Source organism: Dermabacter sp. Marseille-Q3180, from assembly GCF_940792985.1.
GTDB lineage: Bacteria > Actinomycetota > Actinomycetes > Actinomycetales > Dermabacteraceae > Dermabacter > Dermabacter vaginalis.
Window position 1 is genome coordinate 749,731 of record NZ_CALNWU010000001.1, and the last position, 115,072, is coordinate 864,802.

The following is a 115,072-nucleotide window of genomic DNA, read 5'->3' on the forward strand; positions in this document are numbered from 1 at the left end:
CCACCATCACAACGAAGGCGAGAACGCCCAGCCACACCGCGGGAAGTGACACCGCGAAAATGAGGAGTGCGAGACCGGCGACGATAACGCCACCGCCGAGGGCAAGGCGGCGGGTATTGAAGGACGACGATTTTTCGGGCTCACCGAACTGGTGCGCGAGCGTGGGATCATCACTCGAGAGCTGCTTCTCGAGCTCATCGAGAATCCTCTGCTCCTTTTCGGAGAGTGGCATTGGTGCCTCCTTACACCGAAGTACAGCGGGCCCTACGAAAGCGCGCGGATGAGGGGTGCTGCTCGGCGGATCGTCGTGGTCTCAGTGTAGGCAGCAAACCTGAGATTTTCGAAACCGCGTTCACCTAGGAGCACACGACCTCAGGCATCGCCATTGCCCGAGTCAGTGCCGTCTTTCGCCTCGAGATCGCGTTTTTCGAGGCCCGATGCGCGAGCGAGTGCGCTCACCCCAAAGCGTTCCCGGGCACGATCCATGGCCCGATCCACTTCGCCCCACGTTGCAGATCGCCCTTCGAGATCGCCTTGCGCATGGACGCTCGAGGCGAAAACGAGATGCTCCGCTCGAACCCCGAGCAAACGCACGGCACCTACGCCCGCGAGTGCTCGCTCACACACCACGAGGGCACGCTCACGAAACTCCTCACTCTCGTACACCGGGACGGGGAAGCTCCCCGTGCGCGTGAGAGTCGACCAATCGGGCCGGCGAACCTTGATCGAGACGCTTTTCGCAGCCAACCCGCGAGTGCGCAGCCGATAAGACACTTCATCTGCCATGCTCGTCGCGATCGAGCGAAGACGCACCGGATCGGCGATATCGGTCGAAAAAGTGCGCTCCTTGCCAATGCTCTTGTCTTTTGCATTCGCCCCCACGGGCCGCGAATCCTCCCCGCGCGCAAGCGCGAGCAACGCGGGAGCGCCGGAGCCCACAGCCCTGTGGACAACGCTCGGCGGGAGCGCCGCAAGCTCGCCGACGGTTGCCACGCCCAGGTTCGTAAACTTCTTTTGCGCAACGGGCCCCACGCCCCCGATGGCCGAAAGCGGCAGTGGTGCGAGGAACGCGGCGGTGCGTTCAGGCTCGACCACGTCAATCCCGTGGGGCTTCGCGCGCGACGAGGCGATCTTCGCAACGGACTTCGAGATTCCCACACCGACGGAGCAGGTCAGATGAACCTCGTCCCACACGGCCTGGCGGATGGCCCTCGCGATTTCCTCTGGAGCGCCAAGGAGCCGCTGCACACCGGAGATATCGAGGTAGGCCTCGTCAACGCTCACCGCCTCTCGAAGCGGCGTGAAACGATCGAGCACCGCCATGATCTGTGCGGAAACCTCACGGTAATGCGCGTGGCGACCGGGCACAACGATGAGGTCAGGACAGAGCGTGCGCGCCCGGCTCATAGGCATCGCCGAGTGCACGCCGTACCGGCGAGCTTCGTAACTTGCCGTCGCGACGACGCCTCGGGGGCCGTCCCCTCCTACCGCAAGGGCACGGCCTCGAAGGCGCGGATCATCGCGGACCTCAACGGAGGCGAAGAAGGCATCCATATCGACGTGGGCAATGGCGCGCGGCCACGGCTCAATAGGCACACTCTCACCTCCTCACACTCGAAGGTTAACCCTACGTGTTTAGGCGGCGAGAGCCTCGAGACCAAGGAGTTCCTCCTTGACCTCGTAGAGATAGGCGAGGGTTTGCTCGGCGTGTTGGCGAACATCCCGTTCGCTGATCGCCCCCGTTGATTCCCAGTACGCGCCGGCGGTGCGGCGAAGTTCCACAAAGCGCGCGGCCTCGCGTGCGCGCACGCGATGTACGCCGCCCATGCGCTCGAGCGCCTGCCACACGTTGAGTGGGAGCTTTCGCTTTCGTTGCGCATTTGCGCGCTCAATCGCAAGCCCCGCGACCTTGAGTGCCGCGCGGTGGACGCGCTCGAAGCGCTCCGCCACGTTCATCTCCCCCTCGGCGCTGCTCTCGCGAATGTCGGTTTCAAGAGTTTCGAGCCGATCAAGGCTCGCATTGAGCTGCCGAATTTCCCTGAGCGCCGAAGGAGCCGTTGAGGTCAAGGTGAGTTGTGGTGTCGATGTCATGCTGCTTCCCCTTTCTCGACACTCACGACAATAGAAAGGGGGTGAGACATTTAAACTCGAGTCATGGCACGCAACCGTCGACCCAACCGCCTTCCGCTTACTCTCCCCTTCTTTGAGGACATCCACACGACTTTCGGGATCGTACGCCTCGAGCCAGAAACAGACGGCTCCTACACCGTGATCATCGACGGCATGGAGAGCTCCCACATCCACCCCGACCCCGAGAACCTCGTATTCGAGTACATGAGGTGGATCGCCTCAATCATCACGACAACCTACCCGAGCGAAAGCCCGCTCAACATCGCCCACCTCGGAGGCGGCGCCGCCTCGCTCCCCCGCGCACTCGCGCACCACTTCCCCCATTCACGCAACTCCGTGGTCGAGCTCGACGCGAAACTCATCAGCCTCGTGAGGGAATGGGTCGACCTCCCCGCCTCTCCACGCGTCGCCATCCGCGAGGGTGACGCCTTCACAGTTCTCCCCACGCTGCGCTCGGCGCGCTTCGACATCGTGATCCGCGACGTGTTTTCCCATTCCCGCACGCCGCTTCCCATGCGCAGCCTCGAAGCAGGGCGCGAGCAGCGCCGCATTCTGAAGGACGACGGCATGTTTCTCGCGAACATCGCCATGGATCGTGACCAGCGCGAACTCGCCGACGAGATCGTCACTCTTCGCGAGGCCTTCGGCGACATCGAGCTCATTGCTGAGCCGAGCGCTATTAAGAAAAGGCGCCGTTCAAACTGCATTGCGGTCTACACCCCCGGCGGGCTGAGCGCCGCCGCTCGCCGCGCGATTCGAACCGACGCCGTCACCGTACGCACGCTGGACCAGAAAACCGTCGATCGGCTCGCGAGCGGGGGAACCATCGTCGAGCTCGGCGACGATGCGGGAGCGGCAACCGTCGGACATTAAAAAAGTTCCGCACCCGAAACGGGTGCGGAACGAAAGCCTAGTGAGGCGAGCTTACGCGAGCGAGCGCACGTGCGCGGCCTGCGGTCCCTTGTCGCCGTCGACGACCTCGAACTCGACGCGCTGGCCCTCGTCGAGCGTACGGAAACCATCCATGTCGATGCTCGTGTGGTGAACGAAGACATCGGCGCCGCCGCCATCAACCTCGATAAAGCCGAAACCCTTTTCGGCGTTGAACCATTTAACTGAGCCCTGTGCCATGCGTGGACTCCCCTTACTTCTCGTACCAAATTGCGCATAAACACGCGCAGCCACCATCATTCCACGCCATGCACATGCGTACACAGTTTCCACTCAGCGTGTCGACGCCATTCTCCACTTCGATAGCCGCGGCAACCTTAGGTTGGAACACTCATGAAAAGCGACCATAATGGAATGTCGCTTATGCCCCGCACGGGGCATGCAAGTGGATCATGTCCCATCCTGGAAGGACCCCACGTGGCTTCCTCTGACGAGCAGATCGCCCTCGAACAGCGCTACTCCGATCGAGTCTATGCACGCATCGACGAACAGATTGCGCGCCTCGAAACACAGCATTCAAGCGTGATTGGCGCTCAAACGGCGAGCACCCACCAAAACCGCAGCGAGCGGGATTCCTTCGCCACCTTCTACGAGGACCGCATCGGGCTCCTCAGGTCGGTTTCGTCAAACGCCATTTTTGGCCGGCTCGATAGGTCCGACGCCAGCCGGCACTACATCGGCCGCATCGGGGTGTTCACTGCCGAAGGCACACAACTTCTCGTTGATTGGCGCGCACCTGCCGCCGCCGCGTTTTATCAGGCAACGCCCAAGTGTCCGGGCGGGGTGCGGCTTCGCCGCCATCTCGTGACGTCAGGGCGCACCGTCGTGGACATTGAGGACGACGTTCTCGACGGCTCGCTTCTTGACTCGGATGAGCACCATTCGAGCCTCCAGGGCGAGGGTGCTCTCCTCGCGGCCGTCTCCGCGAAACGCACTGGCCGCATGGGCGACATCGTCGCCACCATTCAGGCCGAACAGGATCGCATCATCCGCCACGAAACCCGCGGCGCACTTGTTGTCCAAGGCGGCCCCGGCACGGGCAAAACCGCGGTTGCTCTCCATCGCGCTGCCTACCAGCTCTACACCCACCGCAAGAGGCTCGAACACTCGGGTGTACTCATCGTTGCTCCTACGCGCGGCTTTCTCCGTTACATCGAGCGCGTGCTCCCGAGTCTCGGCGAGACAGGCGTCGTGACGCTCACACCAGGCGAACTCGTTCCGGGCATCCGGGCTGACAAGCGCGACCGCGAGGAGGTCGCGCGTGTGAAGGGATCTCTCGCGATGACGAAAGTTCTGCGTCGCGCGATTAAGGCCCGCCAGCAAATCCCCAAAGCTCCCATCGATCTCAACATCGACGGCGTGCACATCACTCTTACGCCGAAGGATGTGCGCGCTGCACGCGCCGAGGCCCGTGCCACCGGCAGACCGCACAATCTCGCGCGCACGACCTTCGTGCGCGCTGCACTTGAGCGCCTCGTGGAAACCTATTGCGCGGAGCTCACGCGCCTCGAGCGGCCGTGGGCTGAGGAAGATCGCGCGGACCTCCTCCATGACCTGCGCACGAACCACGACGTCAAGGTCGCGCTCAACCGCTGCTGGCTGCCCTACAGCCCGCAGTCCTTCGCCCGTTCGTTCTTCGCGAGTAAGGATCGGCTCGTACACGCCGCCGGCGAACACATGAGCGCACGCGAAGCAAAGCTGCTGCATCGCGCGAAGGACGCCGAATGGACGGTCGACGATGTCGCTCTGCTCGACGAGATTGCCGAACTTCTTGGCGACGACGACAGTGCAGCGCAGCGCGAACAGGACAAGGCCCGCGCTGCCGAACGCTCGAACCTCGAATACGCCGAGAAAGTTTTGAGCATGATCGACTCCTCCGAAGGCATCGTGAGCGCAGCTGAGCTCACGGCTCAGGTGGGCGCCCGGCGCGATGGCCGCTCTCTTGCGGAGAAAGCAGCAGCGGATCGCGCATGGACGTACGGCCACATCGTCGTTGATGAAGCGCAAGAGCTCTCCCCCATGATGTGGCGCGCGCTCATGCGCCGAAATCCCACGAAATCGTTCACGATCGTGGGCGATGTTGCTCAGACCTCTTCAATTTCGGGGGCTGACTCGTGGGACTCGGCGCTTTCGCCGTTTATCGACGATCGCGCGTGTATCGAGGAACTTACGGTCAACTACCGCACGCCTTCGCGCATCATGCGCCAAGCTTCGTCGCTCGCCGCCGCTCACGGACTTAGCGTGACGGAAGTAAGGAGCGTGCGTAAGGGTGAGCATGATGTGCGATTTATCGAGGCGCCCGAGGCCGGCCTCGTAGAAAAGACCCTCGTCGAAGCCCGCACCCTCGTAGACCTCACCCGCGGCCGAGTCGCGATTCTCTGCCTCGATGACCTTCTCGAGGCTGTGCTCGCGGGTGCCTCCAGCCTTTTCGGCGATGCAGCCGTGGGGCGCGGATCAGTGGGTATCGACCGGAAAGTGTCGGTCATGACTCCCACGGATGCCAAGGGCCTCGAATTTGACGCTGTTGTGATCGTGCAGCCCCGTGAGATTCTCGAAAGTCACGCTCGCGGCGCGAATGATCTCTACGTCGCACTCACGCGCCCAACGCAGGCGCTTAGCGTGGTCTACGCAGGCGATTTGCCCGCCGGTCTCCAGCCGTAACGGCACGCCTCGCGCACACCCGCGTAAACGGGCATAAAAGAACCGATGGCCGCGGCTTCCCCTCCGCGACCATCGGCCAAGAAAATCATACAGGGTTTTTGGAGAGCCCCCGACCACTTTCACAGGAATCTCAGGCTTCACGGCTCCGCTTCTAGCGCGGCGAAGAATCTTCGCTCTCGGCTCGCAGCTCTTCAATGGCCGCCTCGAAGTCTTCAAGACAATCGAATCCGCGATACACACTCGCAAAGCGCAAGTAGGCAACGAGGTCAAGTTCCTTGAGCGGTTGAAGAATCGCGAGGCCCACGTCGTGAGCATCGATCTCGGAGACGCCCTTGAGGCGAATCGCTTCCTCAACGCGCTGCGCTAACACCGCAAGCTGGTCGTCGGTCACCGGCCTCCCCTGGCAGGCCTTCCGTACCCCCGAAATCACTTTCGATCGCGAGAACGGTTCGCTCACTCCGGAGCGCTTGTGCACGGCGAGCGACGCCGATTCCGTTGTACTGAACCGCTTATTGCATGCAGGGCACTGCCGACGGCGGCGGATGGTCATGCCGTCGTCAGCGGTTCGCGAGTCCACAACGCGCGAATCTTCATTCCTACAAAAAGGGCAATGCACCCCGCAATTCTACCAGGGTGCCTGTCAACAGGCGCCATGCGACCGGGGCCTAAAGGTTCGGGAGGGCGAGCTCCTGACCCGGATGGATCACCGATCCTTCGAGATTGTTGATGTCCTGGACCAGCATGAGGTAATCACGCACATCAGTTCCTGAGGGCGCGCTACTCGAGGCGATACCCCAGAGGCTCTGCCCCTCCTCAACTCGGACGGTCGTGTATGCCATTGCGCCATCGTCGCCCGCGGCCGCGGAGGGCGAGAGCGCGACTGCGCCGGCAACGAGAATGACGGCGGCAAGGACGAAGGTGACCAGTGCAACGACGGCGACACGGCCACGGCGCGTAAGACGAAGGCGAACATTCTTTCGAACCGGCTGGGCGCTATACACAGAAGTGCTCATTTTTAGAATCCTTGTTCGATTGACGACATGACGAGCGTACGATCAAGCGTTCGAAAAAGTCAAGACATTTTCGAACACCTGTTTGGAACAAGCGTTCTGTTCCGGTACCTTTGAGGTACGCCTCCACTCAACAACGGGGGTGAGACATTTAAACTCGCCCTACCGAAAGGATCGGCGCATGGCCTCCTCTGCACACGGCTCCTCAGCCGGCTCCCCGGCTCTCACCGAGCGCCAGCAGCGCATCCTCGATACGATCGCGCGGTCCATTCGCGCGAACGGATACGCACCCACGATGCGCGAAATCGGGGAAGCCGTCGGCCTTCAGTCGCCGTCGTCGGTCTCACATCAGCTTTCCGAGCTTGAACGCAAGGGCTATATCCGCAAAGACCCGAAACGCCCTCGCACGCTTTGGCTCGTCGATATGGACGATGAGGGTGACCCACTCCCGAGCGAGTACGACGCACCGGGCTCCCCCGCCGTCAACGTCCCGCTCGTGGGCACGATTGCCGCAGGAATCCCTATCACCGCGGAAGAACAGGTGGAGGACGTCTTCGCCCTACCCGCGCAGCTCGTGGGTGATGGGGAGCTCTTCCTTCTCAAGGTTCAGGGCGATTCGATGATCGATGCCGCTATTTGCGACGGCGACTGGGTCGTTGTGCGCCAGCAGAAAGTGGCGGAAAAAGGCGAAATCGTCGCGGCCATGATCGACGGCGAGGCGACCGTGAAAACCTTCGCCCGCAGCGATGGCCACGTATGGCTCATGCCCCACAACCCGGCCTTCACACCAATCCTCGGCGACGAAGCCGAAATCCTCGGCAAGGTCGTCGCCGTTCTCCGCTCGGTCTAGTCCTCGGTCTGATCCGCAGCTACTCCGAGAGCTCGGAGCGCAATCGTTCGAGCGCGGCAATCGCCACTTCCGGCTCACGCGTGGCCCACAGCGGCGGGATCGCCTGGCGAATCGCCGAACCGTAGGACTTCGTGGCGAGCCGCGAGTCGAGCACCGCAACCATCCCGCGATCGGTTTCCGTGCGGATCAGGCGCCCCGCGCCCTGTGCCATGCTCAACGCCGCGGATCGCACCGCAACCTCGTAAAAACCATTGCGTCCGAGCCGTGCAAGCCGCTCCTGACGCGCCGAAGCGAGCGGGTCATCCGGCCGCGGGAACGGGATCCGATCAATAATCACGAGCCGGCACGCCTGCCCCGCAACGTCGATGCCCTGCCAGAAGGTCCGCGTTCCAAAAAGACACGCGTCACGGCTTTCCCGGAACCTCGCCGCGAGCGCCGCGTTCGAATCTTCCCCCTGAAGCAGCACTGTCCGGCCCGTCATCCGTCGGACATACTCCGCGGCCTCCTCAGCTGCCCGCCGAGACGAAAAGAGCCCAAGCGCCCCACCCCCGGAAGCTTCGATGAGTTCGACGATGTGCTCGAGCATCTCACTCGAGGTGCCGTCGCGACCCGGTGCCGGCAAATGGGAGGCAACATACAGAATTCCCTGCCGCGCATAGGCGAATGGCGAACCAACGTCGAGCGCCGACCACCACTCGCGCGGCCCTTCTCCACTGCTCGCTCCCACATCACTCTCGAGCTCCGCCCGTTTCTCACCGCGAAGCCCGAACGAGTATGCGGCGCTATCGAACCGCCCGTTGAAGGCGAGCGTTGCCGAGGTGAAAATGGCGGTGCGCTCATCGAGGATGCCGTGCTTGACGAGGCCCGCAACGCTGAGCGGGGCGACGTCGATAAAGGTTCGGCCGAGAGCTTCACTGTGGTTGAGGTAGATGACGTCGTCCTCATGCGGGTCGAGAAGTCGGTCGCACACGTTGAGGATTTCGGCAAGCCTCGCGCGCACCGAGGCCCGGGCACCCGCCGTTGATATCTCGGCGGCATCGCCGGCATTTTTCACGTCATCGCGCGCAGATTCAGCTTCGGCGCGAATGATCGTGAGCGTGTCGCGAAGTCGGGGTTCGAGCTCGCCGCGCACGCGTCCATCGGGAAGCGGCGAGAGCGCCTCTTCGAGGGCCACTCCCGCATCGTCGAGTTCAATGGCCGTAATCCCGAGCCTTCGCAGCTCGCGCACGGCCCCGCGAATAGCACCCTGGTGAAGTGATTCGGTCACTGAGGACGTCACGCGATCCACGAACTCGTGAGCCTCATCCACGATCACCACATCGTGTTCGGGGATGATTCCATGCCCGTCAAAAGCATCGATCGCGTAGAGGGCGTGGTTCGTCACCACGACATCTGCTTCGCGTGCGAGCGCCCTGTTGCGTTCGGCAAAGCACTCGTCGTGAAACGGGCACGACGTGCCGATGCATTGCGAACCGGTGACAGAAACCTGCCGCCAAGCGCGATCCGACACGGGAGTGTCGAGCTCGTCGCGGTCACCGGTGTCGGTTGCCTGCGCCCACTCGCGAAGGCGCTGCACCTGCGCACCGAGGCGTTCGGAGTCATGCTTCACGCCCGTCACGGACGCTTCGGCGAAGAGGGCTCCGGGGTCGAGATCGTCGGGGTAGCCACCCTCGAGCTTGTGAAGGCACACGTAGTTGCCGCGACCTTTAAGGAGGCTGTAACTCGGCACGCGGCCGAGTTCCGTACCGAGCGCCTCGACGATGCGCGGGAGGTCCTTCGCGACGATCTGACTCTGAAGCGCGAGGGTCGCGGTGGTAATGACGACGGGTGTTCCGCGCTCGACGGCACGCTTGAGTGCGGGGACGAGGTAGGCGAGCGACTTGCCCGTACCGGTTCCTGCCTGAGCGATCAGGTGCCTGCGAAGATCGATGCTGCGTTCGATCGCGCCAGCCATGGCGCGCTGCCCGGGCCTATCGGCTCCTCCGACCGCTTCGACAGCCGCGGAGAGCAGCTTCTCGAGCCTCGGATCCGAATCGTTCACTGGCGCGCGGAAGCGAGATCGGCGGCCAGGGATTCGTCGACCCGTGCTACAAGGCGCGTGCCCTCGGGAAGAAACTCCTCGCTCACGAGTTCGCCCTGGGTGTGCACACGCGAAACGAGGTCACCTCGGGTGTAGGGCACAACGATATCGACTTCGACCGAGGGGCGCGGAAGCATGTCGGCGATCAGTGCGCGTAGCTCTTCAATTCCCTCACCGGTGCGTGCCGAGACGACTGCCGAATGCTCCACTTGCGAGCGGAGCCGCGCGAGAGTTTCGGGGCTCGCGAGATCGGCTTTGTTGAGGGCCACGATTTCGGGCACGTCAAAGCCGTCGATATCGGAGAGCACGGCACGGACCGCGCGAATCTGCCCCTCCGGGTCGGGGTGGGAGGCATCGACGACGTGCAAAAGCAGATCCGCCCCGGCGACTTCTTCGAGTGTGGAGCGGAACGCCTCCACGAGCTCGGTGGGCAGCGAGCGCACGAATCCAACGGTGTCCGCGAATGTAAATTCACGGCCGTCAGGCGTCACCGATCGCCGCACTGTCGGGTCGAGTGTGGCAAAGAGGGCGTTCTCTACGAGGACGCCGGCACCCGTGAGCCGGTTGAGAAGCGAGGACTTCCCGGCGTTCGTGTAGCCCGCGATCGCAACAGAGGGGACCTTGTTGCGCTTGCGGTCAGCGCGCTTCGCTTCGCGCGAAGGTGCCATCGCCTTGATATCGCGCCTGAGTTTCGCCATACGCGTGCGGATGCGCCGGCGATCGAGTTCGATTTTCGTTTCGCCGGGGCCGCGCGAGCCAATCCCCGCGCCGCCCGCAACGCGGCCGCCCGCTTGCCGGGACATTGATTCGCCCCAACCGCGAAGGCGCGGGAGGAGATATTCGAGCTGCGCGAGCTCCACCTGGGCTTTACCTTCGCGGGACTTCGCATGCTGGGCGAAGATGTCGAGGATGAGCGCGGTGCGATCGATGACCTTGACTTTGATGATGTCCTCGAGCGCACGACGCTGCGACGGGGCGAGCTGGCCGTCGCAGATCACCGTATCGGCCCGAAGATCAGCGACGATTTCGGCGAGCTCTTTCGCCTTGCCAGAGCCGAGGAAGGTGGCGGGGTCGGGGTGGGCGCGCCGCTGCATGACGCCGTCGAGCACACGCGAACCGGCAGTTTCGGCGAGTGCGGCGAGTTCACGCATGGAGTTTTCAGCGTCTTCAACGTTGCCGGTCGTGAAAAGGCCCGCGAGTACCACGTTTTCGAGTCGAAGCTCGCGGTACTCGACCTCGGTGACATCCTCGAGATCGGTACGGAGCTGGTCGACGCGACGAAGCGAGTGACGCTCGGCAAGATCGAGCTGTTCGCCATCAGCATCGCTCTCATACGTGGTCGCCGAGATCGACGCGTCACCTCTCGAGAGCACGCGCTCCATGATCGAAGCTTCACGCGCTCCACTGCTCGCACCTTCAGGCTCCACTGCCTCGCGCGGTGCGTTGGGGGTCTCGAATTCGTGATCGGGGACGAAGGGGGTCAAGTGCGCGTGTACTCCAGGTTCTCTCGTGCGGGGCCTCGCATGAGGCATGCGTATAAGTGTGTCACGTCCTTCCCGCCAAGGGGAGCTTTTCGCGTGCTGCGCCACTACACTCCTCACTGTGACAAGCCACGCCCACTATTTCTCCCCCACGCCCGGCAAAGACCTCGAACACCGCGCCTTACGCGTGCCCCTCGCAGGTGCCGAGCGAAGCCTCGTGAGCGCAAAAGGGCTCTTCAGCTTCGACGGGCTGGATAAGGCCACGGCGGTTCTTCTCGCGCACACGGATCTTTTTGCGCCGATCACGCCGGGCAGCGAGATTCTCGATGTCGGCTGTGGCTGGGGGCCGATTGCCTTGAGCCTCGCATTGCTCCAGCCTGACTGCCATGTCACGGCAATCGACGTCAATCCCCACGCGCGCACCATCACTCGCGAGAATGCTAAGCGTCTTGGCCTCACGAACGTCACGGTCGCCGCTCCCGAAGACATCCCTACGAGCGCGCGCTTCGATGCGCTCTGGTCGAACCCCCCGATCCGCATCGGCAAGAGCGAACTCCACGCCCTTCTCACGCGGTGGATCGGGCAGCTTCACAGCTCGGGAAGCGCCGCGATGGTGGTGGGCAAGAACCTCGGTGCCGATTCGCTCGCCACGTGGATGGAAAAGCAGTTCCCCGCACGCCCGGTCGAAAAGGTCCACTCCTCGAAGGGCTTTCGCTTGCTCGCGGTGGGCCCGGAGCGTTCGGAAGGCTAGACAAGCGCGGTGGCACGGGTGGCGTCGGAATTCCGACGCTTGCCTAGCCCTCGTGTTCCCCGCGCGCTCGGGCGGGACCGCCGGCCTTGAGATCGCCGAGCTCCGCAGGGCCCGTGAGGGTCATGTTTCCGTAAGCATCCCAGCCGATCTCGAGGCGCCCTCCGCGCACGTCCACGAGCCACGGCTCGCGCGTCTCGTCTCCGCGCGCCGCCGCAAGCGCGGCCACGACCGCGGTCGCGCCCGTTCCGCACGAGAGGGTCTCCCCCACGCCCCTCTCGAAAACGCGCATGGCGACGTGCCTCTTTCCCTTCGTCTCGACGAACTCGATATTCGTACCGTTTTCGGGCTCGGGCTCAAGATCAGGGCGCTCGGCAAGGTCGAGTTTCTCGAGTTCAAGATTTTCGGGCAATTCGACGACCGTGTGGGGGTTGCCAACGTTGACATCGGTCCCCTCAAGGAATCGGTCACTCACCCGCACGATTCGCGTCGTCCCCTCGACTGTGGCGGGTCCCATTCCCACGCGTACTCGCCACACTGGGCCATCCTCGAGCACCTCAACGGTGCGCACGCCCGCGCGGGTCATCACGTCGAACACCCTGTCCTGCACGTAGCCGCGATCCATGAGGAAGGCCGCGTAGGCCCGCACACCATTACCGCACATCTGCGCGATCGTGCCGTCCGCGTTGCGGTAGTCCATAAACCACTCGGGCGGATTCTCGAGACCCGCGCTCGACGGGTCCCCGAGGCAGCGCGTGCGGATCGCGCGAATCACACCGTCGGTACCTGCAGGGCCGGCGAGCTCGCATACGCGTGCGCTGTTGAGCTCTCCGCGACCCGCGGGGTCGTCAATCATCACGAAATCGTTTTTGGTGGCACTCGCGTAGCTCAGGGCTTTGCGAGATTCAGGGCGTGAAGGTGCAGTGGCCATGGCCCGATCATAGGCACGCCCGGGCGGGACCTCACGCCTCAGCGGTGGAGGGGTGCGCGGCGGCGTGCGCAATCTCGCGCTTGATCATCGCGAGAGCGACCTCGGAATCCTCCCCCGGAACCCACGTGAGGCGCTTATCGCGGCGGAACCACGTGTCTTGCTTCCGCACGAGGCGACGCGTGTTCGTGATCGTCGACTCGATCGCCGCCTCAAGGCTCAGCTCGCCACGCACGTGCGCGATCATTTGGGCATAGCCGATCGCCTGGCGCGCCGTTGTGCCTTGCTCGATTCCTGCTTCAAGGAGGGCCTCCACTTCCTCGCGAAACCCGCTCTCCACCATCCGGTGCACTCGCTCCTCGACCCGCTTGTGGAGTTTGCTCCTGTCCAGTTGCACGGCAACGTACGCAATCGCAGGGTCGTGGAACGTGTAGGTGGGCAGGAACGCCGAGAACGGCTTTCCGGTCAAGCGATGGACTTCGAGGGCGCGCACGATCCTCCGTTCATCTCGCGGCGCAATCTTCGCGGCCGCATCCGGATCTGCCGCGGCGAGCTCGACGTGGGCAGCCGCCGTGCCTATCTCGCGCACATGGGCTTCCATCTCTGAGCGCACGGCTGGATCCGACGGCGGAAAGGCCATCACGTCGGTGAAGGCGCGCACGTAGAGGCCCGAGCCACCAACGATGACGGGAAGCTTCCCTCTTTCGCGGATCTCGTTCGCGAGGCGGCGTGCGTCGCGTTGAAAAGTCGCGACGTTTGCTTCTTCGGTGACGTGAAGGATGTCGAGAAGGTGATGGGGAATCCCTCGGCGCTCACGCGGGGTGACCTTCGCGGTCCCGACATCCATACCGCGGTAGAACTGGAGGGCGTCGGCATTGATCACCTCACCGCCGAGCCGCTCAGCGACGTCAATCGCAAGCGCGCTCTTGCCGGTCGCCGTTGCCCCTGCGATCACCAGGAGAGGAGGCCTCTCTCGGGCAGCATCCCCGTGGCTTTGGCCACCCTGTGCGGGGTGAGACACGTGGTCTCCTTTCGATCTCGCCGAGATGTTTCGCGCGGTGCGCCGAAAATCGGTAGCGTGGTTGCGAAACGTCGCATCCCGGCCACCGGGCCGGGCACACAGAAAGGCAGCCGATGCCGAACGGCCACTCGCATGATGCCGCACCCGCCGGCAACAAACTCACGATTGAACGTCTCGAGGAATCACTCGAGCGACTCGGCTACGCCTTCGTCGAAGACGATGACACGCCCAATGTTCTTCGCGCACGCTTCGACCACTATCCTTTCACGTTCGCCGTCGCGGGCGAGCACTCGCACATTCTCGTCGTTCGCGGGCGCTGGGATGAGCTTCTCTCTGTTCAGCAGAAGCTCGAAGCCACGCGCCTTTGTAACCACTGGAACATGGAGCGGATGTGGCCAAAAGTCTATGTGCGCCGCGAGAACGATTCTGCGCTCGGGGTGTACGGTGAGCTGGTTTTCGACTACTACTACGGCGTGAGCGACGAGGCGATCGATCGCGCGATCACCTGCGCTCTCTCGACCACGGTCGCGTTCTTCTCGCGTCTCTCCTCGCAAGTGAGCGACCAAGATGAGGCTGACGCCTGAGCGGACCCCTCAGAAACTCGCCGTGCCTTAGCTCCCGGGCCGCCTGAGGCGAGGAAGACCGAGGCTCACGGGCCCGCCGGAACCGGGAGTGCCGCACGCATCGGGCTCGTCCTCGCCAGTTTCCCGGCGCTCCCACGCATCGCCAGCACGCGTGCGACGCACCTCGAACTCTCCGCCCTCGGCGCCCGAATCGGCAATGAGGTAAAACGGCGCAGCTTTGGTCACTCGCGCGCGCACAACATCGCCGGGACGTGGCCTTTCCGCCTCTGGATACCCTTCGGGAAGCGCAACGTGCACGAGACGACCGTCTTCGGCTCGGCCCGAAATGCGGTGGGTCTCGGCATCGCGGTCTCCCTCGCCTTCGGCGATGAGCACGTTCACTTCAGCGCCAACCTTTTTCGCGTTCTCTTCAGCGGAAATGCGGTCCTGAAGAGCGACGAGACGTTCGAACCGCTCCTGCACAACCGCCTTCGGGATCTGCTCCTCCATTTCCGCGGCGGGCGTTCCGGGGCGCGGCGAATACTGGAACATGAAGGCGCTTGAAAAGCGCGATGCCTCCACCACGTCGAGAGTTTTTTGGAAGTCCTCCTCGGTTTCGCCGGGGAAGCCCACGATGATGTCGGTCGTGATGGCCGCGTGTGGGATCTTCTCGCGAACCTTCTCGAGGATCCCGAGGAACTTCTTCGAGCGGTACGAGCGGCGCATAGCTTTGAGCACGGCGTCGCTTCCCGACTGGAGGGGCATGTGCAGCTGCGGCATCACGTTCGGAGTTTCCGCCATCGCCTCGATCACATCGTCGGTGAACATCGCCGGGTGCGGCGACGTGAAACGCACGCGCTCGAGCCCTTCGATCTCACCGCATGCGCGAAGAAGTTTCGCGAATGCCCCCCGGTCACCGAATTCAACACCGTAGGAATTGACGTTTTGCCCAAGCAACGTCACTTCAAGCGCGCCCTGGTTCACGAGCTCCTGAACTTCAGCGAGGATCTCGCCGGGGCGGCGATCCTTTTCCTTGCCGCGTAGCGAAGGGACGATGCAGAACGTACACGTGTTGTTGCAGCCCACCGAGATCGACACCCATCCCGCATAGGCACTTTCGCGCTTTGTGGGCAGTGTCGAAGGGAATACCTCGAGCGACTCGAGAATCTCAACTTGCGCTTCTTTCTGTACGCGTGCGCGATCGAGAAGCACGGGAAGCGAACCGATGTTGTGGGTGCCAAACACCACGTCGACCCATGGGGCGCGGTCGGTAATCGTTGAACGATCCTTTTGGGCGAGGCAACCGCCCACGGCGATCTGAAGATTCGGATTCGCATCCTTCGCGGGGCGCAATTGGCCGAGGTTGCCGTAGAGGCGGTTATCGGCGTTTTCGCGCACGGCACACGTGTTGAACACGATGACGTCAACATCGCCGTTCAGCGGATCTGCGCCCTCGGCGGCGGGGGTGTAACCCGCTTGCTCAAGGAGGCCCGTGAGGCGCTCGGAGTCGTGGACGTTCATTTGGCAGCCGAACGTGCGCACCTGGTAGGTGCCGCGCGCCGGCGCGTCATTGTCGTTCAGGATCGCTGTTTCGCTCATCGTGAATCAAGAATACGTAGTTTGCTGCGTGAGGCGGAACTTTCTGTGACGTTGTGGACGCCACCTCGGCACTCCTGTTGTACCAATTCAAGCCGCGTTCGTTTCTCTCGTCCATCGTGGCCTTGAGGTTGAATCCGACCTTTCCGCGTGCCTTGGGGTCGACAGGTGCGCGCCACCGACGTGAAGTAACCACCAGGGTGGTGGCACCACAAAAGAGGGTGGTGTTCGCAGTCTCGTGGACTGTGAACACCACCCCGATCACGTGCGTGACACGCGCGAGCAGTGACCGACGGCCGGGCTAAGAAAACCTTCTCAGGACTCCTAGCCCGCCCGCTTCGGTGCTACGAGCGCCTGCTGCGGCGCCCAGCCACCATGATCACGCAACCCGCAAGAACCGTGAGCACACCAGCCGCAGCACTCAGACCAATCGGCGCACCCGTACGCGGCAGCGGCAAACCAGACACCGGGCTGTGTGGCTTCGACGGGTTCGACGGTTTCTCCGGCACGGCGGGCGTCTTCGGCTTTTCAACCGTGTTGCACGCCGTGTTATTAGCCGCACCATCAGAATCACCCGCCATGCTCACCTGGTTGAACAAGCCACTCGTGGTGCCATCAGCATCGCACCTCGAGGCCTTCGCCCAGTCAGCGTTTGCGCTGTACGAACCAGAGAGCACGACCGTGAACGACTTCGCGCCACCAAGACCGAGCTCAACACCATCGGTCACCGTAAACGAACCGTCCTTCACGGCAACACTCTTACCGTCAACCGTCGCACCCGTGACAGTAAACCCAGCGGGAACACGGGGCGTGTCCGCCACGGGCTTCGACTTACCAGCACGCTCGCCGGTGTTCGTGACCGTGACCGTGTAGGTCGAGGACCACTCACCGTTCACGGCAGACGCCTTGCCCGATTCCTTCTTCACTGCAAACGCCGGATCCTTCGTCACCGTGGTGCAGGCCGTGTTGTTGTCTTCGCCGTCAGTATCTCCCGGCATCGCAACCGTGTTGATGAAACCGTGGGCACCTTCAGCGCCACCAGCAGCACATTGACCCGCGGCTGCCCAATCGGCATCGGCCGGCCTGTACGAACCAGAGACCACGACCGTGAACGACTTCGACTCGCCAGGAGCAAGCTCAACACCCTCAGTGACCGTCACCGAGCCATCTTCAAGCGTGGCGTCCGCACCGTCAACCGAGACGTTCTCCACCTGGAACCCAGCCGGAGCAGAAGGCGTATCCACAACAGCCGCAGACTTACCAGCAAGCACACCGGTATTCGTCACCGTCACCGTGTAGGTCGAGGACCACTCACCATTCACGGCAGACGCCTCGCCCGAGGCCTCCTTCTTCACCGCGAACTTCGGCGCCTTCTCCACCGTCGTGCAGGCCGTGTTGTTGCCCTCGCCGTCAGAATCACCATCGAGCGTGACGCCATTGACGAAGCCATGAGCACCCTCAGCACCATCACCAGCGCACTGAAGAACCTCAGACTCCTTCACCTGAGCCGGATCAAACGAACCCGACACCACGACCGTGAACGACTTCGACTCACCAGGAGCAAGCTCAACACCCTCAGTCACCGTGAACGAACCATCCGCGAGAGCAACATCAGTCGCTTCACCCGCACCTTCCTGCTCAACAGTCGCCTTTTCCCGTGGAAACCAGCAGGAACTGACGGCGTATCCGCAACAGGCGCAGACTTACCAGCAAGCACGCCGGTGTTCGTAACCGTCACCGTGTAGGTCGAGGACCACTCACCATTCACGGCAGACGCCTCGCCCGAGGCCTCCTTCTTCACCGCGAACTTCGGCGCCTTCTCCACCGTCGTGCAGGCCGTGTTGTTGCCCTCGCCATCAGAATCACCATCGAGCGTGACGCCATTGACGAAGCCATGAGCACCCTCAGCACCATCACCGGCGCACTGAAGAACCTCAGACTCCTTCACCTGAGCCGGATCAAACGAACCCGACACCACGACCGTGAACGACTTCGACTCACCAGGAGCAAGCTCAACACCCTCAGTGACCGTCACCGAGCCATCTTCAAGCGTGGCGTCCGCACCGTCAACCGAGACGTTCTCCACCTGGAACCCAGCCGGAGCAGAAGGCGTATCCACAACAGCCGCAGACTTACCAGCAAGCACACCGGTATTCGTCACCGTCACCGTGTAGGCCGACGACCATTCACCATTCACGGCAGACGCCTCACCCGAGGCCTCCTTCTTCACCGCGAACTTCGGCGCCTTCTCCACCGTCGTGCAGGCCGTATTGTTCTTCGATCCATCAGAGTCGCCCTTCATCGTGACCTGGTTGAAGAACCCGCCCTTGGATGCATCCTGAACCGCAGCATCACACTGCGACGCAGCAGCGCCATCAGCCTGACCAGAAACATACGTTCCCAACACCACGACCGTGAACGACTTCGACTCACCAGGAGCAAGCTCAACACCCTCACTCACGGTGAACTCACCGTTCGTCAGCGTCACAGGCTCACCCTTATCGATCTTCGCACTCGTGATCAAGAAACCCTTCGGCGCAGCCGGTTTATCCGTCACCACAGGAGACTTACCAGCAAGCACACCGGTATTCGTCACCGTCACCTTGTACGTCGAAGACCACTCACCATTCACGGCAGACGCCTCACCCGAGGCCTCCTTCTTCACCGCGAACTTCGGCGCCTTCTCCACCGTCGTGCAGGCCGTATTGTTCTTCGATCCATCAGAGTCGCCCTTCATCGTGACCTGGTTGAAGAACCCGCCCTTGGATGCATCCTGAACCGCAGCATCACACTGCGACGCAGCAGCGCCATCAGCCTGACCAGAAACATACGTTCCCAACACCACGACCGTGAACGACTTCGACTCACCAGGAGCAAGCTCAACACCCTCACTCACGGTGAACTCACCGTTCGTCAGCGTCACAGGCTCACCCTTATCGATCTTCGCACTCGTGATCAAGAAACCCTTCGGCGCAGCCGGTTTATCCGTCACCGCAGGAGACTTACCAGCAAGCACACCGGTATTCGTCACCGTCACCTTGTAGGTCGAGGACCACTTACCGTTCACAGCGTTCGCTTTGCCAGAAGCTTCTTTCTTCACCGCGAACTTGGGCGCCTTCTCCACCGTCGTGCAGGCCGTGTTGTTGCCTTGGCCGTCAGAATCACCATCGAGCGTGACCCCATTGGCAAAGCCCTTACCGTCCGAAACACCTTCCTCGCCGGTGCAGTGAAGAACCTCAGACTCCTTCACCCGTGCCGGATCAAACGAACCCGACACCACAACCGTGAAAGTCTTCGACTCACCAGGGGCAAGCTCAACACCATTAGTCACCGTAAACGAGCCGTCCGTCAGCGTGGCATCCTTACCGTCAACCTTCGCTCCCGAGACAGTGAAACCAGCAGGAACCGCCGGCGTATCCGTCACAGCCTTCGAGGTGCCCTTCACCTCGCCAGTGTTCGACACCGTGACCTTGTAGGTCGAGGACCACTTGCCGTTCGCGGCAGACGCCTCTCCCGAGGCCTCCTTCTTCACCGCAAACTTCGGGGCCTTCTTCACAGGATTACACGCTGCGTTGTTCGAAGTGCCGTCGGTGTCGCCATCCATCGTGACCGTATTGACAAGACCACCCGTAACGGAACCGCCGCCAGCAGTCTCACACTTCGCCACCGACGCCCAATCAACGTCAGCCGCCTTATAGTCACCGGAGATCTCAACCTTGAAGGTCTTCGACCCACCCGGCGCAAGCTCCACACCATCAGTCACAGGGAACGAACCAGACTTAGCATCAACCGTCGCCCCATCAACCTTGGCCCCCGAGAGTGTGAACCCCTTCGGAAGCGAAGGCGTATCCGCCACTGAAGCAGACTTCCCCTCAAACGGCCCCGTGTTCTTCACTGTCACCGTGTAGGTGGAGGACCACTTACCATCCTCAGCAGACGCCTTCCCAGACTTCTTCTCTACCGCAAACTGGGGTTGAGCGACACGAGCAGCACCAACCTTCGGCGCCTCAACAGGAGGCAAGGACTGACCGCTAGCGAAGCTCGCCTTCGCCGCCACCGAATTCCACAACACATCCGTCGGTTTCATTACTGGAACGGAGATCGTGTACTCGAGCGCCAGAGTTTGCTTCGGCTTTAGCTCACCGTCATACACAAACTTCAGGGCTGTCACATTCTTCGGAGCAGTTTCCGACCAGTCATTCACGCAACCGCTATTGGCGGCGTTCGGGAATACTTCCGGACGGCAAGGGTTCGTTGAGGCCGAGTAGTAGACCTTCACTCCCTGAGGGACCTTCGTCATTGCAGTGAACGAGCCGGACTGCGTCGACCCACGGCTCTGATCCGCAAGTTTCTCGCTCACGCCCGTATCCCCCTTATGCGGGAGCACGTCGTAAAACACGAGTCCGTTCGTTGCGTCGCTCGAAGAGTTCGTAGCCTCGATGCGATACGTGACCGGACCGCCCTTGGCAGGAACGACCGCCTTCTTTGGGGTGTAGGCGAAAGAGGCGTCTTCTGGGCCTTTCACCGCCTTCGCAAGTGAGAGCGCTCGATAGCCAGCAGGGGCGTCGATCGACCAGGAAGAGGCGCCGTGGCAGGCTTTAGCGGTGGCGCTATCCCCATCCAGATTGAGGACATCCTCGGGCGTGTCTAACGCGCACCGGAAATTTGGCTCCGCCGCATCCGTCAGGTACGCATCGTTGGTATAGGAGCCGGCATAGCGGGGCTGCGCAGCGAACCGGAAACGCCCGACCACATCGACATTGCCGGACGGATCGGGATCGGCCCACGTATGAGGGATCCTCCATTGCACGAGCGTGCGGCCGTCCTGATAGTTCTCCACAATCTTGGTCTCGACTTTCCGCTTCGAGGCGCCGCTTACTCCTCGAGTGAATTCAGCCTCGTCATAGATGTAGACCGCATCCGTGATATCACTTTTTCTATGAATTTTGGAAGGGTCGGTCACGATTTCCATACCGCGCGGAAGGAGGTCGCTGACGACAATATCTCCAGACGACTGCGTCTTGCCACGGAAAGAGAAATCGACCTGCCAACGGATACCAGCCTTTGAAACCTCATTGTTTGGCTCAAGCGGGACGAACTGGTTTCCAATGGAAGACCAGGTTTTCTCCACGTGATGAAGGCTCCCCAGAAGGTGCAAATCTGCCATAGGAGAGCGCCCGTCGATAAACGGTTGAGTTTGCTTGTTGGCAGTGACCGTCACTCGCGCTTTCTGATTGCGCAGGATCGCGTCGCCGCCGAGTTTCTCGTCAGCGAAGCCGCCGATCGTCATCTTCCAGGTTTTTGCCCCGTCGAGTGGACGCCCCGGTGCAGCAACGATCCTCGCTACCTTGCCACGTGCGCTCTCGGGAACCGAGTACACCACGGAGCCAATCCGCGTCGGCTTGTCTTTTTCTGCAACTTCAACATCCCCCAGTTTCTTAAGGGTGACTCGACTTCCATCTGTCAGAACGGCGACGGGTACGAAGTCTCCAACGCTAAGGTTGCCGGGGGCGTCGGTACGGATCTCCACCGCCGTCACGTGAAACGCAGGGCGCTGGCAAAGCTTGCCATCGGTCCGGGACGTGTACAAGACGCCTTCTTGCACGGTCGCCGGATCCATACACGGCACATCGTCTTCGTAGCTTTGGGTCAACGGAAGCAGTGAACTTCCGTCCTTCACTGGAGTGTTTCCCTCTTTGACAGTCACGTCAACCGTATAGCCGCCCGCGACCAACGAGGAACGATCACCGTTGAGACGGTCATCGGCGTCGTGGGCTTCTTGCGGCGTCCGCCACAAAGCTTTGCCATCCCAGTTTTTGTCGTTGGCGTCTTGGTAGCGGAGGGGAAAAATGCCCTTTCGGGTTTCGTCGCCTTCCTTCACAGAAACCCCGAGGGCGGTCTTACTAATATCTCCGCGGCCATCCGGGCGCCCCGCGAGAGATACGGACGCTCGGGCATCCGCTGTGAGATCGTCAGCATCGTTATAGTGCGCCGTTGCCGTTACCGCATTGTCGTACGAACCTACGCACGGTTCAGGCTTCCCCTGACAGGCTGCAGAGGTGACTTTGGTGTGCACCTCAAATTTGTATACGTCATTCGCTTTGTCACGTTCCGGAACTTGAATTCCCTCAACCGACCATTGCAGCTTTCGGTTCTCTTTCTCGTAGGTAAATTTGACGTCCTGACCTGCATACCGAATCTCAGTCGGCTCAAACCCAATCGGGAGGACATCAGAAAACTCCAGCTTCAACGGCCGGTGAACGCCCAACCCTTCGTATTTCTGACCATCGTTGATGTCCGCCGCGACTTGCCACACGACGGTATCGCCAATCCATGTTGACTGCTGAAGCGCCTTCTTCTCGACTTCGAGTTTTCGGTTAGCTACGGCAGTAGTGTGAATGGTGTCGCTCGTCAGCGGGTTTTTGAGCTGATCCGAAGTCAGGTTTGCCGTCAAGTCCCACGAAGTATTGTTTGGCGTGACGTAGTTCGGCGGAGTGACGGAGACTTCAAACGAGAACGTCGCCCCCTGTTTGCCGATGGTTTTGACATTCGCAGTGCGGCGCCCGCTATTAACGGAATTGAGTTGATCACTGCCGCCAATTTTGAAGTTCCAGCCGTCCGGAACGCCGTCAAACTTCAATTTGCCGCCCGTAAGGCAGTCGTCTTCGCTCTCCTGACCATTCAGGTATTCACATTTGACGGTTACCTGGTACCTATTTTTAAAGCCTGTAGGCTGATTGTCGTCGGTGAGTCGTTTGAGCGTGATCTCGACGTTCGGCGTCGCGGGCTCGGCGAGTGCAGACACACCCCCGCCGACAACAGACTGCACTACGAGCACACACGCAAGAAGTAGTGCAAAGAGCCCTCGCACAAAGGCAGGGCGAAAAGTTTCAGGGGATCGCATGGGGATCCTTTCGTGGAAGAAAAGAGAGGGATGACGTCGTCATCCTACCGCCAACTGCAACGGTCTTCCAGTAGGTAAAGTATGCCCGTAGGTGCGCCTCATATGGCCCAGATGCGCGGCTCGTGCGCCGGCCCCTTCTGGATGATCCTGTGCAACTTTTTCACCAGGTGACTCCTGCCGCATCGAGCTCACGGTTGAGCACGAAGAGCGTGAGGTTCTCCGAGTATCCACGACGCGCGAGCGCGCCACCGATGCGCCGTAGTGCTGCCCCGCGATCGAGGCTCTCCGCCCCACCGCTTTTACGCAATTCCTTGGCGAGCCGCTCGCGGGCGAGGGTCTGGCAGCGCTCCTTTTCACTGTCATAGGGAGCCGCTTCCTCGAGAGCCGTGTTGATATCGCGCGACGAAACGCCCTTGCCCTCAAGTTCGCGCCTCAGAGCGGCAGTCCCGAGGAGCTTATGGGCGCGTCGCTGCTCAATCCATGCCCGCGCAAAAGCTTCGTCATCAATGAGTCCAGCGCCATCGAGGCGCCGCATGATCTCCTCGAGAATCTCCTCGTCACACACACGCTCAGCAAGTTTGAAGCGAATCTCGGCTTCACTTCTGCTCCGATGGGCAAGAAGGCCGAGCACATACCGGCATTCCTTCACGACAGCTTTCTCCGTATCGTGATCGCGAAAAACCCCTCCGCGATGCGGGTTGCTGCCCTCCCCAGGTGCGGCTTCCCCCGCTTCTATCGCGGCGATGTGCTCGGCAAGCTCCTCGATGACGCCCTCGCGCCAGTCCCCCTCCCCCGCAGAGTGTGGGGACTGGCACTCAGATTTGTGCGGGTGCTTCATCGTCAACGAATTCGCCATCCCCCACAGGCGCATCGGCCGCAGCCTGCTTGGCCGCCTCGTCTGCATACTGACCGATGCCGAGCTTCATGAGGATCTTCTGCTCGATGTCGGCGGCGAGATCCGGGTTGTCTTTAAGGAACTGACGCGCGTTTTCCTTGCCCTGGCCGAGCTGGTCGCCATCGTACGTGTACCAGGCACCAGACTTGCGCACGATGCCGTTCTCGACGCCGAGATCGATGAGGCCGCCTTCGCGCGAGATGCCCTCCCCGTAAAGGATGTCGAACTCAGCCTGTTTGAAGGGCGGAGCCATCTTGTTCTTCACGATCTTCACGCGAGTGCGGTTGCCAACGGCATCCGTGCCCTGCTTGAGGGTCTCGATGCGCCGGATGTCCATGCGCACCGAGGCATAGAATTTGAGCGCCTTGCCGCCCGTGGTGGTTTCGGGGCTTCCAAAGAACACGCCGATCTTTTCGCGGAGCTGGTTGATGAAGATCGCGGTCGTGCCACTCGAGTAGAGCGCACCCGTGAGCTTACGGAGCGCCTGCGACATCAGACGTGCCTGAAGGCCCACGTGGGAATCGCCCATCTCCCCTTCAATTTCCGCTTTCGGCGTGAGGGCTGCGACGGAGTCCACAACGAGGACGTCGATTGCGCCGGAGCGCACGAGCATGTCGGCGATTTCGAGGGCTTGCTCACCGGTATCCGGCTGCGACACGAGAAGCGCGTCGATATCAACGCCGAGTTTCTTCGCGTATTCCGGATCGAGCGCGTGCTCCGCGTCGATAAAAGCCGCAATACCGCCCGAACGCTGTGCATTGGCAATCGCGTGGAGAGCAACCGTGGTTTTACCACTGGATTCCGGGCCGTAGATTTCGACAACGCGGCCGCGCGGGAGACCGCCGATGCCGAGCGCCACGTCAAGTGCGACCGATCCCGTGGGAACGACTTCAACGGGCGGGCGTGTGTCATCACCGAGGCGCATAATCGAGCCCTTGCCGAACTGGCGATCAATCTGCGCGAGCGCATTTTCGAGCGACTTATCGCGATCCTTGGCGGCAGCTGCCATGGCAGTTCCTTTCGTTTGTCACCCCGCTTTGAGGCGCCCTCTTACTGGACACATTCAACGGTAGACGTGGGTGAGACATTTAAACTCGACCCCGGCGCGGATGTGGAGCAACGGCCACTGTGGAGGTCGAACAGCACCATCGTAAACGAACACCTGTTCGATTTGCACTCTTGGGCGCACGCGTGTTCGATTCGTGTCGCACCTCTCACCCTCGCACTATGCTCTCGGGCGTGCCTCGGGCGGAACTTCCCAGCGCCTGTGCTGCGGGACATCCATGTCATCGCAGAGCGCGTGCCACACTTCTTTGACGGGGTAGCCGGCTTCGATCGCCTCGTTTGCGCTGAGATTTCCGCAGGCAACGAGCGTGAGTTCACGGCAGTATGTTTGCGCGAGCTCACTACCAAAAACATGGGCCGCGAGCTCGCGAAACTCGCTTCGCCTCACGCGAGCTACCGCGCGAGCGCGTATTCGGCACCCTGGACGCCGCGCTCGAGCTCGGCGGGAACGGTGTCGGGAATGACGATGCCTTCCGCGAGGGCCACGCGATCGGCAACCTCGCGAAGGATGACGGACATCGGGTATCCAAGCGCCTCGGTGACGGAGGCGAGCAGTTCGCTCGACGCTTCCTTTTGGCCACGTTCAATCTCACTCAAATATCCGAGCGACACGCGGGCGTCGGCTGACACCTGGCGCAGGGTCTTTCCCTGGCGGCGGCGCGCATCGCGCAAAACGCCGCCCAGTTCCTGGCGGAAGAGCACCATGCGAGTTTCTCCCTTCCTCGTCGGTGTCATGTCCTTCTTTGTGGCCGGCCTGCGGCCAAGAACGGACGTGGGGCGTGGCTGCGAGGCTCGCACCCAGTTTCGCTGTATGGGGGCACCAGCCCCCGCATTCTTGTTCGTGTTCACGTCCGTTCAACGCACGAACATTCCTTCTTGTTCCGCCATCCTATGGCGCGAGGAGGCGTCGACTTTCAGGTTACATACACGTCAAAGGCGCGACGCTTCCTCGTTTTCGCTGGTCAGCGCCTCAATCGCGAGCGCGACGGCGAAATCCACCACTCCCGCGCGGATCTCCGAGCGCGTTCCCCTGAGGCGTACTTCACGCACAATTTCGCGATCAGGCGCACTCACGGCAACGAACGCAAGCCCCTCGGGGTTGCCGTACTCATCGCTCCCGGGTCCCGCAACGCCCGTCGTCGCTATCGTGAGATCCGCGCCGTACACACGTCGGGCGCCGCGCGCCATGGCACGCGCTACCTCGCCCCTCACGGCACCACCTTCTCGCAGATCTGTGAGGTCGAGCCCCAGCAGAGAGGCTTTCGCCTCAAAGCTATAGGTGCATGCACCACCCTGCACAACCCGGCTTGCGCCCGGCACATCCACGAGACGCGCCACGAGCATCCCGCCCGTAAGCGATTCGGCGGTCGCGAGGCTCAGTCCGCGTTCCTCGCACGCGGCAAGGAGAGCATGTGCCGACGCATGCTGCACAACCGGTGCCCCCATAGTTCTTAGGCGTTGTTCTGTGCGAGGGCCTCACGGCGAAGGCGCAGACCGTCGTTCACGTTGCGAAGGCCCGACCACAGCGTGAGCACGAGGGCGATCGCGGTGAGCGTGATCCCGATCCACCAGGCGGGAGGCCACAGGAGTTCGAAGGGCATGAGGCAGAAGGTGATGCCGATCGACTGCATCATCGTCTTCGCCTTGCCGCTGAAGTTTGCGGGCAGCGCCCCGTACTTGAGGATCGTGAAGCGCATGACAGTAATGCCGATCTCGCGCACCAGAATGAGCACCGTGATCCACCACGGAACATAGTCCCACACGGAAAGCATGATGAGTGCCGCACCCGTCATGGCTTTATCGGCAATTGGATCCATGATCTTGCCGAAATCCGTGATGAGATTTCGCGACCGCGCAAGGTAGCCATCGACGAAGTCCGTGAGCATCGCGAGCACGAAGATCGCGGCGATGACCCACCGCATGGCGACGTCGTCGTGGTACAGCGCGGCCACGATTACGAAGATCGGCACCATGACCATGCGGATCATCGTGAGGATGTTCGCGATATTCCACAGCGGAACGCGCGGGTTTTCGGAGGCGCTCATGGCGTCGTCCCTTCTTTCTCTGCGTGCCCCGAACCTTTAGCGGCCCGTGAGCTGCCAGGCGTCTTCACCATCGGCATCATCGTCGTCGTAATACTGGAGGCTCACTTCACGTTCGGAGTGATCGAGCGGATCGTTTCCGTAGCGATCGGAGCCCGGGGAAGCGTCGGGCTCCCCCACCCCTGAGCCGGAGCTCTCCTGCGAATCCTCGTACAGGTCCGTGTCCTCGCCCTTGAGGAGTGCGATCGCACGCGGGAGGTCCTCGGGCCGCACGAGCACGTCGCGAGCCTTCGACCCCTCGCTCGGGCCGACAATTTCGCGCGACTCGAGAAGGTCCATGAGACGCCCCGCCTTCGCGAAGCCCACGCGGAGCTTGCGCTGAAGCATCGAGGTCGAACCGAACTGTGTCGTGACCACGAGCTCGGCGGCCTGGAGGAGCACCTCGAGGTCATCGCCAATGTCGTCGTCGATCTGCTTCTTTTGCGCGACCTGCTGCACGTCCTCGCGATATTGCGGCTTGGCCTGCGCCTTCACATAGTCGACGACCGAGTGGATCTCGGATTCATTGACCCACGAGCCCTGCACGCGCATGGCCTTCGCCTTGCCCATGGGGTGGAAGAGCGCATCGCCCTGGCCGATGAGCTTCTCCGCACCTGGCGTATCGAGAATCACGCGCGAGTCCTGAAGCGAGCTCGTCGCGAAGGCGAGGCGCGAAGGCACGTTCGCCTTGATGATGCCGGTGACGACGTCCACCGACGGACGCTGCGTTGCGAGCACGAGGTGGATGCCGGCGGCGCGCGCAAGCTGCGTGATGCGCTGAATCGAGGCTTCGACGTCGCGAGGCGCGACCATCATGAGATCCGCGAGCTCGTCGACGACCACAAGAAGATACGGGTAGGGCGCGAGCACACGCTCGCTTCCCGGTGGCGGGCTCACCTGGCCAGCGCGCACAGCCTTGTTGAAATCGTCGATGTGCTTGAAGCCGTATTCGGCGAGATCGTCGTAGCGGTGGTCCATTTCCTTCACGACCCATTCGAGGGCCTCTGCGGCCTTCTTCGGGTTCGTGATGATGGGGGTAATGAGGTGCGGGATACCTTCGTAGATCGTGAGCTCAACGCGCTTCGGGTCAACGAGCACCATGCGCACTTCCTCGGGCGTTGCGCGCATGAGGATTGAGGTGATCATCGAGTTCACGAAGCTCGACTTACCGGCGCCCGTCGCACCAGCGACAAGAAGGTGCGGCATCTTCGCGAGATTCGCAATCACAAATCCGCCCTCGACATCCTTGCCGAGGCCCATCACCATGGGGTGTTCGTTGGCGGTGGCTACGCCGCTACGCAGGACGTCGCCGAGGGCAACGGTTTCGCGGTCCGCATTCGGAATCTCGATGCCGATGGCCTTCTTGCCGGGGATCGGCGAAATGATCCGCACATCGGCACTCGCGACCGCGTAGGCAATATTGTTCGAGAGGGCCGTGACCTTTTCGACCTTCGTACCGGGGCCGAGCTCGACCTCGTAGCGCGTCACGGTCGGGCCGCGCGAGAAACCCACGACCTCGGCGTTAACGTTGAACTGCTCGAAGACCTCGCCGAGAGCGTCAACTACGCGATCGTTCGCTTCGGAGCGCGCCTTCGCAGGCGGCCCGGCCACGAGCATGTCCGGGCTCGGAAGCGGGTAGGCAGTCTCGACCTCGAGCTCGGGCTGCGAGTGTGGGCCCTTCAGGCCCTCCCCCTTCGGCGGGGTGAGTTCGCGCGTGGGCTGGGCAGGCGCGGGCACGCTCGGCACGGGAGCGGTCGGGGCATTTTCGAGTTCCGACGCTTGCTTCGCCGCCTTCGGAAACTCCTTCTTCCGGCTGTTCTCAGCGTCGAGGTAGTCGTAAGGGGCAGTGTCGGCGCCGCTCTTCTCGGTCGCGGCGGGGGCAGAGGCGTTCTTCGGGCGCTGTTTATTCGCGGTGCGCGGAAGGGGCGTCGTTTCAGCGTTCTCACTTTCGGCGCCCTGGCGATAGGCCCCGTCGCCTTCGTAGCCGAAGGCGTCATGGTCCACGCTTGGCCCGAGATTTTCGGTATCGCCATCGCCGCCGTGCTTCTTGCGGCGCAGCACATCGCTCAGGCGCCGAGTCTTCGTTGAGCCGCCCTCGGTGTAGTCCTCGGCAGCGTGGAGAGCCTGCTGGCGTCGGCCCAAGCCGAAGGCCTCACGTTCCGCCTCCTCGCGCTCTCCCCGCCCCACAAGGGCTCCGTAGACCCCCGCAAGGCGCGTGCCGATCTGGCCGAGCGGCGTTGCGGTGAGCACGAGAATGGAGAACAGGGCGAGGACGACCCCAAGAGTGACGATCACCCAGCCAGGCAGGACGGTCGCGAGCGGCGCCGCCACGAGATAGCCACACACGCCACCGCCGCGAGCAAGCGCTTCCACGCCGTCAGAAGGAGTGGGGATGCGCGCACTTACCGACGAAACCGTGCACAGCGCGAACACGAACATGAGCAGCCCCGCAAAGAGGCGACCGTTCGCGTGAACGAGATCGGGTCTGCGGAACATGCGAACCGACCAGAGCCCGAGAAGCAGGGGGAGCAATACGGCAATCGCCCCAAACGAACTTGCGGCAACGGTGTGGATCCAACCGAAGCCCCACTCGCGCACCTGGAACCACTCGGGAACGATAAGCACAAGCGCAAGGAGGCCCAGGAAGAACGCGAAGCCATCGCGGCGCTCCTCGTAAGCCACCTCCCATCGCTGAATGCCGATGCCTCGAACGAAGCCGCCGACAGCGCGGGCAACGCCAAGGTACCCGACGCGCAGTGCGCGCACCGGGAGTGGAAGCGTCGAGGGATCCGTAGGCGCACCCTTCGTGCGCGAGGTCCCGGAGGACGAGCCTCGGGAGGTTCCTTTCGACGCACGTGCGGGGGAAGTCGTACGTGTCGCCATGTTTTCAATCTACCCGGCGAAGGGCACAATCGTCACGAGATCGGCCCCGGCGTGTGAATCACACGGGGCCGATCTCGTGAATTGGAGGGGTGCCGGTCTCAGGCCTCGACGACCACGGGGATAATCATGGGCTTGCGGCGAAGGCGCTGCGAGAGGAAGCGACCCACGACGCGCCGCATCGCCTGCTGAAGCTGATGCGCGTCGTGCCCCTTCTCGTCTTCAATCGCCTTGTGAAGCGCCTTGATGATGTCGGGCTTGATCCGCTCAAACACCTCGTCGTCCTCGGCGATGCCTCGCGAGTGAATCTCCGGCCCGGCGATGAGCTCGCGGGTCTCGCTATTGACGACGGCGAAGAGGGAAATGAAGCCCTCCTCGGAAAGGATGCGGCGATCCTTGAGATCGGCTTCGCTTACTTCGCCCACGCTCGAGCCGTCCACGTACACGTAGCCGACCTCGACCTCACCGACCGCGCGAGCAACGCCGTCCTTGAGGTCCACGACCGTGCCGTCCTTCGCGAGCACGATGTTCTCGCGCGGGATGCCCGACGACTGCGCGATCTTGCCGTTCGCGATGAGGTGGCGCACCTCGCCATGCACGGGCATGACGTTCTTCGGGCGCAGGATGTTGTAGCAGTACAGAAGCTCGCCTTCGCTTGCGTGGCCCGAGACGTGCACGCGGGCATTGGCCTGGTGCACAACCTCGGCACCGAGCTCCATAAGTCCATTCATCACACGGAACACGTCGTTCTCGTTACCCGGGATAAGGGACGACGCGAGAATGACGACGTCGCCCTCTCCCACCTCGACTCGGTGATTGCGGTTCGCGATGCGGCCGAGCGCAGCCATGGGTTCGCCCTGGCTACCCGTGCACATGTACACGATCTTGTGATCGGGAATGTCATCGGCCTTCTTGAGGTCCACGAGTGTGTTCTCGGGAACGTGGAGGTAGCCCATATCGGCCGCGATCGTCATGTTGCGTACCATCGAGCGGCCCACAAAGGCGACCTTGCGCCCGTGCGCGTACGCCGAATCGAGCACCTGCTGCACGCGGTGAACGTGGCTCGAGAAGCTCGCGACGACGATCTTCTGCTGTGCACGCGCAAAGAGGTTGTCGAGCACGGGGCCGATTTCGCGTTCCTTAACAGTGAAGCCGGGGACCTCGGCGTTGGTCGAATCCACGAGGAACAGATCCACGCCCTCTTCGCCGAGGCGGGCAAACGCGCGAAGATCGGTCAGGCGTCCGTCCAGCGGGAGCTGGTCCATCTTGAAGTCACCCGTGTGCAGCACGGTACCGGCCTCGGTGCGGATCGCGACCGCGAGCGCGTCCGGGATCGAGTGGTTTACGGCAACGAACTCGCATTCAAAAGCGCCGAACTTCTCGACATCGCCTTCCTTAACGGCGAGTGTGTACGGCTTAATGCGGTGCTCGCGGAGCTTCGCCTCTACGAACGCGAGCGTCAGCTGACTGCCCACAAGAGGGATGTCAGGCTTGAGACGCAAAAGGTATGGCACCGCACCGATGTGGTCTTCGTGGCCGTGCGTAAGCACGATGGCGGCGACATCATCGAGACGGTCCTCAATGGAGCGGAAGTCCGGGAGGATGAGGTCGACGCCCGGCTGGGCCTCCTCGGGGAACAGCACGCCGCAGTCAACGATGAGGAGCCGGCCCTCGTATTCGAAGACGGTCATGTTGCGGCCGACCTCGCCGAGACCACCGAGTGGGGTCACGCGGAGGGTGTTGTTCTTGAGCTTTGGAGGGGTCCCAAGTTTCGTGGAAAAGGGTGTAGTCACGGTGTCCTAGATTCTTCAGCTGGTGTACTGCGCGAGGACGCCCTCGTAGGCGTCCACCGCGGCATGGATGCGGGCCGCAACCTCCGGCTCGACTGTTCCGAGCGGGGCGCGACAAGCGGCGTGCGGGAGCACGCCGAGGTGTGTGAGGGCCTCTTTTATCGCCATGGTCCCCGGGCCCTGGTTCATGATGGCGTCAACAAAGTCCACGCGCGAGGCGTGGAGGCGCTGCGCGAGCGCAAGGTCGCCACCCTCGAGAGCGTCGAGCATGAGGCGGTCGAGCCTGCCGGTGAGGTGGCTCGTGACGGACACGGTTCCAACCGCACCGATCGACAGCCACGGCAGGTTGAGCGCGTCTTCACCCGAGTAGAGATCGAGGCTCGTGTCACGGATGAGCTTGGAGGCCTCATGCATATCGCCCTTGGCTTCCTTGAGCGCAACGACGTTTGGGTGCTGCGAGAGCTCAACGGCGCTCTCGTACTCGATCGGGATGCCCGAGCGCCCGGGGATGTCGTAAAGCATGACGGGCAAATCCACAGCATTCACGATCTCGAGCGTGTGGTTAATGAGGCCGCGCTGCGTGGGCTTGGAGTAGTACGGGGTAGCGAGCAGGAGGCCGTCGGCATTGCCGCCCTCTTTGATCGCGCGTGCGAGCGCGACCGAGTGACGCGTATCGTTCGTGCCCGCACCTGCGAGAAGAGTGACATCCGCACCGACTGCCTCGCGCACGGTCGCGAGGATCGCGAGCTTTTCCTCATCGCTCGTGGTGGGCGATTCGCCCGTCGTGCCGTTCGCGACGATGAGATCGTGGCCTTCGTCGACGAGATGACGCGCGAGGCCGGCGAGAGCCTCGTGATCGACCTTCTCGAGATCCTCAGTGAAGGGCGTGACGATAGCGACGCCGAGACGCCCAAAAACCGGTGCTTCTTGACTCACGGCGCCACCCGCCCGCCCGCGTTAAACGCCTCGTAGGTGAGGGGCATCGCCTCGGCAAAGAATTCTTCGATCTTTTCGGCGACCATCTCGATTTCGCGCTGCGGGAATGACGGGAAGTGGGAGCCCTCGCGCTTGGTACGCAGCGACAGAAAGTTCATCATGCTTCGGGCATTGACGGTCACGTACATCGAACTGAACAGCGTGAGAGGAAGAACGCCGCGCGCGACCTCGCGTGCCACGCCAGCCTCAAGCATCTCGAGATAGGCGGCGTAGGCGCTCTCACACTGTGCTTTGTAAGCCTTCGTGACGAGCGCGTGCTGCTCGGGGCTACCCTCATAGAAGTCGTAGGCACCGGGCTTGCCTTTTTGGACGAGCTTGCGCTCGGGCCCGGGCACGTAGAAGATCGGGCGCATCTGGCGGTACCGGCCCGACTCTTCGTTGTACGAGGCGATGCGGTGGCGCATGAACTCGCGGAATACGAAGATCGGCGCCTCAACGTAGAACGTGAAGCTGTTGTGCTCAAAAGGCGAGCCGTGCCGATCGCGCATGAGGTAGTTGATGAGGCCCTTGTCGCGATCGGAGGCATCGGTGCCCACGGCACTCTTCGACTTCTCCCCCTGAGTCGAGACTCGCGCGGCAAAAATGACATCGGAATCGGAGGCCTGCGACCGCACAAGGTCGACCGTGACGTCGGATCGGAACACTATTTCGCTCATATGTCTCACCCTAGTTGACCAAGCAGTTCAAATACCGGAAGTTCCCGCGTGGCGCTCACCGCGCAAGGAGCACAAGCTCACCCTCGCGGGCTTCGATCGACACATCCGCGAGTGAGGGGATCACAAGATCAGCGAGGGGGCCGACGGTATCTTCGCCCGCGCTGTTGAGAACACTCACGACAAAGGCCCCCGCCGCGCGAGCCGACTCGAGACCGCCCGGAGCATCCTCGACCACGAGGCAATCCTTGGCCTCAACGCCAAGCCGCTCCGTCGCGAGGAGATAGGGCTCGGGATCGGGCTTGCCATGCGTGACCTGGTCCGCCGTCACAAGAACCGAGGGGAATGGGAGCGAGAGGGGCCGATAGCGCGCCTCAAAGAGAGGGCGCGTACAACTCGTCGCGATCGCCCAGCACTCGCGCGAAAGCGCTGCCTTCGCCTTCTCGAGCTCGCTGAGGAAGCGCGCGGTGCCGTCAAACGCCTCGACTTCGCTCGCGCTCGCGATCTCGTAGCCCTCGACCCGGTTGAAAAGTTCCTCGAGCCTTTCCTCGCTGATGTCGGGCATTGCGAGCCGCAACACCCGCCTCGCCGGTTGACCGTGATAATGCTTTTCAAACCGCCCCGCGCCCTCGTCGCCGAGGAGTTTGTCCCAGCTCGCCTCGACGCTGCGCGTGGAATCGACGAGAGTGCCATCGGAGTCGAGAAGGATCGCCTTTGCGCGCGCGAGAACCGTTCCCCGTGCGCACCCGTCGAGTGTCGCCGCCTTGTGTGCCACGTGTGACTCCTTGGTCGAGGTGTGGACGCCCGCCTACCGGGCATCCTCGAAGAGGGCATTCGCGCGCCGGAGCATTTCCGCGAACTCCCCTCTCACGAGGGTATCGTCCGGCCGGAATTGAGCGTCGATCACGGGCGAGGAAGCGTCGGACCCGCCCCCACCGGGGGTCTCGCGCTGCACGAGATCCCGCCCGAGAACCCCGGCTGCACGAGCCCACTCGATATCCTTAAACCGCGCGTAGGTCTCGGGTACATCCACGAAGGAGTCGATCTCGGGGGCGAGCGCTGCGCCTCCCGCCGCGAGGTGCGCGGTAAGCATCCCGCGAAGCAGGCGCGCGAGGAAGGAACATCCCTCGGCACGCGTCACGGGCTCGGTCGGCTGGAACGTCGCGTCGTACTCTCCGAAGAACAGCGCCTGACCGCGCATCCACATGATTTCGCGGTAGCTTCGAGCCGTTTTCTCAATATCGCGGTACGGCTCGAGGTCGAGAGTTTCGCGCTCGGGAGCGCCCGCGAGCCGATAAAGCATGATTGCCGCGTCCTCGCGCGTGACATCGGCTCCTGGAAGGAACGTTCCCTCGCGCGCCGTGTCAAAAAGGTCATTGTCAACGAGCCATTGGATCGCCTCAGCGTATGTCCCCGAGGGGTCGGCGACGATCTCAACCGCGGGCTTCGTCGCGGTCGCGGGCCGCAGCTTGAGCGCGGCAATCCCCGCGATCCCCACAAGTGAAGCGAGCAGCGCGCGTCGCGTCGTGATGAGACCCGCCGCGTCCGAACGCACCCCCTTCACGCCATCCACTTGAGCTCCTTCATTTTCTCGATGAGCGCCCACGAGACAAGAAGGTTGCCCCACCCGCTCAAATGAATACCGTCGCTCCCCCTGAGCGGAGTCGGGACGATTCCCTGGTCGAGCTCGGTGCGCGTTTCGGTACGGCCCTGGAGCTTGAGCGAGGCAATTGGCTCCGCGCGAAGAGCCTCCTCGCTCGTCAGGAGGGCTTGCACATCCACGAAACGGGCGCCGTAGGCGGCACGCTGCGCGGCGTTGACCGCATGGATTGCCTTGATTTTCTCGGGTGCATCGAGGTCATTTTTCGTGACCCACTGGCCGAGCACGATCGCGTCCGTTTCCGGGGTGCGTGCCGCGGCAACAAGCCGCTCAACATCGCTCAACACTCGCTCCCGCTGCACGATGTTGTTCTTGCCCGTCCACACCACGTGGCGCCACGTCTCAGTCGTGGCTTTCCACGACGACGTGAATTCACCCGATGTGGCCGGGCCTCCGTCGGACTCAAAAAACCACTGATTCTCGGGCGTACCGGTAAGCGTTCCGCTCACCCCACTCGACAGCCGCCCGTGGCACGTAAAGGACCACATTCCCGGGACATCCGCGTCCACGCGCACCTTGACGCGTCCGCCCCGGTACCCCTCCGGGATATGCACGAAGGGAGTGTCAAGCCCTCGGAGGATCGTGGTGTGCCCCGAAAACTGCGCGCCGTACGCGAGGTTCGTGACGGGGATCGGATTCATCGCGTTCGCAAGCTCTTCGTGCACGTACACGGGCCGAGGAGTGTGCTCGGTGCCGAGCCCGCCCTCCATCGAACTCGAGCCCCACAGGGCGAGGGGCCGCTCGGGCGCGAGTGCCGCGAACGCGCGCGCAAGGGCATGCGTGGGCGGGTTCTCGGGCATAGGGCAGAGCCTCCTCGGGCAAGCGTGCGGGCGTAAGAGGTGGGCGGCAATTCCGACGCCACCTACCTTACAGCGAAAGGTAGTTCTCTAGCCCCACCGTGAGACCGGGATGAGAGCCTACCTCGCGCACGCCGTGGAGCACGCCGGGCATGAAACTCACGCGATCGAAAGAGTCGTGGCGGATCGTGAGCTGTTCACCAGCATTGCCGAAAAGAATCTCCTCGTGCGCCACGAGGCCGCGCAGGCGCACGGCATGCACGTGCACGCCATTGATGTCGGCGCCACGCGCGCCATGAGGGTCTCGTTCGGTTGCGTCAGGGGACGGGCCGAGCCCGCCGTCTGTGCGCCCCTCGGCGATCGCACGAGCCGTGTGGAGCGCGGTCCCCGACGGCGCATCGACCTTATCTGGGTGGTGCAGCTCGATAACCTCGGCACTTTCGTAAAAGCGGGCAGCCGTGCGCGCAAAGCTCATAGCGAGAACCGCCCCAATCGCGAAGTTCGGCGCGATGAGCACGCCCGTCTCAGGAGAAGCCTTGAGGGTGGCGCGAACCTCGGCAAGCGCGTCATCGTCCCAACCCGTTGCCCCCACAACCGCGTGGATGCCGTGCTGAACGAGCCACAGCACATTCGCCTTCGTCACGCCCGGAAGCGTGAAGTCCACGGCGACGTCAACGAGGCGTGCGCCGTTCTCGTCGAGCAGCTGGTCGAGGGAGTCCTCCGCCGTGATTCCGCGAACGAATTCGAGATCACGTGCGCCTTCGAGCGCGCGCACGACTTCGCTTCCCATGCGCCCTGCCGAACCGATAACTCCTACGCGAATACTCATGACCGCCTCCTCGTGTGCGTGTACCGGTGCCAAGTATGTCAGGCGGCGCTAACGCGCCCCACGTCGACGCGCACGGCAAGCGCCGAAGCAACCTCGGAGGCGATTTCGCGGACGCTCTCGCGCGTCACGCCGTGGAAGGCTTCGAGCGCCTCGTCGACGGTGCGGTACGAGCCGAGCACCAGCTCCGCCGTGGCAAGACGAGCCATGCGCGATTGCGTATCCTCGAGCCCGAGCGCCATCGAACCGGAAATGTGCCCAAGGGTGCGGGCGAGCTCATCGCTATCGATGCCGTCGGTCGCGATCCTCTCGGTCTCCTCGAGTAAAAGTTTCGCGACCTGCTCGGCGTTCATCGGGCGGCACGCGGCGTAGAGGCCAGCGAGGCCTGCATCGCGATAGGCCGCCGTGAAGCCGTACACCGAATAGGCGAGGCCTCGCTTTTCCCGTACCTCCTGAAAAAGGCGCGAGCTCATTCCTCCACCGAGGACCGCCATGGCAACGCTCAACGAATGCCGCCGCTCGTCCCACGCCGGGATCGCAGGGCCGCCAAGGAAAAGATGCGTTTGCTCCGTCTCGCGTAAGAGACGCTTCGTGACCGCACCGGCCCTGAGAGCCTCGACGCCACGATTCTCGCCGCTCGCCGTCGGGTAGGCAAAGCCTTGCTGTGCCCGGCGCGGGCGCGGAGCCTCACCGCTGTTGAGCTCCCAACCACCTTTTGCGAGGTTCTCGAGAAGCATAGCGGCCACCTCGTCGTGATCGACGTCCCCCACTGCCGTCACCACGAGGTTCGCGCCGACGTAATGCGCGCGATAGTGCTCGCGCACGGACTCAACTGAGACATCGTTAATCGTGGCGGGCGTTCCGCCCACTGGCCTCCCAAGCGCCGTGCCCTCGCCGAGCACCGAGGCAATGAGAGCCTCATGGCCCACATCGGTGGGATCATCTTCGGCCATCGCAAGTTCTTCGAGGATCACCTCGCGCTCCGTTGTAAAAGCGTCACTCGCGATCGACGCGCTCGTGACCATGTCCGCGAGGGTCGCCAGGGCCATGGGCAAGTCGACCGAGCGCACACGCGCGTAATAGCACGTGTGCTCCTTCGCGGTCACGGCGTTCGATTCGCCGCCCACCTCGTCAAACGCTCGCGCGATGTCGAGCGCACTCCGAGTGGGCGTGCCCTTAAACAGGAGGTGCTCGAGAAAGTGAGTCGAGCCGGCGTGCTCAGGCCTCTCATCGCGCGAACCCACGGGAAGCCAAAATCCGACACTTGCCGAGCGCACACCCGGGTCACGTTCCGTCAGCAAGCGCACGCCCCCGGGAAGAATCGAGCGGCGCGTGAAGGCGCCCTCCTGTTCATGGAGAACCTGATCGAGACCTGCCGTAAGGTCGAGCGAAACTGGCATGGAAAACGTTCCTTCTTCTAGTGGTGTGCATTACTCTAAAGGCGCGTACAATTCGTTATCCACCCTCGTTGACCGCTTCCAAGGAGCAGAATGTCGAATCCCACTCCAAGTTTCCAGCCGCAGCAGCCTCACGGTTCTCAGCAGCCCCAGTACGGTCAGGGGCAGCAGGGCACTGGTCAGCAGAGCTTTGGTCAGCAGTCATCCGGTCCGGGAGCCGGAAGCATAGAGATCCCCGGTAAGGGTACCCGCACTCTCGCGAGCGTCGGTCAACGTGCCCTCGCTCGCATTATCGATGGTTTGATCGCCGGCGTTGTCGGAGGCATCATCGGCGCCATCCTCGGGGGCCTTATTTTCGCCGCGGCCGCCTCGGGAAGCGAAGCTGGAATGCTCCTCACCTTTGGTGTGTCGTTTGTTGTCGTCCTTTTGATCGCGATCATCGGTCTCGCGTACGAAACTCTCATGCTCACTTTCTACGGTGCCACCCTCGGAAAAATGGCCATGAAGATCAAGGTCGCGAGCATCGAGACGGGAGAAAATCCGCAGCTGCTCAACGCACTTCTGCGTTACGCCCTGCCCGGAGTGATGGGGGTTATCCCGATCGTGGGTGGGCTCGCCGCGCTCGCGTGCTGGCTCTCGCCCCTGTTCGATAGTTCGGGCCGCCAACAAGGCTGGCACGACAAGGTCGCAAAGACCGTCGTTATCGCGAATAGCTAAACAGCTTTCCCCAGCAATAGAGTGGGCGGCCAGGATTTCCTGGCCGCCCACTCTCGTCGTACTTTGCGCGAGAGCGCGAAAGGCTACTCGGCGCCTTGCTCGGACTCGTCCGTCTTCTCAGCGTCGTCGTCAGCCGCCACCGCGAGCGAGATCTTGCCACGCGAGTCGATCTCGCGGATCTCGACCTCGAGCTTCTGGCCGACGCTCACGACGTCCTCGACATTCTCCACGCGCTTGCCGCCGTTGAGCTTACGCAGCTGCGAGACGTGCAGCAGGCCGTCCTTGCCCGGGGTGAGGGAAATGAACGCACCGAAGTCGACGACACGCACGACCGTACCGAGGTAGCGCTCGCCAACCTCAGGCACGAGCGGGTTCGCAATCGCGTTGACGGCCGCGCGAGCAGCCTCGGCCGAGGGGCCGTCGGTTGCGCCGATGTACACGGTGCCGTCGTCCTCGATCGTGATGTCCGCGCCCGTATCGTCCTGGATCTGGTTGATCATCTGTCCCTTCGGGCCAATGACAGCACCGATCTTGTCCACCGGGATGGTGACGGCGAGAACGCGCGGGGCGTTCGGGCTCATCTCATCGGGCTGGTCGATGGCCTGTTCGAGAACCGAAAGGATGTGCAGGCGAGCTTCGCGGGCCTGCGAGAGAGCACCTGCGAGGACGGAAGCGGGGATGCCGTCAAGCTTCGTGTCGAGCTGAATAGCCGTCACGAACTCCGACGTGCCTGCGACCTTGAAGTCCATGTCGCCAAAGGCATCCTCGGCACCAAGAATGTCGGTGAGAGCCGCGTACTTCGTCTCGCCGTTCACCGTGTCGGATACGAGGCCCATCGCGATACCGGCAACGGGAGCCTTGAGCGGCACACCGGCGTTAAGGAGCGCGAGAGTCGAGGCACACACGGAACCCATCGACGTCGAGCCGTTCGAGCCAAGAGCCTCCGACACCTGACGAATCGCGTAGGGGAATTCCTCACGGCTGGGGAGCACCGGAACGAGAGCGCGCTCGGCGAGCATGCCGTGGCCGATCTCGCGGCGCTTCGGCGAGCCCACGCGGCCCGTCTCACCGGTCGAGTAGGGCGGGAAGTTGTAGTGGTGGATGTAGCGCTTGTGATCGACAGGCGAAAGACCGTCGATCTGCTGCTCCATCTTGAGCATGTTGAGGGTGGTCACGCCGAGAATCTGGGTCTCGCCGCGCTCAAAGATGGCCGAACCGTGCACTCGCGGGAGCACCTCGACCTCGGCCGAAAGCTGGCGGATGTCACGAAGGCCGCGGCCGTCAATGCGCACACCCTCCGTAAGGATCTTCTCGCGCACGACCTTCTTCGTGAGCGCACGGAAGGCGCCAGTAATTTCCTTCTCGCGATCGTCGAGCTTCTCCGCGAGCTCCTCCTTGACCTGCGCGAGCAGGGTCTCGGTAGCCTCTTCGCGTTCCTGCTTGCCCGCGATGCTCATGACCTCGCGAAGGCGCTCGGTTGCAGCTTCCGCAACGAGATCGTAGGCGTCATCCTGGTAGTCGAGGAAGAGCGGGAACTCGCGAACGGGTTTCGCGGCCTTCGCCGCGAGCTCCTTCTGCGCCTCGCACAGCGTGCGGATGTAAACCTTGGCAGCTTCGAGGCCCTGGGCGACGACCTCTTCGGTCGGCGCCACCGCGCCTTGCTCCTTGATAAGCGACCAGGCGTTGTCCGTCGCTTCGGCCTCAACCATCATGATCGCGACGTCGTCTTCAACGATGCGTCCAGCGACGACCATCGAGAAGACGGCCTCGTCGAGCTGGCTGAAGGTCGGGAAGGCGATCCATTGGCCGCCCTCGGCGTTCGGCATGAGCGCGATGCGCACGCCACCGATGGGGCCGGAGAACGGGAGGCCCGAGATCTGGGTCGATGCCGAAGCACCGTTGATGCCCACGACGTCATACGCGTCGTCAGGGTTTACGGCCATCACCGTGAGAACAACCTGGACCTCGTTACGCAGGCCCTTGACGAACGCCGGGCGCAGCGGGCGGTCGGTGAGGCGGGCTGCGAGGATCGCGTCGGTGCCCGGGCGGCCCTCGCGGCGGAAGAAGGAGCCGGGGATTCGACCCGCGGCGTACATGCGTTCTTCGACGTCAACGGTCAGCGGGAAGAAGTCGAACTGCTCCTTCGGCTGATTGGAGACAGCGGTTGCGCTGAACACCGTCGTGTCGTCGTCGAGGTAAACGGCGACGGCACCCGCGGCCTGCTTTGCGAGGCGGCCGGTTTCAAAGCGCACCTCGCGCTTGCCGTAGGAGCCGTTGTCGATCGTGGCGATCGTTGAATGAATGTTGTGGCCTTCCATGGTCACTGTCACTCTCTTTCTGTGGTGAATAAGAGTTGTCTTTGCCGTGGGGCCGGCCATCGCCAGTCGCGTATCCCGCTCACGCGGAAGACGTCACTGCCGAGGACCGATCCCCTCTCATCATTGTCGCAAGGAAAACTCTATGGATGGTAAAACGCCGCCCACCCGACGGGTGAGCGGCGGAACGAAGGTCAGCGGCGCAGGCCGAGACGCTGAATCAGCGAACGGTAACGCTCAATGTCGACCGACTGCAGGTACTGCAGGAGGCGCTTGCGGCGACCAACGAGGAGGAGCAGACCACGACGAGTGTGGTGATCGTGCTTGTGATCCTTGAGGTGCTCGGTGAGGTAGTTGATGCGATGCGACAGAAGCGCAATCTGCACCTCGGGCGAGCCGGTGTCGCCCTCGCTCAGACCGTATTCCTTAATGATCTCCTGCTTGACGGAGGAATCGTAAGCCACTGGCTCTCCTATCACCTTGTTGCACGGCGCACCGGGGCCTGTTCTCCCGAGCACTTAGAATCCGTGGCCGATGTAGCACGGCCTTCCAAGGTTAGCAGCAGCGTTACCAACGCGGGTCGGCATGCCCGGCAAGAGTGCTGCGAGTCACGGCAACGTCGCGATGCATCTGGTCGATGAGGGCCTCGATGCCGTCAAAGGCAAGCGTCGGCCTTAGCCGCTCGACGAATTCCACTTGCGCTTGCCGGTCGTATAGCTCGTACTCATGAGACCCGAGCACGTAGGTTTCCACGATCCGATGCGCGGGCCCTTCCTCAAACGTGGGGTTCGTGCCCACCGAAATGGTGGCGGGAACGCGATCGAGGAAGCGATCGCCATCGAGTACCGAAAAGTAGCCGGCGTACACGCCGTCGATAGGCACAGCGCCGAGCGGATGCGCACTGAAGTTTGCCGTGGGAAAACCGAGCTCACGCCCCCGCTTGAAACCATGACGCACGGTGTCGCGCACCGAGTGCCAGCGGCCGAGCATGCGCGCAGCCTCGACGGTATCCCCCGAAAGCAGACTCTCGCGGATGAGAGTCGAGGAGATGCGCTCCCCCTCGCCCGCTTGTCCTTCGATATCGGCATCGAGCTCTTCGACGCTGATGACGTCGAAGGCGTACTTCTTGCCGAGGTCCACCATGGTGTGGAAATCGCCCTCGTTGCGACGGCCGAACCGAGAGTCCTTCCCCAACACCACGGCACGAGCACCGAGAAGTTCCACAAGATATTCGCGCACAAAATTCTCGGCGGTGAGCTGCGCAAAGTCGAGCGTGAAATGCACGTCGAGGAGGTCAGCAACACCCGCCGCACACACGAGAGCATTGCGATCCTCGTAGCCCGTAATGAGCATCGGCTGCTCGCTGCCCGTCATCACATGCCGGGGGTGCGGGTGGAACGTGAGGGCACGGGGCACGAGACCGCGATCTTTCGCGTACGACACGAGGGAATCGATCACGCGGCGGTGGCCGCGGTGCACACCGTCGAAGTTGCCGATGGTCACGACACCGGGGGCGAGGTTACCCGGAACCTCTTTCGGGTCATGCCACACGCGCGAGGGGGTCACTTCGTTCACGGCACGCTTTCATGGAAGGGATTCGAACACATGCCACCTTAACCGATGGCTGCCCCGCCACTCAGGGAGGTCTCCAAGCAACGTCACCCACAACACACGCCGCGAGGGGCTTTGCCTCTTAAATTGCTAGCACGCTTTCGCTAAAGTAAAAGCAAACCCCCGCATCAAACATTAAGGATCACGCGCATGTCGACAACCCCCGTGACCCATGCTCGCGCCCCGAAGAAGCGCGGCCGCACACTATTTTTCGTCCTCGCGGCGATCGCCGTCGTCATCGCCCTGGTCGCGACCGGTGGCTCGTTCGCCTACGCAAAGCAGTTCGAGGGCAAGGCTCTACCCGGCACCACGATTGCCGGAGTCGACGTCGCTGGAAAAACAGCCGAGCAAATTCGCGCAATTGTCCAGAAAAAGACCACAGGCGTCACTGTCACTGTCGACGCCAACGGCGAGCGCACGACCGTTCCCCTCGAGGAGATCGGTGGGCACATCGACGTCGATAAGACTGTCGAGAAAGCCCTTTCGCGCGAGTCGAGTATCCCGTCGGTTGTCAGTGCAGCGCTGAGCGGCAAGCACGATGTCACCCCCGTTGTCACCGTGGATGAAGAAAAGGCTCGCGCCTACGCCGAGTCGCTCGTCCCTGAAAACGAGGTCGAGCCGGTCGACGCAGAAATCGTGCAAGACGACGACACCAAAGAATTCTCCGTAGTCGAGTCGAAGGCTGGCAAGGGTGTCGACCCCTCTGAGTTCGTCGCAAGCGTGAAGAAGAATGCGCCCGAGCTCAAGGATTTCACCGTGACCCAGAAGTTCACGAGCATCGAGCCTCAGCTCGACACCGCGAAGGCCAATGAGACGATTGAGACTCTCGAGGGCATGCTCAAGAGCTCGATGGTCGTGACCGGCCCGGAAGACAAGACCTTCGAGGTCAAGCGCAAGGACCGCCTAGGTTTCGTGTCGATCACCCCGAACGACAAGGGCGACAAGTTCGAGATCAACATCGATCAAGAAAAAGTCGACACGTACGTCGGGAAGATCGCCGGCAAGGTTGCCACGACGAAGAAGGACGGCATCGTCGAGGTCGCCGAGGACGGCTCACGCACCGAGGTCTCCCCCGGCAAAGACGGCGTGAAGGTCACGAACCAGAAGGACATCACCGAAAAGCTGACCCACGCGCTCTCCTCGGGTGAGAATCTCGATGTCGCCATGACCACCGAGGTCGAGAAGGCCGAGGTCAAGGAAAAGAAGGTTGAGAAGGCGCCCGTGGACCCGGAAAAGGTTCCCAGCGAGCTTCCCTCCTACGCTCCCGCCGAGGCCCACAACGGCGAGAAATGGATCGATATCAACCTCGCGAACAAGACCGTGACCGCCTACGTCGGCGACAAGGCCGTGTTTGGCCCCGTGTCCATCGTCGATGGCGGCAAGGGTACCGAAACCCCCACGGGTGAGTACGAGATCTGGTACCGCACCGAGGTGCAGGACATGGGCTGCACGCCGCGGTACGACTACTGCACGAAGGGCGTCAAGTACAACCAGTTCTTCCACAAGGGGTACGCGCTCCACTCCGCACCGTGGCGCTCGAGCTTCGGCTACTCCGGCTCGCACGGTTGCGTGAACATGCGCGTCAAGGACGCCAAGTGGCTCTTTGAGTGGGCAAGCCTCGGAACGAAGGTCGTCTCGCACCGTTAAAGGAGTGAAAGGACGTGACTCGCCAACTCGGCCGCACCGCGCTCGTTTTTTACGTCCCGATCCTCGTGCTCATGCTGTTCCCCACATGGCCTCGTGCGGTGTTCATCAGCGAGCTCGGGTCGAACTACGACATCAAGGTCGTGCGATCGCCGTGGATCGACCCTCTGCTCTTCGGCTCTTTCCATAATCCTTTCGCCATCGCCGCGTTTGTTCTCACTTTGCTGTCAACGATCATCTTGATCGTGACGATGAAACGCGAAAGGCACACGCCACTAATCGTCCCAATCATGACGCTTGCGGCAGCAGCCCTCGGTTTCCACGCTCTCATGCAGGAGGCACCGAATGATGACGTGGTGCTTATGCTCGTCGGTCTCGTGATCGCGGCGGGGCTCACCTACGCGTCGTGGCTCGTGGAGAAGGCGAAGCTAGAGGAGTCCGTGGAGGTCGCGGAATAACGCTTGCGCTCTTGAGCAGGCCCTTTTTCGGGGCAGGTTCAACGATCGCCACGAGTTCGCCGGTGGGCGGCACGATGGCGGCGGCAGGGAAGGCTTCGGGGTCCGACGCTTGAGACGCCTCAATCCACTGCCCGTGTCTGAGCGCTGTTGCTTCGCTCTCGCTTACGGCGTGAAGCGGCAAGAATGAGAGGGCGGCCTTGCCAAGCGGAGTGAGTGTGAGCGCCGCCGAAGGATCCTCCGCGGCACGCGGCGCGTCTCGCTCGGGAATTCGCTGGGCGTTGTCCACGGTGAAACCGCCCACGCGCGTGCGCCTGAGCGCTGTGAGATGGCCACCCACGCCGAGAGCCGCACCGAGGTCGCGTGCGAGAGCACGTATGTAGGTTCCCGAACTGCAGTCCACAACGCAGTCGACGTCGAGGAATCCTTCCGTCATGCGAGCCTCACGAATCTCGAAACGGTCCACCCGAATCGGGCGCGCGGCGAGCTCAACGCTCTCTCCCCCGCGTACGCGAGCGTACGAGCGTACACCGTTGACTTTAATCGCGCTCACGGCGCTCGGAACCTGCGCGATATCTCCCGTGAGGTCGGCAATAGCGTTCTCGAGCGGCGCGTACTCATCGAGGATTGCGCGCAGCTTGTTCTCCGGGGCTGCCTGCCCCACCTGTTCGCCCTCGGCATCGTCCGTCACTGTCGCGTGGCCGAGGCGGATCGTCGCTTCGTAGGTTTTGTCGAGCCCCACGGCGTAGGTCAGAAGCTTCGTGCCGTACCCCACGCCGAGGAGAAGCAGCCCCGTCGCGGCGGGGTCAAGCGTTCCCGCGTGGCCGACCTTGCGCGTGTTGAGGTGATAGCGCACTCGGGCGACCACGTCGTGGCTCGTAAGGCCCGCGGGCTTGTCGAGGAGAAGGAAGCCGTGAGGCCCCTCCCCCGCGTGTTTCTTACTCATCGGCCTCGTCGTCTTCGAGGTGCTCACCGGGGACACGGTAGGGATCAGCTTCGCCCGCGAACTGCTTACCGGCGCGTTCGCGTTCGAGCTCGGTGTCTCGGTGCCGCGCCTCCACGAGGAGGTCTTCGATCGTTTTCGACGTCTCGGGGATCGTGTCTTCAAAAAACTCAAGCGACGGGGTGAGACGTGCGGTGATGCCGCGGCCCACGGCGCTGCGCAGCATGCCCTTCGCCGCCTTGAGCGCGGCAGCGGTCCCGGCGCGCTCTTCATCGCTTCCGTACACGGTATAGAAGATCGAGGCGTGCTGGCCATCGCCCGTGAGGCGGACGTCGGTGACTGTCACGAACCCGAGGCGCGGGTCCTTGACTTTTTCGTCGAGCGTACGGGCCACGATTTTCTTGATCTGATCGGCGAGGCGCCGCACGCGAGGGTTGTCGTTCATGGTGTCTCCTTGAGTGAAGTGAAGCTCGGGGCGCTTACGCCTTGCGGGCAAGCGCGATATCACGGTCGATTGAGGCATCGACCCGGTGCCTGAAGTTCATGCCCTCGCCTCGAAGCTCGAACCCGTGCTCCTCGACAATAGCGTGCACGTCATCGGCGGGGGTCGTGTGGCGATTGTAGGCGAGCGCCACGGCGCCACCCCGCGCAAGCACGCGAGACCATGCGGGAAGGGCCATTCGCAAAAGTTCAAGCGGAGAACGGCGAAGATTCGCACCGACCTTGGAGCCGTGCTGCACGCCGTAGGGAAGGTCCGCGACGATCACGTCGGCGCTTCGGGCCTTGAGGAACGCGTCAAGGCCCGTGGAATCTGCCGTGTAAAGCTCGAGGCTTTGCCCCCTCCCCGCGCGTTGCTCACTTTTTGAACGCGAGAGTTCGGCGTGGAAATGCTTGCCGAGCGCCTTCTTACTGATCGTGAGCTTCGTGTCCGAGGTCGTGTGCTTGAGCCTGTTCTCGCGCATCCACGACTTAAGGAACGCGCGGTAGAGCTCGGCGTCTTTCTTGTCGAGATCGACGCCCACGGGGCTAAGCCCCCACATGAGGGCCTGGTTGAGGGTTGTGCCTCGACCCGCAACGGGATCAAGCACCCGCAACGTCCCCTCGCGCAGTGCCTCGGCCTTTCCCGCGGCGTGGGCGGCAAGGTGAAGAAGAAGCGCCGTGAACTGCTCGTTCGTTTTTCCCTGATATTTAAGTGTCGAAAGCAGAGTGCTCGGGTAAAGATCCACGTTGGGAAGAGGAATCGGCTGGAGCAGGGGAAGCGTCGGACTCTCATCCACGTAACTGCGCTCCGCGTTTGGGGCGGGCATGCGCCCCACCTCCTCAAATGCCGCGTACACGTGCGGGCTATACGCCAGCGAGAAGGTCAGCGCACGCTGATTCTCCGGATTCTCCCATGCCTCGTCGTCGATCTCGAGAGCGAGAAAATCGAGGTTCGCTTCGCGCACCTCGCTCGTCTCGACGAGGGCACCGGGCGCGCTCTCAGCTAACACAAACTCAAGCTCAGCTGCCGCGAGACGCGGCGCCGCCAACCCATACACCCGGTTTGCACTCGGGGCGATGAGGATGTTGACGCGCATGTTCTCTCCGTTCGTTTCTTTATGCCGCCGGGAGTATGCCTCTGGCGGCGAAACGGGCGGCGCCTCGGCCTGAACCGAAGCGCCGCCCGCGCATTGTCACCGAAAGGTGATTAGTCCTTCTTCTTTTCGCGCGGCTTCTCGACCATCTCGTAGGTCGTAATGAGGTCACCCTCCTGCACATCGTTAAAGCTGCCCAGGTTGATACCGCATTCGTAACCTTCGCGAACCTCGGTCACGTCGTCCTTGAAGCGACGCAGACCGGCGATCTCGAGATTCTCCGTGATGACGACGCCCTTGCGCGTGATGCGAGCTTTCGCACCGCGGTTGATGGTGCCGGACATGACGAGCGAACCCGCGATGTTGCCGAACTTCGAGGAACGGAAGATCTCGCGGATCTCGGCGCTGCCCGTGTCCTTCTCTTCGTACTCGGGCTTGAGCATGCCGAGAAGAGCGTTCTCGATATCTTCAATCGCGCGATAGATCACCGAGTAGTACTTGATCTCCACGCCTTCACGCTCGGCGTACTCCGCGTTCTGCCCCTCGGCACGAACGTTGAAGCCGAGGATCACGGCATCCGACGCGACAGCGAGGTTGATGTTGTTCATCGTGATCGCACCAACGCCACGATCGATGATGCGCAACTGCACATCCTCGCCCACATCGATACCGAGCAGCGCCTCTTCGAGTGCTTCGACAGAACCGGAGGCATCGCCCTTGAGGATGAGGTTGAGAGTTTCGACCTTCCCCTCTTCCATCGCGGCTTTGATGTCCTCGAGGCTCATACGCTTACGGCGCTTCGAGAGCTGTGCGGCGCGCTGGGCGGCCTCGCGCTTCTCGGCGATCTGGCGCGCCATGCGCTCGTCCGCGGCAACGATGAACGAGTCACCTGCGCCGGGGACAGAGCTCAAACCGAGAACCTGGACGGGGCGCGACGGGCCTGCTTCTTCAAGCTGGTTGCCGTTCTCATCGATCATGGCGCGCACGCGGCCATGGCCGATACCACACACGATCGCATCGCCCACGCGGAGCGTTCCCTGCTCCACGAGCACGGTCGCGACGGGACCGCGCCCGCGGTCGAGGCTCGCCTCGATCGCAACGCCGCGAGCATCCTTGTCCGGATTGGCCTTGAGTTCAAGGGCGGCATCTGCGGTCAGCAGAACCGCCTCGAGGAGGTCATCGATGTGGAGGTTCTCGCGCGCCGAAACGTCAACGAACATCGTGTCGCCGCCGTACTCTTCAGCCACGAGGTTGTACTCGGTGAGCTGGGCGCGGATCTTGTCGGGGTTCGCGCCCTCCTTATCGATCTTGTTGACGGCCACGACGATCGGGACATCGGCCGCCTGCGCATGGTTGAGCGCCTCGATCGTCTGCGGCATCACGCCGTCGTCAGCAGCCACCACAAGAATCGCGATGTCCGTGACCTTCGCACCACGGGCACGCATAGCGGTAAACGCCTCGTGGCCCGGGGTATCGATGAACGTGATGGGACGGGTCTCGCCCTCGTGCTCCACCTGCACCTGATAGGCACCGATGTGCTGGGTAATGCCACCGGCCTCACCCTGGCCCACGTTGGCACGACGAATCGCGTCAAGAAGGCGGGTCTTACCGTGGTCAACGTGACCCATGACCGTGACGACCGGCGAGCGGGGCTCGAGATCCTCTTCGGTCTCTTCGGCAAGTTCGCCTTCGAGGTCGATATCGAACTGTTCGAGAAGCTCGCGCTCCTCGTCCTCGGGCGACACGATCTGGATCTTGTAGCCGAGCTCCTCGCCGAGAAGCTGGAACGTGTCCTCATCGAGCGACTGGGTCGCGGTCGCCATCTCACCCATCGCAAACAGTACGGTGATGAGCGAGGCGGGATTGACGTCAATGCGCTCCGCAAAGTCGGTCAGGGTGGCGCCGCGGCGAAGGCGGATAACGGTATTGCCGTCGCCGCGCGGGATCTGCACGCCGCCCGGAGCGGGAGCCTGCATCTGCTCGAATTCTTGACGCTTCGCGCGCTTCGACTTACGGCTCTTTGCAGGCTTGCCGCCGCGACCGAAGGCACCCTGGGTGCCGCCACGACGACCACCGCGTCCGCCACCACCGGGGCGACCACCGGGACGACCCGGGCCACCACCGGGTCCGCCGGGGCCGCCACCTGGGCCACCGAAACCGCCGCGACCACGACCACCACGGCCGCCGCGACCACCGTTGCCGCCCGCAGGGCGACCCTGGTTCTCGGCCTGCGGCGAGTGCGCGGGCATCATGTTCGGGTTGGGGCGGGGTCCGCGGTTTGACGGACGCGCATTCCCGCGACCTTCACGCGAGGGGCGCGAATCGTTATCGCGGCGTTGCGGGCGCGGACCGCCCTGTGATTCGCCGCCTGGGCGAGGGCCGGGGCGACCGCCGGGACGCGGCATGCCCTGGGAGGAGGCAAACGGGTTGTTGCCGGGACGGCCGCCGGAGCGACCACCCGGGCGCGGCATCCCCTGCGACGACGCAAACGGATTGTTGCCTGGGCGCGCGCCGCCCGGACGCGGGCCGGGGCGCGAGGCGCCAGGCTTAGGCACGGACTGACCGGGCTTCGGCGCACGTGAGGGCTCGCCCTTCGGCTCACCGGAAGGCTTAGGGGCGCCCGGCTTCGGGGCATTCACGCGCGCACCGGGCTTCGGCGCGGCACCTGGTTTTGCGGCGGGGGCATCGTCGTTCGACTTCGACTTTGGCTTCGGTGCCGGGGCTTCGGCCTTAGCCTTCGGGGTCGGTTTCGCCTCGCCCTTCTCGGGTGCCTCGGTGTTTGCCTCAGCGGACTTCTTGGGGGCCGGCTTGCGCGGCGTGGGCTTCTTGGCGGCGCTCTTGGTTGCCGACGCCTCCTCGCCCTTCTTCTTTCCCGCGTTCGGGAACGCGGCGCGCACGCGGCGAGCCACGGGGGCCTCGATCGTCGAGGACGCACTGGTCACGAATTCGCCCATGTCCTTGAGCTTCGCGAGGACTTCTTTACTTGGCATTCCCAGCTCTTTGGCGAGCTCGTGGACGCGAAGTTTAGCCACAATTCTCCTGTCTCGGCCGCGCCGAGCAGGCGCGGTCCACTAGTTCCTGAAGGTGCTCATTTTCGAGTACTCATCGGATGTCCATTGGTGTTATCCCGCTTCCAAATGTGGTTCGGCACCCCGGTTGGGGTGAGTCATCGCTTCACATGCCCTCTCGAGAGTTCCCTCCTTCGCGAGAGCCGCAACGTCGACCGGCGCCCGAAAAGAACGCTGGAAGCCGCCGCGCGTGAGAGCGAAAGCAATGCATGCGCGGTCCGGATGAACCCAAGCTCCGCGCCCGTGGGCACTTCCGCTCGGGTCAACAACGAGGGTCAGGGATGCTCCCCCGCCCTCACGGACCACGCGGATCATCGCGTGGCGATCGCCGGATTTCCGGCATCCCACACACGTACGCGAGGGTCGATGCGCCGCATGCGAGCGCCTCGGCGAGTGCGAACTCGACGGGGAAGGACTCGCGATGATGGCGCCATTTCCTCTCAGGTACGAATGATCAGCCCTTCTAGTCTACCCCCAGCATGCGACACGGCGGCGAATTGCCCTCGCCGCCGTGCGCACTATCACGTGAAGAACTGGTCCCTCGTGCGCGCCCTCAGCCTTCCTGCCCCTCGGTGCGGATATCGATCCGCCAACCCGTGAGCTTTGCGGCAAGGCGTGCGTTTTGGCCTTCCTTGCCGATCGCGAGCGAAAGTTGGTTCTCGGGCACAACGGCGCGAACCTGGCGATTGACCTCGTCGGTGACCACGACCGAGGCCACTCGCGCTGGGCTAAGCGCGTTGCTCACGTACGTGGCGGGATTGTCATCGAAATCCACGATGTCGATCTTTTCGCCTTCGAGTTCGCTCATGACTGAGCGCACGCGCGCCCCCATGGGGCCAATGCACGCGCCCTTGGCGTTGACGCCCTCGACGTTGGCCCGCACCGCCATCTTCGTGCGGTGGCCCGACTCGCGCGCAAGCGCCACGATCTCAACCGTGCCGTCGGCAATCTCGGGAACCTCGAGTTCGAAGAGTTTGCGCACGAAATTCGGGTGGGTGCGCGAAAGCGTGATCGCGGGCCCCTTCGGGCCGCGGCGCGTATCAACGACATAGGCGCGAATACGCTTGCCGTGGGGGTAGCTTTCACCGGGCACCTGCTCGTGGGGCGGAAGGAGGGCTTCGACGCTCCCCAGGTCGACCTGGACCATGCGGGCATCGCGCCCTTGCTGGATCACTCCCGAGACAATGTCGTCGGCGCGACCGGCGAACTCACCGAGAACGGCCTCATCCTCGAGCGCACGAATGCGCTGGAAAATCACCTGACGTGCAATCGACGCGGCAACGCGACCGAAGCCCTCCGGGGTGTCATCCCACTCCTCGACTTCGCCATCGACATCGACATCGCGGGCAATGACCGTGACGACGCCCGTTTTCGAGTCGATCTCGACTCGTGCGTCGCGCGCGGGGTGAGGCGTGTGCTGATAGGCGGCAAGAAGGGCACTCGAGATCGCCTCGAGGAGTACCTCCATGCTTATCTCGCGTTCGCGTTCGAGCGCGCGAAGCGCTCCCATATCGATATCCATTGCGTACTCCTTCTGCTCTGTTCTTCAATTATGTGCGGTGGTTGACCGGGACTAACGAAACTCGAGGTGAATTTCTGCTTGGGCAACGTCGGAAACCGGCATCCTGTGTGGGCCGGGCGGAACTTTCTCGGCCCGCGGCGTTTTCGCGTTCTTCCTCGGGACATGCGGCGGCTTCTGCACATCGAACACCAGCTCATCGCCTTCGACCTCTTCGAGTCGGCCGAGGAAGGTGCGGCCCGAGGTGTCTTCGACGTCAAGCAGGCGCGTGCGCGCACGTTTGAAATGGCGAAGCTCTGTAAGGGGGCGGAACACGCCCGGTGTCGTGACTTCGAGCGTCGAAGGGCCCTCGCCGATGAGGCTTGCGTCAGCATCGAGGAGGGCGGAGAGTTCCCGGGACACGTCGGTGACGGTATCGAGGTCGGCGCTTCCAATCTCCTCTTCGGGGAGGTCCACAACGACGTCGAGAAGCGTGGCCGCACCGCGCCTCTGCGTGTCGAGTGATTCAAGAACGAGACCGTGCTTCTCAATGATGGGCTCGAAAACCTTCGAGAGCTGCTCGATCTGCCCGCCCTTGATCGAGGAGGAGTTCTTCTCCACGTTCTGCTCCATAGGGCTCCTTTCGCACGCTCGCGCCTGCCCACTAGAGTGGGATACCGAGATCATAGTGTGCTGAACATCGTGGCACATTCGGGAGCGAGGAGCCACATGAGAAACGCCCGAAAAGTCCTGGCCAGGCGCGGGTTTCTCGCTGGGGCTCTCGCTGCGCCGTTTCTCGCGGGCTGCTCCGGCCCCACACGAATCGCCATCGGGGGGCGCGAGACCTACACGCCCCCTCCCCCGGGAATCGACGAGATTTATCGCACGGAGCTTCTGAAAGCTGTGACAGATCTCGCCACGAACCTCGCACACGCCGAAACGCACGGCGATTTCCCCGCCTTCCTCACCGGCCCGCTCGAGACCCATCAAAGGGCGCTACGCACAGGCGCTGAGCAGGAGAAGGTCGCTTCTGCCGAAGCGGCAAGCTCCGCGCACTCCACTTCGCCATCCGAGAGCGCAGTTCGTGGCGCGAAGGAGCCGGTCACACAAGCCATGACGAAAACTTCGCATGACCTCGCCGCCCTTCGCGATCTCTACGCACACGCAGCTATCCAAGTCTCCGGCGACTTCGCCGATTTATGCGCCTCGGGGGCGGCATGGGCCGAGCAGACCGGCATTCGGCTCGCTCACCGCGCTCATGCCGCGGGCGTCAACGGCGTGAAGGCCCCCGAGAAATTTTCCGATCTGAAACCCGCTCGCGAGGTCCCGGAAATCGACCCGCCCGAGCCCGCCACGGCGGACCTCATCGCGACCCCACTCAAAGATGCGCAAATCGACGAAAACTTCGCCGCCTACGCTCTCGAGGTAGCGGCGACCCGTGTCGAAAAGAGCCACCGCGACGCTTACGTGAAGGCCGCGAACGCCCACGCCGCACGTGCCGAGGCATTCGCCGAGGTCGCCGAGCACCTCGGTCTCGATCCCGTCGCGCGCGAGGCAGGGTATGCGCTTCCGCGCCCGCTCGGGGCGAAAGACGCTGCGAAGATGCGCGTCGATGTCGAGGCGCAATCCCTCGCGAACGCCGTCGAACTCGCGGGCCTGGCACCGTTTACCGAACGCGCCACATTCGTGCGTGCAGCGCTCGAGAGCGCGAGGGCTCTCGAGCCGCTCCAAGAGCGAATCGCCCCGTTTCCGGGGATCGACGCGGGAGAGAACTAGAACAGCGGAACGCGTGACCTACCCGCGCAGATCCTTGAGGATCTCTTCGAGCGCGCTCTCCACCGGAACCTCTCGACTCTCGCCACTTTGGCGGTCACGCACTTCCACAACTCCCTTCTCGAGGCCTCGCCCTACGACGACGGTTGTGGGGAGGCCGAGCAGCTCAGCATCCTTAAACTTCACGCCCGGTGAGACCTTCGGGCGGTCGTCGAAGAGCACGTCAAAGCCCTCTGATTCAAGCGCCGAGGCAATCTCTTCCGCCTTGTCAAACACGTCCTGATTCTTGCCGGTCGCGAGGACGTGCACGTCAAGCGGCGCGATCGCGCGCGGCCATGCGAGGCCTTTCTCGTCGTGAGAGGTCTCCGCGATGGCGGCAACGGCACGCGTCACGCCGATGCCGTAGGAGCCCATGGTCACGACCTGTTGCTTGCCGTTCTCGTCGAGAACCTTGAGACCGAGCGCCTCGGCGTATTTGCGGCCGAGCTGGAAGATGTGCCCCATTTCCATACCGCGCGTGAGCGTGAGCGGGCCCGAGCCGTCCGGTGACAGATCACCGTCGCGCACCTCGGCGACCTCGGCGAAGCCGTCGCCGACGAAGTCGCGGCCGGCCACAACACCGAGCGTGTGCGCGCCTTCGCGATTCGCGCCCGTCACCCACGTCGTGCCGTCCACGGCACGCGGATCGAGCAGGAGGCGATAGCCGTTGGCTTCAAGCCCCCACCCCTGCGGGCCGATGTAGCCCTTTTTCACGGCCGGATACTTCTCGAAGTCCGCTTCGGCGAAGGGGCGCACTTCGTTCGGGGCGAGCGCGGTCTCGAGGCGTTTCTCATCCGCCTGGCGATCGCCGGGGATCATGATCAGCAGCGGGGATTCTTCACCTTCGGGGGTCTTTTCGATGTACACGAGCGCCTTGAGAGTGTCGGTCGCTTCCCAGGCTCGAGAGTCTTCTCGCGGCGCGTTCTCGTTGAGGAACCGCACGAGCGCGTCGATCGTCGTGGCACCGGGCGTCTCAATCTCGCGAGCGGCAGGGAGTGCTGCAATGGCCTCCGCATCGAGAGCTTCACCGGCGACCGTCGTCACGGCCTCCACGTTAGCCGCGTAACCCGCGGGACTGAGCGCGAACGTATCTTCGCCTACGGGGGTCGGATGGAGGAACTCCTCGGAGCGTGAACCACCCATCGCGCCCGCATCGGCCTTAGCGATAACGATCTCGAGTCCGAGGCGCTCGAACACACGCTGGTAGGCCTCGCGCATAATCATGTAGGAGCGCTCGAGGCCCTCGTCGTTGATGTCAAAGCTGTAGGCGTCTTTCATCACGAACTCGCGCACGCGCAGAAGACCCGCACGCGGGCGAGCCTCGTCGCGGTACTTCGTTTGCACCTGATAGAGGGAGATCGGCAGGTCCTTGTAGGACGTGAAGAGATCTTTCACCGCGAGGGTAAACATTTCCTCGTGGGTGGGGCCGAGAAGCATGTCGGCGCCTTTGCGGTCCTTGAGCCGGAAGAGGTTATCGCCGTATTCGCTCCAGCGGTTCGTTTCCTCGTACGGCTCGCGCGGAAGAAGCGCGGGGAAGAGAATCTCGTGGCTGCCGGCCGCATCCATCTCTTCGCGCACGATCGCTTCGACCTTCCGAAGGACCTTGAGTCCCAGCGGAAGCCACGTGTAGATACCGGGGGCCGTGCGGCGAATGTAGCCGGCGCGCACGAGCAGTTTGTGGCTCGCGAACTCGGCTTCGGCCGGGTCCTCTCGAAGCGTGCGAATGAAGCTCGATGACATGCGAAGCATGGGGCGTTGTCCTCCTGGCAACAGGGGTTTTTGAGGCGAATTCCTCAGGCTCTCACAGTGTAGTGCGCGCACCGCGCACACCCCGTGATATCCCAGGACGCACCGCGTATCGTGGAGTGTCACTCATCACCACGGGAAGGTCGAAATGTCTGAGCCGCTCACGCTTTCGGGTATCGCACCGTCGCCCTCAATCGCGTATTTGCGGGCCCTCATCGGCGAGGGAGAAACGCTGCGCGAGGAGATCGAAGGCGATGCCGACCGGCTCATGCACATCGTTCGCGAGAAACTCGAGGGATTCCTCATGCCCTACGAGTTCGGCCTGAAGGAAATCCTCACGAAGATCGAAATTCTCTCGGGCGAGTGGGATGTCACGACCCCACACAACCCCATCGAGCACGTGAAAACGCGCGTCAAGTCCATGGATTCGCTGCTCGGCAAACTCGCTCGCACCGGGTGCCCGCCCGATCTCGAGGAGATTCGCCACCGCATCCGCGATATCGGTGGGGCGCGCATTACCTGCAGCTATGTGCAGGATTGCTACCTCGTGGCCCACGCGCTTGCTTCGCAACCCGACATCACCCTTCTCGAGGAGAAGGACTACATCGCGAACGTCAAGCCAAGCGGCTACCGTTCCCTCCACCTCATTCTCGAGGTTCCCGTGTTCCTGTCGACCCGCACGATCGATGTACCGATTGAGGTGCAAATCCGCACGATCGCCATGGACTTTTGGGCGAGCGCCGAACACGAACTCAAGTACAAATACAAGGGTGAGTTGCCCGCCGAGATGCGCGCAAAGCTCGTTCAGATCGCCGCCACCGCCGCAAGCCTCGACGAACAAATGGGGATCGTGCGCGACCAGATCGAGGGCCCCTCACTGCCCACCCGCGACAACGCCTAGTAAAGAACCGTCGCGAGTTCCCCTATCGGAATGAAGCCCGCGCGCTCGTACGCTCGCCTCGCCCGCGTATTAAACGAGTTCACGTAGAGCGTCACGCGCGGAGCATGATCGCGACGAATGAGCTCGGCTGTCTCCCTCATGAACGGTGCGGCGAGCCCCCTACCGCGATAGGCGGGATCGATCCACACACCGTGAACTTGCGCGACACCACCAAAGAGCGCGCCAAGGTCAGCCTTGAACACGACCCGCTCCCCGTCGCACGCAATGTAGGTTCGCCCTTCGTGAAGCAAATGCTCCACACGCGCGCGATACCCCCGGCCGCCATCGCCGCGACACGGATCCGTTCCCACCTCCTCACGAAACATTGCCACGGAGGCGGGGAACACGCGGGGCAGGTCACGTGGCTTGGCGGCCACCACCGTGGTGGGGGTGGGTTCCGACGTTTGCCCGGCAGAATATTCGAGCAGCGGCTGGTGGCCTCGTACCTCGCGCTCGCGGGGCATCCCCTCGCGCATCACCTGCCACATGTGCATGGCGATACTGCGCTCTGCCACGATCGAGGAGTAGCGCGTGGAAAGTGCGAGTGCGTGCCGAGCAAGGCGGTCGATGGCGTCGAACGACTCGGGGGCGAGAACGCTCGCGCTCACACCGTGCCAAAGGATTCCTCTGAGGTGTGTGCCGTGCGCGAGAACCGTGAACTCGGAGCCGCTGCGGCCAACGGCCACGAGTTCCTCAAACCGCGCCGAGGCGAGAGTGCTCACGTGCGCTTCGCGCTGCATTGCTTCACGCGCGGGGCTGAGCCATTCCCCGTCAAGGGGATGGAGATCCGCGGGGCGCCTCCGCCAAAGGGTGGAAAGTGGACTCACCGGAACAGGGTCACCGGCTTCACGATATCGGCATAGATCAGCAGCACGCTCATGAGGATAAAGGCTATTGCGATCACGTTCGTGACGGGCAGCATGCGCGAAGCATCAACTGGACCGGGATCAGGCTTGCCGCGTAGCTTCGCAAGGCGCCGGCGGGCCGCCTCGTAGAGTGCGGAGGCAACATGGCCGCCATCGAGCGGCATGAGCGGCACGAGGTTGAACACGAAAAGGGCCATGTTGAGCGAGCCGAGCATCGAGAGGAATGTCCAGGCTTTCTCCTTGAGCGAGAAGCTCGGCGAGTCATGAGAGACGATCTCTCCCGCGAGCCTGCTCACTCCCACAACGCCCATGGGGCCGTTTTGGTCGCGTTCTTCGCTACTGAAGACAGCCTTGCCGATGTCCCATACGCGCACGGGCAACGTCACGACGACCTTCGCGGTGCCCGTGAACTGCTCCCATACGGCTCCTGGGACCTCGGTAAGTGGCCTCGGCGTGAGTTCTTGCGTGCCGGTCACGCCAAGGAATCCGGCCTCGACCGTGGCGTAGGTACCGTCGGCCTTCTTCACCGGCTTACCCGAGTCATCGCGCGCCACGACCGTGTTCGCGACTGGAGTTGCCGTCACGGTCATCGCTTTACCGTCGCGTACGAGGGCGATGTCGACTTCGTCGCCAGGGTGTTGCCGAATCACCGTGCTCATCTCGTGAAAGTCAGAGACTCGAGTCCCGTCGACCGAGGTGATCACGTCCCCGGGTTTGATCCCCGCGGCGAAGGCAGGTGCTTCGGGCATACCTTCGCACGACGCATCCACGGGCGCGGTCGCGGGCACGACACACTGCGAGACGGCAGCGACCTTCGCCGTCACGTTTGGCAGCCCAAAGCCGCTCAGCACGATCGCCGTGAGAACGATCGAAATAAGGAGGTTCATCGTGGGCCCGCCAAGCATCACGACGAGCTTCTTCGGCACGCTCAAAGCGACGAAAGTGCGGTGACGGTCCTCAGCCGAGTACTGGCTCGAGTCCCACTCCTTCGCTTCCTCGCTCATCTGTTGGAAAAAGCCCGTGGAATCCTCGCGGATCACGTTCGGATCCTCGCCCTTGTGCGGTGGAAACATTCCGATCATTCGAATGTAGCCACCGAGTGGGATCGCCTTGATCCCGTACTCGGTCTCGCCCTTCACACGCGAAAAAAGAGTGGGGCCAAACCCGATCATGTACTGGGTGACACGCACGCCGAAGCGCTTCGCTGGAACAAGGTGCCCGATCTCGTGGAGGGCGATCGAGAGCCCGAGCCCGGCAACCATCAAACAGATGCCGAGCACATACAAAAGAATCATCACGGAACGGACGCCATCACGTCAGCAACGTGATCGAGGTAGACGTCAACGACGGCCTCCTGGTAACCATCGGCGCCTTTGCGAGTGCGGAACGCCGCCCGGCGCACATCATCCACGCTCATCGCGAAGCCATCGGTGAAATATGCATGGAGCTGGTCGCACAGGTGATCGACGTCCTCGCGGTCGTAGGCGCGCTCGCCCTGACCCGCGGGACGGAAACGCTCACCTGCAGGGCGCGAGAGACGCTCCTGGAGAACCTCCGCACGTTCGGTGAGGGCAGCGATCCACGCTTCTTCACCATCGCGCTCGATCGCTTCATCACGGTACTGGAGGGCGAAGGCATCCGAAAGGCGGTCGAGAGCCTCGTCGACGGCGAGCATGTCATAGCCGCCGCGCACGGTCGAGAACTTTGCCGTGATGACATCGGCCGGCTGGAAAGAACCATCGCGCCCCTCGTACGCGGCACGCGCACGACGCAGGAAATCATCGACTTCCTCAACGTTGTAGCCAAAGGTGAAACGCCCGGCACGCTGAAAAGCGGTACTCATCTACTTGCTCCCTCCCTCAACGGGGATGCTCACGCGACACATCCGGGGCGAGTGGTAGACCGCCCCTCCACCACTGTAGTGCCTGGACACGCGAAAGGCGGGCAAGCGTCGGAACCCAAAATCACGCGCCGGTGCCGCGCGCGATCTCCTCAACCCTCGCGACGCGAGCCTCACGGTCCTCACGGCGCGCATCGGTCTCCACCACGGTCGCCGCAAGCTGTCCGCACGCACCGTCAATATCGCTTCCGCGCGTATCGCGGATCGTTGCCGAAATCCCATGCTCGCGCAGAGTTTCCACGAACGTGCGCTCGACCCACGGATCAGACGCCGTCCACTTCGAACCCTTGACAGGGTTAAGCGGGATGGGGTTGACGTGCACCCAGTGAGCGCCGCCGCGCGCGATGAGACGCTTCGCGAGAAGCTCCGCGCGTTCTGCTTGGTCGTTGATGTCGCGAATAAGCGCGTACTCGATCGAAACGCGTCGCCCCGTCGCCTCGAAGTACTCCCACGCCGCATCGAGAATGTCGTCAACATCGAAGCGCTGATTGATCGGCACGAGCTCATTACGCAGTTCGTCATCCGGTGCGTGGAGAGAGACCGCGAGCGTCACCGGAATCTCCTCCTTCACGAGCTTGCGCACGGCGGGTGCGAGGCCGACGGTCGACACGGTGATGTGGCGCGCTCCCATCCCAAAGCCTTCGGGGGTGGGGGCGTTAAGACGCTGGCACGTCGTTGCCACGGCGCGGTAGTTCGCGAGCGGCTCCCCCATGCCCATAAACACGATGTTGGACACGCGCCCCTCGCCACCGGGGAGCTCGCCGCGCGAAAGAAGCAGGTTCGCGATGCGCACCTGCTCGAGGATTTCCGCAGCTGAAAGATTCCTCGTGAGACCCATTTGGCCGGTCGCACAGAACGGGCAGTTCATGCCGCAGCCGGCCTCCGACGAAATGCACAGCGTCACACGATTCGAGTAGCGCATCAGCACAGACTCCACAAGCGAACCGTCGAAGAGACGCCACAGGAACTTCTGGGTCATCCCCTGATCGGCACTTTGCTGCGACACCTTCGTGAGAAGAGTCGGGAAGAATCGTTCAACGAGTGCCGCCCTATCGCCCTTCGGAAGGTCCGTCATGTCGTCGGGATCAGTCGTGAAGTGCTCGAAATAGTGCGTCGAGAGCTGCTTCGCGCGGAAGGCCGAAAGCCCCATGTCCTTGACCGCCTCCACCCGCTCGTCAAGAGTCAGGTCCGCGAGGTGTGCGGGTGGCTTGCCACGACGCGAAGGACGCAGCTGAAGCTGGCCCGGAGCGAGCCGAACGGGCTCGCCCTTGACCACCTCGCGCGAAAGGTCCTTCGCCACATCAAGTTTCGGGGTGGGTTTCTCAACCACTGATGGCCTCCACAATCGCGAGAAGAATAAACAGGGTCGGGGCAGTGAGAAGCATGGAATCGAGGCGATCCATCATGCCGCCGTGCCCCGGAAGCAGTTGCCCCATATCTTTGAGGCGAAGGTCGCGCTTCAAGAGGGACTCACTCAGATCGCCGATGGTCGAAACCACGACCATGACGGCGCCGAACGCGAGCGCCCACCACACACCAATCTCAGGCAGCCACATGTGACCAATGAGGCCTGCGGCGGCGATGCCGCCCGCGAGGGAGCCCACAAAGCCCTCCCACGACTTCTTCGGGCTAATACTCGGCGCCATCGGATGCTTGCCAAAGAGCACGCCTACCGCGTAGCCGCAGGTATCGTTCATGATCGGCACAACGAGGGCAAACATCACCTTGTTCGCCCCATTCGGCTGCGCCATAAGCAGGATCGTGAAACTGGCCATGAACGGCACCCACAAAAGCGCGAAAATTCCCGCAACCGTATCGCGCAGCGCCATAAGCCCCGTCGCCTCGGTTGTGCGCCACACAATGAGGACGAGCGCGCCCACGATCGTCGACACAAGAAGGCCCGAGGCCCCGTACTGCCACGCCGAGACGACAACGCCCACACTCGCGACAAGGAGCGGGATGGCGGGGACACGCAAGCGTGCCCCTTCAAGAGCATTCGCCACTTCGAGAGTGGCGATCACGACGGCGATCGCCACGACGGGTGTGAACAGGATCGGGAGCACGTACAGGCACCCGAATAACACGGCCACGAGGGCGAGGCCTACGGCGATCGCGGCAGGCAGATCCCGCCCCGCGCGCGATGTTCGGGAGTGGGTCGGAGCGGGCCGTTCAGAAACCTCCGCGACGAGCCGCTCCTCGCTCACGAGGGTTGCGGAAGGCGCGAGGGGCACCTCCGGTGAAGCACTTTCAGATACGGCAACGGCCGCGCCCGGCACATTGCTAGGCACGGCGCGTCGACGACCGTGACGTGTGTTCACGAATAACGGAGCAAAGGCCGCTCAAACGGTGAGCAGCTCTTCTTCCTTCGCTTCGAGGGCAACATCCACCTGCTCGGTGTACTTCTTCGTGAGAACCTCGAGCTCCTTCTCGGCGCGGGTGCCTTCGTCTTCGCCGATCTCCTTGTCCTTCACGAGCTTCTCGATCGCCTTCTTCGCGTGGCCGCGCGAACCGCGGATCGCAATACGGCCATCCTCGGCCTTGGTCTTCGCGAGCTTCGTGTAGTCCTTACGGCGCTCCTCGGTGAGGGCAGGAAGCACGATGCGCAGGTTGTCGCCGTTGTTCGTAGGGTTCACGCCGAGATCAGATTCGCGAAGCGACTCCTCAATCTCTGCCATCGCGCCCTTGTCGTACGGCGTGACGATCACGGTGCGGGCTTCAGGGAACTGGAACGCCGCAAGCTGGTTGAGCGGCGTGGGGGTCCCGTAATAGTCGGCGGTGATGCCCTGGAACATCGCGGCACTCGCGCGGCCCGTGCGGATCGCGGTGAACTCTTCCTTCGTGACCTCGACCGACTTCGCCATCTTCTTTTCGGCTTCCTTGAGGATGCTTGCGGTGTCCTCGCTCATGTCTCTCGGTTCCTTCCGATTTATTAAACGTCTCGCCTGGTAAGGGTATCTTAGTCGCCCGTCACCACGGTGCCGATACGGTCACCGCGCATAGCCTTCGTGATATTGCCCGAAGGCTCGAGACCGAAGACCATCATCTGCTGCTTGTTGTCCATACACAGGCTGAAGGCCGTCGAGTCGACAACGCGCAGTCCCTCGCGCAGCGCATCCTTGTACGTCAGATGCTCGAGCTTCGTGGCGCTTGGATCCTTCTTCGGATCCGCCGTGTACACGCCGTCCACGCCGTTCTTCGCCATGAGCACCTCGTGGCAACCAATTTCGAGGGCACGCTGCACGGCGACCGTGTCGGTCGAGAAGTACGGCATACCGGCGCCAGCACCAAAGATCACCACGCGCCCCTTTTCGAGATGGCGCACGGCGCGAAGTGGGAGATACGGTTCGGCGACTTGCCCCATCGTGATGGCAGTCTGCACGCGCGTGGAGGTGCCCGCCTGCTCGAGGAAGTCCTGGAGCGCGAGACAGTTCATGACGGTGCCGAGCATGCCCATGTAGTCAGCGCGACGGCGATCCATGCCTCGCTGGCTCAACTCAGCGCCGCGGAAGAAGTTGCCTCCGCCCACCACAATCGCACACTCGACGCCCGAGGCAACCCCCTCGGAAATTTCTTGCGCAATTCTCGAGACCACATCGGGATCAACGCCCACACGGCCCCCACCGAAAGCTTCGCCCGAAAGCTTAAGGAGCACGCGGCGCGTCCCCTCTTTCGGTTCAATCGTGGGAATCGACGACGTGATGGGATCGGGATCGGTACTCATCAACATTCCTTCCGAGAGCGGGTTCTCGGGGTCTCAGTCTACCGGCCGCGCATCGTTCGCCGCTGTGGGGAAGGTCCCCGTGTGACAAGACCAAAAAGAAGCGAGGGCCCACACCGATCGGTGTGAGCCCTCGCGTTGACGCTATGGCAAGCGTCGGAAAAATCAGTTGCCCACGCGGAAGCGCACGAAACCGGTGACCTTGCCACCAGCGGCCTCAACAACCTTGCCAACGCTCTGCTTCGGATCCTTCGCGAAGGGCTGGTCGAGAAGAACGTTTTCCTTGAAGAAGCCGTTCATACGGCCCTCAACGATCTTCGGGAGAGCCTTCTCAGGCTTGCCCTCGTTCTTCGCGGTGTCCTCGGCAATGCGGCGCTCGTTCTCCACGACATCCGCGGGAACATCCTCGCGGGTGAGGTAGAGGGGCGAGTACGCAGCGATGTGCATCGCCACGTCGCGTGCAACCTCGGCACCGGCCTTGTCGGTGGCGACGAGCACGCCAACCTGGGGCGGGAGGTCCTTGTTGGTGCGGTGCATGTAGTTGGTCACGGCCTCACCCTGGACGCGGCCGATTCGACGAACGAGGATCTTCTCGCCCATGGTCGCACCAGCGTTGGTGAGAGCCTCACCGAAGGAGGTCTCAGCGAGCTCCTCGGGGGTCGAGGCACCCGACTCGACGGCGGCCGCAACGGCCTCGTCACCGAGAGCGATGAACTTGGCGTTCTTCGCCACGAAGTCGGTCTCCGAGTTGATCTCCACGAGCGTGCCGAGCTGGCCGCCCTCGACGTCGCGCACATCGGCGGCGACGAGGCCCTCCGATGCGGCGCGACCCTCGCGCTTGGCGATGCCCTTGAGGCCCTTGACGCGGATGATTTCGACGGCCTTCTCGTGGTCGCCGTTTGCCTCGTCGAGAGCCTTCTTGACGTCGAGCATGCCCGCGCCGGTCTTCTCGCGAATGTCCTTGATGTCTGCTGCCGTGTAGTTAGCCATTATCTGTCTCCTCTAAATGGTTGTGGGAGCGAACAGTGATAGTCGAAAAATCAGGCTTCTTCGGAGGCTGCTTCGGCAGCCTTGTCCTCGGCAGCGGGGGTCTCGGCGCTTTCCTCGGCCTTGGCCTCGGTGGCACCTTCGGCCTTATCGGCCTCCTGCTGCTGGACCTCGGACTGCTTGAGCAGTTCCTGTTCCCACTCGGCGAGCGGCTCGGCGTCAACAGCCGAAACGTTCTTCTCGCCCTGGGTCTGCTTCGCGTGGCGCTCCTGGAGACCAGCGGCGGCGGCATCAGCCACCACGCGGGTCAGGAGGGTCACGGCGCGGATCGCGTCATCGTTGCCCGGGATGGGGTACTGAACCTCGTCCGGGTCAGCGTTCGTGTCGAGGATCGCGACGATCGGGATACCGAGCTTGGTGGCCTCGTCAACGGCGAGGTGTTCCTTCTTGGTGTCCACGATCCACACGGCCGAGGGGGCCTTGCTCATGTCACGGATGCCGCCGAGGGTCTTTTCGAGCTTTTCCTTCTCACGGCGCATCATGAGAAGTTCCTTCTTGGTCCACTGCGAGCCGGCAACGTCCTCGAAGTCGATCTGCTCGAGCTCCTTGAGGCGATCAACGCGGCCGGAGACGGTCTGAAGGTTGGTCAGCATGCCGCCGAGCCAGCGCTGGTTCACGTAGGGCATGCCCACGCGGGTGGCCTGCTCCTGGATCGACTCCTGAGCCTGCTTCTTCGTGCCAACGAAGAGGATCGTGCCACCGTGGGCAACGGTCTCCTTGACGAAGTCGTAAGCCTGATCGATGTAGGTAAGCGACTGCTGAAGGTCGATGATGTAGATGCCGTTGCGCTCAGTGAGGATGAAACGCTTCATCTTCGGGTTCCAACGGCGGGTCTGGTGACCAAAGTGGACGCCGCTCTCGAGGAGCTGGCGGAGTGTCACAACTGCCATGGTCGTAACTACCTTTCTGGGCTCTGGGCTCGCCCGCCTCGCTCACGCACGTGCGGCGTGGGTTTGGTGGGGTTGTTGCGCAAAGCCTGTTCTCGTTTATTACGGGCCGACGGTTGCCGGCTCGCCCTAGCGCCCTGCGTTTGTGCCGCCACTTCCCTCACGGGAGAGTTGTGGAACGATGGCACGCGCGCGTGAGTGGGCGCGCGAAGTCACCCGCGCATGCGAGTGCTACGGCAACTCTAATACAGCGAACCTGACTCCCGCACGAATCTTGAGGGACGTGTGAGCGAGTCCGCGCCTCACACTGCACACCCCTCGCGTTTCCACAGCATGAGCACTCCCCCTTGGCACCCGCACGAGAGCACGGTGTGCTTGAGGCATGCATATCTCCATCAGATTCGGCACCCGCGTTCTCGTGATTCTCATGCTCCTCATCGGCGCGGGCGCCCTCGCGTTCGCGCCCGCTCACGGCGCGGGTGAAGAGGACTTCCCGCAGGAGCGCGTGAGCGCGATGATCAATCGTGCTCACCGCGCAGCCTTGGCCCTCGAGGCGCTCGCTTCACCGGAGCCACCACCGCTGCTTGACTCGAGCGCCCACGAGGACATTTGGGCCTGGCCCGTGGGCCCCGCCCACGAGGTGGTGCGCTTCTTCGAAGCACCCGCGCATCGATACGGGCCGGGGCACCGCGGCCTCGACATCGCCGGTGGCGCCCTCGAGGTTCGGGCCGTGGAGAGCGGCACTGTGACTTTCGCGGGGAAGGTCGCGGGCAAACCCGTGATCGCGATCCTCCACGGCAACGGGCTCACTTCGACCTACGAGCCGGTTCTCGCCTCGGTCTCCAAAGGAGATGCCGTGAGAAAAGGGCAGCTAATCGGGGTTATCGAGCACCCGTCGGAGCACGCCCACTGTGCGGCCGGATGCGTACACCTCGGCGCCAAACGAGGGAAGGACTACCTGGACCCACTACCGCTTCTCGAGGGGCGTGGACCAAGCGTTCTTCTGCCAGTCGCGTAGCGCCGCACACCACCGCACCCCACGTCTATCTCCGCGCCAGCTCCACACCTTCGAGGGGAGCTGGCCGTTTCCCGCGCTCCACCGCGAAGTGACGTCGCCCAACGTCGCGCACCCCCTTAGGCTCGGGGATGCGCTTGCTTGACGGCCTCCTTGAGGCGCTCGGCAGATACGTGCGTGTAGATCTGCGTCGTCTGGAGCGAGGAGTGCCCCAACAAATCCTGAACACTACGCAGATCCGCACCGCCCTCCATGAGGTGCGTCGCGGCACTGTGTCGCCACGTATGCGGAGAGATGTGCCCTTCAAGGCCTCCCTCTCGGGCGGCTCGGTCGACGACAGTCCTCACCGCGCGATCGTTGATGCGACCTCCGCGCACGCCTAGGAAGAGCGCCTCGTGTTCATCACGCACAAAGCTCGACCTCGCGATACTCTCCCAGCGATCAATGGCGTTGAGCGCGGGCACCCCGAGCGGCACAACCCGCTCCTTGTTCCCCTTGCCGATCACGCGCAGCGTGCGATTCTGGCGATCCACGCTCGCACGATTGAGCGCGCACAGCTCCGAGACTCGCAAGCCGGAGGAATAGAGCACCTCCAAGATGGCCGCATCGCGCACGCGCATGGGATCGACCTCGGGCGAACTTTGTGGTCCAACGGCCTTCTCGTGCGCAGCACTCTCCGCTTCCTCGAGGATGTCACGCGCCTGAGCGGCACTGATGACGTGCGGGAGGGTGCGCCCACGCTTGGGGGCCCGCAAGCGCCTGCCGGGATCAAGCTCCACGAGGCCCGCTTCACGCAACCACGCCGTGAACGTGCGCGCGGCCGCGGCTCCGCGCGCCAGGGTCGTGGGGCTGTGGCCGGCCTCGGCCCTTGCCGCGAGCCACGCGCGCAGGTCCTGGATTGTCAGGTCTCGCGCCCCTCGCTTCTCACTCTCCGCGCTCTCTTGGAACGTAAATTCGAGTAGAGAAACCGCGTCGGAAAGGTAGCCCCGAATCGTGTGTTCGCTGCGCGCGCGCTCAAAACGAAGATGCCGCTCGTAGCGTTCAAGAACTTCTGCATCGCCTTCGGCGATGAGGAGCGCGCGCCCGGATCGGGGCGCCTGCGATTCACGTGTGGGGGTCATAGCTCCAGTGTGGCACGCGCCCCGTTGAAGCCTCGAACGCCCCCGCCAACCGCTTCAAGACCTCTAGGCCCTTAGTCCGATTTTCATCCACCTAGACGGCCGTGCGTTAAGCATGAACATATTGATTCACGTTAAGGGGTCGCCATGAGCACCACATCTACTTCCTCGTCACGCGCTGCAAGCTGGACCGGCCCGATCGCTGGCATCCTCCGCATTCTTGTAGTCGTTGTTGTACTGCTGCTTTTCGCCGTCAACGCCGCCGATCACCTTGGCTTCGGACACGCATGGACGAAATTGGTGGGTGAAAAGAGCATTCTGCGCTGAGGCGCTCGCTCTCACGACGAAACACCTCCGCTATGGACTCGCAAGGAGCCAGGGGCGGAGGTGTGTCGTCGTGAGGGGGGCAGTTCCAGATTAAGGCACGAGTGAGCGCCTTAAAACTCGTCGCCAGCAGTGATGGCCGAGGCCTCTTCTTGCTGAGTGATGTGTGGCGTTGTCACTCGTGTGAGGAGCTTGTGGCCGCTCACGAGGATCACTATCGACATGAGGATCGCCACTGCCGCGAACCAGTAGGGGCCGCCGGCACCGAGCGCATCCGCAATCGAACCCGAAACCGCCGGGGCAATCGCACCACCGAGGAAACGCACGCCCGAGTAGGTTGAGCTTGCAATGCTGCGCGGGAGATCGGTGGCTTCCATGATCGCCTCGGTGAGGGCGGTGTTGAGAATACCGAGGAACAGGCCCGCCACAACGACGGCAGTAACGAGAAGGGGAAGGCGATCCGCGCCGAGCGCCATGGTCACGAGGCACGCCGCGAGGAGCGCGAGAGTCGCCGTCAACACCGGAATGAGCCCGAAGCGCCTCGTGAGGCGAGGAGCAGCGAGAACCGAGGTGAGGGCGAGGGCAAGGCCCCACCCGAAGAACACAAGCCCGAGCTCATGCGCGCCAAACTCAATTCCGGCCGAATGCGCAGCAGCCTCGAGCGGGTAGGGCGAGTATGCAAGAAGCGTGAAGAAGCCGAAGTTGTAGCACAGCGCGGCGGCGCTCAGAAGCAAGAGGGGTGGGCGGCTCAGCGCCGCAAAGCCCGCGCCGAGCGAGGCCTTGGTGGGCTGGGCGGCGGGCTTCGGCAAAAGGACGATGATGGCGATCAGGCCGATCGCCATGAGTGCGGCTGTGCCGAAAAATGGCATGCGCCACGAGATCGACCCAAGGGCACCACCGGCGAGCGGCCCCACGGCCATCCCCACACCGAGCGCGGCCTCGTACAGGATGATCGCTTGGCCCGATCCACCCGAAGCGGCACCCACGATCGCCGCGAGTGCGGTTGAAATGAACAGGGCGTTACCGAGCCCCCATCCGGCGCGGAATCCGATGATCGCGTCAACGCTTCCCGCTGTTCCCGCGAGTGCCGCGAACAGCACGATGAGGACGAGGCCCGTGATCAGGGTGCGTTTCACCCCAAGCCTGCTCGAGATGAACCCGCTGAAGAACATCGCAATCGAGGTGACAATCAGGTAGCTCGTGAAGAGCAGCATCGTTTGCGAGGGACTCGCGTGGAGCTCGCGGCTAATCGCCGGAAGGATCGGGTCCACAAGGCCGATCCCCATAAAGGAGACCATGCAGGCGAAGGCGATCGCCCACACGGCCACGGGCTGATGCAGGATTGAGGGGGCCTTCTCGGGCTTCGGCGCTTGCGGCGCGTGAGCACCTTGGTCGTGTACGCGAGCGTGCTCGGGGGCAGCAACGGACATTCGAATAAAACTCCAATCTGACGATTTTCGGGCGCGTGGATGCGCACGGGGAGAATGGTGATTAGCGGTCGCGGCGTGCGAGAATCTCGGCGAGGTCGCCAAGAAGCACCGCCGCGCGTTCAAGGGTGCGGAGATCTTCCGCTTCGAGCGCGTCGAGCGCGGGGCGTACGGATTCGGCCGAGGCAGCGCGAGAGCGCTCAAGTTCGGCCATGCCTGCGTTCGTGAGTGCGATGACGCTTGCACGAGCATCGCTCGCGTCCGAGCGCCGTTCGACGAGGTCATCGGCCGCCAGGCGATTGACAATCCCCGTCATCGTCGGTTGCGAAACCGACTCGCGTGCGGCGAGTTCGCCCACGCGAAGAGGACCTCCATGCCGAAGGTTTGCGAGAACGCGCACCGAAATGAGCGAACGGCTTCCTCCTGCGCTACGCCCTGCGGCACGGCTGAAGCGAAGCCCGTTTGCCACGAGGGTATTCGCTAGTTCGTCGAGCGAATCATCGCTCGCAGCGCCGGCTTCACGCCCTTCGAAATCCCCTTTTTGCATAGCCTCACTATATAGGCAGCCTAAGTATCTTCTCAACGTCGCTTGCGTAAGAAAGGTCGCACCGCCGCCGTTCTAGGTGTACTGACCGGAGATGTTGATCGAGTCAGGCAGTGGTGAGCCAGTCTTGAATGTCCTCTGGTTTGTGGATTAGGAGGTCGCGCCGTCCGGGGCGGCGTTCGATCCACCCTCGGTCGATGAGGGCGCGCATGAGCGCGGCTCCGAGTCCTCCAGCGAGGTGGTGGCGTTGCTCGGTCCAGTCCGTACACACCTTCAGCAGGGGACGACGCCCAGCCTGCACCACGGCGAGGTCAATACCGATCCGGGCGAAGTGCTGGGCAGCGTGGGGACCCAGCACGTAGCCGGTGGCCGTCGGGCCGGCGATGGCATCGAGCGGACCCCGAACGGTGCCCTGGATGCCGTCGGTGCGGCGCAGTGTCTCGACCTCGACCAGGCCCGCCAGGATGTCGGTGCCCAGACTGCCGGCCAGGTGGTCGTAGCAGCTGCGCGCCACCCGCAACCGGTCCCACTGGCTGGCCTGGCGTAGCCCCGTGACGCCAGGGGTGGACGCCAGAGGGATCAACGACTCCAGGACCACCGCGACGTGGGGGCCTGCGAGCCGGTAGCGACGCACCCGTCCCTCGGGCTCGACGACGAGCAGTCCTGCCCCCGCCAGGCGGGACAGGTGTTCGCTGGCGGTGGAGGTGCGCACCCCTGCCACCTGGGCCAGGCGCGTCACGGGGCGGGCGTTGCCGTCGAGCAGTTCGAGCATCATCGCGGCGCGTGACCGATCGGCGAAGTGCGCGGCCACCGAGGCGATGTCTGGCTGTGGGTCCATGGCACCCATTCTCACCCCGTCACACTTCGACCGCCACCGAAGCGTCCATACCTCATCGTGGTAGACATGAACCTCTCTCCTGATGCCCCCGCCTCACACCGGGGTGGTGCCCGCCGCAACGGCGGGACATTCCTGCTCGTAGTGTTGTGCATCCCCATGTTCCTGGTGCTGCTGGATGTGTTGGCCATGAACGTGGCGATGCCTACGGTCGGCCGCACCTTCCATGTGCCCGTGGCGCGCTGGGCCCAGGTCGTGGATGCCTACACCGTGCCCCTCGCCCTCGCGCTGCTGCCCGCCGGGTGGTTGGTCGACCGCATCGGGCCACGTCGCGCCCTGCTGGTCGGCATCACCGTGTTCACCGCCGCGTCGTTGCTCGGAGGGCTGGCCGGGACATGGCTCGTGGTCCTGACGGCCCGCTGGGGTCAGGGGTTGGCTGCTGCCGTGATGCTGCCGGCCGGGTTGGCCGCCCTGAGCCAGGCATGGCCCGAGCCCGGTGAGCGAGCCAAGGCCTTGGGGGCCTGGTCGAGCATCAGCGCCGTGGCGACCGCGCTGGGACCCGCCGTGGGCGGTCTACTCGTCGCCGCGCTGTCATGGCGGGCCGTGTTCTGGATCAATGTGCCCCTCGGCCTCTTCGCCGCGTGGGGGACCGGGCGCCAGCTGCATGCGGCTCGCCCTGCGGTCCTGCACGCCGGCCCGCCCGCCGCCGCTGGTCGAGGCGAGATGGCCAAGCGTGCGCTGGTCGGGTCCGTGATCGCGGCAGCGATGATGACCTCGGGCGCGAACGGCACTCTCCAGGTCGTCACGGTCCACTTGCAGTCCGGGCTCGGGATGGGTGCTGGGCCGACTGGACTGCTGCTGTTGCTCGCCACAGCGCCATTCGTCGTGCTCGGCCCCCTCTCGGGGAGGGCTGTCGTCCGCCTCGGCCGACGCCGCGTCGCTGCCCTGGGATTCGCCGTCGGCGCCGTGGGACTCGCGACGCTGGGCCGGCTGCCGGGAACCATGGGTCTCGCCCCAGGGCTGCTGGGCATCGGGGTCGGCCTCGGGTTGATGACCTCCGCCATCGTGGGCGAAAGCCTGTCCGCCTGGCCTGGCCGCCCAGGAGTGGCCAGCGGGCTCAACAACGCCCTCCGACAGACAGGAACCAGCCTCGGCGTGGCCCTCGGAGGCTGGGCAGCCGGATGGTGGAGCGGAACGCCGCTGCTCGTGAGAACCGGAGCCGCAGCAGGACTTTGGTGGGTCGGAGCAGCCGTCCTGGTCTTGGTCACTTTCACCCGCTCCCGCAGGTCGAGGAAGAACCCGCGATGAGCCACCCCAACGCTGCCCTCACACCCCGCCACCGACTGATCGTCGCCCGGCTCGTGGTCGACCAGGGCTGGCCGGTCAGCGAAGTCGCAGCCCGATTCCAGGTCTCCTGGCCCACCGTGAAGCGCTGGACCGACCGCTACCGCACCGGCCAGTCCATGCAGGACCGCTCCTCACGGCCCCACCGGTCGCCGAACAAGACCAGCCAAGCCACGACCAGGCGTTGCATCCAGCTCCGCCTGCGCCTGCGCGAAGGACCGGTCCAGCTCGCGTGCCGGCTCGGGATCGCCCCGTCGACGGTCCATCGGATCCTGGTCGACGCGCACCTGAACCGGCTTTCCCATGTCGACCGCGCCACGGGAGAGCCCGTTCGCTGTTACGAGCACGACCATCCCGGGGCGATGCTGCACGTCGATGTGAAGAAGCTCGGCAACATCCCTGACGGCGGGGGCTGGCGCTACGTCGGCCGACAACAAGGCGACCGCAACCGCGCTGCCACCCCGGACAAGCCTCGCAACAAGTGGCGGGACCCGTTGATGGGAAAGGCGTACGTCCACACCGTCATCGATGACCACTCCCGTGTCGCCTATGCCGAGATCCATGACGACGAAACCGCCCTCACCGCCACTGCCGTGCTGGTCCGGGCTGTCGAGTGGTTCAACCAGCGTGGCGTCACCGTCGAGAGGGTGTTGTCCGACAATGGAGGCGCCTACCGCTCACACCTGTGGCGAGACACCTGCCATGAGCTCGGGATCAAGCACAAGCGCACCAGGCCCTATCGGCCGCAGACCAACGGGAAGATCGAGAGATTCCACCGCACCCTGGCCGACGGCTGGGCCTACGCCCGCTGCTACACCTCTGAAGCCGAGCGCCGCGGTGAGCTCGAGGGCTGGCTGCACTACTACAACCACCACAGATCCCACACCGCCTGCGGCAACCAGCCACCCTTCACGCGATTAACGAACGTTCCCGATCAGTACATCTAGGTGCTCTTCGCTTCCAAGCGGCGCACGCTGTGACCCGAAACCTCCGCGAGCCCGAGAAGCTCGATGCGCGCGAGACTCGAGCGCACCTGGTCACGGTCAAGCGCGCATTGCGTGGCAAGCTCCCGCACCCCGATCGCGGAAAAACGCGGGATCCCATCAAAGACGAGCCGGTCGAGGGGGCCGAGAAGCTCGACATCAAGCGGCAGCGCGCCGCTAGCATCGGCGGGGTTTTCGGCTCCGACGGATCCCGCGACCCCGGATGCTCCGGAAATCATGAGTTCGATGTCCTCGACCCGTGAGAGCAGCTGTGCCCCTCGTTCGGCAATGAGGCGATGGCACCCGCTGCTTTCTGCCGAAGTGACGGGCCCAGGGACGGCGCCTACGGGAAGCGAGAGAGCATCGGCGTGCGCTGCGGTAGAAAGCGCACCCGAGCGCCACGCCGCCTCGACCACGACCGTGGCCTCACTTGCCGCCGCGATGAGGCGATTACGCGAAAGAAACCGCCACCTCGTAGGCCGCGCTCCAATGGGGGCTTCGGAAAAGAGCCCTCCCTCACCCCGAACTCGCGTAAGGAGCGCGGCGTTTGCCCGCGGGTAGTAATCGTCGAGCCCACCCGCGAGGAAAGCGGCGGTGCCGCCACCTCCTTCGTGCACGCTTCGTGCGGCGAGCGCTCCCGAATGTGCCGCGGCATCGATCCCGAGCGCGCCGCCGGAAACCACGCGTACTCCGTGCTCCGCGAGCGCCGCTGCGAAATCGTAGGCGACGCTCGTCCCGTATCGAGTCGCGCCGCGCGACCCCACGAGCGCAACAGCCTTCCGCTCCTCCAACCCGCCACGGCTTCCCGCGTGCCACAGCGCAAAGGGGGCGTTAATTCCAAGCTTAGTGAGCCCCGAGACCCAGCCAACCTCACCTGGGCGCACAAGCGAGATGCCGCTTTCCCTTGACCGTTCGAGGACATTTCGTGCTTCTCCCGCACGTTCGGACCACGCTGCCTTCGCGCGCTCGGCAGCCTGGCGCGCGTTGCGGATCCTCATTGATTCGTGAGCGGCCGTCACGTGGAGCCTCTCGGCCTCCGGATCGGCTGCCGCTTCCTCTAGTACATTGGCGATTTCGCGTATCGTCCCCTCGAGTGCGAGGCTCAGGGCCTCCACCGGACCTCGCGCAAGCCACAAATATCGAGCGGCCGCATCGGTGGATTCGGCGAGGGCGCTCCACACCGCTCTTGCACGACGATCGGCCTCAGCCTCCGCACCATCCGCGGGAACTGCGCTCGGCTGCCAAAAATACCCTGGTGGTGCCCCTACGCGATGCTCTCCGACGTGCCCAGTGCTCATGCGGCATCCTCCCCTCGAAGCTCGAGGGCCGAAGCAACATGCGCGCTCGTGGGCCGAGCAGCGCCGGCAAGGTCGGCGAGAGTCCACGCGACTCGTCGCACGCGATCGCGGCCCCTCATCGTGAGACGCCCTCGTTCAACGGCGCGCACCAAGATTGCCTCATCGCTCCGCTCAAGCGGCATCTCTTGGTCGAGAAAACGGCCACTCAGCTGGGCATTCACGACGTAACCGCTGCCGTCGAGGCGCCGATTTTGCGCCTCTCGGGCCGCGCATACTCTCTCGCGGATATCGGCACTCGATTCCTCGCGCGATGCGCCGCTGAGCGTGCGTACGGGCGCAAGCTTCAGGCGAAGGTCGAGGCGGTCAACAATTGGGCCCGAGAGCCTCGCCATGTAACGGCGGCGCTGCATGGACGTGCAGCGGCATCGGTCGCCGCGCGCATCGGCGTTTCCACACGGGCAGGGGTTCGCCGCAAGCACCAACTGGAACGCGGCTGGGTAGGTGGCGACTCCACGCGTGCGATGAAGAGACACCTCTCCCGTTTCAAGCACTTCCCGGAGCGACTCGAGAACTTTCGGCGCAAATTCGGGCGCTTCGTCGAGGAACAGCACTCCCCCGTGGGCGCGCGAGACCGCCCCGGGGCTTGCGAGATTACTGCCGCCGCCAATGATGGAGGCGACGCTTGACGTGTGATGCGGCGCGATGAACGGCGCCTCGCGCACGAGGCCGCGTGTAGCATCGAAATCTCCCGCGATCGAGGAAAGCGCGCTTAATTCGAGGGCGCGTTGGGCCTCGAGTGGAGGGAGGATGCTGGGCAGACGTGAGGCGATCATGCTTTTGCCCGCACCGGGCGGCCCGAGTAGGAGCATGTGATGCCCGCCTGCCGCGGCAACCTCTGCCGCCTCGCGCCCGCGTTTTTGCCCCTTGACATCGAGGAAGTCGAGGCGTTCGCGCTCGGTGTCCGGATCCTCACCCTCATCCCTCTCCTCGCGTTCCAGCACATCAAAGAGCGCGCGCCGCGACCATTCGGCTTTACCGCCGAAGCCCACGATGACCTCCCCTAGGTGCCGCGACGATCGAACCTCAATACCGGGCACAAGCTGCGCTTCTTCAGCATTGGCCGCGGCCACGACGACGCGCCGCACCCCACTCTTTTCCGCCGCGAGCGCGGCGGGCAAAATCCCTGGAACCGGCCGGAGGCTCCCGTCCAGGGCAAGCTCGGCGACGAACAATGTGCTCTCGAGGTTTCCCGGCGGGAGCACACCCTTCGCGGCGAGGGTCGCGACGGCTATCGGCAGGTCGAATCCCGAGCCACTCTTTTTCATCCACGCCGGCGAGAGATTCACGGTGACCTTCTTCTCCCCCACGGCGTGGCCGGCATTGGCACACGCGCTCTTGACGCGCTCGCGCGCCTGGAGGGTCGAGGAATCGGGAAGTCCCACGATCACAAAAGCGGGAAGCCCCCGACTAATTTCGCATTCGACCTCGACAATGCGCCCTTCAAGCCCCCACAGGCTCATGCCCAGTACGCGCGCGACGCTCATGCTCCGACCGCCTTGAGATGTGTGACCTCGACGAACCCTCCGGGCATCACGAACACACCGAAAGCATCGAGTCGCACCTGGGAATGCCGGGGGCTTCGCTCGAGGAAGTAGGCGCCGATCATCGTGCGAAGCTTGCGCACTTTGCGCGTATCGACCGCACCCACGGCAGAGCCCATCACGAGGCTTCGCCGCGTTTTGACTTCGACAAACACGAGGGTGTCACCATCGAGGGCGACGATATCGATTTCGCCGTGGCGCGTGCGAAAGTTCCGTTCGAGAATTTCGTAGCCCGAACGCGCGAGGATATCGGCGGCGATGTCCTCGCCGAGGTTGCCGAGTTTCTTGGTGGGGAGCTTATCGGCACCGCGGGTGTCGACTCCTGTCGTGATCGTCATGCCTCACACGATGCCGAATACCCGCGTCAGTGTCAGCCGCCACCTTGTGACTTGTGGACGGACGAGCGCTGTGGGGCGCGAGCCACCCCTTCGCGGTCGATTTCTTAGATGTCGAACGCGGGCTTTTCGAGCTCTTCAACGTTGACGTCTTTAAACGTCAGTACACGAACGGTGCGCACGAATCGCGAAGTGCGGTGCACATCCCACACCCATGCATCGGCGAGGTTCAGTTCGTAAAACACCTCGCCTCCCGCGTGCTGAACGTGCACGTCGACCTGGTTCGCGAGATAAAGCCGGCGCTCGGTCTCGACGCGGTAGGCGTAGGTTCCCACGACATCGCGGTATTCGCGATAGAGCTGGAGCTCCATGTCGGCCTCGTAGGCGTCGAGATCATGCACGTTCATGTTGCTCTCTCCCTCACGTCGAAGGTCGTTGACTCATGCGGAAACGCGCGGCTTCCACGAGTCTCAAGATTACAGCGGCAGGTCGAGTACTTGCTGCTCGGCGGGCACGAGGTTCCAACTCGAGCGGTGCTCGGCGTGGAGACCAAGCCGCACGATCGCCTCGCGGTGAGCTTTCGAACCGTAACCTTTATTACCCGCCCATCCGTAGCCGGGTGCTTCAGCATCAAGCGCGGCCATGTGCCGATCCCGCGCGACCTTCGCGAGGATGCTCGCGGCTGCAACGGCGGCGCACGTTTGGTCGGCCTTAATCACGACGTCCAGCGGGCAGCTGAGCGGCGCCGCGAGTCCGCGCGTCACGTAGTCAACGTTCCCGTCAAGAATGACACCGGCAAGCGGCACATCGAGCACCTCGCGTACGGCTTCGAGCGCCCGATTCGCCGCGAGCGTGAGAGCCGTGGAAATACCGTGCTCATCAATTTCCCGGGCGCGCGCGGTTCCGACGGCGGCTGGGCAGCTCACACTGCCGCACGGGCAAATCGGGCCGAGCGGAAGGGGAATTGAGCGCCCCTCTCCCACGAGAGCGGCAAAGGCCGCCTCACGCCTTTTTGGGCTGAGGAGCTTTGAGTCTTTGAGTCCGGGCGGAAGCTCGGCAGGCGTCGGAAGCGCGCCTTGAGCTCGTTCGCACCGAAGGGCGAAGGCTCCCACCGCAACCGGGCCGGCGAGCGCACCGCGCCCAACCTCGTCAAGACCGATGACCGCGCACGAAGCGGCATCGGGGTGCGCATCAAAGAAGGCTTGCGCACGTTGCAGTTCGCGCTCGGGGGTCGCAGTGGGGCTCGGCATAGGCATCACGCGGCGAGCGCGTGGTGCGTGAGGCCGTTCGTTCGCCCCGTTTTGACGCTTGCCGAGCTCTCGGCGCTGTTCACTTTCTCGAAGACCTTCTCGCCATCCTTGAGCGTGCTCCATCGATCGAACGGGAGGAACAGCAGAACCGCCTTGCCCGTGACCTTTGATTCATCGACGAAGGGGTCTTCGCCACGCGCGTAGTGTTCGGAAGAGTCGGCGCTATTGAAACGGTTATCGCCCATGACCCACAGCTTTCCCTCGGGAACCGTGACGTCGAAAGACACCTGGCAGGCACCATTGCCGGGAACGATGTACGTTTCGTTGAGCTCGATGCCGTTGACCGTCATCGCGCCGCCGCGCTCCTTACACACGATGTGGTCGCCGCCCGTGCCGATCAGGCGTTTGACGAGGTGATTCTCGGTGGGGTCGGGGGCGAGGCCCACGTAGCTGAGGGCCTTCGACACCTGCTGGCCGGTTGTGAGAGGCCTATCGGAGTTGCCGCCCACCCAATGACCCGGATCTTGGAAAACGATGACGTCGCCTCGGTGAAGATCGAGAACTCCCGGGTGGAGCTTGGAGACGAGGATCTTGTCGTCCTCCATGAGGGTTGGGTGCATCGAAGCCGAGGGAATGAAGAACGGCTGCACGAGGAAGGTTTTAATGAGCACGGCCACGACGAGCGCCACGACGATCGTGATGGTCCAGTCGAGCACGGTCGCGAGAGCCCCGCCCCTTCTCTCACGCGCACTTCCGGCAGCTCGATGCGTGGGCACCTCGATGGCATCGACGGCGCGGGAGGCAGTCGATGATTCTCCCTGCTCGGGAGCCGCGGCGGCGAAGTTATCGTGCTCAGACATCTGTTCCAGTCTAGTGGGAGATGTCTCGCGCAACGGTGAGGGGCCACACGACACGCGTCACGTGCCCCCGCGTGCGCTCCACTGGCACCATTCCTCCGCCGGGATCGCCAAGGTGGTTGCGCGAATCGGAGGAGTCGTTGCGAGAATCACCAAGGAGAAACATCCGCCCCTCGGGCACGGCAACATCGAAGTCAATCGCGCTTGCGCGCGAGAGGGAAGCCGGGAGGTAGGGCTCGTCGAGGGGGTGGCCGTTGACCTCGAGTTGGCCGTCATCGGTGCAGCAGCGTACACGGTCGCCACCGACGCCGATCACGCGCTTCACCCAGTAGCGGGAAGAACCTCCGAAATACCCCTCACCGTCAAACACCACAACGCTTCCGCGTGTAGCGGTGCCTCGCGTCGTACGGTCCACGAGGATGTACTCCCCCGACTCGAGCGTGGGAGCCATCGAACCGCTCGGCACGTGGTAGGTCTCAGCAACGAAGTGCCGCACCCCCAACACGGCGAGAAACACCACGCATAAAGCCGCGGCGATCACCCACACGAGGGGCGATCGCCGCGGCTGAGATTGGGACGGCAAAGCGTGAATCAGGAGTGCTCGCGCTTCTCGCGGATACGAGCCTTCTTGCCGGTGAGGCCGCGCAGGTAGTAAAGCTTTGCACGGCGAACGTCACCGCGGGACACAACCTCGATCTTGTCGATCGTCGGGGCGTGAACCGGGAACACGCGCTCGACACCAACGCCGAACGACACCTTGCGAACGCGGAAGGTTTCCTTGATGCCGCCACCCTTGCGGGCGATCACGTAGCCCTGGAACACCTGGATACGCGAGCGGTTACCTTCGACAACCTTCACGTGCACCTTGACGTTGTCGCCAGCACGGAAATCGGGAACGTCGCTCTTGAGGTGAGCCGCATCGAGTTCATCGAACTTCTGCATGAGTTTTCTCCTGCCTCCCGCCCCGGGTCGGACGGCGAATGGTTTACCCCCTGGCGGCGGAACAAGCCCGCCGAGGGCGTCTGTGAATCATTCAAAGTGTGCCGGGCCTCTGGCCGCCATTCCGGTGGCGACGGATCTGCCCTGTTGCCTCGTGCCGCAACCCCCCGAGGCAGGTGACGGCGCAACACGCACGGTCATCCATTCTGCCACTGCTCTAAGCAGCACGCAATAAGATATGCCGCGACAAAGGATGCGAGCTTGCTCGCACGAAAGGAGCCTCACGTGAGCGAGAAAGACAACCGCGATGCCGACCAGCGTCGAGGATCGCGCCGAGCCACCGCGAGCGAAGGCCTCACGCGCGCGGAGGCCCGAAAATTCGTCGAACACTCCACCAAGGAGCACGTCTCAAACCTCGTCTCGTTCGTGCTTGTACTGCTCGCACCCGCCGCGCTTTTCTGGACCCTGGCCCTCCTCCCATGGACCGCGGAGGATCCCGCGCTCGCGACGATCGTGGGTCTCGCCCTCGCGCTCATCCTCGTGATCGCGGGACTCGTGGTGCACTTCGTGGTACCGCGAAAGCGCCACGGGGTGCTCGAAGCGGTCGAAGAAGGACACGTCGAGCCGACACCCGAATCGGCAAAGGTGGCGAAAGCTCACCGCGAGAAGGCCAAGCCTCTCAACGCCGTTCTCCTGGGGATCGGCTTCCTCGCTGTGCTCGCGTCCCTTGCCAGCGCGGTCCACGCTTTCATGACGAGCGGCTTCTGGCCGCGCATTTTCCTCGACATCGGCTGCGCATTCGGCCTCGCAGCAGTCGCCTTCGCGGCCTTCTACTGGCCGTTCACCACGCGCCGCCTCGCCCGTCACCTCGGCGCGGCACAGCACCCGAGTCAAGAGCACGAAGAAGGCTAACGAGAGCCCGCCTCCGAGGGGAGTGCACGGTCCTCGAGGAGGTCTGGTCGCCGCTCGGCCGTGCGTTCGAGAGACCGCGCACGCCGCCACTCATCGATGCGCGCGTGGTGGCCACTCAAGAGCACCTCGGGCACGTCGCGCTGCACCCCGTCGGGCGAGGTCCAGCTCGCGGGCTTCGTATAAAGCGGATACTCGAGTAGCCCGCTCGTATGAGATTCCTCGACGATCGATTCGGGGTTGCCGAGTACGCCGGGCACGAGCCGCACGATTGCTTCGGTCATCGCGAGTACCGCGACCTCACCGCCGTTGAGCACGTAGTCTCCAAGTGAGCTGAGCGCGACCCGCACCCCTTGATCACCAAGGTATTCGTACACGCGCTCGTCGATGCCTTCGTAGCGACCGCACGCGAAGATGAGCCACGGCTCCTCACTGCGTTGTTCGGCGGCGCGCTGCGTGAACGGTTCACCCGCAGGATTAGGAAAAATGACGAGCGGTGACGTGAGGGCGCCGTCGGACTCCCTCTCCGCCGAGCCGAGCACATCCGCAAACGCTTCCGCCCACGGCTCGGGCTTCATGACCATGCCAGCTCCGCCACCCACGGGAGTGTCATCAACCGTGTGATGACGATCGTGCGTGTAATCACGCAAGTTGTGCAGGCGCAGATCCACGAGCCCATCCTTGCGGGCCTTGCCGATGAGGGAGAGTTCGAGCGGAGCGAGGTACTCGGGGAAGATCGTGATGACGTCGATGCGCACGAAGCCCTAGCCTTCCGCTCCGTCACGCTCACTGAGCGCATTCTCGGGATCAAAGAGCCCGCCGGGCGGGTTCGCCAGCACAAAACCGTTGTCGATATCCACCTCGGGCACGAGCTCCTCCACGAAGGGGAGCATCACGCGCCGGCCGTCGGCTCCACGAACGATCAGAAGATCCTGCGCGGGATAGTGGTCGAGGCCGGTCACGGTGCCGAGTACGCGGCCGTCTTCCGTGCGCACCTCGAGCCCTTTGAGTTCTTCGGGATACCAGGCATCGGGGTCCTCTTCGAACTCCTCCTCACGATCGAGCTCGAGCGTGAGATCCGCGCCGCGGAGGCTCTCCGCTTCGGTGCGGTTGTGAATCTCCGCGAATTTCACGTACCAGCGCCCCTGCTGCGTGCGTGTTGAGGTGAGGGTGAGCCGTGTGGGCACACCCTCAGGGCCATCCACGTCAAACTCGGCGCCCCTCACGAGACGCTCCTCGGGGATATCCGTGCGCACCATGAGCGACACCTCGCCCTTGAGACCGTGTGCCTTGCCGATCGTGCCCACGACTACCGTGACATTCCTATTCACCGGCGAGCTCACCTCCCTCGGTGCCTTCACCCGTCTCGCCCGGATCCTCCGCGGGAAGGTCCACGGCGCCCTCGTAGCCCGCAGCCTCGCAGGCTGCACCGAAGCCATCAAGCTTCTTGCGCGAACCGCTCGAATCAGGATTGCCTTCGAGGACCGACAGGAACGGCTTCTGTACCTCGATGAGAGCATGTTTCACGCCCTCATCATCCACGTTATCGATGTCCTCCTGCAGAATCGCGTTAAGGTTCTCGACGTAGGGGCGCTTCTTCTCCGTCACGTACTTGCCGTAGAACCCCACGGCGTCAAAGGAGTTCGAGGTAAAAACATTGCCGTTGCGGTACTCGGTGAACAGCTGCGGCTTCGTCGCCAGCTCAGCGCACACGAGCTTTGCGGGTTTCTTTCCCTTCTCCCCGCCGCCGCTCGCCCAGGTTGCGTGAACGGACATCGGCGCGCACGCCGAGGCAAGACCCTCGAGCGCTCCCTTGAAGGCGTCGGTATCGGCGTCCTTCCCCTTCGCGGATTCCGTTTCGATCCAGTCGGCGACCGCGTCTGCGGCCCCCTTCACGTCTTCGGTGGATTCCTCGAACGTGCCACGCAGCTCTTCGGCGGCACTCTGGAACAGGTACTCGTTCGTGCCGCCGATCTCGAGCGCGCTCGCCCCCATGGCGATCGCCTGGAAATACTCGGGTGAGACGTAATCGGGGTCGCCGAAGAACTGCGTGCACGCATACTCGGTGGCGGGATCGGTCTTCGGCTTTTTGGCCCCTACCTTCGTGACTTTCACGGTGCTGCCATCGGCGGGCTCGCCACCCTTCTGACCAATGGCATCGCACCCGGCTGCACCGAGCACAAGAAGGGCTGCCGCGCCGAAGGCGGCAAACGGGCGAAGAATTCGGGAGAGCGTCATGGGGTCCTCACTCACGGGTCTCATAAGAAAAGGCGGCAGCCGCGCCACACTGTAGCGTTGCTGCCGCCTCAAGGTGCATTGTCACCGTTAGCGCTTGTCGGTGTCCACGATGTCCACGCGAATGTCGTCGTCGGACAGTGCCGTGGTCACGGTGCGCAGCGCGCGGGCGGTGCGGCCCGAACGCCCGATCACGCGCCCGAGGTCATCGGGGTGAACGCGCACTTCGAGAAGTGGCCCACGGCGGGTCGACTTCTCCTTGACGCGCACGTCATCGGGGTTGTCGACGATCCCGCACACGAGGTGCGCGAGAGCTTCGGCGCGAGCACTCATGCTCAGGCCTCTTCGGTGGTCTCTTCGGAAGTCTCGGCTTCGGCGCCCTCAGCCGACTCCTCGGAGGACTCGGCGTTCTCGGCAGCCTCGGCGGCTTCCTTCTCGGCGGCAGCTTCGGCCTCGGCCTTTTCCTTGGCAGCCTTGACCTCTTCGCGCTTCTCGGCGGCGGCCTTATCGGCGGCAGCGATGCGCTCCTCGGCGCTGAGCTTGGCTTCCTTGGTCTTGAGGGTGCCTTCGGCGCCCTCTTCGCCCTTGAACTTCGCCCACTCGCCAGTGACCTTGAGGATCGCGGCGACCTGGTTGCTCGTCTGAGCACCAACGCCGAGCCAGTACTGCGCGCGCTCCGAGTCGATCTCCATGAACGAGGGCTGCTCGTTCGGGTTGTACTTGCCGATCTCTTCGATCACGGCGCCGTCGCGCTTCTTGCGCGAGTCGACAACAACGATGCGGTAAACCGGTGCATGGACCTTGCCCATGCGCTTAAGACGAATTTTGACGGCCACGAGGCTGTCTCTCCTTCTGCATAAGAATGGGTGAGATTCGCGCTGCCCGTGGGGTCAACATAAGCTGCGCGTTTCTCGGCTGGACGCGCCCGGCCGGGTAGAGGGCTCCGGAGCGGGCACATACAAGCGTCAATTATGCCTGAAACCGCCCCCTCGGCGAAAGGCCGTTGGGTGTGCCTCCGGGCACAGTTATGGGTCCGACAGTTGCCGGGCCCCGCTCGCTACTCGCCTGAAAGCGGCGCGGAGCAATAGTCAGAGATACTGAGGGCAAAGAACCGATCGACGGCGAACGCGGGATACCCCTCGCCGTCGGCCCCCGCACCGGTCTCCCAATCGCCGAGCCTCACGAGGTTCAGTCTCGCGCGAAAGTCCCGCAATTTGCGGTGCGTCTCGTGCGTGTCACCGGCCTTCGCGATCGCGCGAAACTCGGCGAGTGCTTCTTCCACACTCGCGCGCTCATAGAGCTTCACGCTTCCACCCACGGCACCGGCCTGCGCCGCCTCCCACGTGAGCGGTCGATGTGCGCCAAGGAAGTCCTCCACGCCGATCACGAGGGCGTTCTGCTCGCTTAGCGGATCGGCGCGCAGCTCCCGCACGATCGCTTCGAGCGCTTCGTCAACCGCCGCGACCTGGTAGCCCTCGCGCATAAACCCCACGCGCGGAAACGTTTGCCCTTCGATGCTCTCGGCAAGAGCCAGCGAGCGCTCAACATCCCCCTCGGTGAGCACGAGTTCTTCATCGAGCGTGTCGAGGAAGCGATCGACATCCTCGATGCAGTAGCGCGCACCGCGCTTCGAGGTAGGGAATCGAAGCCCCGACGTGAGGGCGGGAAGACTGCCGGTCGTGACGGTGGACATGTGCGCTACTTTCCGAGCATCTTACGCAGTTCGGGCGGGAGCTGGTTCATATCAAGGTTCGACAGATCCGAGGCGGCGTCGGCCCCCTGCCCCGTGCCACCGAAGGCACCGCCGCCGAACGCCGCACCCTTTTTCTGTGCTTGCTGCTCGGCCCAGGCTTTTTCTTCGGCTGCGCGCTTCGCAGGGTTGCCCGAGCGAGATTTCTTCTTGTTTTTCTTCGGTGACTGCATGCGCCCGCGGGACTTCTTGCCAAAGCCCATGCCCGGGGCGCCCATCGCTCCGCCGCCGGCCATGCCTCGGCCCACCGAGCCCATCATCTTCTGCATTTGCTTGAACTGGTCAAGAAGGCGATTGACCTCGGTCACGGTCGTGCCCGAGCCTTTCGCGATACGCGCGCGGCGCGAGCCGTTGATCTCTTTCGGGTTCGCACGCTCGAACGGGGTCATCGACTGCACCATGGCTTCGATACGCGTGATCATCGAATCGTCGAACTGATCGATGGCCTGCTTGTACTGGCGCATATTCGGCATCATGCCGAGCATCTTCTTCATCGAGCCCATAGATTTGATCTGCTGGAGCATCGACATGAAGTCGTTGAGGTTGAATTCTTCGCCCTGCGCAAGCTTCGAGGCGACCTTCTCGGCCTCTTCACGATCCATGCGCTTTTCGGCCTGCTCGATGAGGGTGAGCACATCGCCCATGTCGAGAATACGGCTCGCCATGCGGTCCGGATGGAAGCGCTCGAAATCGCCGAGGGCCTCGCCGGTCGAGGCGAAGAGGATGGGGCGGTCGGTGATGCCCGTGACGGAGAGTGCCGCGCCACCGCGCGCATCGCCATCGAGCTTCGACAGCACGACGCCGGTGAAGCCTACGCCGTCGCGGAAGGCCTCGGCGACGCGCGCCGCGTCCTGACCGATCATCGCGTCGACCACGAAGAGAATGTTGTGCGGCTCCACAGCGTCGCGGATGTCGCGCGCCTGCTGCATCATTTCCTCGTCGACGCCGAGGCGGCCCGCGGTATCGACGATGACGACGTCGTACTGCTCGCGTGCCGCGGTCGCCACGCCATCGAGGGCAACGACGACGGGATCGCCCACGCCGTTGCCGGGCTCGGGAGCGAAGACCTTGACGCCCGCACGCTCACCGACGATCTGGAGCTGGTTGACGGCGTTCGGACGCTGGAGGTCGGAGGCGACGAGGAGCGGCGTGTGCCCCTCTTCTTTGAGGTGTTTCGCGAGCTTGCCCGCGAGGGTCGTTTTACCGGCGCCCTGAAGACCCGCGAGCATGATGACGGTCGGCGGGTTCTTCGCAAACTGGAGCTGGCCGGTTGCGCCACCGAGAATCTCCACGAGTTCGGCGTGGACGATCTTCACGACCTGCTGAGCGGGGTTCAGGGCCTTCGACACCTCTGCGCCGAGGGCGCGCTCACGCACGCGCGACGCAAACTGCCGCACGACGGGAACGGCAACGTCCGCATCGAGCAGTGCGCGGCGAATCTCGCGCACGGTCTTGTCGATATCAGCCTCGGTAAGGCGGCCCTGGCCACGCAGGCCCTTGAGGGTTTTACTGATGCGATCGGAAAGATTGTCAAACACGAAAAATTAGCCTCGGGAAAAATTGGGGCGGCAAGCAAGGTGACGGCGCGCACCCGTGGGGGCGCACCTCGCGAGCCGGAGCGCACCCATTGTAACGGGGCGGGCACCCTCCGGCTCGCGTGAAAGAGGTGAGGGTAACTACTCGAGAAGGGCGTCCACGAACCCGTAGGGATCGAACGGCGTGAGGTCATCCATGCCTTCGCCGAGGCCCACGAGTTTCACGGGCACGCCGAGCTCGCGCTGGACGTTGACGACGATGCCGCCCTTCGCGGTGCCGTCAAGCTTCGTGAGCGCGATACCCGTGACATTCACGGCCTCCGCAAACACGCGCGCTTGCTGCATGCCGTTCTGACCGGTCGTCGCATCGAGAACGAGGATGACCTCCTGGATCTCGGCACCCTTGAGGGCCTTCGACGCGACGCGGCGGATCTTGCCGAGCTCGTCCATGAGGCCCTTCTTGTTCTGGAGGCGGCCGGCGGTATCGATCACCACGACGTCCACCCCCTGCTCGATTCCCGCTTGAACGGCGTCGAAGGCGACGGAGGCCGGGTCAGCATTCTCGCGCTCGCTTCGCACGGTCGTCACGCCCACGCGTTCGCCCCACGTTTGGAGCTGATCGGCAGCCGCGGCGCGGAAGGTATCGGCCGCGCCAAAGAGCACCGTGCGCCCCTCGGCGATGAGCACGCGACCAAACTTGCCGGTCGTCGTCGTTTTACCGGTGCCATTGACGCCCACCATCATGACGACGCTCGGCACCATCGAACCATCGGGCGCTTCGATCGCACTCGCCGCGAGACGGCGGTCGAGATCGGGGTTCACGAGCTTCACGAGCTCCTCGCGAAGCACCTCGCGGACCGCATCGGGATCCTTCGTATTGAGCACTTGCACACGCTCACGAAGCGCGTCCATGAGTTCATCTGTGGCGTCCGGGCCGAGATCAGCCATGAGGAGGGTCTCCTCGATCTCGTCCCACGTATCCATGTCGATCTCACCGCTCGTGAGCAGCGCGAGGATGCCGCGGCCAATCGCACCGGAGCGCTGGAGGCGCTCGCGAAGGCGCACCATGCGATCGGCGGTCGGCTCGGGCGTTTCCACGGCGGCCTCGGGCTCGGTCCCGGGCGCGGGCTCCTCGGATGGCGCGGAAGGCGCGACGGGCTCGGCGGGCGCAGCACTCTCGGCTGGGACCGGCTCGGCTGGCTGCGAGGGCTCGGCTGGTGCGACCGATTCAGCGGGTGCGGCGGGGGCGGCGGAGTCGACCTTTTCGGCGGGCTCCACGGCTGCCGGCTCAGCTGCCGGCTCTCGTACACCAGACTCGGATGGCTCGGCTGGTGCGACCGACTCAGCGGGCGCGGTGGTTGCTGGCTCATGCGTGTCTGACGCCTGCGGAGCCGCCTCGTGCGAGCCTTCGGGCGCGGTGGGAGCTTTGGAGGCGTCGGAGACCTCCCCTTCCTCACCCTCCTTTTCGCGAGCGGGCTTTTTGGCGGGCGCCGAAAGCGTGTCTCCCCACGTGGGGGCCGCCGGGCGCTCAGGCTTCGAAGGCTTTTTCTCCTCGCCCTTCGCACCCTTCTCAGGAGCGTCCTTCGGAGCGTCCTTGTCAGTGTCGGTTCCCGACGGCCGCGTGAGCGCCCACAGTCCCGCAGCGATGACGGCGATACCGCCGCCGCTCGCGGCGAGGGTTAAGATCAATTCGTTTAAGTCCATCGGCCCTCCTTAAACACCCGCGCACGAGGAAGCGCGCGGCAAAAGATTTCCTCGCCATTGTACGGAAACGACCCGCGCGGGGCGCGGGTCGAGAAACGTGGGGAGAGGCGAGCGGGGCCTCAGGAGGCAAGACGAAGCGGCTCTCGCTCAGCTTCATCCTCGCCCTCGTGCACATTTTCCCGGCTCTCGCGCGATTCGGTAGCGGCGCGCTTTTCACCTTCACGAAGAGGCCAGGCTTGCACGGGAACACTCGCCCGCATCGATGCCGAGGGGGTACGGCTCACGGCTTTCGAGGACCCCTTCGTGCGCGAGGGAACATTGCCCGTGTTCTTCTGCGCCATCACGACGACCGCGATAAGACCCGCGGCGAGCGCGACGGCCACGAGCATAAAGAGGATGACAGGTCCCATACCCAATATTTTGCCTCATCTTTACTCGAAAAATCGCCAATTTGGCCCGCGAGTCCCAAAGCTGCGTGTGTTTTTCGCGATATAGACGCCCGAGCGTCGCTTCGCGTTAACCGCGATTCACGCGGCGAGCGAAGGGAACCAGATGCCGATTTCCCGGGCGGCCGATTCGGGTGAATCAGAGCCGTGGATGAGGTTCTCAATCACGGGCTTATCCCACGCGCGACCGAGGTCGCCTCGGATCGTGCCAGGGGCGGCCTCCGTCGGCTTCGTAGCCCCCATAAGCGAGCGCATCCCGGCGATGCATTCCTCGCCTGCGACGACGAGTGCGACGAGCGGACCCGAGCTCATGAACTCGAGCATGGGAGGAAAAAATGGCTTGCCCTCGTGCTCAGCGTAGTGCGCCGTGAGTTCCTCGTGGCTTGCGGTGCGTTGATCGAGCGCAAGGATGGTGTAACCCTTTTGCTCGATGCGACGAATGATTTCGCCGCGCAACTGACGCTTCACAGCATCAGGCTTGAGAAGAATGAGCGTGCGTTCTTGTGTCATGCCTCTCACCTTAGCGTGCGGCGGCATCATCTCCCAGAACACGGCGATCGATCGCGTCCTTCTCGCGGTCGAGCTGGCGCCCCTTGACCACACCGAGCCAGTAGAGCACCGCGAAGAATGCGCCAACGACGTACATGGCGGGCACGAAGAGTCCAAAAAGGATGAGCGGCGCTTGGAGCGCGAGGCCGAACCAGTAGGGCCAGGCCTGGCCCTTCGAGAGCAAGCGCGCCGCGAGAATGAACACGACGAGCAGCACGAGGGCAAGAATCCAACTCACGAGACGTGTGTCAGGCGCGAGGCCGTGAGCGACGAGACCACCGAAAAGCGCCACGAAGGCTTCGCAGGCAAGGATCGTCGCGCACAGCATGCGCTGCGCGCCCGACTTGCGGGTGGAGGGGGTGATGTCCACGTTTCTCACTCCCCCACCCGGCCAAGAAGCTGGCGTACTTCAGCCGCGAGCGTGATCGAGCCTGTGGCCACGATGCCCGAGAAATCATCTCCGCCCTGTTCGGCAGCGTCCACCGCTGCTTGGATCGCATCGGGCAGGCTCGCGCGTTCGATCACGCGCTCCTCATCTCCGAAAATATCTCGTGCTTCCATCGCCAGCAGATCCGTGGGGATCGCGCGCGGCGAAGTGCTCTCGGTGATCACGACGATGTCGAAGAGTGGTTCGAGGATCGCGAGGATTTCGCTCGCGTCTTTCTCCTTGAGGATGCCCACGATGCCCACGGTGCGCGTGAACCGGAAGCTCTCGCGTACGGTTTCAACGAGCACTTCGGCACCTGCGGGGTTATGCGCGGCGTCAACGAGGATCGTGGGTGCCTGGCGCACGACTTCGGCGCGGCCCGGGGAGGTCACGCGCTCGAGTCCCGCGCGCACGAGTTCACCATCGAGCGGGGCATCGCCGCCGGTGAGAATCGCTTCCGCCGCGGCGATCGCGAGAAGAGCGTTGTGGGCCTGATGAGCGCCGAGAAGCGGAACGAAGATCTCTTCGTAGCGCGCGGCGATGGACTGCACGGCGATCATCTGCCCGCCGACTGCGGGGACGCGATCAATGACGCCAATCTGCTCCCCCTCGATTGCGGCGGTCACGCCGAGTTCAGCGCAACGGTTTTTAAGGACGTCGAGCGCGCCGGGGAACGGCTGAGCCGCGATGATCGCGAGTGCACCCTCTTTAAGGATCCCGGCCTTCTCCCCCGCGATTTCCTCGATCGTGTCGCCGAGGTAATCCTGGTGGTCGAGGGCAATGGGGGTGATCACGGTGGCATCGGGGTCGATGACGTTGGTTGCGTCCCACCGGCCACCGAGTCCGACTTCCACGATGGCAACATCCACGGGAGCGCTCGCGAACGCTTGGAACTGCATCGCCGTGAGGTACTCGAACATGCTGATTCGCACGCCCGTTGCGGCATACTCGCGATCAACTGCTTCGGCGAATGGGAGCACGTCCTCGTAGGCCTGCACGAATCCTTCTTCGCTTATGGGTGCGCCATCCAGCGCGATGCGCTCCGTGGGGGTGTGCATGTGGGGGCTCGTGAGGCGGCCCGTGCGAAGCCCCGCCTCGATGAGGAGGGCCTCGGCGATGCGTGCCGTAGAGGTTTTACCGTTCGTGCCCGCGATGTGGAGCGTGCGGTAGGCGCGCTCGGGGTGCCCCATGAGTTCGAGGAGACGTTCGATGCGGGTAAGACTCGGTTCGATCTCGTTTTCGGGGGCGCGCGATTGAAGATCCGCCCACACCTTCGTGAATGCCTCACTGTGCTCGATGCCGCTGGGCCGTGCCATGGACTGCTTCACTCTGCCTTTCGCGCCGGTGGTCCGTGGCCTTCAGTGTAGTGGCGTACGCCCTCGGCGCGGGCGTGGGCGGCGTGCGCAAGGCCCGGCTCGTGCTCCACACCTCACGGTGATCCCCGGGAAGGCTGATCGTGGGGCTTCACTTTCCGACGCTTGCCTACGCTCAAGAGCAGGGCACGGCACCGGCTGTGGCCGCGTTTCGGGGAATGCACGAAGGGGAAACGGCGTGGGGAATTTTTTGGGAATGGACACCGCGCAGGTGCGCGGAGCAGCTCACGCGCTCGATGAACTCGCGGGGCGCCTGAACACCGAGGCAGGCCACGTGAAAGAGGAAGCGGGCGCGGTCCCGTGGGAAGGCGCCGATGCAGAAGCCTTTCGCGCGCGCATGGCAGGCGTCTTTGCTCCACAGGTCCACGCGGTGATCTCCCACCTCTTTGCCCTCGCCCATGCGCTCGAGAGCAACGCCCTCGAGCAAGATTCGGCGTCCAGCCAGGGCGGCGCCCAGGTCGGCGGCGCCGGGGCCTCCCCCCTCGCCCTTGCGGGAGCTGCGCAGGCACACATGCTCGGTCTTGGCATTCTTGCCGCCCAGGGTGCTCGCGCGCGCGATCTTCTCGGCCTCACGTCGCGTCGTGTACGAGGAATCGGCACAGAGAACACCCACACGCTCAACCCCACCGTTGGCTTGACTGCACTTGCCGCTATGAAGTATTTGAGCAGCACAGGGAAAACCTGGTTCCTCAACCCTCACTTCGAGGTGACCCCCACGACGCGGCCGAGCACGCTCGTGGGCATATCCGCCTACCGAGATTCGCACCCACCACGCGAGCTCGCGGACCTCCTCGAATTCACCGAGGAGGCACGCCACGCACGCGGCGCGGGTGAAAATCGCGAGAACTACCGCGTGCAGCACTTTCGCACCGCCGCGGGAGAAGAAACCTATGTCCTGTACATGCCTCCCACCCAAATCGACATGAAAAAAGAAAAGGCGTGGGATGGAACCGCGGGTAACTCGCGCGATTGGGCCTCCAACATCGGGATTATGACGGGAATGGAGGTGACGACAATGAAGAACGCGCGCGCCGCGCTCGAAGCCGCGGGCGTTCCCAAGGGCGCGAACCTCATGCTCGTCGGCCACTCGCAAGGAGGTCTCGCGGCGGCATCGCTCGCGTCGCGATCCGACTTTAACGGCCAAGACGGCTACAACGTCACGAACGTCGTCACGTACGGCTCCCCGGTCGACGCGTTCACGCCCGCACAATCGAACACCAAGGTCTTCGCGATCGCGCACAAGCAGGGACTGCGAACCTACGCGGAAAACATTCTTGGTGGCCCCTCGCGCTCTGGCATCTCCTTTACGGTCGACCCGGTTCCGCTCCTCGATCTCGGTGGACTAGGCCGCCCACATTCACCGCAGGTCACCAACATTGACCTCACCCCCGCGACGGACCACGACGCGGGCCTCAACACAGGCATCTCCTTTTTCCAACCGGGGCAAGCGCCGGTGGGCGTGAAGTTGCCGGGCTACGATCTGGGCGCCGCTCACGACTCACTTCGGCGCCTCCCCGACGGCTCGATCGACCCGCATTACGGTTATTACCCAACGCTCCTCGCGCAGCAGGAACTCAATCCCGACCTACTCGAAGTCAAGGGGGACATCGACGGTCTCTACATGGGCGAAGGTCTCACCCTGATTGACGACACGAACGTGCAGTTCGTGCGCACCCCCGAAAACGCCAGCGGAGGTGGCGCCACGCACGGTGACGGGGGCACCGATCGCTCGATGCCCCCGTCACCGGAGGAGTTTCTCGACAGGTGGCGTTAGGCGCGCTTCACCTGCACGGTGACGCTCGCCCCCGTGACCTTTTCCTCGGTCGTGAAATCAGCGTCCGCGAGCGCACTCTCGCCATAGGCAACGCTCGTCGCGAGAACCTCGTGGGCAACGAGGGTCTCGAACGCGCGCACGGCCTCGAGAACACTCTCGGATCCCGCGACACCGAGCGAAATTCGGTCCGAAACCTCGAAGCCCGCCTCGCGGCGCGCCGACTGCACAACGCGCACGACGTCGCGCGCAAGGCCTTCGGCCTCGAGCTCGGGGCTCACGCGAGTGTCGAGAACGATGAAGTCGCCACCGCGCAAAACGCCGATCGAACGGTCTTCCGCATCTGAGCTATCGCCCGCAACAAGGTCGAGCGTGTACTCGCCCTCGACAAGGTCGAGACCGCCCGAGGTGACGGTGCCGTCTTCGGCGACGCTCCAGTCGCCGCTCTTCGCACCCTTGATCGCGCGCTGCACATCCTTACCAAGGCGTGGGCCCGCGGCACGGGCATTCACGCTCAAGCGCTGCTCGACGCCCATCTTTCCGGCTTCTTCACTCGCCACGTCGAGCAGGCGCACAGCCTTGACGTTGAGCTCATCGCGCACGATGTCGACAAAAGGCTCGAGGCGTGCGGCATCGGCGGCCACGACGGTGAGCTCCGCGAGCGGAAGGCGGGCACGCAGCCCTTCCTTCTTGCGCAGCGCGTTGCCCTGCGATGCCACTCGGCGCACGGTATCCATTTCCTCAACCAGGGCCTCGTCCACGGGGAACAGGGAGGCATCGGGCCAATCGGTGAGGTGCACACTGCGCTCGCCCGTGAGCTCGCGATAGATTTCCTCGGTCACGAGCGGGAGCAACGGCGCGGCCACGCGCACGAGGGTTTCGAGGCATGTGCGCAGCGTGTCGATCGCGACCTCGTCCCCCTCCCAGAAGCGCTCGCGCGAACGGCGCACGTACCAGTTCGTGAGCGCATCGAGGTATTGGGCGATCGCCTCGCCGGCATCGGCAACCCTCAGCTCGTCGAGGCAGGTTTGCGCCTCGCGCACGAGCTGCCCCGTGCGGGCGAGGAGGTAGCGGTCCATGACGTCCTCGGAGTCATAGCGCACCTTGGCCTCGTAGCCGGTCGGGCGGCCGTCGGCATCCTTCTCCCCCGCCGCATTCGCGTACAGGGCGAGGAAGTACCACGTGTTCCACAGCGGAAGAACCGTGGTGCGCACGGCGTCGCGGATATTGTTCTCCGCAACGATGAGATTGCCGCCTCGCAGAATTGGGGACGTCATGAGGAACCAGCGCATCGCATCGGCGCCGTACGCCTCGTACATTTCGCGCACATCCGGGTAGTTCCTGAGCGACTTCGACATCTTGTTGCCGTCGTCACCGAGCACAATGCCGTGGCAGATCACGTTCTTGAAGGCCGGGCGGTCAAACAGCGCGGTCGAAAGCACGTGCATAACGTAGAACCAGCCGCGAGTCTGGCCGATGTATTCAACGATGAAATCCGCCGGGTTATGCGAATCGAACCACTCTTCGTTCTCAAACGGATAGTGCACCTGGGCAAAGGGCATCGAACCCGAATCGAACCACACGTCGAAAATGTCCTCGATGCGACGCATGGTCGACTTGCCCGTCGGGTCGTCGAGGTTCGGGCGCGTGAGGTCGTCGATGTACGGGCGGTGGAGGTTCACCTCGCCGTTCTCGTCGCGGGGAAGCTCACCAAAGGCTTCCTCAATCTCGGCGAGCGAGCCGTACACCTCGATGCGCGGGTAGTTCGGATCGTCGCTCTTCCACACGGGGATCGGCGTACCCCAGTAGCGGTTGCGCGAGATCGCCCAGTCGCGTGCGCCCTCGAGCCACTTGCCGAACTGTCCGTTCTTGACGTTGCCGGGAACCCAGTTGATCTCCTGGTTAAGCTCGAGCATGCGCTCGCGTTGATCGGCAACCTTCACGAACCACGAACCCACGGCTTTGTAGATGAGGGGGTTGCGGCAGCGCCAGCAGTGCGGGTAGCTGTGCACGTAGCTCTTCTCCTGGAAGAGTCGCCCGTCGCCCTGGAGCAGGCGAATGATCGGGCGGTTGGCCTCGAACACCTGGAGGCCCACGATCGAATCGAGCGCCGTCCCGCGGAAGGTCTCGAGGAACTTCGCGCCCTCGTCAACGCTCACGACGACCGGGATGCCGTACTCGGCATTGATCTTCTGGTCATCTTCACCGTAGGCGGTCGCCTGGTGCACAACGCCGGTACCGTCACTCGTCGACACGTAGTCGGCAACGGTGATGATCCACGCTTTTTCGAGGCCCCACTTTTCGCGATCTTTCGCGTACACGTCCCACAGGGGCGTGTACGCGACGTATTCGAGTTCGGCGCCCTGGTAGGTGCGCTCGCCGAGGGCCGCGAGAACGTCATCCGCGCTGTCGTAGCCGAGCTCCTTTGCGAAGGCGCCGGCGAGGTCCTTCGCGAGAAGGTAGGTCGCACCGCCAGCGGGGGTGCCGTCGGCACTGCCGTTCGGGCCAGCCGGAACCGTCACGTACTCCACTTCCGGCCCCACCGCGAGCGAAAAGTTCGTGGGGAGGGTCCACGGGGTCGTCGTCCACGCGAGCGCTGTCACGCCCTCGAGGCCAAGCTCGGCAGCCTTCTGGCCCGCGAGCGGGAACGTCACGACGACCGAGGCGTCCTGGCGGTCCTTGTACACGTCGTCGTCCATGCGCAACTCGTGGCTGCTGAGCGGGGTCTGGTCGACCCAGCAGTACGGGAGAACCTTGTAGCCCTCGTACGCACGGTCCTTGTCGTAAAGCTGCTTGAACGCCCAGAGAACGGACTCCATGAACGTCACGTCGAGCGTCTTATAGTCATTCTCGAAATCGACCCAGCGCGCCTGGCGCGTCACGTAGTCGATCCATTCGTTCGCGTAGGTGAGAACCGAGCCGCGCGCCGCGTTGTTGAACGCCTTGACGCCCATGTCCTCGATTTCGCGCTTCTCGGTGAGGCCGAGCTCTTCCATCGCCGCGAGTTCGGCGGGAAGGCCGTGCGTGTCCCAGCCGAAACGACGCTCCACGAGGTTGCCACGCATGGTGCGGTAGCGCGGAACAACGTCCTTCGCGTAGCCGGTGAGAAGGTGGCCGTAGTGCGGAAGGCCGTTCGCGAAAGGCGGGCCGTCATAAAACACGAATTCCTCGGCGCCTTCGCGGCGGCGAATGGACTCGGCGAACGTGTCGTCTTCCTTCCAGAAGGCGAGCACCTCTTCCTCGAGCTTCGGAAGGTTCGGCGAACTCGTGAGGCTCTTACCGTTCTTGGGGTATGCCATGCGCGCTCCTCGGCGTTGTGCGTGGCCCGGGGCCACGACCTGCTGTTTGGTCTTCGGGCCCGAGGGCGCACGGAGCGCGGTACCACCTCGGTTAGCGCGCGGCTCGCGGAGCTTCGCCGTGCGCTCACTTATTCCTCAGCTGTCACGGGCTGGTCCCGGCGGGTTCTACTTGGCGGCGTGGAGCGTGTTCATTCCGACGCTTGCTGTTCTTCCCGCGGCTTCCCGGTGATGGCCGGATCGACGCCGTTTGAGATCAAAAGTATCACGAGGTGGGAGCGTCAGGCTCGCTTTCGTGATCGCCGTCGCTCCCCGAGGGCCGCGGCCTGTCGAAGGAGCTGAGCAGCATGCACACGCACAGGATCGCGATGATCCCTGCGGCGGTGACCCACGAGGGTATCGCCCCGCCGAGAATGAGCACGAGGGCAAGGAAGGCGGTCATCGCGACGAGGAAAATCCCGAGGGCGAATGTCGTGGAATCTCGTTTCATTGGTCCGCTCCTTCGCGCACGTAGGTGACATCGCCAAAGATCGTGCGGCCGTCGATCTGGATCGTCACGTGCGAAGGATCCCAGCGGCTATATCCCTTCGCCTCGGAGTTTGTGGTGGTGCCGAGGGTCGACGCGAGGGTCGAGTTCACGCGCCAATCCTCTTCGGGCAAAATCACTTCGATGTTGCCAACGGGGCGATTGCACATGATCGTGAGCGAGAGGTCCACGAGCAACGGATCCGGCTCGCCATTTGCCACCGCCCATGTGCCGCGTGCTTCTTCATCCGTTGGCGGCTCGCCGAGCTCGCTCAGGTCAATGACGACGGGGCGCGACCATTCGCGGATCCCGCCGGGCGTGCATTCGAGATAGGAGCCCGGCTGGAATTCATCGACGCTCATGTAGATCGGGGTGTTGCCTCGCGAATCGGTGAGGCGCACCCACGCCACCGACACGGAAAAGACGAAGAGCGAGGCGAGGCCGAAGGCAAGGATTTGCCGGCTTCGTTTGCCTCGCGCTCCCGCGATGATGAGCACCGTTCCCGAGGCGAGCGCGATCGCCGCGGCGCCCACGCCTACGCGCGGGATGACCTCCAGCGGGCCGTTTGGGTTGAGCGCGGGGAAAAGGCCGGGAAGGTAGCTCACGAGCGAGAATACGGCGACCCCGAGGAAAATGAAGACGGCAAAGAGCCACAAAACGGTGCGGCCGCGCAACCGTGGCGCAGCGTGGGCACCGTGCGCTCCCGGGCCGAACAGGTCGCCCTCCACTCCCCACGCGCCGGGGGCTTCACGTCGAAGTCGCGCAAGGGTGCGCAGTGCTTGGCGCTGATCAATGATGCCGGCTTGCTCAGCGAGGCGCATGAACAGGTAGGTCGTGCGCGCTCGGCTGGCGCGCCACCCGCCCCACACGACGATCACACCGAGCACGAGGCTGATGGGAACGAGGAAGGCAAGGACGATAGGAGCGTAGGCAACGTACGCCCACCCGATCGCGACGCCTAGCGCGAGTGCGGGGAGCACGAGGAGCGCCACGATGAGATCTCCCGGCTGGGGACGGCGACGAATGATCGCGCGAGCGGGAGTGTCGTACCGGGCTTCTTCTACGCTCGTGCGAATATCGGCGCCGCCTCGCGCACGCGTGCGTTCCGGGCGCGGAAGCGCGAGGTAGAACACGAGGTATACGAACAGGCCCGGGCCAAGGAGTACGAGCGCAAGAGTCCACACGCGCACGAGCCGCACGGGAAGCCCGTACGCGTGGGCAAGCGCTGTGCACACGCCCGCGGCGAGACCTTCGCCTGGGCGTCGCGCAAGCCCGTAGCGAAGCGCGAACGTCGTTGCATCGGATGCTGCTTGCGCGGTCGCGAGCGCCTTGATCGTGCGGTCGGGGCGCTCAGCCTCGCGAGGTGGCTCGCGGTGCGCCGAGGGGGATGTCATGCCACTATGGTCGCATGAGCGAACTTCTCCAGCCGAGCGCCAGCGCGTGGACGCGCGAACGTGCCGGCGCGGAGCTCACGGGCGTGTGCGCCGCGCTCGCGAAAGCCATGGGTGTTCCAGTGGGCGCCATTCGCGCCTTCTTCACGCTCGGTGGCCTCGCTCTTGCGTGCGTTCTTCCCGCAACGTTCCTTCTGCACCTTGCCCCCCTCGCGCTGTATGCGCTCCTCGGTATCGGCGGAAGCGTCATGCTCGTGTACGTTCTCGCGTGGTGGGCGCTTCCCCTTGACCGCGAGCACGAGCGCGAGGTTCTCGCCGAGCTGTCACATGCACCCGTGCGCGGAAAGCCCGCGCTCCGCCAGGCCTCCCTCACACTCGCAAGCGGCCACACGCCGTTCGGGACGGCCGTGCGGTGGACAATCCTCGCGGGGATCGTGGGCGCCTCGGTCGCGATCGTGAGCGTTGGGGCCCTGCCCGCACTCGTTCCCGATCTGCATACCGAGGCTCCCGTGGCGATCGGCGCTGGCATCCTCTCCGCCGGTATTGCGCTAGGCACGCTCCCGCTCTCGAGTGTCGACATGGCCCGCTGGACGGGTCGGGTCTCGAACCTTCCCCTCGCCGTGACGGGCGCCGTTCTCCTCGGGGGACTCCTCCTCGTGGGCGGGGCTCTCGTGATCGTCGGTGCACTCCTGGGCGTGCGCGCGATGGGCATCACCGCCGCGGCAACCCTCTTCTCGCTCCTTCTCGCCTCGATTCTCGTGGTGCCGTGGGCCAGGCGACTGTGGGCGGGCATGCGCGAAGAGTCCCGCGAGCGCGCCCTCGCCGATCACCAGGCGGAAATCGCCTCGCACCTTCACGATTCGGTGCTCCAAACCCTCACCGTGATCCAGCGCGAATCAACCCCGCCAGAGCGCATGAAGCACCTCGCGCGCCAACAGGAAACTGAGCTTCGCCGCTGGCTGTACGGGAACATCACCCCTTCCTCCGCACCGCCGTACGCAACCCCGCGCGCCTCGCACGGTGTGCCGCTCACCCTTCGCGAAGCCGTCACCCGCATTGCGCAAGAGACCGAGCGGGTGAATGAGGTGCCGATCGAGGTTGTCTGCGTGGGCGATGCGCCCTTCGCAAAGGGGTACCAGCCGCTCCTTCTCGCCCTTCGCGAGGCCGCGAGCAATGCTGCGCGCCACGGCAAGGTGGGGGTGCAGGTGTTCCTCGATGCCGCGGGGGAAAATATCGAAGTATTCGTGCGCGACCGCGGCGAAGGCTTCGACATGAACGCGATCCCTGAGGGGCGCCTCGGGGTGCGCGAGTCTATCCTTGGACGCATGGCCCGTGCTGGCGGCTTCGCGAGTGTGCGAGGCGCGATCGGTGGCGGCTGCGAAGTGACCCTCGTGCTCGAGAGACAGGAAAAGGAACGCCATGGCTGAGAACGTTCGCGTGCTCGTGGTCGATGACCACCGGATCTTCGCCTCGGGGGTGAGCGAGGAACTCAGCCGGCTCGGGGGCGTCGAGATCGTGGGGATCGCCCTCACCGTGGAGGAAGCCATCGAAAAGGCGCGCGAGTTGCGCCCGAGCGTGGTGCTCCTCGACGTGCACCTTCCGGGTGGCAACGGTGGCGGCGGTGCGGAGGTCGCCGAGACCCTCGAGTCACTCACGACGGAAACGGGAGAGCCAGTGCGTTGCCTCGCCCTCTCGGTTTCGGATGCCGAGGAGGACGTGATCGCCGTGATTCGCGCGGGTGCACGCGGCTACGTCACGAAGTCCACGACCGGCGAAGAACTCGCGGCGGCACTCCACAAGATCGCCGAGGGCGATGCGGTGTTTTCGCCTCGCCTTGCTGGGTTCGTGCTCGATGCGTTTCGCGGCCAAGCACCGTCGATCCCGAGCGAGATGGATCTGCTGAGCCCGCGCGAACAGGAAGTCATGAAGCTCATCGCGCGCGGCCACACGTACCGCGAAGCGGCCTCGGCACTCTTCATTTCTGATCGCACGATCGAAACCCACGTCTCGAACGTGCTCAAAAAGCTTCAGCTCACGAACCGCTACGAGCTCTCCCGCTGGGCGCGCGAGAAGCGCGTGATTTAGGCTTGTGTGTCATGCTTGAGGGCGTTCATCCCTCATGATGCTTCGCAACAAGGAGATTTTCCATGGGCCTCTTCGATAAGGAACCGTTCACCGCCACCGCGACCAAGTCCAACGTGACCGTTGAGGTTGACGAAGACACGTCGCTCCTCCAGGCGCTTCTCGATGCCGGCGTTCCCATGAAGTATTCGTGTGAGGGAGGCACGTGCGGCACGTGCGTCGTCCCGCTCGTGAGCGGCGAGGTCGAATACGAGAACGAGTACCTCGAGGAAGACGAGCACGGCACGCGCATCGCCTGCTGCGTCGACCGCGGCGTGGGCCACATCGAGGTGGAGGCCTAAGAGCCTTACGCCTGGCGCCCACCCGTCGCGAGGCGGCTAAACTCGCCGCCCGCGGCACGCAACTCGTCGAAGGTGCCGCGCTCGCAAATGCGCCCCGCCTTCACCACGAGAATCTGATCGGCATCGCGCACGGTCGAGAGCCTGTGCGCGATCGAGATCGTCGTGCGCCCCTCGCTGAGACTTCGCAGCGCCCCTCCCATGGCGCGCTCCGTCACGGTGTCAAGCGCGCTCGTGGCTTCGTCGAGAAGCAGAATGGGCGGGTCGCGAAGGATCGTTCGCGCGATCGCGAGGCGCTGCTTCTCCCCTCCCGAGAACCGGTATCCTCGCTCCCCCACGATCGTGTTGTAGCCGTGCGGGAGCGCCTCGATGTGGGCGTGGATTTGCGCCATTTCGCAGGCCCGCACCATGTCGGCTTGGCTTGCGTCGGGCTTCACGAACCGCAGGTTGTCGGCAATGCTCGCGTGGAGCAGGTAGGTCTCTTGCGTCACCACTCCGACGGCGCCCGCGAGCGAGTCGAGCGTCAACTCCCGCACGTCGATGCCGTCGATCAGGACCCTCCCCGAGCTCACGTCGTAGAGCCGCGAGAGGAGGTAGCCGAGAGTCGTTTTCCCACTTCCCGTGCTGCCTACAATCGCCGTGTGCGTGCCGCGAGGCACCTCGAACGTCACTCCTGCGATCGTGTCGCGTTCCGCGCCCGGGTACGCGAAGTGCACGTCCTCAAAACTCACGTGACCGCGGGCGCGCCCGCCGGGGAAGGTTTGCGCCGTTTCCGCTTCCTTGATGGGGATCTCGAGATCGAGGTATTCGAACACGCGCGTGAACAGCGCGAGGCTCGCGCGCACTTGGGTAGCGACGCGCAAGAGGGTGTTGAGCTGCGGGAAGAGCGTCGTTTGCATCGCCACAAATGCGACGAGCGTGCCAACCGTGAGATCCCCGATGCCCCGAATGAAGAGCACCCCGCCAATGAGGTAGGTGAGGGCCGGGATGATCCACAGGAGCACGGAGTAGAGGCCTTGCATCCAGCGGCCTGCCATTTCCGATTCGACTTCGAGCAGCGAGAGGTCGCGCGATTCGTTGTCGAACGCTTCGATGATCGGTGCGGAGCGACCAAGGGTCGTGGACAGCAGGATTCCGGAGACGGAAAGGGACTCTTGAATGTGGGCGGAGAGATCGGCGGCGGCTTCTTGCCGACGCTTGACGAGTGCCCGGCGCCGCTTGCCCACGCGTCGATTCAGGACCGACGCGATCGGTGTGGTGACGAGCGAAAAAAGGAAGAGCCTCCAGTCCATCGCGATCATCGCGATTGCGCTCATGAGGATCGTGGCGCTCGCCGAGACGATTTGGGTGGCAACGTTCGTGACGACCGACTGCATGGCGCCGATGTCGTTAAAGATGCGTGACTGAATCTCGCCGGTCCGCGTCGAGGTGAAGAACGGCAACCCCATGCGCTGGAGGTGTGCAAAAACCCGCACTCGCAGGTCGTGCATGATGGCCTGTCCCACGCGGGTCGAGAGGAAGGATTGCAGCACCGTGAAGATCGCCCCTGCAACGTACACGGCAATCATGCCAAAGGCGCACCAGGCAAGAAGCGCAACGTTGCTTTCGGGCAGCGCAACATCGACGATCTCGCGCACGAGGAACGGCGAGATCACACCCGTGAGGGCACCGAGTGCGATGAGGGCGAGAACGATGGCAAGCGTTCCCCTGTGCGGGGAGAAGAGCGCGAGGATGCGTGTCGTTTCGACCTTTTGGCCGTCGCTGAGTCTCGTGTCGGGGAGCTCGAGTGGCCTCACGTGGTGCGGATGAGCTTGTGTTGCGCCGCTTGCGCGAGCGGCCGCAGCGTCACGAGGTCGAGGTTCACGTGGTGCGGGAGATTGACGGAATACGCGATGACGTCGGCGACGTCGTCGGCCGTGAGCGGCTTCTCCACACCTTCGTAGACCTTGTCGGCAGCGGCCTGGTCACCACCGAGGCGCGTGAGGCTGAACTCTTCGGTTCGCACGAGCCCGGGCGCGATTTCGATGACGCGGATCGGCTTACCCGCGAGCTCGAGCCTGAGGGCCGCAGCGATCATGTGCTCGCCGGCCTTCGCGGCGTTGTAGCCGGAACCACCTTCGTATGCTGCTTGGCTCGCCGTCGAGGTCAGGAACACGACGTCGCCGTGACCGCTGGCCTCGAGTGCGGGAAGGAGCGCCTTTGTCACGCGGCCCGCGCCGATCACGTTGGAGCGGAACATGCCCTCCCACTTGTCGAAGGCGGCATCGGCGACCTGCTCGACGCCGAGCGCGCCGCCGGCGATATTGCACAGCGTCGTGAGTTTTCCGGCGAACTCGCGCTCAACGTACTCGGCGACGCGCAAAACGTCGCCGTCAACGCTCACGTCGCAGGCGAGAACAGCGAACATCTTGGGGTTGTTCACCATGCGCGCGAGCTCCTCGAGTCGCTCGCGTCGGCGGGCGATCGCAAGAATGCGGTACCCCTCCTCGTAGAGACGAAGCGCCGTGGCGCGCCCAATTCCGGAGCTCGCGCCAGTCACCACCGCCGTCCGTGTCTCTCGCCAAGACATATCCATCACATCTCCGTGTTTTCAAGGGCTTCAAGGAGCTGCTCGCGCATGCGTTCGAGCGGCGCCGCGTCATATTCGGCGTCAAAGTCGTGCAGCGCTTTCGCGAGGCGTTCGAGCCTCGAGAGCGCAACGTCGGCGTCGATCACCGACTGACTGAAGTGGGGTTCAAGTGCCTCGGCACGCTCGGAGAGGTCCGTGCCCTGCTCGAAGGATTCGTCGAGGAAGTTATCCACGAGCTCACGCCGCTCGTGCATCTTCGCGCTCACGCTTTCGATCGAGGTTCGAGCTCGGTGAATCGCGACGTGGAGCGAACCGATGTGCTGGAGCATGACGTCAAGATCCGCGAGGAGCGCGGAAACGAGGTCGCGAATCGCACTATTGGCCTCGGCGCGCGCGGCCGGCTCTTCGATTTCGAAGCGCTCGTCCGCAAACTGCGTGACCATCGCGGCCTGGAGGCGTGCGAGAGAAATCTGGAACTGCGTTTCGCGCGAGAGCGCTGCAAGGGTCGAAAGCTCGCCCGTGAGGGAGTTGAGCCGCGGGCGCAGGGCGTTGTCGCTCGAGTCCCACAGGCCGAGCTCGGCGGCGGCCTGAAGGTCGATGTCTTTGCGGATGCGGCGCAGAACCGAATCGGTGTAGCTCGCGATTGTTTCGAGGGTCTCCTGATCGAACGAGAGCACACTCACCTCAGCGTGGATGCCGAGGGCGGCGCGCACGATGAGGTCGATCGTATTCGTGACGACCATGCCGAGGGTGCCTTCGAGAGCCTCCTCGCGCAGCATGACCTCGCGAAGGAGCGCCTTGCGTTGGAACATGTCGTAGCCGTCGTAGCCGAGATCCCGCACGGCGCCATCCACGAGCTGCGCGCCCACGCCCGCGACCTCGCGCGCGCTCCGTCCCTGCTCGCGCAGCTTGTTTTCTTCGGCAACGATCACGGCGTAGGCCTCGAACACGTCGTTGAAGGTGGCGGTGCTCATGGGCCTCGAGCGCACGGAAAGGTACCCACCTTCGGGAAGAGGTGTGACCGTGGCAAACACGTCGTAGTGGCTACCGTCGGAAGAGAGATTACGAATGTACCCCGCGAATGGCTGGCCCTTTTCCACGGATTCCCAGAGCAGGCGGAACACGCCGGAGGGCATATCGGGGTGGCGAATGATGTTGTGCGGGGCGCCCTTGAGCTCACTCTCCTCGTAGCGCGAGAGCCGCACGAAAACATCGTTGGCTTTATCGATGTGGCCGCGCTCGTCGGTCGTGGAGAAGAACAGCTCACCCGCCTCAAATTCGAGTTCGTGGCCGGTGGGGTCGGGGCGCTTCATGGGAACCTTCCGCTTGCGGGCGTCGTGAGGGCCGGGCGTGGGAGTCCGACGCCGGCTCGCCCCTATAGTATGCCGCGTCTAGAGGCCTACCGGGCACAAAGGGCCCAGCGTGAGACTGAGCTTTTCAGCGCTTCTCGTTGTGGCATCTCACGCCCCCGTAGCACCACCGACGCGTGCATGCGTGAAACAATGAGCGCATGAGCGAAAACAGCCACGACGCAGGTCACGACTCGACCGCCCAACCGATGACCCCCGCAATCCCCGATCGCCCGAGCCTCGATGGTCTCGAGGGCAAGTGGGATGAGCAGTGGGAAAGCGCGAAGGTCTACGCGTTCAACCGCGAGACGAGCCGCGAGAAGGTCTTCTCGATCGACACTCCCCCGCCCACAGCCTCGGGCTCGCTGCACATCGGTCACGTGTTTGCGTACACCCAGGCCGACATCCTCGCGCGCTACAACCGCATGATCGGCAAGGACGTGTTCTACCCGATGGGCTGGGACGACAACGGCCTGCCCACGGAGCGCCGCGTGCAGAACTACTTCGGCGTGCGCTGCGATCCGAGCCTCCCCTACGTGGAGAACTTCGAACCGCCCCACCGCGGCGGCAACGCGAAGACCGCGAAGCCTCAAAACCAGCTGCCGATCAGCCGCAAGAACTTCATCGAGCTGTGCCTCGAGCTCACAACGGAAGATGAGAAGGCCTTCGAGCACACATTCCGAACCCTCGGCCTTTCGGTGGATTGGAACCTGCGTTACCAGACCATCGACGACAATTCGCGCGCAGTGAGCCAGAAGGCATTCCTCACGCATCTTAAGAACGGCCAGGCCTATCAGGCCGAGGCGCCCACCCCGTGGGACGTCACGTTCCGTACCGCGGTTGCGCAGGCCGAGCAGGAGGACCACGACCGCGAGGGCGCGTACCATCGCCTCGGCTTCACGCGCGCCGATAACGGCGAGAAGGTGTTCATCGAGACGACTCGCCCGGAGCTTCTTCCCGCGTGTGTCGCGCTCGTCGCGCATCCCGACGACGAACGCTACAAGCCGCTATTCGGCACGACGGTGCTCTCGCCCCTGTTCGAGGTCGAGGTGCCCGTTCTCGCGCACCCGCTCGCACAGGCTGATAAGGGCGCGGGCATCGCGATGATCTGTACGTTCGGCGATGCGACCGACGTGATCTGGTGGCGCGAACTCGACCTTCCCACGCGCGCCGTGATCGGCCGCGACGGACGATTCCTCGAGGACGCCCCGTGGATCACGAGCGAGGCTGGCCGCGAGCGCTACGCCGAACTCGCGGGCCTCACCGTATTCAGCGCGCAAAAGCGCGTGGTCGAGATGGTCACCGAGACTGGCGACATGGTGGGCGAGCCAAAGAAGATCACCCACCCGGTCAAGTTCTACGAAAAGGGCGATAAACCACTCGAGTACGTCACGAGCCGCCAGTGGTACATCACGAACGGTGGGCGCGATGAGGCCGACGGCACTTTGCGCACGGCGCTGCTGAGGCGCGGCGAGGAACTCACCTGGTATCCGGGATTCATGGCCTCGCGCTACCGCAACTGGGTCGAGAACCTGACGGGCGACTGGCTCGTGAGCCGCCAGCGCTACTTCGGCGTGCCGATCCCCGTGTGGTACGGCCTCGATGCGAAGGGCGAAATCGACTACGACCGCGTGCTCATTCCTTCCGAGGATCGCCTTCCCGTGGATCCCACCCTCGATGCGCCGGAAGGCTTCGACGAGTCTCAGCGCGATGAGCCGAACGGCTTCACGGCCGACCCGGATGTGTTCGACACGTGGGCGACGAGCTCGCTCACGCCGCTCCTCTCGACCGGCTGGCTCGATGATCGAGACCTCTTCGAGAAGGTCTACCCGATGGATCTTCGCCCGCAGGGCCACGACATCATCCGCACGTGGCTGTTCAGCACGGTCGTGCGCTCACATCTTCTCACCGATTCGCTTCCGTGGACGGGCGCGAGCATCAACGGCTGGATCCTCGACTCGGACCGCAAGAAGATGTCGAAGTCGAAGGGCAATGTCGTCACGCCGATCGACCTTCTCGAGAAGTACGGTTCGGATGGCGTGCGCTACTGGGCGGCACGTGCCCGCCAGGGAGCGGACACGGTGGTCGAAGAGGGCCAGATGAAGATCGGCCGCCGCCTCGCGATCAAAGTTCTCAACGCCTCGAAGTTCGCGCTCGGTTTTGGCGAAGTGGCGTCGGACCCGGAGGTCACCCTTCCTGCGGACCCAGCCGCCGTCACCGAGCCGCTCGACCGTGCGATGCTCGCTTCCCTCGCGAGCGTCGTGGATCAGGCGAGCGCGGCGATGTCGAAACTCGACTACGCGCGTGCGATCGAGGTCATCGAACCGTTCTTCTGGACGTTCTGTGATGACTACATCGAGCTCGTGAAGAACCGCGCGCACGGCGCCGCTGGCGAGGGCCCTGCGGCTTCGGCTCGCGCGGCGCTCCAGATCGCGCTCGAGACCCTGCTGCGGCTTTTCGCGCCGTACCTCCCCTTCGCGACCGACGAGGTGTGGAGCTGGTGGCGCGAAGGCTCGGTGCACGCGCAAGCGTGGCCCACGTCGGCGCCGCTCGCAAAGGCCGCTGCGGGCCAGGACGAATCACTTCTGCGGGTCGTGAGTGAGGCGATCATCTCGGTGCGCAAGGTCAAGAGTGACGCGAAGGTCTCGCAGAAGACCCCGATGCTCCATGCGACCCTCGCGCTTCCCGAGGCAGCACTCGCCGAGTTCGAAAGCGTGCGCTTCGACGTGTGTGCGCTTGGCTCGATCGAGGACCTCACGCTCGAGACCTCGACCGATGGGGCGATTACGCTCTCGAAGGTCGAGCTCGGCGAGCCACCGGCAAAGAAGAAGTAGGCGCGTACCGGCCAAAGCGACACGGCCGATCACCGCAAGGGCCCCGAGGGGCACGGCAGGACCTCGCTCCTCCGTGGCTCTCGGGGCTCTTCGCCTATCATCACACTCCTCAACCGTGCAGCATTTACTGCTGCAGATCATGCTGCATGTGCGTTACGCTGTTGACATGAGCACCAGCACTCTCTCCCGAAAAAGCGTTCCGGTTGATGCAGAAATGTCCACTTTCACCCGAGATATACGCACTCCTGGCACCCCCGCTCGCGAAGCAGTTGAAGCGCTCGTAGGCCCGCTACCCGACCACCTTTCTGAGGCTCAGGCACTGAGCACTCTTCTGAACGTTGCACGCGACAAGGTGCAGGAAACTGCAAACGCCTCCGGTTACGCCGCCTACGCGGCGACACTTAACGAAGAGGATCGGGCTGCCGCAGACCACGGGCGTAAGCGCCGTCATGAGCGTGCGAGACGACGAGCCGAAGCAGGCACCGAATGACCCTCACTCGCGGGAATATTTACTGGGTAGACCTGGGATACGGAGAAAAGCCCTTTCTCGTCGTTTCCAACAATGCACGCAACCGGGCCCTGAAGAGTGCGATCGTCGCTCGAATAACGACATCCGAAAAACCCCCGCTCGAGAGCATCGTGAAACTCAGCTCGTACGATCCCCTCGTGGGCCGAGTACTATGCGACGATCTCGAAACGATTGATGAAGACGAGGTACTCCGCCACGGTGGCGCGCTCTCACTCCACACAATGCAGCTCGTTGACCGCGGCTTACGCACCGCACTGGCCCTAAGGTAACTCGTGCCGCAGCGGGGGCGCTGTGGTCCAACACCCTGGCCAGTACGACCGGCCGCACATACGAACACTCTCACAAAGACTCCCCCCCCCTTGTTGCCACGAAAGCAACCTGGTTGCACTGAGTGCTTGACTGCCTCTAGGTCTCTCTCTAGGATCGACACCAATACCTTCCGTGGAAATGACGCCCAGTCGTTTTCTCAATGACGAGAACCTAGGAGGCCCCCGTGGCGGAAGAGCTACCCCAACACCCCGATTTCCTGTGGGATAACCCGGACCCGAAGAAAACCTACGACGCGATCGTCGTGGGCGGCGGCGGTCACGGACTCGCCACCGCGTATTACCTCGCAAAAAACCACGGGATGACCAACATCGCCCTTCTCGAAAAGGGGTGGCTCGCGGGCGGCAACATGGCCCGCAACACGACGATCATCCGCTCGAACTACCTGTGGAACGAATCCGCGGCGATCTACGAACACGCGATGAAGCTGTGGGAGGGCCTCACCGAAGAACTCGAGTACGAAATGTTCTTCTCCCAGCGCGGCGTGCTCAATCTTGCGCACACGCTCGGCGATGTGCGCGAATCGGTGCGAAGAGTCGAGGCGAACAAGCTCAACGGCGTGGACGCCGAGTGGCTCACGCCCGAGCAGGTCAAAGAGGTGTGCCCGATTCTCAACATCAGCGACAACGTGCGCTACCCGGTTATGGGCGCGACCTACCAGCCGCGCGCGGGCATCGCGAAACACGACTGGGTCGCGTGGGGCTACGCGCGCAAGTGCAATGAGCTCGGCGTGGACATCATCCAAAACTGCGAGGTCACGAAGGTCCTTTCCGACGGTGGCCGCGCGATCGGTGTCGAGACCACTCGCGGAAGAATCCTCGCCCCCAAGATCGCGCTTGCGGCCGCGGGCCACACCACGACCCTCACGGATCAACTCGGGGTGCGCGTGCCCACGCAGTCGCATCCGCTCCAGGCCCTCGTCTCGGAGCTTTTCGAGCCCGTGCATCCCACGGTCGTCATGAGCAACCACGTGCACATGTACGTGTCGCAGGCGCACAAGGGTGAACTCGTCATGGGCGCGGGAATTGACCAGTACAACGGCTACGCTCAGCGCGGCTCGTTCCACGTGGTCTCGGAACAGATCGCCGCGGCAATCGAACTCTTCCCCGTGTTCTCCCGTGCGCACCTGCTTCGCACGTGGGGCGGGATCGTGGACGTCACGCTCGATGCCTCGCCCATCATGTCGCTGTGCGATGTCGAGGGCGTGTACATCAACTGCGGGTGGGGCACGGGCGGTTTCAAGGCCACCCCCGCGTGCGGCTGGGCTTTCGCTTACACGGTCGCGAACGACCGCCCCCACGAATTGAATGAGCCGTTCTCCCTTGAGCGGTTCACGACCGGCCACCTGATCGACGAGCACGGCGCCGCTGCCGTCGCTCACTAATCACCCACGGCGAAAGAGAGACCAACGATGCTTCTTCTCACGTGCCCCCACTGCGGCGACCGCGACGAGATCGAGTTCCACTACGGCGGCGAAGCCCACGTGGCCTACCCCGAGAAAACCGCGGAGTTGAACGACGCCGAATGGGCCCACTACCTGTTCTACCGCTCAAACCCCAAAGGCGAGTACGCCGAGCGATGGCTGCACTCGGGCGGCTGCCGCAAATGGTTCAACGCCCTGCGCGATACGGCAACCCACGAGTTCCTCGCGTTTTATCCGGCGGGCGAGAAACGCCCCGAGCTTGACGGCGGCAACGAGGCCGCCCACACGATGGGAGAGACCAAGTGAGCATGCGACTATCCCCCGAGCATTCCCCTCGGCACGGCCTCGCGAACGGCGAGCCCTTCACCATCACGGTTGATGGTGTGGAGATCGAGGCTTTCGAAGGCGACACCGTTGCCTCGGCCCTGATCGCCTCCGGACGACTCCACACGGCCGAATCGATGTACCGCCACCGCCCACGAGGAATCCTCGCGGCGGGCATCGAAGAGCCGAACGGGCTCATCACGGTGCGCTCACGCGACGCGCACGATATCGACGAGACGATGCTGCCCGTGACAACCGTCCCGGCCACGCCCGGCCTCGAGACCCTTTTCGTTTCCGGCCAGGGCGCACTCGATCCGCGTCCCGATCCGGCACTCTACGACCACAAGCACCGCCACGTGGACGTGCTCATCGTGGGTGCGGGCCCCGCGGGCATTGCCGCTGCGCGCTCGGCCCTCGCAGGCCAGTGCAGGGTCGTGCTTATCGACGACCAGCCCGTGCCCGGCGGCTCGCTTCTCTCGGCGCGCGATGTCGAGATCGATGGCGTCAGCGGCCCTGAATGGGCACGCACCGAAATCGAGAAGCTCGAAAAGAACCGCGACTTCACGTACCTTCCGCGCACGAGCGCCTTCGGCTGCTACGACGCAAACTACGTGATCGCGGTCGAAAACCGCACCGATCACCTTCCACGTGCCAAGCGCCCCGGAGTGTCGCGCCAGCGCATGTGGCAGTTTCGCGCCGCGGAGGTCATTCTTGCGACCGGCGCTCTCGAGCGACCGCTCGTGTTCAAGAACAACGACCGCCCGGGTATCATGCTCGCCTCGGCCGTGAGCACCTACCTCAACCGCTACGGCGCCCTCCCCGGACGCCGTGCGGCCCTGTTCACCACCAACGACGCGGGCTATGAGAGCGCGCTCGACCTCTCGGCGGCCGGGGCGAAGGTCACCGCGATCATCGATGCCCGGCGCCGCGTGCCCGAGCACTGCGAGAAAATCGCGCGCGAGATCGGCGCGGCCCTCTACGCGGGCTCCGCCGTAGTCGATACCGACGCGGGCAAGGGCGGGCTCCTGAGTGCCGTCACGGTGCGCGGCCTCGACAGCAACGCCGAGTTCACGGGCGAAGCGGACCACATCAAGGTCGACCTCCTTGCCGTCTCGGGCGGATACAGCCCCACCGTTCACCTCCACACCCATCGCCAGGGAAAGACCACGTGGAACACGGACATCGCGGGCTTCGTGCCCGTCTCCCCCGTTGCCCACCAGCACCACGCGGGCGCCCTCACCGGCAAATATGCACTCAACGATGCCCTCGAGGCAGGCCACCGCGCGGGAATCGACGCCCGCGAGGCCGCCGCCGAAAATAAGGGCTTCAACGCCGGAAAACTGAAGCGCGAGGTGGCCGAAGCAAGCGTCGGAACCGCACTGCCTCTTGACCACTCCCCCGTGCAGCCCGTGTGGCTCGTGCCCGCGGAGGAGGGCGAGCCGGGCGAGTGGAACGAGCACTTCGTGGATCTCCAGCGCGACCAGGCCGTCGCCGAGGTCATGCGCGCCTACGGGGCAGGTATGCGCAGCATCGAGCACATCAAGCGTTACACCTCGATCGGCACCGCAAACGACCAGGGCAAAACCTCGGGCGTCAACGCGATGGCGATCCTCGCTGCGGCGCTCGGTGAAGATGACCTCGAGAAGGTGGGGGTGTCGAACTACCGCGCCCCCTACTCTCCCGTGTCGTTCGCGGTCATTGCGGGCCGCGAGCGCGGCGACCTGTTCGATGCCGCGCGCGTCACGTCGATCCACCCGTGGCACCTCGCCCACGGCGCAAAATTCGAGGACGTGGGCCAGTGGAAACGCCCCTGGTACTACCCTCAGGGCGCCGAGTCGATGGATGCGGCGGTGCGCCGCGAATGCGCGGCCGTGCGTGAATCCGTCGGCTTCATGGACGGCACAACGCTCGGCAAGATCGAGATTCGTGGCAAGGACGCGGCGGAATTCCTCGACCGCGTGTACACGAATTCGTTCCGCCTGCTCAAGGTGGGCATGGGGCGCTACGGCGTGATGTGCACGCCCGACGGCATGATCTTCGACGACGGCGTCACGATGCGCCTCGCGGAGGATCGCTTCCTCATGACCACCACCTCGTCGGGTGCTGCGAAGGTCCTCGACCATCTCGAGGAATACTCGCAAACGGAGTGGCCCGAGCTCGACGTGACGTTCACGTCGGTCACGGAGCAGTATGCGACGATCACGGTCGCGGGCCCGAAGTCGCGCGCCGTCATCGAAAAAGTTGTCCCGAACATCGATGTTTCCGCGAAGGGCTTCCCGTTCATGGCGTTTCGCGACACGACCCTCGCAAACGGCATTCCGGCGCGCGTGTGCCGCATTTCGTTTTCGGGCGAGCTGTGCTTCGAGATCAATGTCGAGGCCTACTACGGTCTCGCCGTGTGGGAGGCCGTTGAGGAGGCCGGGCGCGAGTTCGGGATTACTCCTTACGGCACGGAGACGATGCACGTTCTGCGCGCGGAAAAGGGCTTCATCATCGTTGGCCAGGACACCGACGGCACGGTCACGCCGCAGGATGCCGGCATGAGCTGGGTCGTGTCGAAGAAGAAGGAAGAGTTCCTGGGCAAGCGTTCCTTTGCCCGGGCCCACACCGCGGCGGAGGATCGCCGTCACCTCGTGACGGTTCTGCCCGTGGACCGCCGGCTTCGCCTTCGCGAGGGTGCACAGCTCGTGGAGAAGGGCACGGATCTCACGGTGCGCGATGCTGATGTGACGACCCCGCTCTTGCCCGGCAACGGGCAAATCGAGGACATCGGCTGGGTGACCTCGAGCTACGACTCGGTTGCGCTCGGCCGCACGTTTGGTCTCGCGCTCATCGAGCGCGGTCGCGAGCACGAGGGCGAGATCATCTCGAGCCCCGTGGATGGCCGCCTCGTCGATGTAGAAATTGGGCCCCTGTGCCTGTTTGATCCGGAAGGAGAGCGCCGCGATGGCTAACGCTCAGTTGAAAGAATTCCGCGTCACGCCCGCCGCGCATCTCGCGGGTGAGATGGAGGCGGCGCGCGTGTGCGGAATGCGCTCGGTAGCACTCACGGAACTCGACTCGCCTCTTCAGGTGGGGCTTCGCGCGAAGCCGGGAAGCGAGAGCGCACACGCGCTTGAACGCGTGCTCGGCTTTGCGCTTCCCGCGCGGGTTGGTGAGGTCGCGGGAAGGTCCGACGCCAGCCACGTTCTGTGGCTCTCGCCCGACGAATTCCTGTACGTCGATCCCTCCGATACGACGCAGGCCGCCGTCGCCGACTTCGAAGCCTGCCTCGAGGGACTTCCTGGGCACGCCGTGGATCTTTCCGCGAACCGCACCGTGTTTGAGCTTTCGGGCCGCGCCAGCGAGGACCTGCTCGAGAAGGGCTGCAACGCGGATCTTCACCCGCGTGAGTTCCCCGCGGGCCGCGCGATCGCGACTCAGCTCGCGCACGTGCCGATCCTTTTGCACCGCGTGGAGCAGAATGTGTGGCGCCTCTACCCGCGCGCGAGTTTCGCCGATTTCGTGGCGCGCTGGATCATTGACGCGATGACGGAGTACCGCCAGAGCGAGGTTGTTTAGCGCGCAGTGTGCACGAGTGGGGCCGCTTCGCGCGCTGGGCGCGGGGCGGTCCCTTTCTTGTGCGTGCGCTGGTGCTCTGCCGGTCCGTGTGGAGAGCGCGGTGCTACTTTTCCGCCGCGATCTGCTCGTGGTGGCGGATCACCTCGGTCACGAGAAAATTGAGGAAGCGGTGCGTGAACACCGGGTCGAGCCCGGATTCTTCGGCGAGGCGCATGAGGCGCTCAACCTGGTGCTTTTCACGATCCGGATCGCCGGCAGGAAGGCCGTGCTCGGCCTTGAGTGCCCCCACGGCCTTCGTGAACTTGAAGCGTTCAGCGAGCAGATGCACGAGGGCCGCATCAATGTTGTCAATCGATTGGCGGTGCTGGCCGAGGACCTCGCGAGCGCGGGCGATGTGTTCGTCGGTGACGTGGGCGCCGGCGCTCGGCGTCGCGGGGGTATCGTTCATGCGCTAAGCCTTGCAGGCCGGGCGGCACGAGTAAAGCGTGTCCGCGAGAGAACTAGGCGCTGCGTCGGCGCTTTTTCTCGCTCCCCTCACCAGATTCAGCGCGCGTGAGCATGAGCGGCTCGCGGCCTTCGGTCACGACCGCCTCGGTGATCACGATCTTGACGACATCCTCGCGCGAGGGCACCTCGAACATGACCGGCTGGAGGATTTCCTCCATGATTGCGCGGAGCCCGCGCGCACCCGTGCCACGCTCGAGAGCGCGATCCGCAATGGCCTCGAGGGCGAGCGGTTCGAAATCGAGTTCGACCTCGTCGAGGGCGAACATTTTTTGGTATTGCTTCACGAGCGCGTTCTTCGGCTCGATGAGGATGCGCGTGAGGTCCTCGCGATCGAGGTTCGTGACGGAGGTCAGCACGGGAAGGCGGCCGATGAATTCGGGAATGAGCCCAAACTTGAGGAGATCCTCGGGAAGGAGCTTCGCGTAGATTTCCTGTTCGTCGAGCGGGGTGTGCAGTTGGCTTCCGAAGCCGATGCCGCGTTTGCCGGTGCGGTTGCTGATGATGTCCTCGATACCCGCGAACGCGCCCGCGACGATGAACAGCACGTTGGTCGTATCGAGCTGCACGTAATCCTGCTGCGGGTGCTTGCGCCCGCCCTGCGGAGGCACAGCCGAGACAGTGCCCTCGAGGATCTTGAGCAGGCCCTGCTGCACGCCTTCACCGGAGACGTCGCGGGTGATCGACGGGTTCTCCGCCTTGCGGCCGATCTTGTCGATCTCGTCGATATAAATGATGCCGCGCTCGGCGCGCTTGACGTCCCAGTCGGCGGCCTGAAGGAGCTTGAGGAGAACGTTCTCGACGTCCTCGCCCACGTAGCCGGCCTCGGTGAGGGCGGTCGCATCGGCCATCGCGAACGGCACGTCGAGGAGTTTCGCGAGGGTCTGCGCGAGATACGTTTTTCCGCAGCCCGTGGGGCCCACGACGAGCACGTTCGATTTCGCGACCTCGACCTCGTCGATGTCCGTGCCAATGCCCGAATCTTTCGTTTCGCTCGCTCGCACGCGCTTGTAATGGTTGTACACGGCAACCGAAAGGGCCCGCTTCGCGGTTTCCTGCCCCACAATGTGGGTTTCGAGGAAATCGAAGATCTCGTTGGGCTTTGGAAGCTCGAGCTCCTTCGCCTGCTCTTCCTTTTTCTCGGCGGCCTCGTTTTCCTCCGCGATGATTTCGTTGCACAGCTCGATGCATTCTTCGCAGATGTACACGTGGGGGCCGGAGATCAGCCGCTCGACCTGCTTTTGCGACTTGCCGCAGAACGAGCACTTGTAGATCTCGCTCGAATCACCAATCTGTGCCATGGAGGAGGAGTCCTTCCCGGGGAAGTTTTCGGGCGCTTGCCACACTAGCCGCCGCGAGGCAACGAAACGGGGAGGCACACCCACGAGCGTGTGTCGCTGTGGCGCACCTCCCCGGCCGTTTCATGCGCGTAGCGCGATTACTGGCCGATCTGGTCCTGCTCGCTGCGGCGGGCGAGAACCTGGTCGATGAGGCCGTACTCGAGGGCGCCCTGTGCGGTGAGGATCTTGTCGCGCTCGATGTCGCGGTGGATCTCGCCGCGGTCGCGGCCCGAGTGGTGGGCGAGGGTATCCTCGAGCCACTCGCGCATGCGGAGAATTTCATTGGCTTGGATCTCGATGTCGGAAGCCTGGCCGCCGCCCTGGCCGCCCATGGCCGGTTGGTGGATGAGGATACGGGCGTTCGGGAGGGCAAGGCGCTTGCCGGGGGCGCCGGCCGCAAGCAACACCGCGGCAGCGGAAGCCGCCTGGCCGAGGCACACGGTCGTCACATCGGGCTTGATGTACTGCATCGTGTCGTAGATCGCGGTGAGCGCCGTGAAGGACCCGCCGGGACTGTTGATGTAGAGCGTGATGTCGCGGTCGGGATCTTGCGACTCGAGCACGAGCAGCTGCGCCATCACGTCGTCGGCGGAGGCGTCGTCCACCTGAACGCCGAGGAAGATGATGCGATCCTCGAACAGCTTCGCGTACGGGTCCTGGCGCTTGAAGCCGTAGGCCGTGCGCTCTTCGTAGGTGGGCAGCACGTAGCGTGCGCTCGGCATGTGGCCGACCTTCATGGAGGGATCAAAAGTCATGGGTGTACTCCTTTGAGGTTTCGCCGCGTCAGTTCTCGTCCATGCCGCCGTCGCCGGTCACGTCGCCGGCTGCGGAGACGATCCGGTCGATGAAGCCGTATTCGAGGGCTTCGGGGGCGGTGAACCAGTGGTCGCGGTCGCCATCGGCAATGATCTGCTCGACACTCTTCCCGGTCTGCTCGGCCGTGATCTCGGCCATCTGCTGCTTCATCGAGAGGATCAGATCGGCCTGGATCTTGATCTCCGAGGCGGTGCCACCAAGGCCACCGAGCGGCTGGTGCATGAGGATGCGCGTGTGGGGCGTCGCGAAGCGCTTTCCGGGCGTACCCGAGCTCAGCAGGAACTGGCCCATCGAGGCTGCCATGCCCATCGCGACCGTCACGACATCCGGTTTGATGTACTGCATCGTGTCGTAGATGGCCATGCCCGCGGTGATCGAACCGCCGGGGCTGTTGATGTAGAGGAAGATGTCCTTCTCCGGATCTTCCGCGGCGAGCAGGAGCAGCTTCGCGCAGATCGCGTTCGCGTTATCGTCGCGAACATCCGAACCGAGCCACACGATGCGCTCGCGCAGGAGCCGCTGGTACACGTTGTCGTCGAGGCCAAGCGGCATTTCACCGGCCGCGTTCACGCTGTGCTGAGTCACGGTGC

108 protein-coding genes (1 of these 108 cut by a window edge) are annotated in these 115,072 nt (G+C 63.7%); 26 read left to right on the forward strand and 82 right to left on the reverse strand.

The window, feature by feature from the left end:
- The 3 genes from NBW56_RS03445 to NBW56_RS03455 form a co-directional block, all read right to left on the reverse strand.
- Positions 1-232 carry the 5' portion of an SCO2097 family morphological protein gene (locus tag NBW56_RS03445; protein ID WP_065248205.1) on the reverse strand. Its footprint begins 182 nt before the window's first position, so only the first 232 of its 414 coding nucleotides appear in the window; the start codon lies at positions 230-232; its stop codon lies beyond the left edge, outside the window.
- 140 nt (positions 233-372) lie between these two features.
- On the reverse strand, positions 373-1,596 hold the full coding sequence (gene dinB, locus NBW56_RS03450) for a DNA polymerase IV (protein WP_250257983.1): 1,224 nt from the start codon (positions 1,594-1,596) through the stop codon (positions 373-375).
- Positions 1,597-1,635: 39 nt separating this feature from the next.
- A complete protein-coding gene (locus tag NBW56_RS03455) occupies positions 1,636-2,091 on the reverse strand; it encodes a hypothetical protein (protein WP_250257984.1) in 456 nt (151 codons plus the stop codon).
- Positions 2,092-2,154: 63 nt separating this feature from the next.
- On the opposite strand from NBW56_RS03455, the gene NBW56_RS03460 reads away from it, so the two are divergent.
- Positions 2,155-3,003 (forward strand): spermidine synthase, encoded by an 849-nt coding sequence (locus NBW56_RS03460; protein ID WP_250257985.1) that lies wholly within the window; start codon positions 2,155-2,157, stop codon positions 3,001-3,003.
- 51 nt (positions 3,004-3,054) lie between these two features.
- On the opposite strand, the gene NBW56_RS03465 is transcribed toward NBW56_RS03460, so the two are convergent.
- The gene (locus NBW56_RS03465; protein ID WP_016663000.1) at positions 3,055-3,261 is read right to left on the reverse strand and encodes a cold-shock protein; all 207 of its coding nucleotides are present in this window, start codon (positions 3,259-3,261) and stop codon (positions 3,055-3,057) included.
- A 237-nt stretch (positions 3,262-3,498) separates the two neighbouring features.
- On the opposite strand from NBW56_RS03465, the gene NBW56_RS03470 reads away from it, so the two are divergent.
- Positions 3,499-5,742, forward strand: a complete 2,244-nt coding sequence (locus NBW56_RS03470; RefSeq protein WP_250257986.1) for a HelD family protein — start codon at positions 3,499-3,501, stop codon at positions 5,740-5,742.
- A 151-nt stretch (positions 5,743-5,893) separates the two neighbouring features.
- On the opposite strand, the gene nrdR is transcribed toward NBW56_RS03470, so the two are convergent.
- Both nrdR and NBW56_RS03480 read right to left on the reverse strand, forming a co-directional pair.
- Positions 5,894-6,358 carry a transcriptional regulator NrdR gene (gene nrdR, locus NBW56_RS03475; RefSeq protein ID WP_126848410.1) on the reverse strand — a complete coding sequence of 155 codons (465 nt, stop codon included), beginning with the start codon at positions 6,356-6,358 and terminating at the stop codon, positions 5,894-5,896.
- A gap of 49 nt (positions 6,359-6,407) precedes the next feature.
- On the reverse strand, positions 6,408-6,755 hold the full coding sequence (locus NBW56_RS03480; RefSeq protein ID WP_250257987.1) for a LysM peptidoglycan-binding domain-containing protein: 348 nt from the start codon (positions 6,753-6,755) through the stop codon (positions 6,408-6,410).
- A gap of 178 nt (positions 6,756-6,933) precedes the next feature.
- Between NBW56_RS03480 and lexA the strand changes: the two genes are divergently transcribed.
- Positions 6,934-7,602 (forward strand): transcriptional repressor LexA, encoded by a 669-nt coding sequence (gene lexA, locus NBW56_RS03485; protein ID WP_126848414.1) that lies wholly within the window; start codon positions 6,934-6,936, stop codon positions 7,600-7,602.
- Positions 7,603-7,621: 19 nt separating this feature from the next.
- Here the strand turns inward: lexA and NBW56_RS03490 are convergent, their stop codons facing one another.
- Positions 7,622-9,643, reverse strand: coding sequence for an ATP-dependent DNA helicase (locus NBW56_RS03490; RefSeq protein WP_250257988.1), 2,022 nt, complete (start codon positions 9,641-9,643; stop codon positions 7,622-7,624).
- Positions 9,640-11,064, reverse strand: coding sequence for a GTPase HflX (hflX, locus tag NBW56_RS03495; RefSeq protein ID WP_074298192.1), 1,425 nt, complete (start codon positions 11,062-11,064; stop codon positions 9,640-9,642). Before hflX ends, NBW56_RS03490 begins: the two co-directional genes overlap by 4 nt.
- Before the next feature lie 220 nt (positions 11,065-11,284).
- Here hflX and NBW56_RS03500 point away from each other — a divergent pair, with 220 nt between their 5' ends.
- The gene (locus NBW56_RS03500) at positions 11,285-11,914 is read left to right on the forward strand and encodes a class I SAM-dependent methyltransferase (protein ID WP_074298029.1); all 630 of its coding nucleotides are present in this window, start codon (positions 11,285-11,287) and stop codon (positions 11,912-11,914) included.
- A 43-nt stretch (positions 11,915-11,957) separates the two neighbouring features.
- Here the strand turns inward: NBW56_RS03500 and dapF are convergent, their stop codons facing one another.
- Both dapF and miaA read right to left on the reverse strand, forming a co-directional pair.
- Positions 11,958-12,842 carry a diaminopimelate epimerase gene (gene dapF / locus NBW56_RS03505; RefSeq protein ID WP_065248214.1) on the reverse strand — a complete coding sequence of 295 codons (885 nt, stop codon included), beginning with the start codon at positions 12,840-12,842 and terminating at the stop codon, positions 11,958-11,960.
- Between the two features lie 31 nt (positions 12,843-12,873).
- Positions 12,874-13,860, reverse strand: coding sequence for a tRNA (adenosine(37)-N6)-dimethylallyltransferase MiaA (gene miaA / locus NBW56_RS03510; RefSeq protein WP_065248215.1), 987 nt, complete (start codon positions 13,858-13,860; stop codon positions 12,874-12,876).
- A 113-nt stretch (positions 13,861-13,973) separates the two neighbouring features.
- Between miaA and NBW56_RS03515 the strand changes: the two genes are divergently transcribed.
- Positions 13,974-14,444 (forward strand): type III secretion system chaperone family protein, encoded by a 471-nt coding sequence (locus NBW56_RS03515; RefSeq protein WP_250257989.1) that lies wholly within the window; start codon positions 13,974-13,976, stop codon positions 14,442-14,444.
- A 27-nt stretch (positions 14,445-14,471) separates the two neighbouring features.
- Here NBW56_RS03515 and miaB read toward each other — a convergent pair whose 3' ends face one another.
- The 18 genes from miaB to NBW56_RS03605 all read right to left on the reverse strand — a co-directional run bounded on the left by miaB (position 14,472) and on the right by NBW56_RS03605 (position 37,966).
- The gene (miaB, locus tag NBW56_RS03520) at positions 14,472-16,022 is read right to left on the reverse strand and encodes a tRNA (N6-isopentenyl adenosine(37)-C2)-methylthiotransferase MiaB (RefSeq protein ID WP_250257990.1); all 1,551 of its coding nucleotides are present in this window, start codon (positions 16,020-16,022) and stop codon (positions 14,472-14,474) included.
- 341 nt (positions 16,023-16,363) lie between these two features.
- Positions 16,364-17,602, reverse strand: a complete 1,239-nt coding sequence (locus tag NBW56_RS03525) for a COG1361 family protein (protein ID WP_250257991.1) — start codon at positions 17,600-17,602, stop codon at positions 16,364-16,366.
- Positions 17,599-22,923, reverse strand: coding sequence for a COG1361 family protein (locus NBW56_RS03530; protein WP_250257992.1), 5,325 nt, complete (start codon positions 22,921-22,923; stop codon positions 17,599-17,601). The genes NBW56_RS03525 and NBW56_RS03530 overlap by 4 nt, the downstream gene beginning before the upstream one ends.
- A 160-nt stretch (positions 22,924-23,083) precedes the next feature.
- Positions 23,084-23,761, reverse strand: a complete 678-nt coding sequence (locus NBW56_RS03535; protein WP_250257993.1) for a regulatory protein RecX — start codon at positions 23,759-23,761, stop codon at positions 23,084-23,086.
- A complete protein-coding gene (gene recA / locus NBW56_RS03540; protein ID WP_250257994.1) occupies positions 23,739-24,827 on the reverse strand; it encodes a recombinase RecA in 1,089 nt (362 codons plus the stop codon). Before recA ends, NBW56_RS03535 begins: the two co-directional genes overlap by 23 nt.
- A 216-nt stretch (positions 24,828-25,043) precedes the next feature.
- Positions 25,044-25,271 (reverse strand): DUF3046 domain-containing protein, encoded by a 228-nt coding sequence (locus NBW56_RS03545; RefSeq protein WP_065248221.1) that lies wholly within the window; start codon positions 25,269-25,271, stop codon positions 25,044-25,046.
- 5 nt (positions 25,272-25,276) lie between these two features.
- On the reverse strand, positions 25,277-25,588 hold the full coding sequence (locus NBW56_RS03550; RefSeq protein ID WP_065248806.1) for a helix-turn-helix domain-containing protein: 312 nt from the start codon (positions 25,586-25,588) through the stop codon (positions 25,277-25,279).
- Between the two features lie 225 nt (positions 25,589-25,813).
- On the reverse strand, positions 25,814-26,329 hold the full coding sequence (locus tag NBW56_RS03555) for a CinA family protein (RefSeq protein WP_250257995.1): 516 nt from the start codon (positions 26,327-26,329) through the stop codon (positions 25,814-25,816).
- 5 nt (positions 26,330-26,334) lie between these two features.
- Positions 26,335-26,928, reverse strand: coding sequence for a CDP-diacylglycerol--glycerol-3-phosphate 3-phosphatidyltransferase (gene pgsA / locus NBW56_RS03560; protein ID WP_250257996.1), 594 nt, complete (start codon positions 26,926-26,928; stop codon positions 26,335-26,337).
- Positions 26,929-26,964: 36 nt separating this feature from the next.
- Entirely contained in the window at positions 26,965-29,847 is a 2,883-nt protein-coding gene (locus NBW56_RS03565; RefSeq protein WP_250257997.1) for an FtsK/SpoIIIE family DNA translocase, read from the reverse strand.
- A 98-nt stretch (positions 29,848-29,945) separates the two neighbouring features.
- Positions 29,946-31,637, reverse strand: coding sequence for a ribonuclease J (locus NBW56_RS03570; protein ID WP_250257998.1), 1,692 nt, complete (start codon positions 31,635-31,637; stop codon positions 29,946-29,948).
- A 15-nt stretch (positions 31,638-31,652) separates the two neighbouring features.
- Complete coding sequence (gene dapA, locus NBW56_RS03575; RefSeq protein ID WP_250257999.1) at positions 31,653-32,570, reverse strand: 4-hydroxy-tetrahydrodipicolinate synthase; 918 nt, start codon at positions 32,568-32,570, stop codon at positions 31,653-31,655.
- On the reverse strand, positions 32,567-33,286 hold the full coding sequence (thyX, locus tag NBW56_RS03580; RefSeq protein ID WP_074298054.1) for an FAD-dependent thymidylate synthase: 720 nt from the start codon (positions 33,284-33,286) through the stop codon (positions 32,567-32,569). The genes dapA and thyX overlap by 4 nt, the downstream gene beginning before the upstream one ends.
- Positions 33,287-33,341: 55 nt before the next feature.
- Entirely contained in the window at positions 33,342-34,058 is a 717-nt protein-coding gene (locus tag NBW56_RS03585; protein WP_250258000.1) for an HAD-IA family hydrolase, read from the reverse strand.
- 33 nt (positions 34,059-34,091) lie between these two features.
- Positions 34,092-34,856 (reverse strand): S-layer homology domain-containing protein, encoded by a 765-nt coding sequence (locus NBW56_RS03590; protein WP_250258001.1) that lies wholly within the window; start codon positions 34,854-34,856, stop codon positions 34,092-34,094.
- A complete protein-coding gene (locus NBW56_RS03595; protein WP_074298060.1) occupies positions 34,844-35,743 on the reverse strand; it encodes a hypothetical protein in 900 nt (299 codons plus the stop codon). Before NBW56_RS03595 ends, NBW56_RS03590 begins: the two co-directional genes overlap by 13 nt.
- 67 nt (positions 35,744-35,810) lie before the next feature.
- Positions 35,811-36,569, reverse strand: a complete 759-nt coding sequence (gene dapB / locus NBW56_RS03600; RefSeq protein WP_250258002.1) for a 4-hydroxy-tetrahydrodipicolinate reductase — start codon at positions 36,567-36,569, stop codon at positions 35,811-35,813.
- A 38-nt stretch (positions 36,570-36,607) separates the two neighbouring features.
- Positions 36,608-37,966: a M16 family metallopeptidase gene (locus NBW56_RS03605; protein WP_250258003.1), complete on the reverse strand. Its 1,359-nt coding sequence runs from the start codon at positions 37,964-37,966 to the stop codon at positions 36,608-36,610.
- Between the two features lie 90 nt (positions 37,967-38,056).
- Here NBW56_RS03605 and NBW56_RS03610 point away from each other — a divergent pair, with 90 nt between their 5' ends.
- Positions 38,057-38,680, forward strand: coding sequence for an RDD family protein (locus NBW56_RS03610; protein ID WP_250258004.1), 624 nt, complete (start codon positions 38,057-38,059; stop codon positions 38,678-38,680).
- A gap of 83 nt (positions 38,681-38,763) precedes the next feature.
- On the opposite strand, the gene NBW56_RS03615 is transcribed toward NBW56_RS03610, so the two are convergent.
- The 3 genes from NBW56_RS03615 to NBW56_RS03625 all read right to left on the reverse strand — a co-directional run bounded on the left by NBW56_RS03615 (position 38,764) and on the right by NBW56_RS03625 (position 42,570).
- Complete coding sequence (locus NBW56_RS03615; RefSeq protein WP_250258528.1) at positions 38,764-40,998, reverse strand: polyribonucleotide nucleotidyltransferase; 2,235 nt, start codon at positions 40,996-40,998, stop codon at positions 38,764-38,766.
- Positions 40,999-41,189: 191 nt separating this feature from the next.
- Complete coding sequence (rpsO, locus tag NBW56_RS03620; RefSeq protein ID WP_016663029.1) at positions 41,190-41,459, reverse strand: 30S ribosomal protein S15; 270 nt, start codon at positions 41,457-41,459, stop codon at positions 41,190-41,192.
- A gap of 103 nt (positions 41,460-41,562) precedes the next feature.
- A complete protein-coding gene (locus NBW56_RS03625) occupies positions 41,563-42,570 on the reverse strand; it encodes a bifunctional riboflavin kinase/FAD synthetase (protein ID WP_349815704.1) in 1,008 nt (335 codons plus the stop codon).
- Positions 42,571-42,756: 186 nt separating this feature from the next.
- Between NBW56_RS03625 and NBW56_RS03630 the strand changes: the two genes are divergently transcribed.
- Positions 42,757-44,253, forward strand: coding sequence for a L,D-transpeptidase family protein (locus tag NBW56_RS03630; RefSeq protein WP_250258005.1), 1,497 nt, complete (start codon positions 42,757-42,759; stop codon positions 44,251-44,253).
- Positions 44,254-44,267: 14 nt separating this feature from the next.
- Entirely contained in the window at positions 44,268-44,708 is a 441-nt protein-coding gene (locus tag NBW56_RS03635; protein WP_250258006.1) for a hypothetical protein, read from the forward strand.
- Here the strand turns inward: NBW56_RS03635 and truB are convergent.
- From truB to rimP, 7 genes are all read right to left on the reverse strand, one after another.
- Entirely contained in the window at positions 44,644-45,651 is a 1,008-nt protein-coding gene (truB, locus tag NBW56_RS03640) for a tRNA pseudouridine(55) synthase TruB (protein WP_250258007.1), read from the reverse strand. The two genes, NBW56_RS03635 and truB, sit on opposite strands and share 65 nt — an antisense overlap.
- A complete protein-coding gene (gene rbfA / locus NBW56_RS03645; protein ID WP_074298074.1) occupies positions 45,644-46,093 on the reverse strand; it encodes a 30S ribosome-binding factor RbfA in 450 nt (149 codons plus the stop codon). The genes truB and rbfA overlap by 8 nt, the downstream gene beginning before the upstream one ends.
- Before the next feature lie 34 nt (positions 46,094-46,127).
- Positions 46,128-47,225: a TRM11 family SAM-dependent methyltransferase gene (locus tag NBW56_RS03650; protein WP_250258008.1), complete on the reverse strand. Its 1,098-nt coding sequence runs from the start codon at positions 47,223-47,225 to the stop codon at positions 46,128-46,130.
- 110 nt (positions 47,226-47,335) lie between these two features.
- On the reverse strand, positions 47,336-50,254 hold the full coding sequence (gene infB, locus NBW56_RS03655) for a translation initiation factor IF-2 (protein WP_250258009.1): 2,919 nt from the start codon (positions 50,252-50,254) through the stop codon (positions 47,336-47,338).
- Between the two features lie 90 nt (positions 50,255-50,344).
- Positions 50,345-50,638 (reverse strand): YlxR family protein, encoded by a 294-nt coding sequence (locus NBW56_RS03660; protein ID WP_284346088.1) that lies wholly within the window; start codon positions 50,636-50,638, stop codon positions 50,345-50,347.
- A 205-nt stretch (positions 50,639-50,843) separates the two neighbouring features.
- Positions 50,844-51,812, reverse strand: a complete 969-nt coding sequence (gene nusA / locus NBW56_RS03665) for a transcription termination factor NusA (protein ID WP_250258010.1) — start codon at positions 51,810-51,812, stop codon at positions 50,844-50,846.
- Between the two features lie 51 nt (positions 51,813-51,863).
- Positions 51,864-52,421, reverse strand: a complete 558-nt coding sequence (gene rimP / locus NBW56_RS03670) for a ribosome maturation factor RimP (RefSeq protein WP_250258011.1) — start codon at positions 52,419-52,421, stop codon at positions 51,864-51,866.
- 96 nt (positions 52,422-52,517) lie between these two features.
- On the opposite strand from rimP, the gene NBW56_RS03675 reads away from it, so the two are divergent.
- Entirely contained in the window at positions 52,518-53,564 is a 1,047-nt protein-coding gene (locus NBW56_RS03675; RefSeq protein ID WP_250258012.1) for a DUF4439 domain-containing protein, read from the forward strand.
- An 18-nt stretch (positions 53,565-53,582) separates the two neighbouring features.
- On the opposite strand, the gene NBW56_RS03680 is transcribed toward NBW56_RS03675, so the two are convergent.
- Positions 53,583-55,349 (reverse strand): proline--tRNA ligase, encoded by a 1,767-nt coding sequence (locus NBW56_RS03680; protein WP_250258013.1) that lies wholly within the window; start codon positions 55,347-55,349, stop codon positions 53,583-53,585.
- Between the two features lie 145 nt (positions 55,350-55,494).
- Between NBW56_RS03680 and NBW56_RS03685 the strand changes: the two genes are divergently transcribed.
- On the forward strand, positions 55,495-56,247 hold the full coding sequence (locus NBW56_RS03685) for a GTP pyrophosphokinase (protein WP_250258014.1): 753 nt from the start codon (positions 55,495-55,497) through the stop codon (positions 56,245-56,247).
- Here the strand turns inward: NBW56_RS03685 and NBW56_RS03690 are convergent.
- From NBW56_RS03690 to rpsB, 9 genes are all read right to left on the reverse strand, one after another.
- Positions 56,244-57,113 (reverse strand): GNAT family N-acetyltransferase, encoded by an 870-nt coding sequence (locus NBW56_RS03690; protein WP_250258015.1) that lies wholly within the window; start codon positions 57,111-57,113, stop codon positions 56,244-56,246. The genes NBW56_RS03685 and NBW56_RS03690 overlap by 4 nt on opposite strands.
- Positions 57,110-58,447 carry a M50 family metallopeptidase gene (locus NBW56_RS03695; protein WP_250258530.1) on the reverse strand — a complete coding sequence of 446 codons (1,338 nt, stop codon included), beginning with the start codon at positions 58,445-58,447 and terminating at the stop codon, positions 57,110-57,112. The genes NBW56_RS03690 and NBW56_RS03695 overlap by 4 nt, the downstream gene beginning before the upstream one ends.
- Entirely contained in the window at positions 58,447-58,995 is a 549-nt protein-coding gene (locus NBW56_RS03700; RefSeq protein WP_250258016.1) for a DivIVA domain-containing protein, read from the reverse strand. The genes NBW56_RS03695 and NBW56_RS03700 overlap by 1 nt, the downstream gene beginning before the upstream one ends.
- Positions 58,996-59,116: 121 nt before the next feature.
- Positions 59,117-60,382 (reverse strand): dual-specificity RNA methyltransferase RlmN, encoded by a 1,266-nt coding sequence (rlmN, locus tag NBW56_RS03705; RefSeq protein ID WP_074298094.1) that lies wholly within the window; start codon positions 60,380-60,382, stop codon positions 59,117-59,119.
- Entirely contained in the window at positions 60,375-61,370 is a 996-nt protein-coding gene (locus tag NBW56_RS03710; RefSeq protein WP_236886234.1) for a phosphatidate cytidylyltransferase, read from the reverse strand. Before NBW56_RS03710 ends, rlmN begins: the two co-directional genes overlap by 8 nt.
- Before the next feature lie 21 nt (positions 61,371-61,391).
- A complete protein-coding gene (gene frr / locus NBW56_RS03715; RefSeq protein ID WP_065248247.1) occupies positions 61,392-61,958 on the reverse strand; it encodes a ribosome recycling factor in 567 nt (188 codons plus the stop codon).
- 50 nt (positions 61,959-62,008) lie between these two features.
- Positions 62,009-62,773: a UMP kinase gene (gene pyrH, locus NBW56_RS03720; protein WP_239379361.1), complete on the reverse strand. Its 765-nt coding sequence runs from the start codon at positions 62,771-62,773 to the stop codon at positions 62,009-62,011.
- A gap of 162 nt (positions 62,774-62,935) precedes the next feature.
- Positions 62,936-63,760: a translation elongation factor Ts gene (tsf, locus tag NBW56_RS03725; RefSeq protein WP_250258017.1), complete on the reverse strand. Its 825-nt coding sequence runs from the start codon at positions 63,758-63,760 to the stop codon at positions 62,936-62,938.
- 50 nt (positions 63,761-63,810) lie between these two features.
- Positions 63,811-64,707 carry a 30S ribosomal protein S2 gene (rpsB, locus tag NBW56_RS03730; protein ID WP_074298098.1) on the reverse strand — a complete coding sequence of 299 codons (897 nt, stop codon included), beginning with the start codon at positions 64,705-64,707 and terminating at the stop codon, positions 63,811-63,813.
- Between the two features lie 379 nt (positions 64,708-65,086).
- On the opposite strand from rpsB, the gene NBW56_RS03735 reads away from it, so the two are divergent.
- A complete protein-coding gene (locus tag NBW56_RS03735; RefSeq protein ID WP_250258018.1) occupies positions 65,087-65,722 on the forward strand; it encodes a M23 family metallopeptidase in 636 nt (211 codons plus the stop codon).
- A gap of 116 nt (positions 65,723-65,838) precedes the next feature.
- Here the strand turns inward: NBW56_RS03735 and NBW56_RS03740 are convergent, their stop codons facing one another.
- The gene (locus NBW56_RS03740) at positions 65,839-66,840 is read right to left on the reverse strand and encodes a tyrosine recombinase XerC (protein WP_250258019.1); all 1,002 of its coding nucleotides are present in this window, start codon (positions 66,838-66,840) and stop codon (positions 65,839-65,841) included.
- Between the two features lie 144 nt (positions 66,841-66,984).
- Between NBW56_RS03740 and NBW56_RS03745 the strand changes: the two genes are divergently transcribed.
- Entirely contained in the window at positions 66,985-67,164 is a 180-nt protein-coding gene (locus NBW56_RS03745; RefSeq protein WP_250258020.1) for a hypothetical protein, read from the forward strand.
- Positions 67,165-67,274: 110 nt separating this feature from the next.
- Here NBW56_RS03745 and NBW56_RS03750 read toward each other — a convergent pair whose 3' ends face one another.
- The 3 genes from NBW56_RS03750 to NBW56_RS03760 form a co-directional block, all read right to left on the reverse strand.
- Complete coding sequence (locus tag NBW56_RS03750; protein WP_250258021.1) at positions 67,275-68,591, reverse strand: MFS transporter; 1,317 nt, start codon at positions 68,589-68,591, stop codon at positions 67,275-67,277.
- 61 nt (positions 68,592-68,652) lie between these two features.
- Entirely contained in the window at positions 68,653-69,135 is a 483-nt protein-coding gene (locus NBW56_RS03755; RefSeq protein WP_250258022.1) for a MarR family winged helix-turn-helix transcriptional regulator, read from the reverse strand.
- 103 nt (positions 69,136-69,238) lie between these two features.
- Positions 69,239-69,970: an ArsR/SmtB family transcription factor gene (locus NBW56_RS03760; RefSeq protein ID WP_082991038.1), complete on the reverse strand. Its 732-nt coding sequence runs from the start codon at positions 69,968-69,970 to the stop codon at positions 69,239-69,241.
- A gap of 66 nt (positions 69,971-70,036) precedes the next feature.
- Between NBW56_RS03760 and NBW56_RS03765 the strand changes: the two genes are divergently transcribed.
- The gene (locus NBW56_RS03765; protein WP_250258023.1) at positions 70,037-71,275 is read left to right on the forward strand and encodes an MFS transporter; all 1,239 of its coding nucleotides are present in this window, start codon (positions 70,037-70,039) and stop codon (positions 71,273-71,275) included.
- Entirely contained in the window at positions 71,272-72,258 is a 987-nt protein-coding gene (locus NBW56_RS03770; protein WP_250258024.1) for an IS481 family transposase, read from the forward strand. Before NBW56_RS03765 ends, NBW56_RS03770 begins: the two co-directional genes overlap by 4 nt.
- Here NBW56_RS03770 and NBW56_RS03775 read toward each other — a convergent pair.
- From NBW56_RS03775 to rplS, 8 genes are all read right to left on the reverse strand, one after another.
- Complete coding sequence (locus NBW56_RS03775) at positions 72,255-73,592, reverse strand: DNA-processing protein DprA (RefSeq protein ID WP_250258025.1); 1,338 nt, start codon at positions 73,590-73,592, stop codon at positions 72,255-72,257. The genes NBW56_RS03770 and NBW56_RS03775 overlap by 4 nt on opposite strands.
- Positions 73,589-75,136, reverse strand: coding sequence for a YifB family Mg chelatase-like AAA ATPase (locus NBW56_RS03780; protein WP_250258026.1), 1,548 nt, complete (start codon positions 75,134-75,136; stop codon positions 73,589-73,591). Before NBW56_RS03780 ends, NBW56_RS03775 begins: the two co-directional genes overlap by 4 nt.
- A complete protein-coding gene (locus NBW56_RS03785; protein ID WP_074298108.1) occupies positions 75,133-75,531 on the reverse strand; it encodes a YraN family protein in 399 nt (132 codons plus the stop codon). The genes NBW56_RS03780 and NBW56_RS03785 overlap by 4 nt, the downstream gene beginning before the upstream one ends.
- Before the next feature lie 104 nt (positions 75,532-75,635).
- Positions 75,636-75,935, reverse strand: a complete 300-nt coding sequence (locus tag NBW56_RS03790) for a DUF2469 family protein (protein WP_065248257.1) — start codon at positions 75,933-75,935, stop codon at positions 75,636-75,638.
- A gap of 69 nt (positions 75,936-76,004) precedes the next feature.
- Entirely contained in the window at positions 76,005-76,778 is a 774-nt protein-coding gene (locus tag NBW56_RS03795; protein WP_250258027.1) for a ribonuclease HII, read from the reverse strand.
- Positions 76,779-76,783: 5 nt separating this feature from the next.
- The gene (gene lepB, locus NBW56_RS03800) at positions 76,784-77,638 is read right to left on the reverse strand and encodes a signal peptidase I (RefSeq protein WP_250258028.1); all 855 of its coding nucleotides are present in this window, start codon (positions 77,636-77,638) and stop codon (positions 76,784-76,786) included.
- 10 nt (positions 77,639-77,648) lie between these two features.
- Entirely contained in the window at positions 77,649-78,182 is a 534-nt protein-coding gene (lepB, locus tag NBW56_RS03805; protein ID WP_074298114.1) for a signal peptidase I, read from the reverse strand.
- A 44-nt stretch (positions 78,183-78,226) separates the two neighbouring features.
- Positions 78,227-78,577 carry a 50S ribosomal protein L19 gene (gene rplS, locus NBW56_RS03810; RefSeq protein WP_065248260.1) on the reverse strand — a complete coding sequence of 117 codons (351 nt, stop codon included), beginning with the start codon at positions 78,575-78,577 and terminating at the stop codon, positions 78,227-78,229.
- Between the two features lie 282 nt (positions 78,578-78,859).
- Between rplS and NBW56_RS03815 the strand changes: the two genes are divergently transcribed.
- Positions 78,860-79,486, forward strand: coding sequence for a hypothetical protein (locus NBW56_RS03815; RefSeq protein ID WP_250258030.1), 627 nt, complete (start codon positions 78,860-78,862; stop codon positions 79,484-79,486).
- On the opposite strand, the gene trmD is transcribed toward NBW56_RS03815, so the two are convergent.
- The 12 genes from trmD to NBW56_RS03875 all read right to left on the reverse strand — a co-directional run bounded on the left by trmD (position 79,483) and on the right by NBW56_RS03875 (position 89,445).
- Entirely contained in the window at positions 79,483-80,241 is a 759-nt protein-coding gene (gene trmD / locus NBW56_RS03820; RefSeq protein ID WP_250258031.1) for a tRNA (guanosine(37)-N1)-methyltransferase TrmD, read from the reverse strand. The two genes, NBW56_RS03815 and trmD, sit on opposite strands and share 4 nt — an antisense overlap.
- A gap of 6 nt (positions 80,242-80,247) precedes the next feature.
- Positions 80,248-80,814: a ribosome maturation factor RimM gene (gene rimM / locus NBW56_RS03825; protein WP_284346089.1), complete on the reverse strand. Its 567-nt coding sequence runs from the start codon at positions 80,812-80,814 to the stop codon at positions 80,248-80,250.
- On the reverse strand, positions 80,807-81,721 hold the full coding sequence (locus tag NBW56_RS03830) for a hypothetical protein (protein WP_250258033.1): 915 nt from the start codon (positions 81,719-81,721) through the stop codon (positions 80,807-80,809). The genes rimM and NBW56_RS03830 overlap by 8 nt, the downstream gene beginning before the upstream one ends.
- An 87-nt stretch (positions 81,722-81,808) precedes the next feature.
- Positions 81,809-82,051 carry an RNA-binding protein gene (locus NBW56_RS03835; protein ID WP_074298123.1) on the reverse strand — a complete coding sequence of 81 codons (243 nt, stop codon included), beginning with the start codon at positions 82,049-82,051 and terminating at the stop codon, positions 81,809-81,811.
- 2 nt (positions 82,052-82,053) lie between these two features.
- Entirely contained in the window at positions 82,054-82,554 is a 501-nt protein-coding gene (rpsP, locus tag NBW56_RS03840; protein ID WP_074298125.1) for a 30S ribosomal protein S16, read from the reverse strand.
- 221 nt (positions 82,555-82,775) lie between these two features.
- Complete coding sequence (locus NBW56_RS03845) at positions 82,776-83,411, reverse strand: hypothetical protein (RefSeq protein WP_250258034.1); 636 nt, start codon at positions 83,409-83,411, stop codon at positions 82,776-82,778.
- Positions 83,412-83,416: 5 nt separating this feature from the next.
- Positions 83,417-85,006, reverse strand: a complete 1,590-nt coding sequence (gene ffh, locus NBW56_RS03850) for a signal recognition particle protein (RefSeq protein WP_065248268.1) — start codon at positions 85,004-85,006, stop codon at positions 83,417-83,419.
- 138 nt (positions 85,007-85,144) lie between these two features.
- A complete protein-coding gene (gene ftsY, locus NBW56_RS03855; protein ID WP_074298131.1) occupies positions 85,145-86,707 on the reverse strand; it encodes a signal recognition particle-docking protein FtsY in 1,563 nt (520 codons plus the stop codon).
- A gap of 119 nt (positions 86,708-86,826) precedes the next feature.
- Entirely contained in the window at positions 86,827-87,117 is a 291-nt protein-coding gene (locus NBW56_RS03860) for a hypothetical protein (protein ID WP_074298133.1), read from the reverse strand.
- A gap of 117 nt (positions 87,118-87,234) precedes the next feature.
- Positions 87,235-87,663, reverse strand: a complete 429-nt coding sequence (gene ndk / locus NBW56_RS03865; RefSeq protein WP_250258035.1) for a nucleoside-diphosphate kinase — start codon at positions 87,661-87,663, stop codon at positions 87,235-87,237.
- A gap of 10 nt (positions 87,664-87,673) precedes the next feature.
- Positions 87,674-88,072 carry a DUF4233 domain-containing protein gene (locus tag NBW56_RS03870; RefSeq protein WP_082738765.1) on the reverse strand — a complete coding sequence of 133 codons (399 nt, stop codon included), beginning with the start codon at positions 88,070-88,072 and terminating at the stop codon, positions 87,674-87,676.
- Between the two features lie 5 nt (positions 88,073-88,077).
- Positions 88,078-89,445 (reverse strand): bifunctional folylpolyglutamate synthase/dihydrofolate synthase, encoded by a 1,368-nt coding sequence (locus tag NBW56_RS03875; protein ID WP_074298137.1) that lies wholly within the window; start codon positions 89,443-89,445, stop codon positions 88,078-88,080.
- Between the two features lie 253 nt (positions 89,446-89,698).
- Here NBW56_RS03875 and NBW56_RS03880 point away from each other — a divergent pair, with 253 nt between their 5' ends.
- Positions 89,699-91,276, forward strand: coding sequence for a WXG100 family type VII secretion target (locus NBW56_RS03880; protein ID WP_250258036.1), 1,578 nt, complete (start codon positions 89,699-89,701; stop codon positions 91,274-91,276).
- On the opposite strand, the gene ileS is transcribed toward NBW56_RS03880, so the two are convergent.
- From ileS to NBW56_RS03895, 3 genes are all read right to left on the reverse strand, one after another.
- The gene (gene ileS / locus NBW56_RS03885; protein WP_250258037.1) at positions 91,273-94,572 is read right to left on the reverse strand and encodes an isoleucine--tRNA ligase; all 3,300 of its coding nucleotides are present in this window, start codon (positions 94,570-94,572) and stop codon (positions 91,273-91,275) included. The two genes, NBW56_RS03880 and ileS, sit on opposite strands and share 4 nt — an antisense overlap.
- A 262-nt stretch (positions 94,573-94,834) precedes the next feature.
- Entirely contained in the window at positions 94,835-95,059 is a 225-nt protein-coding gene (locus NBW56_RS03890; RefSeq protein WP_250258038.1) for a hypothetical protein, read from the reverse strand.
- Positions 95,056-96,489 carry a PspC domain-containing protein gene (locus NBW56_RS03895; RefSeq protein WP_250258039.1) on the reverse strand — a complete coding sequence of 478 codons (1,434 nt, stop codon included), beginning with the start codon at positions 96,487-96,489 and terminating at the stop codon, positions 95,056-95,058. Before NBW56_RS03895 ends, NBW56_RS03890 begins: the two co-directional genes overlap by 4 nt.
- A gap of 14 nt (positions 96,490-96,503) precedes the next feature.
- Here NBW56_RS03895 and NBW56_RS03900 point away from each other — a divergent pair, with 14 nt between their 5' ends.
- The 3 genes from NBW56_RS03900 (at position 96,504) to NBW56_RS03910 (ending at position 98,909) form a co-directional block, all read left to right on the forward strand.
- Positions 96,504-97,913: an ATP-binding protein gene (locus tag NBW56_RS03900; protein ID WP_250258040.1), complete on the forward strand. Its 1,410-nt coding sequence runs from the start codon at positions 96,504-96,506 to the stop codon at positions 97,911-97,913.
- The gene (locus tag NBW56_RS03905) at positions 97,906-98,571 is read left to right on the forward strand and encodes a LuxR C-terminal-related transcriptional regulator (RefSeq protein WP_074298149.1); all 666 of its coding nucleotides are present in this window, start codon (positions 97,906-97,908) and stop codon (positions 98,569-98,571) included. Before NBW56_RS03900 ends, NBW56_RS03905 begins: the two co-directional genes overlap by 8 nt.
- 62 nt (positions 98,572-98,633) lie before the next feature.
- Positions 98,634-98,909 carry a 2Fe-2S iron-sulfur cluster-binding protein gene (locus NBW56_RS03910; RefSeq protein ID WP_065248279.1) on the forward strand — a complete coding sequence of 92 codons (276 nt, stop codon included), beginning with the start codon at positions 98,634-98,636 and terminating at the stop codon, positions 98,907-98,909.
- Positions 98,910-98,914: 5 nt separating this feature from the next.
- On the opposite strand, the gene NBW56_RS03915 is transcribed toward NBW56_RS03910, so the two are convergent.
- From NBW56_RS03915 to NBW56_RS03925, 3 genes are read right to left on the reverse strand one after another with little or no spacing between them, the layout of a single operon-like run.
- The gene (locus tag NBW56_RS03915) at positions 98,915-100,702 is read right to left on the reverse strand and encodes an ABC transporter ATP-binding protein (RefSeq protein WP_250258041.1); all 1,788 of its coding nucleotides are present in this window, start codon (positions 100,700-100,702) and stop codon (positions 98,915-98,917) included.
- A complete protein-coding gene (locus tag NBW56_RS03920) occupies positions 100,699-101,481 on the reverse strand; it encodes an SDR family oxidoreductase (protein WP_250258531.1) in 783 nt (260 codons plus the stop codon). Before NBW56_RS03920 ends, NBW56_RS03915 begins: the two co-directional genes overlap by 4 nt.
- Positions 101,481-102,788, reverse strand: coding sequence for a PAS domain-containing protein (locus tag NBW56_RS03925; RefSeq protein ID WP_250258042.1), 1,308 nt, complete (start codon positions 102,786-102,788; stop codon positions 101,481-101,483). The genes NBW56_RS03920 and NBW56_RS03925 overlap by 1 nt, the downstream gene beginning before the upstream one ends.
- Positions 102,789-102,985: 197 nt before the next feature.
- On the opposite strand from NBW56_RS03925, the gene valS reads away from it, so the two are divergent.
- From valS to NBW56_RS03960, 7 genes are all read left to right on the forward strand, one after another.
- Entirely contained in the window at positions 102,986-105,658 is a 2,673-nt protein-coding gene (gene valS / locus NBW56_RS03930) for a valine--tRNA ligase (RefSeq protein ID WP_250258043.1), read from the forward strand.
- A 166-nt stretch (positions 105,659-105,824) separates the two neighbouring features.
- Complete coding sequence (locus NBW56_RS03935) at positions 105,825-106,148, forward strand: hypothetical protein (RefSeq protein ID WP_065248284.1); 324 nt, start codon at positions 105,825-105,827, stop codon at positions 106,146-106,148.
- A complete protein-coding gene (locus NBW56_RS03940; RefSeq protein WP_239379330.1) occupies positions 106,145-106,456 on the forward strand; it encodes a type II toxin-antitoxin system PemK/MazF family toxin in 312 nt (103 codons plus the stop codon). Before NBW56_RS03935 ends, NBW56_RS03940 begins: the two co-directional genes overlap by 4 nt.
- Before the next feature lie 224 nt (positions 106,457-106,680).
- Entirely contained in the window at positions 106,681-107,898 is a 1,218-nt protein-coding gene (locus tag NBW56_RS03945) for a sarcosine oxidase subunit beta family protein (protein ID WP_065248292.1), read from the forward strand.
- Positions 107,899-107,925: 27 nt separating this feature from the next.
- Positions 107,926-108,243 (forward strand): sarcosine oxidase subunit delta, encoded by a 318-nt coding sequence (locus NBW56_RS03950; protein ID WP_250258044.1) that lies wholly within the window; start codon positions 107,926-107,928, stop codon positions 108,241-108,243.
- 2 nt (positions 108,244-108,245) lie between these two features.
- Entirely contained in the window at positions 108,246-111,215 is a 2,970-nt protein-coding gene (locus NBW56_RS03955) for a 2Fe-2S iron-sulfur cluster-binding protein (protein WP_250258045.1), read from the forward strand.
- On the forward strand, positions 111,208-111,822 hold the full coding sequence (locus NBW56_RS03960; protein WP_250258046.1) for a sarcosine oxidase subunit gamma: 615 nt from the start codon (positions 111,208-111,210) through the stop codon (positions 111,820-111,822). Before NBW56_RS03955 ends, NBW56_RS03960 begins: the two co-directional genes overlap by 8 nt.
- Positions 111,823-111,925: 103 nt before the next feature.
- Here NBW56_RS03960 and NBW56_RS03965 read toward each other — a convergent pair whose 3' ends face one another.
- The 4 genes from NBW56_RS03965 to NBW56_RS03980 all read right to left on the reverse strand — a co-directional run bounded on the left by NBW56_RS03965 (position 111,926) and on the right by NBW56_RS03980 (position 115,034).
- Positions 111,926-112,270, reverse strand: a complete 345-nt coding sequence (locus NBW56_RS03965) for a chorismate mutase (RefSeq protein ID WP_250258047.1) — start codon at positions 112,268-112,270, stop codon at positions 111,926-111,928.
- 52 nt (positions 112,271-112,322) lie between these two features.
- On the reverse strand, positions 112,323-113,627 hold the full coding sequence (gene clpX / locus NBW56_RS03970) for an ATP-dependent Clp protease ATP-binding subunit ClpX (RefSeq protein WP_250258048.1): 1,305 nt from the start codon (positions 113,625-113,627) through the stop codon (positions 112,323-112,325).
- A 137-nt stretch (positions 113,628-113,764) separates the two neighbouring features.
- Positions 113,765-114,421, reverse strand: coding sequence for an ATP-dependent Clp protease proteolytic subunit (locus tag NBW56_RS03975; RefSeq protein ID WP_250258049.1), 657 nt, complete (start codon positions 114,419-114,421; stop codon positions 113,765-113,767).
- 28 nt (positions 114,422-114,449) lie between these two features.
- Positions 114,450-115,034, reverse strand: a complete 585-nt coding sequence (locus NBW56_RS03980) for an ATP-dependent Clp protease proteolytic subunit (RefSeq protein ID WP_065248815.1) — start codon at positions 115,032-115,034, stop codon at positions 114,450-114,452.
- Positions 115,035-115,072 lie beyond the last annotated feature (38 nt).

Bases quoted from the DNA above. Each gene is read 5' to 3' on its own strand.
- tsf (WP_250258017.1), bottom strand. From the start codon at position 63,760: ATGGCTAACTACACGGCAGCAGACATCAAGGACATTCGCGAGAAGACC.
- NBW56_RS03875 (WP_074298137.1), bottom strand. From the start codon at position 89,445: ATGGCACGGCCCAGCGGCATCGAGCACAGTGAGGCATTCACGAAGGTG.
- NBW56_RS03565 (WP_250257997.1), bottom strand. From the start codon at position 29,847: ATGGCGACACGTACGACTTCCCCCGCACGTGCGTCGAAAGGAACCTCC.
- NBW56_RS03700 (WP_250258016.1), bottom strand. From the start codon at position 58,995: ATGAGTACCGCTTTTCAGCGTGCCGGGCGTTTCACCTTTGGCTACAAC.
- NBW56_RS03960 (WP_250258046.1), top strand. From the start codon at position 111,208: ATGGCTAACGCTCAGTTGAAAGAATTCCGCGTCACGCCCGCCGCGCAT.
- lexA (WP_126848414.1), top strand. From the start codon at position 6,934: ATGGCCTCCTCTGCACACGGCTCCTCAGCCGGCTCCCCGGCTCTCACC.
- NBW56_RS03735 (WP_250258018.1), top strand. From the start codon at position 65,087: ATGCATATCTCCATCAGATTCGGCACCCGCGTTCTCGTGATTCTCATG.
- NBW56_RS03790 (WP_065248257.1), bottom strand. From the start codon at position 75,935: ATGAACGTGCATGATCTCGACGCCTACGAGGCCGACATGGAGCTCCAG.
- rbfA (WP_074298074.1), bottom strand. From the start codon at position 46,093: ATGAACGACAACCCTCGCGTGCGGCGCCTCGCCGATCAGATCAAGAAA.
- NBW56_RS03680 (WP_250258013.1), bottom strand. From the start codon at position 55,349: ATGCTTCGCATGTCATCGAGCTTCATTCGCACGCTTCGAGAGGACCCG.
- NBW56_RS03910 (WP_065248279.1), top strand. From the start codon at position 98,634: ATGGGCCTCTTCGATAAGGAACCGTTCACCGCCACCGCGACCAAGTCC.
- NBW56_RS03780 (WP_250258026.1), bottom strand. From the start codon at position 75,136: ATGAGCGTCGCGCGCGTACTGGGCATGAGCCTGTGGGGGCTTGAAGGG.
- NBW56_RS03455 (WP_250257984.1), bottom strand. From the start codon at position 2,091: ATGACATCGACACCACAACTCACCTTGACCTCAACGGCTCCTTCGGCG.
- NBW56_RS03535 (WP_250257993.1), bottom strand. From the start codon at position 23,761: ATGAAGCACCCGCACAAATCTGAGTGCCAGTCCCCACACTCTGCGGGG.
- truB (WP_250258007.1), bottom strand. From the start codon at position 45,651: ATGAGTAAGAAACACGCGGGGGAGGGGCCTCACGGCTTCCTTCTCCTC.
- NBW56_RS03595 (WP_074298060.1), bottom strand. From the start codon at position 35,743: ATGCCCGAGAACCCGCCCACGCATGCCCTTGCGCGCGCGTTCGCGGCA.
- NBW56_RS03650 (WP_250258008.1), bottom strand. From the start codon at position 47,225: ATGCGCGTCAACATCCTCATCGCCCCGAGTGCAAACCGGGTGTATGGG.
- NBW56_RS03830 (WP_250258033.1), bottom strand. From the start codon at position 81,721: ATGACGCTCTCCCGAATTCTTCGCCCGTTTGCCGCCTTCGGCGCGGCA.
- NBW56_RS03685 (WP_250258014.1), top strand. From the start codon at position 55,495: ATGTCTGAGCCGCTCACGCTTTCGGGTATCGCACCGTCGCCCTCAATC.
- NBW56_RS03695 (WP_250258530.1), bottom strand. From the start codon at position 58,447: ATGATTCTTTTGTATGTGCTCGGCATCTGTTTGATGGTTGCCGGGCTC.
- NBW56_RS03920 (WP_250258531.1), bottom strand. From the start codon at position 101,481: ATGGATATGTCTTGGCGAGAGACACGGACGGCGGTGGTGACTGGCGCG.
- rimP (WP_250258011.1), bottom strand. From the start codon at position 52,421: ATGGAGCAGAACGTGGAGAAGAACTCCTCCTCGATCAAGGGCGGGCAG.
- NBW56_RS03750 (WP_250258021.1), bottom strand. From the start codon at position 68,591: ATGTCCGTTGCTGCCCCCGAGCACGCTCGCGTACACGACCAAGGTGCT.
- NBW56_RS03675 (WP_250258012.1), top strand. From the start codon at position 52,518: ATGAGAAACGCCCGAAAAGTCCTGGCCAGGCGCGGGTTTCTCGCTGGG.
- NBW56_RS03965 (WP_250258047.1), bottom strand. From the start codon at position 112,270: ATGAACGATACCCCCGCGACGCCGAGCGCCGGCGCCCACGTCACCGAC.
- frr (WP_065248247.1), bottom strand. From the start codon at position 61,958: ATGAGCGAGGACACCGCAAGCATCCTCAAGGAAGCCGAAAAGAAGATG.
- lepB (WP_250258028.1), bottom strand. From the start codon at position 77,638: ATGTCTGAGCACGATAACTTCGCCGCCGCGGCTCCCGAGCAGGGAGAA.
- NBW56_RS03950 (WP_250258044.1), top strand. From the start codon at position 107,926: ATGCTTCTTCTCACGTGCCCCCACTGCGGCGACCGCGACGAGATCGAG.
- NBW56_RS03880 (WP_250258036.1), top strand. From the start codon at position 89,699: ATGGACACCGCGCAGGTGCGCGGAGCAGCTCACGCGCTCGATGAACTC.
- ftsY (WP_074298131.1), bottom strand. From the start codon at position 86,707: ATGGACTTAAACGAATTGATCTTAACCCTCGCCGCGAGCGGCGGCGGT.
- NBW56_RS03530 (WP_250257992.1), bottom strand. From the start codon at position 22,923: ATGCGATCCCCTGAAACTTTTCGCCCTGCCTTTGTGCGAGGGCTCTTT.
- NBW56_RS03935 (WP_065248284.1), top strand. From the start codon at position 105,825: ATGAGCACCAGCACTCTCTCCCGAAAAAGCGTTCCGGTTGATGCAGAA.
- NBW56_RS03770 (WP_250258024.1), top strand. From the start codon at position 71,272: ATGAGCCACCCCAACGCTGCCCTCACACCCCGCCACCGACTGATCGTC.
- NBW56_RS03515 (WP_250257989.1), top strand. From the start codon at position 13,974: ATGCCGAACGGCCACTCGCATGATGCCGCACCCGCCGGCAACAAACTC.
- NBW56_RS03615 (WP_250258528.1), bottom strand. From the start codon at position 40,998: ATGGAAGGCCACAACATTCATTCAACGATCGCCACGATCGACAACGGC.
- dapB (WP_250258002.1), bottom strand. From the start codon at position 36,569: ATGAGTATTCGCGTAGGAGTTATCGGTTCGGCAGGGCGCATGGGAAGC.
- NBW56_RS03460 (WP_250257985.1), top strand. From the start codon at position 2,155: ATGGCACGCAACCGTCGACCCAACCGCCTTCCGCTTACTCTCCCCTTC.
- NBW56_RS03795 (WP_250258027.1), bottom strand. From the start codon at position 76,778: ATGCCGAGCCCCACTGCGACCCCCGAGCGCGAACTGCAACGTGCGCAA.
- NBW56_RS03760 (WP_082991038.1), bottom strand. From the start codon at position 69,970: ATGGACCCACAGCCAGACATCGCCTCGGTGGCCGCGCACTTCGCCGAT.
- NBW56_RS03755 (WP_250258022.1), bottom strand. From the start codon at position 69,135: ATGCAAAAAGGGGATTTCGAAGGGCGTGAAGCCGGCGCTGCGAGCGAT.
- NBW56_RS03740 (WP_250258019.1), bottom strand. From the start codon at position 66,840: ATGACCCCCACACGTGAATCGCAGGCGCCCCGATCCGGGCGCGCGCTC.
- NBW56_RS03465 (WP_016663000.1), bottom strand. From the start codon at position 3,261: ATGGCACAGGGCTCAGTTAAATGGTTCAACGCCGAAAAGGGTTTCGGC.
- NBW56_RS03605 (WP_250258003.1), bottom strand. From the start codon at position 37,966: ATGCCAGTTTCGCTCGACCTTACGGCAGGTCTCGATCAGGTTCTCCAT.
- NBW56_RS03890 (WP_250258038.1), bottom strand. From the start codon at position 95,059: ATGAAACGAGATTCCACGACATTCGCCCTCGGGATTTTCCTCGTCGCG.
- NBW56_RS03925 (WP_250258042.1), bottom strand. From the start codon at position 102,788: ATGAAGCGCCCCGACCCCACCGGCCACGAACTCGAATTTGAGGCGGGT.
- NBW56_RS03480 (WP_250257987.1), bottom strand. From the start codon at position 6,755: ATGAGCACTTCTGTGTATAGCGCCCAGCCGGTTCGAAAGAATGTTCGC.
- NBW56_RS03785 (WP_074298108.1), bottom strand. From the start codon at position 75,531: ATGACGATCACGACAGGAGTCGACACCCGCGGTGCCGATAAGCTCCCC.
- NBW56_RS03845 (WP_250258034.1), bottom strand. From the start codon at position 83,411: ATGTCCACCGTCACGACCGGCAGTCTTCCCGCCCTCACGTCGGGGCTT.
- NBW56_RS03745 (WP_250258020.1), top strand. From the start codon at position 66,985: ATGAGCACCACATCTACTTCCTCGTCACGCGCTGCAAGCTGGACCGGC.
- ndk (WP_250258035.1), bottom strand. From the start codon at position 87,663: ATGACACAAGAACGCACGCTCATTCTTCTCAAGCCTGATGCTGTGAAG.
- NBW56_RS03860 (WP_074298133.1), bottom strand. From the start codon at position 87,117: ATGGGACCTGTCATCCTCTTTATGCTCGTGGCCGTCGCGCTCGCCGCG.
- NBW56_RS03555 (WP_250257995.1), bottom strand. From the start codon at position 26,329: ATGGGGGCACCGGTTGTGCAGCATGCGTCGGCACATGCTCTCCTTGCC.
- NBW56_RS03940 (WP_239379330.1), top strand. From the start codon at position 106,145: ATGACCCTCACTCGCGGGAATATTTACTGGGTAGACCTGGGATACGGA.
- recA (WP_250257994.1), bottom strand. From the start codon at position 24,827: ATGGCAGCTGCCGCCAAGGATCGCGATAAGTCGCTCGAAAATGCGCTC.
- nusA (WP_250258010.1), bottom strand. From the start codon at position 51,812: ATGGATATCGATATGGGAGCGCTTCGCGCGCTCGAACGCGAACGCGAG.
- pgsA (WP_250257996.1), bottom strand. From the start codon at position 26,928: ATGAGCGCCTCCGAAAACCCGCGCGTTCCGCTGTGGAATATCGCGAAC.
- ileS (WP_250258037.1), bottom strand. From the start codon at position 94,572: ATGGCATACCCCAAGAACGGTAAGAGCCTCACGAGTTCGCCGAACCTT.
- dapF (WP_065248214.1), bottom strand. From the start codon at position 12,842: ATGGCCACTGCACCTTCACGCCCTGAATCTCGCAAAGCCCTGAGCTAC.
- rpsB (WP_074298098.1), bottom strand. From the start codon at position 64,707: ATGGCAGTTGTGACACTCCGCCAGCTCCTCGAGAGCGGCGTCCACTTT.
- miaB (WP_250257990.1), bottom strand. From the start codon at position 16,022: ATGAGCGAAACAGCGATCCTGAACGACAATGACGCGCCGGCGCGCGGC.
- hflX (WP_074298192.1), bottom strand. From the start codon at position 11,064: ATGGAGCGCGTGCTCTCGAGAGGTGACGCGTCGATCTCGGCGACCACG.
- NBW56_RS03835 (WP_074298123.1), bottom strand. From the start codon at position 82,051: ATGAGTGCTCGCGCCGAAGCTCTCGCGCACCTCGTGTGCGGGATCGTC.
- rplS (WP_065248260.1), bottom strand. From the start codon at position 78,577: ATGCAGAAGTTCGATGAACTCGATGCGGCTCACCTCAAGAGCGACGTT.
- NBW56_RS03765 (WP_250258023.1), top strand. From the start codon at position 70,037: ATGAACCTCTCTCCTGATGCCCCCGCCTCACACCGGGGTGGTGCCCGC.
- NBW56_RS03900 (WP_250258040.1), top strand. From the start codon at position 96,504: ATGAGCGAACTTCTCCAGCCGAGCGCCAGCGCGTGGACGCGCGAACGT.
- thyX (WP_074298054.1), bottom strand. From the start codon at position 33,286: ATGAGCGAAATAGTGTTCCGATCCGACGTCACGGTCGACCTTGTGCGG.
- NBW56_RS03980 (WP_065248815.1), bottom strand. From the start codon at position 115,034: ATGCCGCTTGGCCTCGACGACAACGTGTACCAGCGGCTCCTGCGCGAG.
- NBW56_RS03630 (WP_250258005.1), top strand. From the start codon at position 42,757: ATGTCGACAACCCCCGTGACCCATGCTCGCGCCCCGAAGAAGCGCGGC.
- NBW56_RS03550 (WP_065248806.1), bottom strand. From the start codon at position 25,588: ATGGTGCTCTTCCGCCAGGAACTGGGCGGCGTTTTGCGCGATGCGCGC.
- NBW56_RS03955 (WP_250258045.1), top strand. From the start codon at position 108,246: ATGCGACTATCCCCCGAGCATTCCCCTCGGCACGGCCTCGCGAACGGC.
- NBW56_RS03775 (WP_250258025.1), bottom strand. From the start codon at position 73,592: ATGAGCACTGGGCACGTCGGAGAGCATCGCGTAGGGGCACCACCAGGG.
- NBW56_RS03610 (WP_250258004.1), top strand. From the start codon at position 38,057: ATGTCGAATCCCACTCCAAGTTTCCAGCCGCAGCAGCCTCACGGTTCT.
- valS (WP_250258043.1), top strand. From the start codon at position 102,986: ATGAGCGAAAACAGCCACGACGCAGGTCACGACTCGACCGCCCAACCG.
- NBW56_RS03975 (WP_250258049.1), bottom strand. From the start codon at position 114,421: ATGACTTTTGATCCCTCCATGAAGGTCGGCCACATGCCGAGCGCACGC.
- pyrH (WP_239379361.1), bottom strand. From the start codon at position 62,773: ATGAGTACCGATCCCGATCCCATCACGTCGTCGATTCCCACGATTGAA.
- NBW56_RS03895 (WP_250258039.1), bottom strand. From the start codon at position 96,489: ATGACATCCCCCTCGGCGCACCGCGAGCCACCTCGCGAGGCTGAGCGC.
- clpX (WP_250258048.1), bottom strand. From the start codon at position 113,627: ATGGCACAGATTGGTGATTCGAGCGAGATCTACAAGTGCTCGTTCTGC.
- NBW56_RS03905 (WP_074298149.1), top strand. From the start codon at position 97,906: ATGGCTGAGAACGTTCGCGTGCTCGTGGTCGATGACCACCGGATCTTC.